Genomic DNA, 85,777 nt, shown 5'->3' with positions numbered 1-85,777 from the left:
GGTGCGATTTGTGGGTGACCCCCCCTTTTTCCCCCCCCCCCTCCTTCCCCCCACCCCGCCGAGGCGGCGTTTGTGTCGGAGTCGATTGCTACATTCGGGCCGTCCTGAGCGGCTTCCTTCGGGTGGTGCTCGTGTTCGCCGTCGTCCGAAGGGTTTTCGCGTACGTGATGATGCTCTCATGGTGATGGGTGCGACCCACGCCGTCTCCGGTGCCGTCGCAGGCCTGCTTGCCGCCCAGGTGCTCCCTTCCGAGTGGGGCGGCCCGACGTCGACCGCCGAGATGTTCACCTTCGCAGGGGTGTGTGCTGGCGCGGCGCTGCTGCCGGACCTCGACACCACCCAGTCGACCGTCGCCCGCTCCTTCGGCCCGGCCAGCTGGGCGCTCGCCAAGGGCGTCGACAGCGTGTCGGTCGGGTACTACCGCATCACCCGCGGCAGGCGCGACCCCAAGCGACGGGGCGGGCACCGCACCCTCACCCACACCGCGCTGTTCGCGGTCGCGCTCAGCGCCCTGGTGTCCTGGCTGATCGTCGCGTTCGGACAGCCCGCGATCATCGGCACCCTGTTCCTGACGCTCGGGCTCGCGCTCCGCGGGCTCGCGGGCGGATGGGCGAAACGCAACGGCTGGGTCGCGGTCACCCTCGTCGCCGGGACCCTGTCCGCACTGACCTGGACCTGGTATCCGGACGAGGTGGGGTCGCGGGCGCTTGGGGTCGCGGTCGGGCTCGGCTGCGCGGTGCACTGCCTCGGCGACGCCATCACCAAGGAGGGGGTGCCGTTCCTTGCGCCGTTGCTGCCGTGGCGGGGGCGCCGCTGGTGGGAACTCCAGCTGCCGTCCTGGCTGTCGATCCGCGCGGGCGGCACGTTCGAACGCGCGCTGCTCGGGCCGCTGCTCACCCTCGTCGCGGTGGGGCTTGCGCTGTGGGCGCTGGACGGCGTTCCCGACGCGGTCGGTCAGACCCTCGGCGAGTTCGCGGCGCCGCGCTGAGGGGCCGCGCCGAGGGCGGCGACCAGGTCCCGCACGTGGGCGAGGTCGACGTCGTAGCCGGGGAAGTAGCAGCACACCCGGTCGGCGTTGGCGCCGAAGCGGCGGTCGATCTCGGCCGCGCACTGCTCCGGGGTGCCGCGGACGGCGAGCGTGTCGACCATCGCGTCGTCGACCAACGCCACCATCTCCGCGACCGCGCCCCGCTTGGACAGCGCGTTGAGCGGTTCCTGCCGGTCCGCCCAGCCCTCCACCTCGAGCACCGGACGGTAGGCGGGCGTGGACGCGTAGAACGCGAGCAGCGCCCGCACCCCGGTGGTCGCCGCGGCGAGCTCGGTGTCGGTGCGGCCGGTCGCGACGATCACCTGCGGCACGACCTCGAACTCGCCGCGGTCCCGTCCGGCGCGGTCGAGGCCGAGCTCGACGGCGGGCAGGGTGCGCTGCCGGAAGTGCTGCTCGCTGTGGAACGGCATCACCAGCAGCCCATCCGCCACCTCCGCCGCGGTGCGGGTCATCACCGGGCCGAGGGCGCCCATCAGGATCGGCGGCGGCCCGGACCGGAGCGGACCGGGCACGAACGTCGGCGGCATCAGCGTGTGGGTGTGGAACTCGCCGCGAAAGTCCAGGCGCGACCCGGACTCCCACGCGTCGAAGATGGCTCGGATCGCGAGCACCATCTCCCGCATCCGGGCCGCGGGGCGTGACCACGCCGCCGAGTAGCGCTTCTCGATGTGCGGCCGGATCTGCGATCCCAGCCCGAGCCGGAACCGGCCCCCGGACATCGCCTGCAGGTCCCACGCCGCGTGCGCGAGGTGCATCGGGCTGCGCGGCAACGCGATCGCGACGTTCGTGGTCAGGTCCGCGTCGACGACCGGCGCGGCCGCCACCAGCGGGAAGAACACGTCGTGCGGTCCCTCGAAGGTGAACAGGCCCGCCGCCCCGGTCCCGGCCAGCTCCACCGCCCGACGGGCCGCGTCGGTGGGGGCGGCGTCCAGCTGGATCTCGACCTTCATCGGTGTCCTCTCCGCGGAAATGTGGCGCCGATCAGTGTGCGCCGCACCGGCATCGGCGCGCCGGTGAACAGCCGCCACATCGCGGCGGCGACGGCAACCGGGTCGGCGCGGTCCGACAGGTAGGCGCGCTGCGCGGCAACCGGCAACGCGAAGAACTGCCCGAAAAAGGCGGGGACCCGCTGGGGTGGCAGCGTGAGCAGGGCACGCAGTCCGATCCCGCGCAGCGCCCGCACCGCGCGAGCGGGCGCGGGCCACACCGCCGCCGCCGGGTCGCCCCCGGTGACCAGCGCGTGCACGACGGCGTCGGCGCAGGCGAGGGACGCGGCGACGCTGTACCCGGTGCCGGGGTGCGCGAGGCCGCCGCGGGACCCGAACCCGAACAGGTCCTGCCGCGGCGCGTGCACCGGAAACCGGACCCGCTCAACCGGCGCGTCGTCGGCGGCGGCGACGCCGCGCGCCGCGAGCCGGGTGCGCAGCCGCGTCCGCAGCACGGGCAGCGGCAGCGCGGGGCGGCCGACCAGGCAGGTCTCCTCGAGCAGGACCCGGTCGCTGCCGAGCGGCACCGCGTACAGGAACGACGGTGGCGCGCCGGCGGCGGCGCCGTTGTCGCCGCGCCAGTCCATGAACAGGGCGTCCGCGCCGCCGAGCGCGGGCCGCGCCACCGCACCCGACACGACGATCCCGTACGCCGTCTGCTCCGCCAACCCCGGCGCCCGGCGCACACCGCGCGCGTCGACGACGGCGCGGGCGGCGACGCGGGTGCCGTCGGCGAGGGTGACGCCGGCGGCGTCGGCGCGGGCGGCGCGGCCCCGCAGCACCCGCACCGCGCCGAGGTCGAGCGCGGCAACCAGCGCGCCATTGTCGAGCACGACGTACTCGCGGTCGATGCGGTGCCGACCGCCCGCCCAGACGGTCGGCCGCGGCACCCGCGTTGCGACGACATCGGGGTCGAGCCAGCGCGGCAACTCGTCCGCCCACGCGCCGTAGGTCGGCGTCCACGGCCGGTCCGGCGCCGGGTCGACGGCCACCACGCCAAGCCCGGCCGCCGCGGCGCGATGCGCGAGGGCGCGGCCCGCCGGACCAAGGCCGAGGACTAGGAGGTCGGGGACAGTCACCCCGGTAGCTTGGCACGCGGTCCCGTCGCGTCGCCGCCGTCACCGATGCGGTCACCCCCGCGCCGGACCGGTAGACTGGTGGCTTCGTGCGCCCGCGACTGGCATCGTGCGCCCGCGACACCGCCCGTGGCGGCGTCCCGCCGTCAATCCGTCTGAAGTGCCCCGAGGAGTTCGCGCGTGATCACCGCCACCGACCTGGAAGTTCGTGCGGGCGTCCGGACCCTGCTCTCGGCGCCGGGATCGGCGCTGCGCGTGCAGGCGGGTGACCGGATCGGGCTGGTCGGCCGCAACGGCGCGGGCAAGACCACCACGCTGCGCATCCTCGCCGGGGAGGGGGAGCCGTACGCGGGCGTGGTCGTCCGCAGCGGCGATCTCGGTTACCTGCCGCAGGACCCGAAGGAGGGCAACCTCGACGTCCTCGCGAAGGACCGCGTGCTGTCCGCCCGCGGACTCGACGAGATCATCCGCAACATGGAGAAGCAGCAGGCGATCATGGCCGAGGCGGCCGACGACGCCGAACGCGACAAGGCGGTCCGCAAGTTCGGCAATCTCGAGGACCGGTTCTCCGCGCTCGGCGGGTACGTCGCCGAGTCCGAGGCCGCCCGGATCTGCCACAGCCTCGGGCTGCCGGACCGGGTGCTTGGTCAGCAGCTGCGCACCCTGTCCGGTGGTCAGCGTCGCCGCGTCGAGCTGGCCCGGATCCTGTTCGCGGCGTCCGACGGCTCCGGTGGCAAGTCGAACACGACGCTGCTGCTCGACGAGCCGACCAACCACCTCGACGCCGACTCGATCACCTGGCTGCGCGGGTTCCTGCAGAACCACGACGGCGGCCTGATCGTGATCAGTCACGACGTCGACCTGCTCGACGACGTCGTTAACAAGGTGTGGTTCCTCGACGCCGTCCGCGGTGAGGCCGACATCTACAACATGGGTTGGAAGAAGTACCTCGACGCCCGTGCCACCGACGAGCAGCGCCGCCGCCGCGAACGCGCCAACGCCGAGAAGAAGGCGTCCGCGCTGCGGCAGCAGGCGGCCAAGCTCGGCGCGAAGGCCACCAAGGCGACGGCCGCGCAGAACATGGCCAAGCGGGCCGACAAGCTGATCGCGGAGCTCGACGACGTCCGGGTCGCCGACAAGGTGGCGCACATCCGGTTCCCGGAGCCTGCGCCGTGCGGCAAGACGCCGCTGATGGCGAAGGACCTGACCAAGGTGTACGGGTCCCTGGAGATCTTCACCGGTGTCGACCTCGCGATCGACCGCGGTTCCCGCGTGGTGATCCTCGGCCTCAACGGCGCGGGCAAGACGACGCTGCTGCGGCTGCTCGCCGGCGCGGAGAAGCCGGATCTCGGCGAACTGGTGCCGGGGCACGGTCTCAAGACCGGCTACTTCGCGCAGGAGCACGACACCCTCGACGATCAGGCGTCGGTGTGGGAGAACATTCGGCACGCCGCGCCGGACGCGGGGGAGCAGGACCTGCGCGGGCTGCTCGGCGCGTTCATGTTCACCGGCCCGCAGCTCGACCAGCCCGCGGGCACCCTGTCCGGCGGCGAGAAGACCCGGCTCGCGCTGGCCGGTCTGGTGTCCTCGGCGGCGAACGTGCTGCTCCTCGACGAGCCGACCAACAACCTCGATCCGATCTCCCGCGAGCAGGTCCTGGAGGCGCTGCGCAGCTACACCGGCGCGGTCGTGCTGGTCACCCACGATCCGGGTGCCGCGGAGGCGCTGAACCCGGAGCGGGTGATCCTGCTGCCGGACGGCACCGAGGACCACTGGTCGCAGGAGTACCTGGACCTGATCACCCTGGCCTGATCACCCTGGCCTGAGCGAGCGCCGCCCGGCCCGGTCCGGCGCGCGAGGGCCCTGTGCACACACCTCTTCGGGCACGCACACCGGTGTTGGGCGTGCAGCATCCCTGCGCGTGCTGCAGCGCCGGTGTGCACCGGGGTTCCCGCCGTCCACACCGGGAAGGCCTGTGTGCACACACCTCTTCGGGCACGCACACCGGTGTTGGGCGTGCAGCATCCCTGCGGGTGCTGCAGTGGGGGTGTGCACCGGCGGCCGCGGGTCGCGGCCGGGCGCCGGGAGCGGGCGCCGGATCTGTACTAGCCTGACCATCGAGAAGTGACCGGGATCACAGTCGGAGGTCGGTGATGGCGGAGCTCGCGTCGGTGCGCAAGGGGGTGCGGGTGTCCGGCGGCGCCAGGGACGCACTACAGACCGAGTTGCGCGACCGCTACCTGCGCGGCGCCAGCATCCGCAGCCTCGCCGACGCGACCGGCCGGTCCTACGGGTTCGTCCGGACGCTGCTCACCGAGGCGGGGGTCGAACTGCGCGGCCGCGGCGGCCCGAACCGGCGCCGTGCGACCCACGGCACCTGACGTCGCCGGGCAAGCACCCGTGTGCACACACCTTCTCGCTGACGCACACGGGTTCTGGACGCCGATTCCCCCTGTGCGTGCCGCACGATTTTGCGCTGTGCGTGCCGCACGATTTTGCGCTGTGCATGCGGCAGAAGGTGTGTGCAGGCGAGCGGCATTTACTCCTGCCGCCGGACCGATTCCTCCACGAGATCGAGTACCGCGGACAGGTTCTCGCCGCCGTGCCCGGACGCGATGCGCGCGATCAGCCCGTCGAGGACCAGGTCCAGGTAGCCGACCAGGACATCGGTGGGCAGATCGTCGCGCAGCCGGCCCGCCTCCTTCTGCCGTTCCAGCCGCGCGACGGTGGCCTCGGTGAGTTCGACGCCGCGTTCGCTCCATTCGCGGGCGAACTCCGGGTCGGTCCGTAGCCGCCGGGAGATCTCCACCCGCGTCGCGAGCCAGTCGAACTCGTCCGGTTTCGCGAGCAGGTCCCGCATCACCTGGACCAGGCCCTCCTCGGCGGCGACGTCGGCCATCCGGGTCGCGTCCTGCTGCGCGAGGGCGAGGAACAGGCCGTCCTTGTCCTTGAAATGGTGGAAGATCGCGCCCCGCGACAGTCCGGTGGCGTCCTCGAGCCTGCGCACGGTCGCACCCTCGTACCCGTACTCGGCGAAGCAGCGGCGGGCGCCGTCGAGGATCTGCCGACGGCGCGCAGCCAGATGGTCGTCACTGACCTTGGGCACGGGCTTCCTCCTTCGTCGGTCGCCTGTGCGTGTTTTCGGCCAAGGCAACCCTCCTTCGTCGGGTCACCTGTGCGCGTTTTCGGCCTTCGCGAGATACCTCGCCAACGCACAAAGCGCTCACGACCACGTGATCTCGCACGCTCGCCTTCCAGCGAAGTGGTCGTGAGCGCTTTGTGCTCCCCTAGGGGCCGAAAACGCGCACAGGCGCGTAGCGCCTACTAGCCCCGGATCATGTTGCGCAGCACGTACTGCAGGATGCCGTCATTGCGGTAGTAGTCCGCCTCGCCGGGGGTGTCGATGCGGACGACCGCGTCGAACTCCACCTTCGCGCCGTCGGTCTTGGTCGCGGTGACCTTGACCGTCTTCGGGGTGACGCCCTCGTTCAGCTTCTCGATGCCCGCGATGTCGAAGGTCTCGGTGCCGTCGAGGCCCAGGCTCGCGGCGGACTCGCCCGCGGGGAACTGCAGCGGGATGACGCCCATGCCGATGAGGTTGGAGCGGTGGATCCGCTCGAACGACTCGGTGATGACGGCCTTCACGCCGAGCAGGCGGGTGCCCTTGGCCGCCCAGTCACGCGAGGAGCCGGAACCGTACTCCTTGCCGCCGAGGACGACCAGCGGGATGCCCGCGGCCTGGTAGTTCTGCGACGCGTCGTAGATGAACGCCTGCGGCGCACCCTCGACGGTGAAGTCGCGGGTGTAGCCGCCGGACACGCCGTCGAGCAGCTGGTTCTGCAGGCGGATGTTCGCGAACGTGCCGCGGACCATCACCTCGTGGTTGCCGCGACGGCTGCCCAGCGAGTTGTAGTCCTTGCGCTCGACACCGTTGGCGTCGAGGTACTGGGCGGCCGGGGTTCCGGGCTTGATCGGGCCTGCCGGGCTGATGTGGTCGGTGGTGACCGAGTCGCCGAGCAGTGCCAGCACTCGCGCACCCGTGATGTCGCTGACCGGGGTGGTCTCCATCGCCATGCCGTCGAAGTACGGCGCCTTGCGGACGTAGGTCGACTTGTCGTCCCACGCGAAGGTGTCGCCCTCCGGGGTGGCCAGGTTCTGCCAGCGCTCGTCACCGGCGAAGACGGTGGCGTAGGACTTGCGGAACATGTCCTGGCTGATCGCGGCCTTGATGGTGTCGTCGATCTCCTGCGCGGACGGCCAGATGTCCTTGAGGAAGACGTCGTTGCCGTCCGTGTCCTGGCCCAGCGCGTCGGCCTCGAAGTCGAAGTCCATCGTTCCGGCGATGGCGTACGCGATGACCAGCGGCGGGGACGCCAGGTAGTTCATCTTCACGTCGGGGGAGATGCGTCCCTCGAAGTTGCGGTTGCCGGACAGCACCGCGGTGACCGCGAGGTCGTTGTCGTTGACCGCCTTGGAGATCTCCTCCGGCAGCGGGCCGGTGTTGCCGATGCAGGTGGTGCAGCCGAAGCCGCCGAGGTAGAAGCCGAGCTTCTCGAGGTACGGCCACAGGCCGGCCTTCTCGTAGTAGTCGGCGACGACCTGCGAGCCGGGAGCCATGTTGGTCTTGACCCACGGCTTGGAGGACAGGCCCTTCTCGACCGCGTTGCGGGCGAGCAGCGCGGCGCCGATCATCACCGACGGGTTCGAGGTGTTGGTGCAGGAGGTGATGCCCGCGACCGCGACCGCACCGTGGTCGAGGACGAACTCGCCGCGGTCGGAGGACACCTTCACCGGCTTGCTCGGGCGACCGGTCGCACCGTTCGCTGCCGACGGGACGACGGCCTCGTCGTTGGCGGTGGAGTGCTCGACCGGATCGGAGGCCGGGAAGGACTCCTCGACGGCCTCGTCCAGCGCGGAGTGCGCCGCGGACTCGCCGTTGGTGACGTAGGTGTTGATGTCGCGACGGAACGCGGCCTTCGAGTCGGACAGCAGGATCCGGTCCTGCGGGCGCTTCGGGCCTGCGATCGACGGCACGACGGTGCCGAGGTCCAGCTCAAGGTACTCCGAGTAGGCGGGCTCGTTCGCGGCGTCGTGCCACATGCCCTGCTCCTTGGCGTACGCCTCGACGAGCGCGAGCTGCTCGTCGCTGCGGCCGGTCAGGCGCAGGTAGTTGATGGTCTCGCCGTCGATCGGGAAGATCGCTGCGGTGGAACCGAACTCGGGGCTCATGTTGCCGAGGGTGGCGCGGTTGGCGAGGGGCACCTCGGCGACGCCTGCGCCGTAGAACTCGACGAACTTGCCGACCACACCGTGCTTGCGGAGCATGTCGGTGACGGTGAGCACGACGTCGGTTGCGGTGACGCCGGGCTGGATCTCGCCGGTCAGCTTGAAGCCGACGACGCGCGGGATCAGCATGGAGACCGGCTGGCCGAGCATCGCGGCCTCGGCCTCGATGCCGCCGACGCCCCAGCCGAGCACGCCGAGGCCGTTGACCATCGTGGTGTGCGAGTCGGTGCCGACGCAGGTATCGGGGTACGCCTGGCCATTACGGGTCATGACGGTCGGCGCCAGGTACTCGATGTTGACCTGGTGCACGATGCCCATGCCCGGGGGGACGACCTTGAAGTCGTCGAACGCGCCCTGGCCCCAGCGCAGGAACTGGTAGCGCTCGCCGTTGCGCTGGTACTCGAGGTCGACGTTGCGCTCGAGAGCGTCGGCCTGGCCGAAGACGTCGAGGATGACCGAGTGGTCGATGACCATGTCGGCGGGCGAGAGCGGGTTGACCTTGTTCGGGTCGCCGCCGAGGGTGGCGACGGCCTCACGCATGGTGGCGAGGTCGACGACGCAGGGAACGCCGGTGAAGTCCTGCATGATCACCCGGGCGGGGGTGAACTGGATCTCGACGCTCGGCTCGGCCGAGGGATCCCAGTTCGCGATCGCGCGGATGTGGTCGGCGGTGATGTTGGCGCCGTCCTCGGTGCGCAGCAGGTTCTCGGCGAGAACCTTCAGCGCGTAGGGCAGCTTCTCGGTGCCGGGAACGGCGTTCAGGCGGAAGATCTCGTAGGAGTTCTGTCCGACCTCCAGCGTCCCCTTGGCGCCGAACGAATCAATACTGGTGCTCACGTCAGCTCCACTCGTCATTGAGGTTCGCCGTCGACGGGGCTGTGCCGACGGCAAGCGAGGCTCGTCGCGGCGACCAGTCAGGTGTCATGACCGGAAGCTGCCATGTGGTCGACTGTGTCGAGACCGACCCGGTAGGTCGCGCCGAAGTACCTCGCAGTGACTCTAACAGTACGCTTGTCCTGTGAAATCTGCGGCATCCGCACGGTGTGCGGGTCGCGCATCGGTGATCCTCGTCCGTCTGCCCGGTGACCGCAAACGGGCCGGACGGTCCCGGCGCCATCACGGTGAGTGGTCGCGTGTGGTGCGCCGCAGGCGCCCAGGGCGGCCGCGGTCCCGTAAGGTGCGGGGGCGGTCTCGTCACCGCACCGCCACCACGACACACCCGGATGAGAGATGCCTGCCGCCCATACCGTCGCGTTCCTTCCGGCCCCCGCCGACATCCCGCCCGGTGTCGACATCGACACCATCCGCGCCGATCTGTCGGACGACGGTGTGTCCGCACCGTCCGCGGACGTTGCCGAACTGCAGGACGTGGTCGCGCGCGCGGGTGAGCACGACCTGACCCTGCGCATCGTCGTGCTGGACCGCAATCCCGGCAGGGATGAGCAACTCCGGGACATCGCGACCGAGATTGGCACCGAGGACGGCGGGACCGTGCTGGTGCTGAGCCCGAATTGGGTGGGCACCTACAGTGATTCGCTCGCGCGGGTGACGATCGAGGACGCGCAGGACCACGCGTACACCGGCAAGGCCGTCGACTCCGCCAACCAGTTCCTCGACGAGGTGATCCGCCCGGACGCCCCGTACGGGCTAATCACGATCGGCCTCGTGCTGGTCGTCGGGGGCGGCGCTGCCGCCACCTGGTTGCTCCGGACACGCCGCCTCGACGCCGAACGCCGGTCGCGCTGAACGGCATTCGTTCCGACGCTCGCTGACGACCGCCCGCTGCGACTCTGTGTCGTGCCGCGGGCGATTCGTTCCAGGACACGGCACCTGTGTGCGGTGTAATTACCCCTGTGTCGTTTGTGACTGAAGTTTCGCCAGTGCGCGAAGTGTCGTACGGTGCCATTGGCGCTTTTTGGGGAAGAAGTGTCACTGTGGGCGCGGTAGCCACGAGAGTGACGCCTGCCCGTCGGTGTTCGCTGGCGTACCGGCCTGCGGGCGGGGCGGGTCTTCCCCGGACGGTCCCGAACCGAGGGAGACGACAGTGAGTCGGACGACAGCGAGTCGAGGGGCACTCAGCGGCGGCCGCCGCCGCGCACACGCAGCCGGACGAACTCGTGGCGCGCAGATGCTCGTCGGGTTCGGCATCGCCGCGTCACTGCTCGCGGGCAGCGCGGGGCTCGCCGAAGCGGTTCCGCCGCCACCACCCAACCCGAGCGACGGCCAGCTGCAGCAGGCCGACTCCGACGTCGCGGCCCGCGTCGGTCAGGTCGGTGCGCTGATCGGCCAGGTGGCGGGCGCCGACCAACAGTTGCGGGCCCTCGACGATGCGGTCGCGATCAAACGGGAGGACGTCAACCGGGCGCTCGTCGACCTGCAGAACGCGCGGGATGCGGCAGGGGCGGCGGCGGACGCGGTTGGGACAACACTGCAGGCGCTCCGGGACGCGGGAGACCAGATCACGGCGGCCCAGGTGCGGTTCGACGAGTTCGCCGCCAACACCTACCGGCAGGGCACCGGCGTCGCCTCGCTCGCCTCGTTCATCGGGTCAACGGGGCCGGGCGACATCCTCGATCGGGCGCAGCTGCTGCGGGTCCTCGCCACCAAGAAGGACGCGGTGCTCGACGGTTTGCAGCGGGCCCGCACCGCCGAGGCGAACAAGAACTCCGCGGCCCGCGAGGCGAAGCAGCGCGCCGACGCTGCCGCGTCGGCGGCCGAGTCACGCAAGGCGGACGCCGAGAACGCGATCGCGGTGGCCCGCGCCGCGCTCGCGGCCGAGGCGGAGAAGAAGGCGGCGATTGAGGCGGAGAAGGCGGCCGCCGAAGCCAAACTCGCCGCCGCGCGTGACAACGTCTCCGGCCTGCAGAGCCAACGCCAGGCCTTTGTCAACTGGGACCGGCAGCGGGCAGCGGAGCAGGCCGCTGCCGCCGCGGCGGCGCAGGCGGCCAGGGAGGCGGCGGCCAAGGCTGCTGCGCGGGTCGCAGCGGACCAGGCGGCGCGGGACCGGGCCAACGCGCTGGCCGAGGGGCAGCGCAGCCATACCCAGATCGAGGACGATCCGGCCGAACTGCCGTCGTGGTCGAGACCCGACGACGACACCGGAACCGGAGGCGATGAATCCGGTGCCGCCGAACCCGACGGCACCGAGTCCGGGGGAGACGAGTCCGGGGGAGACGAGTCCGGCGGCACCGGCGGCACCGACCCGGACGGCACCGACCCGGACGGCACCGAATCCGGGGGCGCCGATGGCACCGATGGCACCGACTCGGACACGTCGGACTCCACCGAGGACGACGGCACGGCAGCCACACCGCCGACGTCCACGACACCGAAGCCGAAGCCGACCCCCTCGGTCACCGGAAGCGCCGCGATCGAAACCGTGATCGACCGCGCGATGTCCCAGCTCGGTGTTCCCTACGCGTGGGGCGGCGGCGACGCGAACGGCCCGACGCTCGGTATCCGCGACGGCGGCGTCGCCGACAGCTACGGCGACTTCAAGAAGGTCGGATTCGACTGCTCCGGGCTGATGATCTATGCGTTCGCCGGCATCGGGATCTCATTGCCGCACTACACCGGATACCAGTACACCGCGGGCGAGCAGGTGCCGACATCGCAGATGAAACGCGGTGACATGGTGTTCTACGGGCCCAATGCCAGCCAGCATGTCGGGCTGTACCTTGGCAACGGGGAGATGCTCGAAGCTCCGCAGTCGGGATCATTCGTGAAGGTGTCGCCGCTGCGCTGGGACGGCATGACCCCGTATGTGGTCCGGATGGTGTCCTGACCCGGCGAACCGCGTCGGGTCCGGGGAGTGGAAAGCGGAGGACAGTTGGTGACGTCACAGGACGCGGACGGCGGCGCGGCGACGAACGGGAACCCGGTTCCGGCTGGGGACGCGACGCGGAACGGCCCCGCGGGGACGGCATCCGGGATCCGGGACGACGCACAGTTGCTCGAGCAGGTGATCTACGAGGTTAAGCGGGTCATCGTCGGCCAGGACCGGCTCGTTGAACGGATCCTCGTCGGGCTGCTCGCGAAGGGACACGTCCTCCTCGAGGGCGTGCCCGGTGTCGCAAAGACGCTCGCCGTCGAGACGTTCGCGACCGTGGTCGGTGGGTCCTTTTCCCGCGTCCAGTTCACCCCTGACCTGGTGCCAACCGACCTCGTCGGTACCCGGATCTACCGCCAGGGCCGCGAGCAGTTCGACATCGAGCTCGGGCCCGTCGTCGCGAACTTCCTGCTCGCCGACGAGATCAACCGGGCGCCGGCGAAGGTGCAGTCCGCGTTGCTCGAGGTGATGGCGGAACGACACGTCACGATCGGCGGCAAGACGTTCCCGATGCCGGAGCCGTTCCTGGTGATGGCGACGCAGAACCCGATCGAGAACGAGGGCGTCTACCCGCTGCCGGAGGCACAACGCGACCGGTTTCTGTTCAAGGTCCTCGTCGACTACCCGTCGGTCGAGGAGGAGCGCGAGATCGTCTACCGGATGGGGGTCGCCGCCCCCGAGCCGCGTCAGGTGCTCGGCCCGGACGACCTGATCCGGCTGCAGAAGACCGCGGCCGGGGTGTTCGTCCACCACGCGCTCGTCGACTACGTCGTCCGGGTCATCGCCGCGACCCGCACCCCCGACGCGTTCGGGCTGTCCGACGTCGCAAGCTGGATCTCCTACGGTGCATCACCGCGCGCAACGCTCGGGATCATCTCCGCGTGCCGGGCGCTGGCGATGCTGCGCGGCCGCGACTACGTGATCCCGCAGGACATCCTCGACGTCGTCCCCGACGTGCTGCGCCACCGCCTCGTGCTGTCCTACGACGCCCTCGCCGACGAGGTCAGCCCCGACGACGTGATCACCCGGGTCCTGCAGACCGTCGGCCTGCCGCAGGTGGCGGCGCAGCCGGTCCCGCCGGTCCCCGTCCAACCGCAGGCGCCGACAGCCCCGGTCGGCGGCGCGCCGCGGTGACCGGAGCCGCCTCACCCACCGGGCCCGCGGCACCGCAGTCGGGTGCCGGGCACGGGGCACCGCCGTCGCTGCGCTCCGGCGAACTGCGGGACCCCGAACTCGCGGCGGCGCTGCGCACCCTCGAGCTGACCGTCCGGCGCAGGCTCGACGGCGTCCTGCACGGCGAGCACCTCGGCCTGATCCCCGGCCCCGGCACCGAACCCGGCGACGCGCGGCCGTACCAGCCGGGCGACGACGTCCGGCAGATGGACTGGTCGGTCACCGCCCGCACCACGCACCCGCACGTGCGGCAGTCCGTCGCCGACCGCGAACTGGAAACCTGGCTGGTGGTGGACCTGTCCGCCAGCCTGGACTTCGGCACCGCCGGTGCGGAGAAGCGGGACCTCGCGGTCGCGGCTGCGGCGGCCGTCGCGCACCTGACCAGCGGTGGTGGCAACCGAATCGGGGCGATCGTCGCGACCGGCCACCACACCGTCCGGATCCCGGCCCGCGGCGGCCGCCTGCACGCGCAGGCCATGCTGCGGACCATCGCCACCACCCCGCACGCCCCGGACGGGGTCCGCGGCGACCTCACCGGCGCGATCGAGGCGCTCCGCAGGCCGCAACGCCGCCGCGGCCTCGCGGTGGTGATCAGTGACTTCCTCGGCCCCCTCGACTGGGAACGCTCGCTGCGCGCCGTCTCCGGCAGGCACGACCTGCTCGGCATCGAGGTGCTCGACCCACGGGACCTGGAACTGCCGGACCTCGGCGAGGTGGTGCTGCACGACCCGGAGACCGGACGGACCCGCGAGTTCACCACAACGCCGCAACTGCGGGCCGACTTTGCGGCGGCGGCGCAGGCGCACCGCGACCAGGTGGAGCAGACGCTGCGCCGCTGCGGCGCGCCGGTGCTGGGGTTGCGCACCGATCGGGACTGGATCGCCGACGTGGTTCGCTTCGTCGCCGCGCGCCGCCACAGTTATGGTTCCCGGGTGAATCGAGTGACCCGACCGTGAGTTTCTCCCAGTTCGCGTCACCGCTGTGGCTCGCGTTCCTGCTCGTCGTCGCCGCGCTGGCCGCCGGATATGTTCTCGCGCAACGGAAACGGCAACGCAACCTGCTCAGGTTCTCGAACCTCGAGATGCTCGAGAAGGTTGCACCCGCCCGCCCAGGACGGTGGCGGCACCTGCCGACCGCCCTCGTCCTGGTCGGCCTGATGCTGCTGACCGTGGCGCTCGCCGGACCCACCTCCGACAAGCGGGTGCCGCGCAACCGGGCCACCGTGATCCTGGTGATCGACGTATCGCTGTCGATGAAGTCCACCGACGTCGAACCGACCCGGCTCGCCGCCGCGCAGGAGGCCGCGAAACAGTTCGCGGACGGCCTGACCCCGGGAATCAACCTCGGGCTGGTCGCGTTCGCGGGCACCGCGTCCGTGCTGGTGTCGCCGACCATCAACCGGGACGAGACGAAGGCGGCGATCGACCACCTCACCCTCGCCGAGCGCACCGCGACCGGTGAGGCGATCTTCACCTCGCTGCAGTCCATCGAGACCCTCGGTGCGGTCCTCGGCGGCGGCGACCAGGTGCCGCCCGCCCGGATCGTGCTGCTCTCGGACGGCAAGCAGACCGTGCCCGACAGCCCCGACGCGCCCCGCGGCGGGTACACCGCGGCGCGGCAGGCGAAGGAGGCGGGCGTGCCGATCTCGACGATCTCGTTCGGCACCTCCTACGGCACCGTCGACATCGGCGACGAACGGATCGCCGTCCCGGTGGACGATCCGTCGCTGCGGGAGATCGCGAACCTGTCCGGCGGCACCTTCTTCACCGCGTCCAGCCTCGAGGAGCTGAAGCGGGTGTACGACACCCTCGAGGAGCAGATCGGCTTCGAGACCGTCCGGGGCGACGCGAGCCGCGTGTGGCTGGTGCTTGGTGTCCTCGCCACCGCGGCCGGGTTGGGTTCGGCCCTGGTTCTGCGCCAACGGCTGCCGTGACCGTGGCCGGACTGTCACACTGACCCGGCTCCGCCAAAGCACACTGACCCGGCTCCGCCAAAGCACACACTGACCCGACTCCACGAATAAGCTGCCACCGAATCGGAACAGCCGGAACACAACAGATAGGTTGATCGAATGTCGAACGCGTCCACCCCGTCCCGCTCCGTGCTCGTGACCGGAGGCAACCGGGGCATCGGCCTCGCGGTGGCCCAGCGTCTCGCCGCGGACGGTCACAAGGTGGCGGTCACCCACCGCGGCTCCGGCGCACCCGACGGCCTGTTCGGTGTGCAGTGCGACGTCACCGACACCGACTCGGTGGACCGGGCATTCGGTGAGGTCGAGGCGCATCAGGGCCCGGTCGAGGTGCTGGTCGCGAACGCGGGCATCACCGATGACACCCTGCTGATGCGGATGACCGAGGAGCAGTTCACGAACGTCCTCGACGCGAACCTGACCGGCGCCTTCCGCTGCGCGAAGCGTGCCAACCGGGCGATGCTGCGGGGACGCTGGGGCCGGATGATCTTCCTCGGCTCCGTCGTCGGCCTCGCCGGCCAGGCCGGGCAGATCAACTACGCCGCATCGAAGGCCGGTGTCGTCGGTCTCGCGCGGTCGGTGACGCGGGAGCTCGGGTCGCGGTCGATCACCGCGAACGTCGTCGCCCCCGGCTTCATTGAGACCGACATGACCGCGGATCTGCCCGCCGACACGAAGGAGATGGCGCAGAAGTTCATTCCGCTGCAGCGGCTCGGCAAGCCCGAGGATGTCGCCGCGGTCGTGTCCTTCCTCGCGTCCGAGGACTCCGCCTACGTCTCCGGCGCGGTGATCCCCGTCGACGGCGGCATGGGCATGGGTCACTGACCTTCGTACCACCCTCGTACCCACCGACTTTCGTACTTCCTCTAGGAGCACAACCATGGGCGGATTGCTCGACGGCAAGACCATTCTCGTCACCGGCATCATCACCGACGCATCGATCGCGTTCCACACCGCGAAGGTCGCGCAGCAGCAGGGTGCCACCGTGATCATCACCGGCATCCCCGAACGGCTGCGGCTGATCGACCGGATCGCGCAACGGCTCCCGGAGTCGGTGCCCGCGGCCATTCCGCTGGACGTGACCGACGAGGAGAGCCTCGCCGCGCTCGCCGACAAGGTTCGGGAGCTGGCCCCCCAGGGGCTCGACGGTGTGGTCCACTCGATCGCGTTCGCGCCCAAGACCCTGATGGGTCCGGACGCGCTGCCGTTCCTCGAGGGTCCCGGGCCCGACGTCGCGAAGGCCTTCGAGATCTCCGCGTGGAGCTACGCGTCCCTCGCCCGCGCCGTGCTGCCGGTCATGAACGAGCGCGGCTCGATCGTCGGCATGGACTTCGACCCGCGCACCGCGATGCCGGACTACAACTGGATGGGTGTCGCCAAGGCGGCGCTTGAGTCGGTGAACCGGTACGTGGCGCGGGAAGTGGGCTACGCCAAGAAGATCCGCTCGAACCTGGTTGCTGCGGGACCGATCAAGACCCTCGCGGCCAAGGCGATCTCGGGGACGGCGACCGACGACGCCAAGAAGCTGACCATGCTGAACGAGTACTGGGACGGCGCATCGCCGATCGGCTGGGACGTCAACGATCCGGGTGTGGTCGGCACCAGCGTCTGCGCGGTGCTCTCGGACTTCCTGCCCGCCACCACCGGCTCGATCATCTACGTCGACGGCGGGGCCAGCCACAACACCTGGTTCCCCGAGAACTTCATGGGCTGAGCCGGTGTACGACGCCCTCCTGCTGCTGTCCTTCGGCGGACCCGAGAAGCCCGCCGACGTCCGGCCGTTCCTCGAGAACGTCACCCGCGGCAGGGGGGTGCCGCCGGAGCGCCTCGACGAGGTGGTCGAGCACTACCTGCACTTCGGCGGGGTGTCCCCGATCAACGCCCTCAACCGGGACATCATCGCCGCCGTCGAGGCCCAATTCGGCTCGGCGGGAACCGGACTGCCGGTGTACTTCGGGAACCGGAACTGGCATCCGATGGTGGAGGACACCGTCGCACGGATGCGGGACGACGGGATCCGGTCGGCGCTGGTCTTCCCGACCTCGGCGTGGGGCGGCTACTCGGGGTGCAGGCAGTACCACGAGGACATCACCCGCGCCCGAGCTGCCGTCGACGGGGCGCCGGAGCTGACGAAGCTGCGCCAGTACTACGACCATCCGCTGATCGTGGCCGCGTTCGCGGACGCGATCAGCGCGGCACGGCAGGAGCTGCCCGCGGAGCAGCGGGCAGGCGCGCGTCTGGTGTTCACCGCGCACTCGGTGCCGGTCGCGGCGGATGCCAGCGCGGGTCCGCCCCGCGACGGCGGCAGGCTCTACAGCCGCCAGGTCGCGGAGGCCGCCCGGCTGTGCGCGGCGGCGGTCGGTGCGCCCGAGCACGACCTGGTGTGGCAGTCCCGCTCCGGGCCGCCGCAGGTGCCGTGGCTCGACCCCGACATCTGCGACCACCTGGACGCCGTCGCCGCGGCTGGCGCGACCGCGGTAATCGTGTGCCCGGTCGGGTTCGTCTCGGACCACCTCGAGGTGATCTGGGACCTGGACACCGAGGCCAGGGATCGGGCCGCCGACCTGGGGCTCGGGTACGTGCGGGCGGGCACGCCCGGTACCGACCCGCGGTTCGCGGCGCTGGTTGCCGAGCTCGTCGCCGAGCGGACCGCGGGGGCGCCGGCCCGCAGGCTCGGCACCGAACCGCTGTACGGCGTCGGAACGAACGGTGCGCTGTGCGCCGTCGACTGCTGCGCCCCGGTACGCCGTCCGGCCAGGTGACCGGGCGGTCACGCACCCCTGGTGCGTGACCGGTGATCGGGGGAGGATGGGACTCTCACCACCTCCCTCGGCATCGGCAGGAGGGGTTCCCATGCCGTACACACATCCGCTGCGACGTTCACTCACGATCGCCGTCACCGCCGCCGCGATGATCCTCGCAGGCCCCGCCGCCGTGGTCGGCGCGGTGGACTCGGGTGCGGGCGACCGGTACGTGTCAAACCCGCCGGACGACGACCACCTCGTCGGCTACTGCGACGACCAGGCACAACTGGGAAACAACCTGGAGGCGCAGGGCGACCACGATCGGGCGGCGAGCGTCGTCGGTGCCGCCAACATGCGCGGCTGCCGCATCTACACCTTCCCCGCGTAGATTCTCAGGCCGGGGCGGTCAGCACGACCGCGCTGGCCGCCCCGGCGTCGAGGCGGTACCCGCCGTCGCCCACCGGGACCGACTCGGACACGGCCGGGGTGAAGGTGCCGTCGGCCGCGACCTCGGCGCCGGCGAACGTGGTCCCGCCGGTGGCCTCCGGTGCCCCGCCGGTCAGTCGCTGGATGCGCGCGGGCCCGGCCGCGCCCTCGCCCGGCCCGCCGTTGATCGCCACGGTGAGGGCGACATCGGCGTCGCGGTCGAGGTTATCGACCAGGACCCGAATCGTGCCGTCGGGCAGGCGGACCGCCAGCGCCGACACGTGCCGGTCACCGGAATCCACCGTGGTGGGCAGGATCCGGCCGCCGACCAGCTCCGCGACGGCAAGGGCACCGTAGTAGTTGGGGTTCGGGCGCGCCAGGCCCGACCTGCGGGCGGCGTCGTCCGGGAAGCAGAAGACCGGGTAGCTCTCGCAGTCGTTGGGTTGCAGGTGCAGGTTGACCCCGGTGACACCCTCCCGCGCGGCGGTCATCAGATAGTCCACCGTCCAGAGTGCGCCGCCGAAACTGTTCGTGACCCCGGGCAACCCCTCCTTGGCGACGGAGTTGGTTTCCGACAGCCGCGGCTGCAGACCCGCCCGCTCGGCGGTGGCGACCAGGTCGCGGATGAACGCGGTCTGCCGGTTCGAGGTGTCCCGCGACATCAGCGCGTCGACGGTCGGCTGACCGCCGACCAGCGCGGAACTGCCGTCCGAGAGCCCCAGCCGTTCGGTGTTGACGAACGGGTAGTAGTGCTGGTTGAGGGACCGGCTCTCGGCGCCGAACCGGTCGATGTAGGAGTCCAGCCACGGGTCGACCAGGGCGGTCCTCATCGCGGCCTCGGCGAGGGTGCTCCCGGTCCCGCCCGCCGCGGTGTCCGGTCCCTCGACGGCAACCCCGGGTGCGGCCGCCGCGATCGCCTCCCGGTAGGTGCGGGCGTCGTCCGCGTAGCTTCCCGGCAGGTATGGCGTTCGGTCGCCGCCGCCGGTCAGCGGCGTCAGCAGGTAGAAGTTGGGTTCGTTGCCGATCTGCACCGACCGAAGGGCAGCGCCGATCCGGTCCCGCGCGGCGCGGACCTGGTCGGCGGCGGCAGCCGGGTCGAAGTGCGCGAGGTTCACGCCGAGGTCGACGCTCCAGCCGGTGTTGCGCGCCAGCTCACCGACCCGCGTCAGGTCGTCCGGGGTCACCCGCTGTCCGTTGGCCCACGCAGGCAGCGGCGACGCGGGGTCCGGGGTCCACGCGGTGTTGTCGACCTGGTTCGCGCTGAACCGCAGGTTGCCTGCCCGGCCCAGGTTCGCGATCAGCGCAGCCACGTTCCCGGCGCCGGGCGCAATCCACGGCTCGTGCATCAGGTTCGCCTCGAACGACAACCCGAGGAAGTCGGCGGGGATGGTGCGGCCTGGCCGGTCGGCGTCGACGACGATGGTCACCGGCGTCGCTGGCTCGGCGGCCGCCGGAACGGTGGTGAGTGCCACCGGAAGGGCGGCGGCGACCAGGACGACGGCCAGCCGATCGGGCCGGAAGCGGGAGCGGCTCATTGCGCGGAATCCTCCTGTGCGGGCGTGGTGTTCGACCGGGTGGGTGGATCGCTGGCAGCCTAGCGCGCCGACGCGGGGACGCGCGGGCGGAAACGCCGAGCGGTGTCGGGCGTAGGATCGGCAGGGTCGAGCGGCCGGGCGATCGTACGGCCGAACGGAGCGACCTCGATGGCGAGGTGTCGATCGTGCGAACCGACGGGGACACGTGGGACATCGTCCACAGCGTTGGCCGGACGGCGCTGGGGGTGGCGACCTTCCGCGCGCTGGAGTCGGAGCGGCCGGAACCGCTGATTGTCGACGAGTTCGCGCGGTGGTTCGTCGAGGCGTCCGGGGACGCGCACTTCATCGGACTGCTCGCCGATCCGTCCCCGCTCGAGGAGGTCCCGTTCTTTTTCCCGGGGTTCATGGGGCTCCGGACGAGGTTCTTCGACGACCACTTTGCGGCGGCGGCCGCGGCGGGTGTCACGCAGGCGGTGATCGTCGCTGCCGGGCTCGACGCGCGGGCCTACCGCCTGCACTGGCCCGCAGGTGCGACCGTGTACGAGGTGGACCGGGCGAGCGTCCTCGACTTCAAGGCGGCGGTGCTGACCGCGCGCGGCGCCCGCGCCAACGCGGACCGGCGGCCGGTCGCCGTCGACCTGCGCGACGACTGGCCTGCCGCGCTGCGCGCCGCGGGTTTCGAGCCGAGCCTGCCGACGGCCTGGTCGGCGGAGGGGCTGCTGCCGTATCTGCCCGGTGCGGCCCACGACGCGCTGTTCGAGCGGATCGACGCCCTCTCGGCGACCGGCAGTCGGATCGCCGTCGACGGGATCGGGGGCGGCGCGGACATCAAGCGGTTGCTTGCGTTGCAGGACAAGTACTTCCGGGACCGGAATCCGTTCGGCGACCTGGACGTCGCCGCCCTCTTCTACGACGACACCCGGACCGACCCCGTCAGCCGGTTGACCGACCACGGCTGGACGGTGCGCGGTGTCACGGTGCGCGAGCTGGCCGACGACTACGGGGTGCGGGTGCCCGACCTGCCCGACGACCTCGCCGATCTCGAATCCCGGGCGGCGTACCTGACGGCGGCGAGGTAGCGCTACGCGGTCGACATGGCTTGGTACTGGCAGCCTCCGGAGGACGAGGACGTGTTGTATGCCCGCGCTCAGGCGGTCGAGGTGCTGCGACCGATCGCGGAGGCGGTGCTCGCCTCGCCGCACACCCGCTGGTGGGGCGACCCGGTCGACCTCGCCACCCAGCGCGCGGTGGCGCCCTGCTACCAGGGCCACGGATGGTCGGGCCGACCCGAGTTCGGGCGTCGCCGTGACGGCCTCGCGGTGTGGCGAGCGACGGCACTGGAGACCGAGGCGCGCTTCGTCGAGTACCACCGGACCCACCCCGGCAGTGAACTCGGCGGCGAATGGTGGTCCACCCCGGTCGCTGGCGGCGTCGGGGTGCACGACACCAGTCGTGCCCGCGACGGACTCGGCGCGCTTGAACTGCTGCTCGAGGAGGATTCGCTGGGCTACAAGAAGGCCCGGGTGTGGCCGGTCCGCGTCGACGGCACGCCGCGGGTGTACGAGATCACCGGCCCGGATGCGTGGGCGCGCCTCGTGGACGCCCACCCGCTGGCGGTGCCCGCCTCGCGGCGCTGCGAGTGGCGGTACACCACCGGCGAGGTCCACGACTGGCACATCCCCGACTGGGCCGCGGTCGCCGACCACTACGACGCCGTGCACCTGACGCTGCTCGGGTACCTGACGACGCCGGGGATCGCGATCCCGCTCACCGACCGGCCCGGGGCGACGCTGCTCGCCGGGTGGGATCTCGACGCCACCTTCTGGCTCCGCGACGACCGCCTCACCGTCGACGGCGACCCGACCGAGTGGCGGCGCTCCGACGAGGGCGCCTGGTCGCCCGTGTGATCTCGGCGCCGGTCGAGTGGGAACGAAGGCCGTGCACTGGTATTCATGATCGGATGGGGTCGGACGACCCGGACGGGGTCGTCGACCAATGTCGAGGAGTGGTGTGCTGTGGGCGAGAGGCTCGAAGTGTCGCGGGAGATCGCGGCGTCACCGGCGGACGTGTACGCGGCGATCTCGGATGTCACCCGGATGGGGGAATGGTCGCGGGAGTGCCACTCCTGCCGCTGGCACGACGGCGTCGATGGCCCCGCGGTCGGGGCGGTCTTCGACGGTCACAACCGCAACGGTGACCACGAGTGGATCACGCAGGGCACGGTGGTCGAGGCGGACCAGGGCCGCAGCTTCGTGTTCGACTGCTCGATGCACGGCGTGCACTACGCGACCTGGGGTTATCGCATCGAACCCACCGCGGGCGGTTGCCGGGTGACGGAGTGGACGGACGACCTGCGGACCGAGCAGGCCCGCGCGTACGCCGTGCGGGTGTCGGGCGTCGACGATCGCGTCGCCAGGAACCGCGAGACGATGACCGGCACCCTCGATCGGATCGCGGCCGCGGTCGAGGGCTGAGCGGACCGCTGCGGTCCCGGATCCTGTCCCGCCCCGCGACGCCCGGACCCGGCACGCAGGGTCAGCCGCGCGGCTGTTCGGCGCGCACGCAGGCCGTCACCGCCGCCATCCGCGCGGTACGGACGGCCGACCACAGCGGCCGCAGCGTGTCGTCACGGGCCGCGGCGCCGGTCGCGGTCTGCGCCCGACCGGACGACTCGCCGGCCACCGTCAGGATGGCCGCGACCTGATCGGCGGTGTCGAGGATGCGCAGCACCCGGGCCGGGGTGCCGTCGGGGGTGGTGTGGCGGGTCAGGTCGGCGAGCGCGTCGGCGATCCGGGCGCGGGGATCTGCCTGGGTACCCACGAACCCGCCGTGCATCGACGACAACGCCTCCGCCGCCTCCCGGACCGCCTCCCTCAGGGTGTGCTCGGCCTCGCCGAGCCCGATGTGTTCCCCGGCCCGTGGCAGTTCGGGGATCGGGAACACCGTCCACCGCAGTACATCCGGTCCTTCCACCCGGGGCACGATGCCGAGCCCCGATGTGCCGGGGGATCCGACCATCACCCCCTGCCCCGCGTCGACCGCCGCTGCGGCGAACGCGGTCCGCGCGGGCAGGCCCCGCACGTCCCCCGGCGCGGGCAGCACCAGCGTCGGCGCGGCCCCCCGGTCGGCCGCGGTCACCGCGCGCATCGCCCGTAGCAGTGCCACCGGGCCCGCATCGGTGGGGCCGGGCCACGGCAGGTCCCAGCGCAGGGCGACCTCGGCGTCGGCAGCCGCGATCAGGTGCATGGGCGCCCACGCAGCGACGGCGTCGATGACGTCGTCGGGCGCGCTCGCGCCGGCCAGCCACGAGGCGGACCACAGGGTGAGGGTGATGCTGGGGCAGGACACGACAATCAAGCTTAGGGCGGCCGCGGCGTCGATGGCACTAGCGTGGTCCGGCGTGAGTGGACGCGACATGTACGGCGGGAACATCTTCGACGGGCACACCCGGCGGCGGGCCCGCGACTACCCGAGGCTGCCCGCCGACCGCGGTCTGGTCGTCGAGGACGCCGCCACCGGCTGGTGCGGTGCGGTGGTGGGGACGGAGAAGACCTACGACGGCGACTACGTCCGGCTCGAGGACGCCCGCAAACAGACCCGGCTGTTCGCGATGCGGGAGGCCGCGTTCCTCGTCGATGGCCAGCCGGTGACCCTGGTCCGCCCGACCGCGACGACGACGGCGGCGACGGCGGCGAAGCAGGCCGGGGCCCGGTCCGCGTCCGGTTCCACCCGCGTCGAGGGGCTCAGGGCACGCACCGCGTTGCCCAGTCGAATCTGGGTTGAGGGCGTGCACGACGCCGCGATCGTGGAACGGGTGTGGGGGCACGACCTGCGGGTCGAGGGTGTCGTCGTCGAACAGCTTGAGGGCCTCGACAACCTGCCCGCGAGGCTCGCCGAGTTCGGGCCTGGCCCCGGACGCAAGGTCGGGGTCCTCGCCGACCACCTGGTCGAGGGGTCGAAGGAGACCGCGCTGACCCGCGGCCTCGGCCCGCACGTGATGGTCACCGGGCACCCGTACATCGACGTCTGGGAGGCGGTGCGCCCCAAGGCCGTCGGCATCACCGGGTGGCCGACGATCCCGCGCGGCGAGGACTGGAAGACCGGGGTGTGCCGTGAACTCGGTTGGGGCACACCGCAGGACGGATGGCGCCGGGTGTACGGCGCGGTGTCGAGTTTCCGGGATCTCGAGGCCCCGTTGATCGGGGCGGTGGAGCGGCTCGTCGATTTCGTGACTGTCGACTGACCGGGCATCCGGTCGGCCACGGCGCTGGCGGCGCCCGTGCACTGGTGCCGGTGTGGCTAGAGTGGTGGCGTGGCGGGAGTGATCTGGCTGGTGGCGGGGGTGGTGCTCGCGGCGGCGGAAGCGGCGACGGGCGACTTCTTCCTGCTGATGTTGGCGGGCGGGGCGCTCGCCGCGGCGGGTGTCAGCGCGGCGACCGACCTCCCCGTATGGGTGGACGCGCTCGTGTTCGCCCTGGTGTCCCTCGCGCTCATCGTCGGGGTCCGGCCCGCGCTCAAGCGCCGGTTCAGCGGTCCCCCTGCGGTGGAGACGAACGTCGCCGCCCTCACCGGCCGGACCGCGCTGGTCCTCGATGAGGTGTCCGAGTACCGCGGCCAGGTCAAGCTCGCTGGCGAGGTGTGGACGGCGCGCCCCCTCGACCCGACCGAGACCTATCCGCCGGGCACGACCGTGACCGTGATGGAGATCGACGGCGCGACCGCCGTCGTGTGGCGGGGAGCGTAACCCCGCGGACGTTGACCGAACAGGACCGGCGCCGGGCAGGTGTCGGGAGGGGAGTGAAGGATGGCCGCACTGATCGTGCTGGCGGTGATCGTCGTGCTCGTGGTGATCGTGGTGGCGAAATCGGTGGCCCTGGTGCCGCAGGCCGAGGCCGCCGTGATCGAACGTCTGGGCCGGTATCAGCGCACCGTGTCCGGCCAGCTGACCCTGCTGGTGCCGTTCGTCGACCGGATCCGCGCGAAGGTGGACCTGCGGGAACGGGTCGTCTCGTTCCCGCCGCAGCCGGTGATCACGCAGGACAACCTGACGCTGAACATCGACACCGTCGTCTACTTCCAGGTGACCAACCCGCAGGCGGCGGTATACGAGATCAACAACTACATCGTCGGCGTTGAGCAGTTGACCACCACCACGCTGCGCAACGTGGTCGGCGGCATGACCCTGGAGGAGACGCTGACCTCGCGCGACTCGATCAACGGGCAGCTGCGCGGGGTGCTGGACGAGGCCACCGGACGCTGGGGCCTGCGGGTGGCCCGCGTCGAACTCAAGAGCATCGACCCGCCGCCCTCGATCCAGGAGTCGATGGAGAAGCAGATGAAGGCGGACCGGGAGAAGCGCGCGATGATCCTCACCGCCGAGGGCAGCCGCGAGTCCGCGATCAAGACCGCCGAGGGTGCCAAGCAGAGCCAGATCCTCGCCGCCGAGGGCGCGAAGCAGGCCGCCATCCTCGACGCCGAGGGTGAGCGGCAGTCCCGGATCCTGCGCGCCCAGGGTGAGCGGGCCGCGAAGTACCTGCAGGCGCAGGGGCAGGCGAAGGCGATCGAGAAGGTGTTCGCGGCCATCAAGTCGGGCAAGCCGACGCCGGAACTGCTTGCCTACCAGTACCTTCAGACGCTGCCGCAGATGGCCCAGGGTGACGCGAACAAGGTATGGCTGGTGCCGAGTGACTTCGGGGACGCCCTCAAGGGATTCGCGAAGACCCTCGGCGCGCCCGGCGAGGACGGCGTGTTCCGGTACGAGCCGAGCGCCGACGAGCCCGTCGCCCCGGTCGACGACTCCGCGGAGGTCGCGGACTGGTTCGAGGCCAAGACCGACCCCGCGGTGGCGCGGGCGGTGGCGGCCGCGGAGGCCGTCGCCAACAAGCCGGTCGAGACGTCGCTGGCGCCCGACTACGAGATCGACGGCCCCGCCGCGCGGCGCGCGGTCGGAGCCGAACCCGCCGAGGGCCTGCTCCCCGCGCCGGAGCCGGAGGATCGATAGGCGCACGCTGTCTCGCCGCCCGTCGACCTGCTGGCCCTCGACCGGATTAGATCAAGGCCATGGCCGGGGCCGGAGCAAATTACGCCTCGCGGCGTGACTCGCGCAGCTGGTCGAGGGTCCGCTCGGGGCCTGCCGGGACGCCGAGTCGGGCATCGATCACCAGCCCGACGACGCCGACGCCGAGGCACAGGACGGACACCGCGAGCAGGGTGGGGGAGGTGTCCCCGCCGATCGCATCGCCGAGCATCACCACCCCGATCGTGCCCGGAATGATGCCGACGATCGTCGCAAGGAGGTACGGCACGAACCGGATCGAGGACAGCGCCGCGCAGTAGTTGGTCACCGAGAACGGGACCGGGGCGATCAGCCGCAGCGAGCCGACGGCGAGCCAGCCGCGCCTGGCCAGTCGGTCGTCGATCTTCTGCACGGCGGGGTGGGTCAGGTGCCGGGCCACGATGTCCCGGCCCAGCACCCGGACGAGGACCAGCGCGATCGCCGCGCTGATCGTCGTCGCCGCGATCGCGATCGCGATCCCGGTGGCCGCGCCGAACAGCACCCCCGCAGCGAGGGTGAACACGGTGCGGGGGACCGGCGCCACCGTCACGATCGCGTGCACCGCGACGAACGCGAGGGGGAAGGCCGGGCCGAGCGAATCGGACCACCCGCGCATCTGGTCGATCGACGGATGCGGAACGAACAGGGCGACCGCGGCAAGCACGGCAAGCACGGCGATCAGGACCACCGCGCGCGGGGTCCGCAGCAGTCGCCCGGCCGACCTCAGCACTCGGGTGCGGGGCGCTCGGCCGCGGCCGCGGCCTCCCTGCGCAGGGTGATGGTCGCGGCCGAGCACACCTGCCCGGTGGCGTCGCGGGCCTCGGTGCGGATCACCGCGATCCGCCTGCCCACCTGCACGGGGAACGCCTCGAACACGATCTCGCCGTCGAGGGATCCGGGCCGGAAGTAGTTCGCCCGCAGCGCCGCGGTCCGCATGCCCGGCGCGGCGGCGGCCGCGACCAGGTCGTGCCCGCACGCGTGGATTCCGCCATGCATCTTCCCCATCGTGTTCGCGAGGGCCGGGCTGCCGGTCACGGTGAGCAGTGCGCCGGTCTCGGTGCGCTCGATGGTGCCGCCCAGGATGTCGAGTGGTGCCGCCGCCGCGGCGGGCGGGGTCGGGGCCGGATCCGGGGCACCGTGCAGGGTCCGGTTCTGGCTGACGCCGTCGACGAAGGTGCCCCACATCGTCGCGGACGCGAGCGGGGTGCCGTCGGCGTCGAGCACCTGCAGCACGCCGAGCCCGCCGTCGTCGTCGATCGATTCGATGTGGGCCTCGGCGGTCAGGACCGGCCCCCGCCAGCCGGTCGGCCGGGCGTACGAGATGGACAGTTCCGCGCCGACGATCCCGTCGTGGTCGCCGCGTCGGTCGTAGAACGCGACCCCGAGCAGGTCGTCGATCAGCACGCCGAGCATCGCGGTGCCCCCTGCGGACCCGGTGACGGCCATCGCCATCCGGGCGGTGGCGCCGTCGCGGACCGGGCGTCCGACCCCGAACAACGACTGGGGGGTTTCGCGAAGATCGGTCGCAATGCTCATGCCCGCGAGGTTACCGAACGGTAGGTGATCCAGCGGACAGGCCCCGAACCCGCCGGGCTAGCATCACAGCGAGAATGACCATGCCCGAATACCGAGAGGAAGCCGACACCGTGTCCCAAGCTCCAGTGTCACACGCTTCACAGACCGAGGAGGCCGCCCGCGACTACGCGGCGTGGCAGCAAGCGGTGGCCGCGGTGCTCGCGAAGGCCCGCCGGGTCGACGTGTCCGAGCTGCCTGCCGATCCGGAACACCTCCTCGACACCACCACCTACGACGGTGTCACTGTCACGCCGCTCTACACCCGCCGCGAGGAGACCGCCGAGGCGCCGCTGCCCGGCGTGTTCCCGTTCGTCCGCGGGCGCGACGCGCACCGCGACGTCAACAGCGGCTGGCAGGTCAGTGCCGCGTTCGGTGCCGGTGAGCGTGACGCGAAGAGGGTCAACGAGGCCGTCCTCGACGGACTCGAGAACGGGGTCAGCGCGATCTGGCTGAGCGTCGGCGGTGACGGGCTGTCCGCCGACGCCCTCGGAACGGCGCTCGACGGCGTGCTGCTCGACCTCGCGCCGCTGACCCTCGACGCCGGCGCCGATGTGGCCGACGTTGCGCAGCGCCTATACGCGCTGATCGACGAGCGCGCCGCCGCCGGGGACGGTGTCGCCGACCGCGCCGCGATCACGGTCGGCCTCGGCGCCGCCCCGCTCACCGACGGATTCTCCGGCGCGGCCGGTGTCTCCGTCGATGCCGCTATCGCGCTGGCCGCCGCCGCCGCGCAGCGCGCGGAGACCGTCCGGGCGCTCACCGTCGACGGCACCGCCTTCCACAATGCGGGCGCCTCCGATGCCGAGGAGCTCGGTGCGGCCGTCGCCGCCGGGCTGGAGTACCTGCGCGCACTGACACACTCGGGAATCACCATCTCGAAGGCGTTGGGGCAGATCGAGTTCCGGCTCGCCGCGACCGACGACCAGTTCCAGACCATCGCCAAGTTCCGGGCCGGCCGCGCCCTCTGGGCGCGCGTCGCGCAGGTGTGCGGTGCCGCCGAGTTCGGTGGTGCGCCGCAGCACGCCGTCACCTCCGCGGCGATGATGGCGCAGCGCGACCCGTGGGTGAACATGCTCCGCACCACCCTCGCCGCGTTCGGCGCCGGTGTCGGCGGGGCGGACGCGGTGACCGTGCTGCCGTTCGACGCCGCGCTCCCCGAGGGCAGCGTCGACACCTCCAAGTCGTTCGCGGCCCGCATCGCCCGCAACACCCAGCTGCTGCTGCTCGAGGAGTCGAACCTCGGCCGGGTGCTCGATCCGGGCGCGGGCTCCTGGTACGTCGAGGACCTGACCGCGCAGGTCGCGGCCAAGGCGTGGGAGTTCGTGCAGCAGATCGAGGCCGCGGGCGGCTACGCCGCCGCGCTCGAGTCCGGCGTGATCGCCGACCGGGTCGCCGCCACCCGCACCAAGCGGGAGTCCGACATCGCGCACCGCAGCACCGCGGTCACCGGCGTCAACGAGTTCCCGAACCTCGCCGAGGCCCCGCTCGCCGACGGCCCCGCCCCGCTCGAGGGCGTCGCCCGCTACGGCGCCGCGTTCGAGGCGCTGCGGGACCGGTCCGACCGGTTCCTCGCCGACCGCGGGCACCGGCCGAAGGTGCTGCTCGCGGCGCTCGGCCCGGTCGCGGAACACAACGGCCGCACCACGTTCGCCGCGAACCTGCTGGCGTCCGGCGGCATCGAGGCGGTCAACCCGGGCACCCTCGACCTGGCCACCGTCGCCGGGGTCGTCGCCGAGTCCGAGACCACCATCGCGGTGCTGTGCGGCACCGACAAGCGGTACGGCACCGACGGCGTGCCCGCGGTCGATGCGCTGCGCGCCGCGGGCATCGAGACCGTCCTGCTGGCCGGACCGGAGAAGACGTTCGCCGACGCGCAGGGCGCGGACCGGCCGGACGGCTTCCTGACCGCTCGTATTGACGCAGTGTCGGCCCTGACCGGTCTGCTCGACACCCTGGGAGCGAAATGAGCATCAAGCACGAGATCGGCAGCTTCGCCGACGTGCCGCTGACCGACCCGGACTTCCCGGCGCCCGCGGCGCCGACCGAGACCGAGACGGCGGCGCACATCGAGGACGCGGCCAAGGCGAACAACTACGACGCCGACCAGGTGATCTGGTCGACGCCCGAGGGCATCGACGTCAAGCCGGTCTACACGAAGGCCGACCGGGACGCCGCCGAGGCGTCGGGCTACCCGCTCGACAGCTTCCCGGGTGCCGCACCGTTCCTGCGCGGCCCCTACCCGACGATGTACGTCAACCAGCCGTGGACGATCCGCCAGTACGCGGGCTTCTCGACCGCCGCCGAGTCCAACGCCTTCTACCGCCGCAACCTCGCGTCCGGTCAGAAGGGCCTGTCGGTGGCGTTCGACCTCGCCACGCACCGCGGCTACGACTCCGACCATCCGCGCGTGCAGGGTGACGTCGGCATGGCCGGTGTCGCGATCGACTCGATCCTCGACATGCGTCAGCTGTTCGACGGTATCGACCTGTCGCAGGTGTCGGTGTCGATGACCATGAACGGCGCGGTGCTGCCGATCCTGGCGCTGTACGTCGTCGCCGCCGAGGAGCAGGGCGTCGCGCCCGAGCAGCTGGCCGGAACCATTCAGAACGACATTCTGAAGGAGTTCATGGTCCGCAACACCTACATCTACCCGCCGAAGCCGTCGATGCGGATCATCTCCGACATCTTCGCCTACACCTCGGCGAAGATGCCGAAGTTCAACTCGATCTCCATCTCCGGCTACCACATTCAGGAAGCCGGTGCGACCGCCGACCTGGAGTTGGCGTACACCCTCGCGGACGGCATCGAGTACATCCGCGCCGGACTCGACGCCGGCATGGACATCGACAAGTTCGCGCCCCGACTGTCCTTCTTCTGGGCGATCGGCATGAACTTCTTCATGGAGGTCGCCAAGCTGCGGGCCGGGCGCCTGCTGTGGGCGGAGCTTGTCGAGAAGTTCGAGCCGAAGAACGCGAAGTCGCTGTCGCTGCGCACCCACTCGCAGACCTCCGGCTGGTCGCTGACCGCGCAGGACGTGTTCAACAACGTCGCGCGCACCTGCGTCGAGGCGATGGCCGCGACCCAGGGCCACACCCAGTCGCTGCACACCAACGCGCTCGACGAGGCGATCGCGCTGCCGACGGACTTCTCCGCCCGCATCGCGCGCAACACCCAGCTGCTGATCCAGCAGGAGTCGAACACGGTCCGCCCGATCGACCCGTGGGGCGGCTCGCACTACGTCGAGTGGCTGACCAACGAGCTCGCCAACCGGGCCCGCGCGCACATCGCGGAGGTCGAGGAGGCAGGCGGCATGGCGCAGGCCATCGGCGAGGGCATCCCGAAGCTGCGCATCGAGGAGGCCGCGGCCCGCACCCAGGCCCGCATCGACTCCGGCAGGCAGCCGCTGGTCGGCGTCAACAAGTACGTGCCCGCCGAGCCGGACAGCATCGAGGTGCTCAAGGTCGACAACACCAAGGTGCGCGCCGAGCAGCTCGCCAAGCTCAAGCAGCTGCGCGCCGAGCGCGACGAGGCCGCCACCCAGGCCGCGCTCGCCGAGCTGACCCGCGCCGCCGCCTCGACCGAGGGCGGCATGGAGAACAACCTGCTCGCCCTTGCCGTGAACGCGGCCCGCGCCAAGGCCACCGGCGGAGAGATCTCCGACGCGCTGGAGAAGGTGTACGGGCGTCACCAGGCCGAGATCCGGACCATCAGCGGGGTGTACCGGGACGAGGCCGGAAAGTCGGAGAACATTTCCAGCGCAATCGAACTCGTCGAGAAGTTCGCGGAGGCCGAGGGTCGCCGCCCGCGCATCCTGGTCGCGAAGATGGGACAGGACGGCCACGACCGCGGCCAGAAGGTGATCTCCACCGGCTTCGCGGACCTCGGCTTCGACGTCGACGTGGGACCGCTGTTCCAGACCCCCGAGGAGGTCGCCCAGCAGGCGGCCGACGCCGACGTGCACATCGTCGGCGTGTCCTCCCTCGCCGCAGGCCACCTCACCCTGGTGCCGGCGCTGCGGGAGGCCCTCGCCGCGGTCGGCCGCCCCGACATCATGGTCGTCGTTGGCGGCGTCATCCCGCCGGGCGACTTCGACGAGCTGTACGCCGCCGGTGCCGCCGCGATCTTCCCGCCCGGCACCGTCCTCGCGGACGCGGCGGTCGGCCTGCTCGGCAAGCTGTCCGAGCTGCTGGGACACGATCAGAGTGCCGGTTAGCCGTCCGCCGCTGGACCTGGGCGCGCTCGGCGACGCGGTCCTCGCGGGTCGGCGATCGGAGATCTCCAAGGCGATCACCCTCGTCGAGTCCACCCGCGGGGACCACCGGGAGCAGGCGCAGCAGCTGCTGCTGCGCCTGCTCCCGCACGCGGGCGGCGCGATCCGGGTCGGCATCACCGGCGTCCCCGGGGTCGGCAAGTCCACCACCATCGAGGCCCTCGGGATGCACCTGATCTCGTTGGGGCACAAGGTCGCGGTGCTCGCGGTCGACCCGTCGTCCACCCGGACCGGCGGGTCGATCCTCGGTGACAAGACCCGGATGCAGAACCTGTCGGTGGAGCCGAGCGCGTTCATCCGGCCGTCCCCGACCTCCGGCACCCTCGGCGGTGTCGCGAAGGCGACCCGGGAGACGATGGTGCTGCTCGAGGCGGCCGGCTACGACGTGATCTTGGTCGAGACGGTCGGTGTCGGGCAGTCCGAGGTGACCGTCGCGAACATGGTCGACACCTTCACCTTCCTCACCCTGGCCCGGACCGGCGACCAGCTGCAGGGCATCAAGAAGGGCGTCCTCGAACTCGCCGACATCGTCACCGTCAACAAGGCCGACGGCAAGCACGAGGCCGAGGCGCGGGTCGCGGCCCGCGAACTCGCGGGCGCGCTGCGGCTGATCTACCCGCACGACGCGCTGTGGCGGCCGCCGGTGTTGACGATGAGCGCGCTCGAGAACAACGGCGTCGACAAGTTCTGGGACGAGGTGCTCCGGCACCGCAAGGTCCTCGGCGACGCGGGCGAGCTCGAACGCAAACGCCATCAGCAGCAGGTGAACTGGACGTGGTCGATGGTGCACGACCAGCTGCTGCGCCGCCTCGATACCGACCCGGCGGTCCGGTCTATTCGCGGTGCGGTCGAGCAGCAGGTGCGGGACGGCGAGCTGACCGCGGCGCTGGCCGCGCACCGCCTCCTCGAGGCCTTCGACGGCGACGCAGGACGCTGACGAGGCTGCTCGCGCGGGCGACCGGGTGGCGGTGGGGCGGACGAGCGTCGCGCGCTCCCGTCACCCGGCGCCGTTCGAGGCGCCGGGTCACGAGCTCCCTGCGGCGGGCCGACCGGTCTCGGACAGCGCCGTCTCGGTTGGCTCGGTTTCGGTCGGTTCGGTCTCGGTCGGCTCGGTCTCGGTCGGCTCGGTCTCGGTCGGTTCGGTCGCGGACGGCTCCGTTCCCGTCTGGTCGGGTGTCGACCCGTCCGCGGGCTGCCGGGTCGCGGGGATGAGCTGCGTTTCCGGTGCCTGCGGTGTTTCGGGCGCGTACGGCGTTTCGGGTGTGTTCGGTGCTTCGGGCGTTGCCTGCAGCGCGGGAACCAGATTCGGAAGGTCCGCGAGCTTGTCGACCTCGCCGGACAGCGCGGTCAGCACCGACCGAAGCTGCGTCGCCGCGATCTGCGTGTAGGTGCGCAGGTACTCGACCTCCGGGATGGTCTGGGCGTAGCCGGGACCCGCATCGCCGGGGCGGCGAGCGGGCGCCTCGGCCTGCTCGGCCTGCTCGGCCGCGCGCTGGGCGCGCTGCAGCAGATCGCGGTGCTGGTCGCGCGCGGTCATCACCAGGTCGCGGGCGTACCGTTCGGCGTCGGCGACGAGGGTGTCGGCGGACAGCTGAGCCTGGCTGAGCAGGTTGACCGCGCGGGTACTGATGCCGAGCAGATCCTTCTCCGACTCCTCCCGAAGGCGGTGCAGCTCCGCGGTGGCCGCGGCGAGGTCCCGGCGCAGCTGGTGGAGTTCGGGGGGCTCGGCCCGGGCCCGATCACGCTGCGCCAGCTGATCCTCGAGGTAGGCGATCCGCGTCGCGTACGCCTCCAGGTCCGCGCTGGTGGCCGGCGTGGCGTGGATCAGCCGCTCGTTGGCGGCGCGCAGCCGGGCCAGCTCGGTACCGACCTGGTCGAGGTACTCGTGGACGGATCCCGCGTCGTATCCGCGCCGACCCATCTGGGCCCTCTTGAACTCCACCTGGCGGATGTTCGCGGGCGTTATCTCCATGCTGTCGCCTCCGTCGGCCACGTCGGGTCGGGTGTCGGGCTCGCGCCAGGTGTCGGGGTGGTGTCCGGTGTGTGCCGGGTGTCCGGCGTTGGGTGGGCGTGCTGGGTCCAGGGCGCGGCGGCGCCGTCCGCGAACCCGGCATCGGCGAACTCCTCGAACCGGACCGCCGCCGGCGGCAGCCCGGCGGAGTGCAGCGCGGCCCGGGTGTGCGAGACCATCGGCGCGGACCCACACACCAGCGCGGTGAAACCGTGCCAGGGTCGGGCCCGGGCGGCGAAATCGCCGACGAGCCCGCGGACACCGGGGAAGCCGGGGTCGTCGGAGACGACCGGTGTGTACTGAAGCCACGGCCGGGCCGCCAGTTGCCGAAGATGCTGGTGGTCGTACAGGTTCCACGGCGCCCTCGCCCCGTGGAACAGGTGTACCTCCGGCGCCGAACCCGACGCCCGCCAGCGTTCGTCGATGTGGTCGAGCACCGCGCGGAGCGGCGCAAGCCCGGTGCCGCCCGCGACCAAGAGCAGGCTCCCGTCGTCCGGCGACAGGGTGAGCTGGTCCCCGATCGGGGCACCGAGCCGGATGATCTCGCCGCGGGCGGTCCCGCGTGCCAGCGCGGTCGAGACCTGGCCACCAGGAACGATCTGCACGTGCAGTTCGATGGACCCGTCCGCGCGGGGAGCGTTGGCGGGGGAGTAGTACCGCCACAGCTTGGGGCGGGAGGGCACTTCGACGGCCATCGACTGGCCGGGCAGGTACGGGTACGGCCGGTCCGGGCGCAGCTCGACCACCGCGACGTCGATGCTGCGCCGGTCGATCGCCACGACCTCCGCCTCCCAGAACGGCGGGGAGTCCCGTTCGGCGTCCGCGGCTGCGGCGATCATGATCCCGGCGATCGCCTCGTACGCCGCGGTCCAGTCCGCCTCGAGCTGCTCGGTCCACGCCGGGCCGAGGAAGTGTCGGAGGGTGGCGAGCAGCGACGGGGCGACGGCCGGATAGTGGTCGGCGACAACGTCGAAGCGTCGATGGTCACGACCGAGCTGCTCGACGAAGGTCGGGTCGGTGGCCAGGTCGTCGACATTGCTCACGATGTGTCCGAGCGCCGTGAAGAATCGGCTCCGCTGCGCGGTCATCGAGATCGGGAACATCTCGCGGACCTCGGGATGCGCGAGGAACAGGTGGGAGTAGAAGTACTGGGTTGCCTCGTCGCCGACCTTCGCGACCTCGCGCCAGCTCTGCTTCAGAGCGGTGGTGTCCATGCGGTCACCGGGCCCGCGGGCGGCGGCCGCGCGTCCGGTGGTCGGCGGACGGGGCGCGGTGTGGGGCGTGGCCCATGCGGACACCTCTCTGTGGCTCGCGGGTGGCGGACGGTCCGGCGACAGATCTCGTCGGGCGCGAGCGGGTGTCGACTGAGCGGAACGGGTAGATGATCGCACACCGCAGCGAGAGTTCCGCTGGCAGTGCCGGTCCGGCGCAGGCCGTCACCGCGGCCACCGCGGGTCACCTTGGGGCGGTAGCGCGGGACCGTCCGCGCAGACGTCGGCCGATGCGGTCGACGAGATGGGTGAGGAAGGTGTCGGGGTCGGTGGCCACCGCGATATCGGCGTTCGGTGCGCGGCCCCACATGCCGTGCCAGTCCGCGACCGTGGACCCGCGAGTGAGCGTTCCGACGAGTTCGACATCGACCGTGGCCGGCCGGGTCCGCACCACCGCCGGATCGAGCGCCACCGCCGCCGCGAGCGGGTCGTGCATGTGGGCGAGGAAGCCGTGTCCGTGGTCCCGATGGAACTCGAGGTAGAAACGGATCGCGTCCGACAGGGCGCGAACCACCGGATCGGAGGCGCGGGAACGGCTTCCGGCCGGATCGGACTCGGTGATCGACTCGACCGGGGTGCTGCCTGCGGATTCGGCGAGGCGACGCAGGTGCTCGGGGCGCAGCTCGATGGTCTCGGTGACACCGAGCGGGCACACGATCGGCCGTCGATGCTCCGGCACGACGGAGAAGGCATCGAACACCACCTTCGCCGCCTCGGGGTCGACGGCGACATTCCACTCGGACGTCGGGGTGGTGTTCCCGGGATGGTCGAACGCCCCGCCCATGATCACCAGCCGGCGCAGGAGCAGCGGCAGGTCCGGCTCGATCCGCAGTGCCAGAGCGAGATTCGTCAGCGGCCCGGTGACCAGACCCGTCACCTCCCCGGGCCGGGAGCGGGCCACCTCGACCCACGCGGTCGCCGAATCACGTTCGGCGAGTGGTCTGGTCGACGTCGGCAGCACCGCATACCCGAGCCCCTGCGGCCCGTGGGTGTCCTCCGTGGTGCGCAGGTCGTCGACCAGGGGGACCGCCGACCCCCGGGTGACCTCGATGTCGGATCGGCCACACAGGTCCAGCCAGGCCAGGTTGTTCGCGGCAACCTGCGCGGTCGGCACGTTGCCGCCGGTGCTGGCCACCGTGAGGATCTCGGCATCCGGGCTGCACAGCAGGTACAGCAGCGCGAGGGCGTCGTCGATCCCGGTGTCGACGTCGACGATCAGGGGCACAGGGTCGGTCGGGGGCAGGGGGTCGGTCGGGGGCAGGGGGTCGGTCGGAGGCAGGGGGACGATGCTCACCCCGCCAGTCTGCGCCGCCCCACGGAGGCGGCCTGCGCACGGGGGCGCCCACCGACCAGAGCGGGTCCCTCACCACCAGTGCGGCGGGTCCGCACCCCAGTCGTGGGCCGGGAACGGGTACTGCGCGTACCCGGGCAGGGGAGGCCGCGCCGCGCGAATCCCGCCGTGGGTCACCGCCGTTGCCTGAGAAGGCCTCCTCGGTGCGACGGGGGCGGCGACCCGCCCGGGCAGGTCGAGCAGTAAGCGTGCCGTGCGCGCCAGCGACACCGACACCACCCGACCGCACCCGTCCCCGATCCGCTGCGCGATCGCGTCCACCACCCCCGCCGCGAGCAGATGACCGGAGGCATGGTCGAGCGCCTGCACCGGCAGCGCACCGGGTCGTCCGCCGCCCTCGACCAACGCGATCCCGGAGGCCGCCTGCACGATGCTGTCGAACCCGCGTCGCATCGCCCACGGACCGCGCTCACCCCACGCGCTGACCGAACCGACCACCAGGCCGGGCGTCGAGTCGGCGATCCCGAAGCGGTCGAGGGCACCCGGCCGATACCCGGTGAGCAGGACGTCCGTCGAGACGAGCAGGGACCGCATCGTGCTCAGATCGTCGGCGACGGTCAGGTCCAGCAGGGTGGACCGCTTGCCCTGGCCGGTGTCGCGGTGCTGCCAGTCGATCTCGTGCAGGTGCGGCGGGTCGACGCGCAGCACCTGAGCGCCGAGCAACGCGAGGTCGCGGCCTGCCACCGGCCCCGCCAGCACCCGCGTCAGGTCCACCACCCGCACACCGGCGAGCGGGCGGTCCGCGTCGGCCACCGACGGTGTTGGACCGGAATGCCGGGAGTCCGTCATCCGCGTCCGCACCAGCGGGCCGTCACCGCTCGCGACGCCCTGCGGGTGCCCCGCCCAGGCGGTCTCGTCGCGGACCAGGACGGCGATCGCGCCCGCGTCGGCGCACCGGTCCTCGATGTCCTGCGCAGGCAGTTCCCCGATCCGTGTCGACAGCACACCCGGGTCGGCATCGGCAGGCAGGTCCAGCGCGGTCAACAGGCGCGCCCGATGATGCGGATAGTTCGCGTGCGTGCGCACCCAGCCGTCCCCGGCGGCGAAGAACCCCGACATCGGCGCGAAGGCGGACACCGGTGCACCGTCGATCGACAGCATCCGGTCGCTGGCGAACGACGCGGCGACCCGCTCCGGATCGATCTGCCACGCCCGCGGCTCCCGACCCCGGGACACCAGCAGGCGATTCACCGCGGACGCGAGCACCCCCACCGACCCCGCCGCCAGCGCCTGCGTCGGCACGCGGGACGCGAGGAACCCCGACGGCGGCAGGTAGCGCACCGCCGTCGGGGTCGAGGGCAGCGCGCACCCACGCTCGTACTCGTCGTGGACCAGCCGCGGTGAGGCCACCACAGCACGGTACCGCCGGACGCCGTTCCGGTGCCCGGCGTACGTGCGCACTACTCACCCCCCGCCCCCGTCCCGACTGAACGGAAGCGTTCAGTCGATCAGATCGAACGAATGTGCCGTTCACTCGACGCAGCACTGCGGCCCGTCCATCCTGCAGAGCGCCTACATGCTGCGGACGGTGATCTCGACACCGGCGTCGCGGAGCCGCTCGACCAGCCGGTTGCCGATCGCGGTCGCCGGGGTGAGGACGCCGGCCGCCTCCGGCAGCACCGCGCGGTCGAGGGCAAGCGCGAGGGCGGACTCGCCGAGCATCACGGCGGTCGCCGCATACCCGGGGTCGCCCTGTGCGCGCATCCGCGACATGTAGCGGGCACCGGTGCTGGTGGTGGTGTAGACCTCCGTCGTGAAATGCCCGGTCCGGCGCGTCTTCTCGCTCGGCCCCTCGCCGGGCTTCGGCAGCATCCGGTCGAGCGCCCACCGCGTCGGGGGCAGCGCTAGGCCTGCCGCGAGGACACCGAGCCCGGCCGCGACACCCGCCGCGAGCAGCGGTGACAGGGGCGATGCGCCGACGCTCATCACCTCTCGGTACCGGAACGTGCGCCCGTAGGCCCAGTCCAGCAGAGCGTTGCTACGCCGCACCACCCGGGTGTTTGTCGATGCCATCAAAAACGGTGCCAGCACCCCCGCCAGGTCCGGCGCGATGTCCGACCCCTTCACCAGTTCGGCGTCGAGCTGGCGCCCCAGATCGGGTTCCTTCGAGGCATCCGGGCTCAGCGAATAGGGTTGCAGCACAAGGGAACGCGCAGCCCTGTCCGACCTGACGGCGTCGACGAGGGTGCGGATCGAGTCGATCGTGCCGCCGCTGAGACCGCCGCGCAGCGAGGACACCACCAGGGTCGTGTCCGTGAGCGTGCCCGCGCCGTCCGCGGTGACCCTGTCGTGCAGAACGTGCACCCCGAGGTCCGATGGAATCGAGTCGAACCCGCACGCGTGCACGATCCGCGCGCCGGTGGTCCGCGCGATGTCGTGGTAGCGGTCGATGGATTCCCTGGCGAACAGGACCTCGCCCGACAGGTCCGCGTAGTCGGTGCCCGTCTCGGCGCACGCCCGCACCAGGTCGATGCCGTACTTCGCGTACGGACCGACGGTGCTGACCACGACCTGCGTGGATTCGGCCAGCGCGGTGAGGGAGGCGCCGTCGTCGGCGGACGCGATCAGGATCGGCCAGTCCGATGCGCCCGGCAGACTCTCGCGGACCCGCTCGAGCTTCGCTCGACTGCGCCCGGCCAACCCGATGCGGGTTCCGCCGGGGGCGTGTCGGGCCAGGTGGTCGGCGGCGAGCCGGCCGACGAAGCCGGTGGCTCCGTAGACGACGATGTCGAGGTCGCGGGTGCGGGTCATGCCGACCACACTAAGTGTGACCTTCCGTCACGTCCACGGCCCGCCCGCCTCGGGTTCCCTAATGTCACAGTGGGTCACTCGACGACACTCGATGTGACATTAGGGAACCGGTGGGTGGTTTTTCTCCGTCACCAGGGGGACGGTTCGAAGTCCTTGAGGAAGCAGCCGTGCAGGTCGACGCCCGCCTCGCCCTGCACGATCGGGTCGTAGACCCGCGCCGCGCCGTCGACCAGGTCGAGCGGGGCGTGGAAGCCCTCATCCGCCAGGCGCAGCTTCGTGTAGTGCGGGCGTTCGTCGGTGATCCAGCCGGTGTCGACGGCGGTCATCAGGATGCCGTCCTGCTCCAGCATCTCCCTGGCGCTGGTGCGGGTGAGCATGTTCAGCGCCGCCTTCGCCATGTTGGTGTGCGGGTGTCCGGGCCCCTTGTACTTGCGGGAGAACTGACCCTCCATCGCGGAGACGTTGACCACGTACTTGCGGCGGGCCTGCGACGCGGCCATCGCGGGACGGAGTCGGTCGACCAGGATGAACGGCGCCACCGAGTTGCACAACTGCACCTCGAGGAGCTCGATCGGGTCGACCTCGCCGACGGCCTGCACCCAGCTGTTGGTGTGCGCGAGATCGGGCACTAGGCCGCCCGCGTCGATCGCGATCCCCTGCGAAATACGTTCGGGGGTGGCCGATCCCGCGACCAGCGCCAGCTCGCTGACCTGATGCACGATCGACTGGGTTGCCGCGGGCAGCGAACTGGCCAGGGCGGCGGGGTGCGCGTCGCTGGTCTTGCCGAACGTCACCACGTCGGGCAGCGCGCCCGCGGGCAGCGGAGCCGACTCCGCCTCGGCGAGCGCGGAGTAGGCGCCGGGGGAGCGGCGGACGGTCTGGGCGGCGTTGTTGATCAAGATGTCGAGCGGCCCCTGCGCGGCGACGTCCTCGGCGAGCGCGACGACCTGGGCCGGGTCGCGCAGGTCGATGCCGACGACGCGGAGTCGGTGGATCCAGTCGGCGCTGTCCTCCATCGCACTGAACCGGCGGATGGCGTCGTTCGGGAATCTGGTGGTGATCGTCAGGTGGGCGCCGTCGCGGAGCAGGCGCAGCGCGATGTACATGCCGATCTTCGCGCGGCCACCGGTGAGTAGTGCCCGCCTGCCGGTCAGATCGGTGGACGCGTCCCGCTTGGCGTGACTGCGCGCCGCGCACTCCGGGCACAGCTGATGGTAGAAGGCGTCGACGACGGTGTACCGCTGCTTGCAGATGTAGCAGGGCCGCGGCCGGATCAGGGTGCCCGCGGTGTCCCCGACGGTCGGCGAGGAGATCAGCACACCGGCGGTCTCGTCGTCAATGCGGTTGGGTGACCCGGTCGCGGTCGCGGCAACGACGGCGCGGTCGGCCGCGTTCTTCGCGTCACGGACCTCGATCCGCTTGCGCCGCTTGAGCCGCTTGAACATCTTGCCGCTGGCGCGCTGCAGGGCAACGGAATCGGGATGGTCGGCGTCGAGTTCTCCTGCCGCGGCGAGGACCCTCAGGCAGGTCTCCAGATCCGTCGGGTCGATGCTCTGCAGGTCGGCGGGGTCGATGCCTGTCGTCGGTTGTGCCATCGGTGCTGGTGCTCAGTCCTGATCTCGTCGCTGCTGTCGTCGGTCGAGTCTACCGGCGGCGGCGCCGGACACCGATTCGGTGATGGTGGTCGCGAGACGACGAAAGCCCCGAACCGAAGTTCGGGGCTTTCGTCGTCTGTCTCAACTCAGAGTGCGCGAGGGGGGACTTGAACCCCCACGTCCATTAGTAGGACACTAGCACCTCAAGCTAGCGCGTCTGCCATTCCGCCACTCGCGCTTGCACACTCTTTGTTTCGCTCGCCGCTCTCGCTGCGTGCTGGAAAAGATTAACCCAGCACACCCCGAGAACCAAAATCGTCTCGTTGTCGCAGGTCAACGCCGGTGCGGCGGGGGTGTTCGCACGAATTCCGGTGGTGCACGGTGTAGGAAAGGGAGGTGCCGCACATCGATTCCTCACCCACAATCCGCAGCAGTGCCGAATCCGAGGTCGTCGACCTCGTCAGTGCGCTGATCCGTTTCGACACGTCCAACACCGGCGACCTCGCCACCACCAGGGGCGAACGGGAATGCGCCGAATGGGTGGCAGGCAAGCTCGAGGAAGTCGGCTACGAGACGGTGTACGTCGAGTCGGGTCAGCCCGGACGTGGCAACGTCTTCGCGCGACTGCCCGGCGCCGACCGCAGTCGCGGCGCGCTGATGATCCACGGCCACCTCGATGTGGTGCCCGCCGAACCCGCGGACTGGAGTGTCCACCCCTTCTCGGGGGCCGTCGAGGATGGCTACGTGTGGGGGCGCGGCGCCGTCGACATGAAGGACATGGTCGGAATGACGCTGGCGCTGGCGCGCCAGTTCAAGGCCGAGGGCACGGTGCCGCCGCGGGACCTGGTGTTTGCCTTCCTCGCCGACGAGGAGGCGGGCGGGACCTGGGGGTCGCAGTGGCTCGTGCAGCACCGGCCCGACCTGTTCGACGGCATCACCGAGGCGGTCGGCGAGGTCGGCGGGTTCTCCCTGTCCGTGCCGCGCCCCGACGGCTCCGATGCGCGCCTGTACCTGGTCGAGACCGCGGAGAAGGGGCTCGGCTGGATGCGGTTGACCGCGAAGGCCCGAGCCGGGCACGGCTCGTTCCTGCATGAGGACAACGCGGTCACCCTCCTCGCCGAGGCGGTCGCGCGGCTCGGACGGCACACCTTCCCGCTGGTGGTGCCGGACTCGGTCGCCGAGTTCCTCGGTGCCGTCGGCGCCGAGACGGGACTGGACTTCGACCCGTCCGCCCCCGACATCGACACCGCGCTGGAGAAGCTCGGGACCATCTCCCGAATCATCGGCGCCACCCTCCGGGACACCGCAAACCCGACGATGCTCGACGCCGGCTACAAGGCGAACGTCATCCCGCAGACCGCAACCGCGGTCGTGGACTGCCGGGTGCTCCCCGGTAGGCAGGCGGCGTTCGAGCGGGAGGTCGACGAGCTGATCGGACCCGACGTCACCCGGGAGTGGATCACCAAGCTGGACTCCTACGAGACCACGTTCGATGGTGCGCTGGTCGACGCGATGAACGCGGCGATCCTCGCGCACGACCCGAACGGACGCACCGTGCCGTACATGCTCTCCGGGGGGACCGACGCAAAGGCGTTCGCCACGCTGGGGATTCGTTGCTTCGGGTTCGCTCCATTGCAGCTTCCGTCGGAACTCGACTTCACCGCGCTCTTCCACGGCGTCGACGAGCGGGTGCCGGTGGACGCACTAGAGTTCGGCACACGCGTGCTCGAGCACTTCCTGCTGCACAGCTGACCATCGTCACCGCACCCACGAGAGGACCCCCATGGCGCACGATCCGTACGGCCCACTGCCGGACCTGCCGACCTTCACCCTGACCTCGGACCAGGTCACCGAGGGCGGCGAGGTGCCCGCCGACCAGCGCAGCGGGATCTTCGGGGTCCCCGGCGGCAAGGACATCTCCCCGCAGCTGTCCTGGTCCGGGTTCCCCGCCGAGACCAAGAGTTTCGCGGTCACGATGTTCGACCCGGACGCGCCGACCGCGTCCGGGTTCTGGCACTGGGCGGTGGCGAACGTCCCGGCGTCGGTCACCTCCCTCGCCCTGAACGCGGGCGATGAGGGGGGTGCCGGGCTGCCTGCCGACGCGATCACCCTGAAGAACGATGGCGGCGGACACCGCTATCTCGGCTCCGCCCCGCCGGTGGGCCACGGTCCGCACCGCTACATCTTCGCCGTGCACGCGCTGGACGTCGAGAGCGTCGAGGGGCTGACCGCCGATGCGACGCCCGCGTTCCTCGGCTTCAACCTGTTCGGCCACGCGATCGCCCGCGCCACCCTGACGGCCACCTTCGGGCACTAGGCGGCTCCGCCGCCCGTGAGTCCTTCTGGCCCGCAGGGGGACCAAAAGGACTCACGGGCGCGAAGCGCCTTGGCCGACCGCGTCGGCGAGCGAGGCGTAGCCGCCGTCCCGGACCTTGCGCGCGAGCCCCCGGTGGATCTTCTTCATCCAAAACGGTCCGCCGTAGATGAACCCGGTGTAGCCCTGGATCAGGGACGCGCCGGCCAGGATCCGCTCCCACGCCTGGTCGACGGTCTCGATGCCGCCGACGGAGATCAGCGCCAGGCGGTCGCCGACCCGCGCGTACAGCCGGCGCAGCACCTCCACCGACCGGTCCGCGACCGGTGGGCCGGAGACGCCGCCCGCACCCATCGCGGACACCTCGCCCGCTGGGGTCAGCAGACCGTCCCGGGAGATCGTGGTGTTGGTGGCGACGATGCCCGCGAGGCCGAGTTCGACGGCCAGGTCCGCGACCGCGTCCACGTCCTGGTCGGACAGATCCGGTGCGATCTTCACCAGCACCGGCATCTCCACCACCTCGAGGACGGCGGCGAGGATCGGGCGCAGCGACTCCACGGCCTGCAGGTCCCGCAGCCCCGGCGTGTTGGGGGAGCTGACGTTGACGACGAGGAAGTCGGCGAGCGGCCCGAGCAGCCGGGCGCTGGCGGCGTAGTCCTCGGCGGCGTCCGCCGCGGCGACCACCTTCGTCTTGCCGATGTTCGCGCCGATCGGCAGCGCCGTCTTGCGCTGCCGCAGCTGGTTCGCGGCATGGCCTGCGCCGTGGTTGTTGAAGCCCATGCGGTTGAGCAGCCCGCGGTCCGCGGGCAGCCGGAACAGTCGCGGCGCCGGGTTGCCTGGCTGTGCCTGCGCGGTGACGGTGCCCACCTCGGCATACCCGAATCCCATGGCGCCCCAGACGTTCACGCCGGTGGCGTTCTTGTCGAAGCCGGCGGCGAGACCGAGCGGCGCGGGGAAGTCGACGCCGAACACCCTGGTGCGCAGCACCGGGTCCGGAACGGTGAGCACCCGCGCGACCAGGGCGCGCAGCGGCCCGACGACGGTGACCAGTCGCATCGCCCCGAAGGCGAGGTGGTGCACGCGTTCCGGGGACAGCAGGAACATCAGGCGCAGCAGCAGGGTGTACACGAAAGAGCCTCTCTCGATTGTCGTGCCGCGGATCAGTGACCGGTGACGTCGATGCGTTGCAGCCCGTCGCCGGTGGCCGACGCGATGAACACCGTCCCCGACTCGGAGTCGACGGCCACCGAATTGGGTTGCCGGACAGTGGGGTAACGATGCTTCTCGACCGGGATTCCGGTGGACAGGTCGTACCCGACGACCTCGTTCGTTCCGGTGACCGTCACCCACACCATGCCGGTCTTCTCGTCGACCGCGACCCCGTACGGCGAGTTCGGCACCGGGTAGCGCTGATGCAGCATCAGCGGGTCCGTGGTGTGCGAGAGCAGTTCACCGTCGTTGGTGTCGGTGATGATGACCCGGCCGAACCGGTCGGCGACGAGGTTCGTTGCGCCGTCGCCGGCGCGCAGCGCGAGGCCGAGCCGGTCGTCGTCGAAGTTGATCTCGGTGACCGAACTCTGCCGCCGGTCCAGTGCGGTGACCCGGCCGTCGTGCTCGCCGAGCGCGTCGACGGACACCAGGCCGGAGACCGTGCCGCTGCTGGTCCCGTCGGCCTCAATCTCGAGGACCTCGCCCGCCGCGGTGCCGACCGCCATCCGGCCGTCCGCGAGCAGCGCGACCGCCTGCACGTCGCCGTCGACCGCGGTGCTGGTGGTGTCCCCGGTCGCCAGGTCCACCCGCACCACCGCCCGGCCCGCGGGAACCGCGACGACGCCGTCGCGCGGGGCGGACAGCGCAGCGACACCGCCGGGCAGCGAAACGGTGCGCAGCGGGACGTCCGACAGTGCTCCCGGCGGCATACCGGACACCGATCCGGGCAGCAGGAGCAGGCCGCGGGCGTCGGGGGTCAGCATGACCACGGTGTCGGTGTCGTCGTCGAACACCGTCGCCGAGACCGGGCCGCCGAGGGTGACCACGCCGCCTGCGGGCGGGTTCGACACCGCGGGTGACGCGGCGGCGGTCGCGGGTTCGATCGTCTTGACCTTGTCGGTGTCGTTGTCCGAGGCGCAGCCGGTGACCAGCAGTAACAGCGCCCCCGACAGAACGGTCGCGGCGCGTGCGCGTTGCCTCGGCATGTACGTCTCCTCACGATGCGGCAGCGTCGCGCCCTCGGCGGGCGGACACGGTTCGGCGTCCAGCATTCCCGATCCCGGCCGGTGCACCGAATCCGCCCCTCCGCGGTGCGGTCCACGTCACTGCGGTCGCCCGCAGACCGGCGATCGGGGGCGGCTAGGGCATGTCGCGGCGCGGCAGCACCAGCTGTGCACCGGTCCGCGGGTGGGTGAGCACCTCGACGGGGTGGCCGTACACGCGGCCGAGCAGGTCCTCGGCGAGGACCTCCCGCGGCGGACCCAGCGCGGCGAGCCCGCCGTCGGCGAGCACCGCGACGGTGTCCGCGTAGGCGGCGGCCAACGCCAGATCGTGCAGCACCACCACGACGGCGGCGCCGTCCCCGGCCCGCCCGGCCGCGAGCCGCATCACCGCCTCCTGATGCCCGAGATCGAGCGCCGCGGTCGGTTCGTCGAGCAGCAGCGTGGTGGTGCGCTGGGCGAGGACCCTGGCCAGTGCGACCCGGGCCTTCTCGCCGCCGGACAGGGCAGCGAAGGGGCGCTGCGCGAACCGTTCCACGTCGCAGGCGGTCATTGCCTCGGCGACGGCGGCGTCGTCCTCGTCCCGCAGGGCGGTGCGAGCCCACGGGGTGCGGCCCATCCGAACCACCTCGCGGGCGGTGAAGGAGAAGCCGACGGTGTGCTGCTGCGGCAGCACCGCGCGGCGGCGGGCCATCTCGGCGCCGGTCCAGTCCCCGAGCGGTCGTCCGTCGAGGTCGACCCGCCCCGCGGCGACGGCGGTGTCCCCGGACAGGGCCGCGAGCAGAGTGGACTTTCCTGCGCCGTTGGGGCCGACGAGTGCAAGCACCTCCGCGGCCCGGACGTCGAGGGACACCGAGTCGAGGACGCGGCGGCCGCCGCGGTCGACGCTGACGTCGACGGCGCGCATCGTCACCGTCCCCGGTTCGGGTCGGTGCGGTGCGGGCAGGTCGCGCGCGAACAGGTCGCGCACCCGGGCGGTGACGGTCATGCCCAGCCTCCCTGCTGCTTACGGGTGCGACGCAGCATCCAGAAGAAGAACGGTCCGCCGATCAGCGACGTCAGCATGCCGAGCGGTAGGTCGGCGTTCGGGACCAGGGTGCGCGCCCCGAGGTCGGCGGCGAGCAGCACGATCGCGCCGCACAGCACGCTGGCGGGGATCAGCAGCCGGTGCGCCGGGCCGACCACCATGCGCATCAGGTGCGGGACGACGAGGCCGACGAACAGGATGATCCCGGTGAACGCGACCGACGCGGACACCAGAACCGCGACGACGAGCACCGCGACCTGGCGCAGCCGCTCCACGTTCACGCCGAGGTGGGCGGCCGCGGATTCGCCGAGCGAGAGCAGGTCCAGCTTGTTGGCGAGCATCATCGTGACCGCGATGCCCACGATCGCCATCGGCGTCACCACCGCGACCGCCTCCCAGGTGGCGCCGTTGAGGCTGCCCAGTTGCCAGAAGACGATCTGGTCGCGGGCTGCCGGGTCGGCGGCGAAGGTGAAGAAGGCGATAAGGCCGCCCGCGAACGCGTTGATCGCGACGCCGGTGAGCACCAGCGTGACCACCTCGGTGCGACCGTCGGAGCGGGCGAGCAGGTACACCAGGATCGTGGTGATCAGCCCGGTGACGAACGCGGCGGCGGCCACCGCGGTGCCCGCGACGAACGCGCCCCCGGTGAGGATCACCGCGCACGCGCCGACCGCAGCACCGGAGGACACACCGATGACGCCGGGTTCGGCGAGCGGATTCGCGAAGACACCCTGCAGCAGCGCGCCCGCGCAGGCCAGGCCCGCGCCGACAACAATCGCCAGGACCACCCGGGGGAACCGGACCTGCCACAGGGTGACCTCGCCGCTGGGGTGGGCAGGCATCGGACCGAGGTCGAGACCGATCCGGTGGGCGAGTGAACCGAGCACCTCCGCCGGTGAGGTCGGCACCTGGCCGATGCACGCGGAGGCCACCGCGAGGACCAGCAGCCCGAGCGCGAGCGCGATCAGCACGACCGCGGCGCCGGGGCGCCGGGGCGCCGGGGTGGTGGGCGCGGTCGCGGTTGGCTCGGCGGTCACTGCGAGTCGGGGCCGTAGAGCGCGACGGCGAGGGCGTGCAGCACCTCGCCGGTGCGGGGACCGAAGCTGAGCAGCGCGCCGTCCTGCATGTCCACCACCCGCTGGTTGCGCCCGGCCGGGGTCTGCGCGATGCCCGGGATCCGCTCGAGGCCGTTGATGCCGCCGATCGAGTCGAGTCCCTTCGTCATCATCAGGAAGACGTCCGGGGCCGCTGCGATCATCGCCTCGCTGGTGATCGGCGTGAACTTCGCGGTCAGGCCGGATGCGGTGCCTGCGTCGACGCCGCCGAGCGCCTCGATCAGCGAGTCGGCGCCGGAGCCGGGCCCGGCGAGCATCGTGATCGACGTGCCGCGCATGTAGAGGAACGCGACCGTCGGGGCGGTGCCGTCGGTCGGGGCCAGCGCCGCCGCCTCGTCGATCCGGGCGGAGGTGCGGTCAGCGAGCGCCTTGCCCTCCGCGGGGACGCCGAGGGCCGCCGCGACCGCCTCGATCTGGCCGGGGACGCCGTCGAGGGTGCGGGTCGGGTCGAAGAAGACGACCGGGATACCCGCGTCCCGCAGCTGATCCTGCACCGACCTCGGCCCGATGCTGGTGTCGGTCAGTACCACGGTCGGGTGCAGGTTCAGGATCGCCTCCGCGGACATCGAGTGCCCGGACGGGGTGACGTTCGGCACCGACGCGACCGCCGGGAACTGCGCGGCCCCGTCCCGGCCGACGAGCCGATCGCCAAGTCCGAGGGCGTACACCGTCTCGGTGAGCGTGCCGTACTGGTCGGCGGCGACGATCCGGCTGGTGTCGGTGATCGTGACGTCGACGCCGTCGAACCCGCGGACCGTCACGGGCAGCGTCGCGGCGGGCGACTGCGCGATCGGGGTCGGGTCGAGGCCGTCGAGGGTTGCGGTGGTCCGGCCGGACTGCCCCGACGCGGACACGTCGCCGTCTCCGGTCCCGCAGCCGACCGCGACCAGGGCGGCGGCGGCCAGTACCGCGGCCGCGCGCAGGACGCCGCCGCGGGCACGCACCCCGATCACTTGACCAGGTAGGTGTCGATGTCGGCCTCGAGGTCCGCGAACAGCGCCCCGTTCAGCTCGTATGCGAGGTTCACCTCGTCGATCAGCCGCTGCTGATCCTCGGCGGACAGGGGCGCGTCGTCGAGCTTGGCCCGGTACTCGTCCTTGTACACCTTCGGCTTCTCGATCTGGTCGAAGATGTAGAACCGGAGGCCGTCGGTGGTGTAGCCGTAGGCGCGTTCGAGCATCCGGCGGATGATCTGGCCGCCGGACAGGTCGCCGAGGTACCGGATGTAATGATGCGCGACGAAGCCGGCAGGCCAGGAGAACGCGACCTCGTTGAGCCGGTCGATGTAGCGCTGGGTGGCGGGCGTCGCGCTGATCTCGTCGCGCCAGTTCGCGCCGAGCAGGAACTCGAGGTCGGCCTCGAGGGCCTCGGTGCGGAGCAGTTCGTCGCCGAGGAACGGTGCGACGACGGGGTGGTCGGCGTGCGCGCGCCCGGCCTCCTCCAGGGTGCGGTAGACGAGGTAGGTCTGCGCGATCAGCGCCGCGTGCGCTGCGGCGTTGAGCTTGCCGCCGAGCAGGTCGCCGACGAACCGGGACTGTTCGGTCCGGCGGTGGGCGGCATCGGTCTCCGCCTTGATCCGCTCGGCGAGGCCGGGCGCCGTCGTGGTCGCCGAATCGAGCGCTGTCATCACTTCCCCTGTCTGGAAAACGCGAAGGTGTGCGGTTGGAAACACGGTGTCGAGAAAACGTTTCGGCACCAGGTTAGCCTGGCCTTGGCTCAGCGTGTGCGCGGGATACCCACCCCACCCAGCGCCGCGGACGCACGACGATCACCGGCCCGGCGGGCAGCGCGTCCGTGTACTGCGGATACTTCTGGACGAGCGCCCAGATTCCGCGTTCGCCGGACGGTGACGTGGCGTCCACCACGTCCGCCGCGCCGTCCATCCGAACCCACCACAGCCGGGTCCAGTCCTCGTCGTACTCGTCGACGAGCAGGGACACCCGACCCGTCGCCCGCACATGGTCGAGGCGACGCAGCCGCCGCGTCGACTTCGGCTTCCCGTCGACGGCCGTGACCACCGCGTCGCCGTCGACCGCGAACACCACCGGGACCAGATGCGGCTCACCCGCGGCCGACACCGTGCCCAGTGTCGCCACCCGGGCCCGCTCGAATCGCCGCCGCGCCTCCCGCTCCCGCATGCCACCCAGGGTAGGGATCGGGCGCCGCGGCGTCAGGCGCTGACGTCGTCCAGGGCCGCAGCGATGGCGTCGGGCAGCTCCAGCTCCTCCGCGGCGAGCACGCCGGTGTGCTGGGCGTAGTCCCGCGCCCCCACGATCGCGCTGGCCACCCCCGGCCGGTCCCGCACCCACGCCAGCGCGACCGCCAACGGCGACGCGCCGAGCCCGTCCGCGGCGGTGACGACGGCGTCGACCACCCGGGAGGTTGCCGGCGTCAGGTACCCGGCCACCGACTCCGTGCCCGACTCCGACGCACCGCGCGAATCGGCGGGGACCCCGTCCCGATACTTGCCGGTGAGCACCCCACCGGCGAGCGGCACCGCCGCGAGCAACCCGACCCCGTGAAAGTCGGCCGCGGGCAGCAACTCATCCTCGGCGCCGCGGGCCAGCAGCGAGTACTCCGCCTGCGTCGCGGCCAGCGGGGCCGCGGCCGCCGTCGTCGCCAACTGCCAGCCCAGGTGGCCGCGGGCCCCGACATACCGGACCCGGCCGCTGGTGACGGCGTACTCGAGCACCGCGGCGACCTCGTCGACGGGAGTCCGCGGATCCCACGCCGCGACCTGCCACAGGTCGAGGTGGTCGGTGCCGAGATCGCGCAGGGTCGCGTCGAGTTGGGTGAGCAGCGCCCGGCGGGAACAGTCGACGCCGTCCCGTCCCGGATGGATTCCGCCACTGCTCGAGAGCACCAGCTCGGTGCGCGGCACCACGTCGTCGAGGAGTTCGGCCAGCACCCGCTGAGCGGCGCCGCCGCCGTAGAACGGCGACGAATCGACCAGCGTGCCACCGGCTTCCACGAACCCGACCAGCTGCGCCGCGGCCTCGTCGCCCTCGGTGTCCCGACCCCACGGCAGGGTGCCGAGACCGATCCGGGACACCCGCAGCCCGCTGCGTCCGACCGTCCGCTGCTTCATCGTTCGCTCACCACAACTCCGGAAGCGTAGTGCCGCGGCCAGGTGCGTGGCAGCCGGACGCGCCGAGCGGCCGCGGTGACGCGGGCGGGTACGGTGCTGTCCGTGATGCGCCGCCCGGCCACGTCGATGGCCCACCGACCCGATCCGCGCCTGCCCGATCGGGCCACCCGGTGATCGGGGAGTCGATGACCTGGGTGCAGGCGATCGTGCTCGGCGTCGTGCAGGGATTGACCGAGTTCCTGCCGATCTCGTCGTCCGGACACCTGCGGATCGTCTCCGAACTCTTCTTCGGTGCGGACGCGGGCGCGTCCTTCACCGCCGTCACCCAGCTCGGCACCGAGGCAGCCGTCCTGGTGTACTTCGCGCGCGACATTGGACGGATCGTGATGGCGTGGCTGCGGGGCCTGCGCGACCCGGACCGCCGCGACCACGACTACAAGATGGGCTGGTACGTCATCATCGGCACCATCCCGGTCGGGGTGCTCGGGTTCCTGTTCAAGGATCAGGTCCGCACCGGCGCCAGGAACCTGTGGCTGGTGGCGACGATGCTCATCGTGTTCGCGCTGGTGATCGCCGCCGCCGAACACTACGGGCGCAAGCAGCGCCCGATCGAGCAACTGACCCTCAAGGACGGCGTGCTGATGGGGTCGGCGCAGGCGCTGGCGCTGATCCCCGGCGTCTCCCGCTCCGGCGGCACGATCAGCGCGGGCCTGTTTCTCGGACTGACCCGTGAGGCCGCGGCGCGGTACTCGTTCCTGCTCGCCATCCCCGCGGTGACGGCGGCCGGCCTGTTCTCGCTGCCCGACGCCTTCGAGCCGGCGGGGGAGGGGCTCAACGCGAGCGGCCCCCAGCTGATCGTCGCGACGATCATCGCCTTCGTGATCGGGTACGCGACGATCGCGTGGCTGCTGCGGTTCGTGGTCAACCACTCCATGTACTGGTTCGTCGGCTACCGGATCATCCTCGGTGTCGTGCTGCTGGTCCTGCTCGGCACCGGCGTCGTCGCCGCGACCTGACGTGGGCCGAGTCGATCCGACCCCGTCCACAGATCCGACCTAGTCTGAATCCATGACGGTGATCCTGGTGCGGCACGGCCGCTCGACGGCGAACACGTCCGGTGTGCTCGCGGGACGCAGCCCCGGCATCGACCTCGACGACCTCGGCCGCGACCAGGCGGAGTCCCTCGTCGGGCGCCTCGCCGGGCTCGACGTCGCCGAGATCGTGCGGTCCCCGCTGCTGCGCTGCGAGCGCACGGTCGCGCCGCTCGCCGAGAAGCTGGGCCTGACGCCGGTCGTGGACGAGGGACTCGCCGAGGTCGACTACGGGCGATGGACCGGCAGGCCGATCAAGGACCTGCTCGCCGAGCCGCTGTGGAAGGTGGTGCAGCAGCACCCCTCCGCGGCGGTGTTCCCCGACGGGGAGGGGTTGGCGCAGGTGCAGGCCCGCGCCGTCGCCGCGATCCGCAGGCACGACACCCGACTGGCCGCCGAGCACGATCGGGACGTCGTGTGGATCGCGTGCAGCCACGGTGACGTGATCAAGTCCGTCCTCGCCGACGCGCTCGGCAACCACCTCGACGGCTTCCAACGGATCGTCGTCGAACCGGCGTCGGTCAGCGTCGTCCGGTACACCCCGACCCGGCCGTTCGTGCTGAGGATGAACGACACCGGCGCCGACCTGAGCGGACTGAACGCGTCCGCCTCCGCGTCCCCTGCCGGGGTCGGCGCGTCCGACGCGGTCCCCGGCGGTGCGGCGGGAACCTCGGGGAAGGGCGGATAATGGGATCGGGTGGACACCCGAACGCAACCCGACCGTGTGACGGCCCGATCAGGTGGAGGTGCTGAATGTCCCGAGCGATTCACGTCTTTCGCACCCCGGACCGGTTCGTCGCGGGCACCGTCGGTGAGCCGGGTGACCGCGCGTTTTATCTGCAGGCGGTGCACGACACGCGGGTGGTCAGCGTGCTCCTGGAGAAGCAGCAGGTGCAGGTGCTCGCGGACCGGATGGGGCTGCTGCTCGACGAGGTGCACCGGCGGTTCGGCACCGCGGTGCCGCCGCACGAGGCCGAACCCAGCGACACCAATCCGCTGGTGACGCCGATCGATGCCGAGTTCCGGGTCGGGACGATGGGACTGGGCTGGGATTCCGATGCCGGGGCGGTCGTCGTCGAACTGCTGGCGGTGTCCGAGTCGGAGGTCGACGAGTCGGTGGTCCTCGACGACGTGGACGAGGGCCCGGATGCGGTCCGGGTGTTCCTCACTCCGCTGCAGGCCCGGGAGTTCGCGGTGCGGTCCGAGCGGGTCATCTCGGCCGGGCGGGCGCCGTGCCCGCTGTGCGGGGAGCCGCTGTCGCCGGAGGGGCACGTGTGTGTGCGGACCAACGGCTACCGGCGCGGCGCGACCTTCGCCCGACCCGACGGCGAGAGCTGACCGTTGCGCACGCCCGATCCCGACACCCCAGGCGCCACCGGCGCGGACCTGCTTGCCACCGGCGACCTGACGGTCCTCGGCCGGATCGTGTCGGCAAGCAACACGACGCTGGTGTGCGAGGCGACCGCGGAGGGACGCACCCAGCGCTGCGTCTACAAGCCGATCCGCGGGGAGCGCCCGCTGTGGGACTTCCCCGACGGCACCCTCGCCGGACGCGAGGTCGCCTCGTACCTGGTGTCCGAGGCGCTCGGGTGGGGCGTGATCCCGCGCACCATCCTGCGTGACGGCCCCTACGGTCCGGGGATGGTGCAGCGGTGGGTTCCGACACCCGAGACCGCCGGGGAGCGCGGCGAACGCCTCGACCTGGTCGACATCTGCCCGCCGGACCGGGTCCCCGACGGGTGGTTTCCGGTGCTCCACGCCTACGACGGCGACGGCGAGGAGGTGGCGTTGATCCACGCCGACGATCCGCGGTTGCGGCGGATGGCGGTGCTCGACGTGATCCTGAACAACGCCGACCGCAAGGGCGGCCACGCGCTCGAGGGCATCGACGGGTCCGTGTACGGGGTGGACCACGGCATCTGCCTGCATTCCGAGGACAAGCTGCGAACGGTGTTGTGGGGGTGGGCCGGACAGCCGATCGGTGGGGAACTGCTCGCCGACATCGACGTGCTTGAGGGGGCCCTCGGTGGTGACCTCGGCGACCGGTTGTCCGAGCACGTCACCGACGTGGAGGTTGCGGCGTTGCGGCGCCGCACCCGCGCCGTGCTGACGGATCCGGTGATGCCGCTGCCGAGCAGTCACCGCCCGATTCCCTGGCCCGCCTTCTGATCCGTCCCTTCGGTCGGGTGACCGGACGGTCCGATAGGCTCGACGACATGCAGTCCTGGTCCGACATCGCCGTTCCCCCCGTACCCGGTCAGGGGCCGCCGCTGCGGCTCCACGACACCGCGGACCGCCGCGTGCGACCCGTCACCCCGGGGCCGACGGCGACGATGTACGTGTGCGGGATCACCCCCTACGACGCGACGCATCTCGGTCATGCCGCGACCTATCTGGCGTTCGACCTGGTGAACCGGCTCTGGCGCGACGCGGGCCACGACGTGCACTACGTGCAGAACGTCACCGACGTCGACGACCCGCTGTTCGAGCGCGCCGAGCGGGACGGCGAGGACTGGGTGGTGCTCGGCATGCGCGAGACCGCGCTGTTCCGGGAGGACATGGAGGCGCTGCGGGTGCTGCCGCCCCGCGACTACATCGGCGCCGTTGAGTCGGTGAACGAGGTCGTCGAGATGGTCGGCAAGATGCTCGCCGCGGGCGCCGCATACGTCGTCGACGACGCCGAGTACCCGGACGTGTACTTCCGCGTTGATGCCACCGAGCAGTTCGGCTACGAATCCGGCTACGACCGGCCGACGATGGAGCGCTTCTTCGCCGAACGCGGCGGCGACCCGGGCCGCCCCGGGAAGCAGGACCCGCTCGACGCGCTGGTGTGGCGGGCCCGCAGGCCGGGTGAGCCGTCCTGGCCGTCGCCGTTCGGGGAGGGGCGGCCGGGTTGGCACGTCGAGTGCTCCGCGATCGCGCTGAACCGCATCGGGTCCGGCTTCGACGTCCAGGGCGGCGGCAGCGATCTGATCTTCCCACACCACGAGTTCTCCGCCGCGCACGCGGAATCCGTTGTGTGCGAACGGCGTTTCGCTCGTCACTATGTGCACACCGGGATGATCGGCCTGGACGGCGAGAAGATGTCGAAGAGTCGGGGCAACCTGGTGTTCGTCTCCAAGCTGCGCGGCGAGGGCGTGGATCCGATGGCGATCCGCCTTGGCCTGCTGTCCGGGCACTACCGCGAGGACCGGGCCTGGACCGGTGACGTGCTCGCGGCCGCCGAGCAGCGGCTCGCGCTGTGGCGGCGGGCGGCGGCCCTGCCGACCGGGCAGAACGCCGACGACACGGTCGCGCGGCTGCGTCAGCATCTCGCCGACGACCTCGATACCCCGAAGGCCCTCGATGCGCTCGACGGCTGGGCCCGCAGGGCCGTCGACCACGGCGGCTCCGACGCGGCCGCGCCCGGCCTGTTCTCCGATGCGGTCGACGCGCTGCTGGGAGTCTCGCTGCGCTGACCCGGCCCGCGCAGCGTCACACTTCCAGGAGGGCGAGGCCGCCATCGATCGAGGTCGGAACCCGCCTGCGAAGCGGCGACCCGAGCGCCCTGGCCAGGTTGGTGCCGTCGTGCTCCGACATCAGCATGCCGCCGTCCCACACCATCAGCGTCGCGCTGACCGTGTGCTCCGGCGTCGAATGGGACAGGTCGTAGTGCGCGCACCCGGGCACGTCGGGGTACGTGACCCACAGGTCGTAGCCGGTCATGAACAGGTCAAGGTCGAACTGCACGCTCAGCCCGAGCAGCTCGCTGCGGCCGTTGTCGTCGACCCCGGCGAACGCCTCGTCGAGGCCGAGCAGTCGCGGCGCGTGCGGATCAGCGGAGGAGAGCATGGCGTGCGCGGCCGCGAACAGCGGCAGGTGCAGCGACACCGACTGCTCACCGCCGGATAGGGCCCCGTGCCGGGCCGCGGTGAGCCGCTCCTCGGTGCCGTCCCCGGAGACCAGGGACAGTGAGAACACCCGCCAGCGCCGGTAGTCCAGCGCTTCGGTGAGGATCTCGGGGTACGCGCGCTCCGGGTGCGCGGCCCGCAGCGCGCGAATCCGGGTCGCGAAATGCGCTCGGATGGTGGCCAGTTCGTCCGGGCCGAGTGCGGAGGCGTCGCGGTCGAGCAGCTTCGAGACGGCGCGGGTCGGCTCGTCGAGGCTGTCCGCCAGCACCCAGTGCACGCCGATCGTGGTCCCCGACGACATGCGGCGTTCCCGCATCTCCGACGACATCTGCGCGATCAGGTCGCGGGCGTCGACGGTGCGCTCGTGGATCTGGTGGGCGAGACCGGTCAGCAGCGCGTCCTCAAGGATGCGCCGTTCCGAGTCGGTGAGTAGCAACTGCTGGTCGGCGCGGCGCGCGGAGATCAGCGCGGCGAAGTCGCCGATCGAGGACAGCCCCTGGTCGTGCTGGACCGTCACGGTGGTCAGGCCGTCCGCGGCGTCCCACCGCAGCCGGTAGTCCTGGCCCGCTGCCGCGAGTCGGGCGTCGAAGTCCTGCAGGGCACCGGTGAGGGCGGACCGGGTGGACTTGCCCGCTGCCTCGGACACCTTCACGCTGGCCGTCGCGGACTCGAGCGCCGCCTGCAGCGCCGCGACCTCGTCCGGGACCACCGCGACGGGTGCTCCCGGTTCGGTGTCGATCCGGTACACCAGCTGGTCGGTGGTCAGCCAGGCCGCATCCGACGCCGGCCACCCGTGCGCGGTGTCGACGCCGAGCAACTCAAGCAGATCGCGCCGGGCGTAGGGGGCGAGACGCTGAGCGTCGGAACGGGTTTCGGTGATCGCCCCGCGCAGGGCAAGGGCGGCGGCGCCGTGCGCCCCCTCGGTCTTGCCGATCCACTCGACGGCGCTGTCGTAGGCCCTGCGGGCGGCCCGCTGCTCGGTCGTCGCCGCGTCGATGCGGTCCCGGGCCCTCGCGATCTCGGCGTCGATCTCGTCGGCACCCGCGCCGAGCGAGTCCCGCAGCGTCTGCAGGTTCTGCTCCTGGTGCTCAAGCTTGGCCACGGCAAGGTCGGCTTCCTCGGTGAACTCCTCCGCGACGTCCCGAGCCTCCGCGTGCCGGTCGGCGGCCTCGCGGCGATGCTCGTTCTCCTTCTCCCGGTCCCGGCGACAGCGCACCACCAGGTCGCCGCGGGTCTCGAAGTGCCGGATCGCGGCGGCGAGGGCGTCCAGCGCCGGTCCCCACGCGGCGTCGGCGCCGGGCCCGGCGGACGGCACCCGGTGCCGGGCCGCGGCCTCTCGCAGCGCGCGGTCCCGGACCGCGAGCTCGGCGATTGCCTGGTCCAGTTCCTGCTGCGTCGCCGACGCGGCCTCGTCGCGGCTGCGCAGCGCGCCCGCCGCCTCGGACACGGCACGCAGCGCCGACTGCACGGCGGACGGGCGCGGCAGGGCCCGCCCCGCGGCGGTCAGCGCGGTGACCAGGTCGGCGGCCGCGGACTGCTCGTCGAGGGCCCGGTCGCGGCGCCGCTGAGCCTGCTCGAGTGCGGCGTCGAGGTCACGCAGCCGCTGCTCGCGGCGGCGTTGCCGGGCGGTGACCCCGATGAACTCCGCCGCGGCCTTGGTGTGCCTGCCCACCTGGATCCCCTGGCGGAACCGGCCGGACACGCCAACACCCGGACCGTCGCCCGACCCGGTGTGCAGCGCAATCGAACTCAGCAATGCGCCGACGCGCTCGGCAGGCACACCCGTGTCGGGTTCGGCGACGAGCACGTCCGCCAGGGTGGCCCCGTCCGGCCGATCCGCGGCGGGCAGCGGCACCAGGAACTGCTCCGACTCGTGGTCGGGCAGGGGGCCGTCGGCGGCGGGCACCCAGCCGTCGAGCAGCTGTGCGGCGGTCAGCGCGGCCTCGATCCCGGCCGCGTCGGCGGCATCGACGTGGTCGGCGAACCGGACCAGCCGCCACAGCGGCGCCCCGGACAGCGTCGACCGGTCATCGGTCCGGAACGGGATCGGGGGCGGGGCGTCGTCGTGTTCGGCCGCGATCCGCGCCCGATCGGCGGTCAGCGCCGTGATCTCGGCGGTGGCCTGCGCGGCATCGGTTTCGGCCCTGGCCCGCCCGGTGCGCACCGTGTCGATCGGGTCGGTGGTGTGGCCGTCGAGGATCTCGGTGAACGTCGGCGCCTCGTCGTCGCCGATCGCGGCGACTGACTCGTGCAGCTCCACGAACAGGTCGCTGGAGATGCCGACCCGCGCGTACAGCGACGAGTGCGTGGTCCACCAGCGGCGGACCGCGGTCGACGTTTCGGAGCGGGCCAGCGCGGTCCGCGCCTCCGCCTCCTTGACGGCGACGGTGGCTGCGTCGAGCAATTCCCGGCCGCGGTCCGTGGCCCGCTGCGCCCGCTCCCGTTCGGCTCCTGCGCGCTGCGCCGCGGCCACCGACTCGCGGACCACGCGCACGTCGCCGGTCCGTTCCTCCGCGTGCCCGCGGACCGTGGTGGTGAGCTGGTCGCCGCGGGCCTCGTCCGGCAGTGCCGCCCAGTCGATCCCGGCGTCCGTCGCCGCGGCCTGCAGCTCGTCCTCGGCGCGGGCCAGCGCGTCGACGGCCCGGGTCACCCTGGCCTGCGACTGCGCCGCCTCCTCCGCGCGCTGCGCGAGACTCGACTGCGCCTTGCGGGCCTTGTCGGACTGCGCCTCGGTGGACCGGTGCAGGTCCGCGACCACCGCGGCGAGATCATCGAGTTGTTGCTTGCCCTCGTAGGCAGTCGACCGCTGCAGCGTCTCCAACTCGCCGCGGGCCAGGTCGAGGGCGCGGTCGGCCGCCGCGACCCGCTGCTCCGACTCGGCCCGTTCGGTCTGCCTGCGGGTCCGGTCGGCGACGGCCGCCTCCAGCGCGGCGGTCGCGGCGGTCACCGCCTCGATGCGGCGGGCGACCTGTTCGACGTCGGTTCGTGCCTGCTGGCGCAGGTACTTCGTGTACACGCCGATGAACGACCCGGTGGCCTGATCGGCGGCGGTGAGCCCCTCAAGCGCGCGGCCCACCTCCTCCATGTCGCTGAACGAGCGCGCCGCCTCCAGCACCAGGTGCTCGTCGAGCGGACGCAGGCCGTCGGTCAATGCCTGCGACAGCCCCTTCGGGTCCAGGTTCTTCGCGAGCTGCGGTCGGCGCAGCGTCAGGATCAGCGTGATCAGCTGGTCGTAACGCTGCGCACCGAGCCCGAACAGCCGTGCGTCGATCGCCGCCCGATAGTCCACCGGCCGGTCACAGATCGCGTCCCCGCCGATCTGCTCGGCAAGCTGCTTCTTGGTCACCGGCTGGTCCCCGGCGGCCAGCAGGGAAAAGTCGACGCCGACCCGGCCGTCGGCGACGAAATGCCACCGCGTCACCTTGTCGTTCTGCCTGCTCGCCCGCATGCCGATGCCGACGGTGACGGCCTCCTGGTCCGCGGCGTCGCCGCGGGCGAACTCCATCCACACGTAGGCGTGCACGCTGTCTTCGCCGCGGTAGAGCAGGTTCGACTTCATCGTCCGCTCCTCACCGGCGAACGGGTTCAGCCGCCGCGGCTCGATGCGGCCGTCCAGGACGAACGGGAACAGCACCTCCAGGGCCTTCGTCTTGCCGGAGCCGTTCGGGCCGCGCAGCACCAGACGACCGTCCGCGAACGAGAACTCCTGGTCCCGGTAGTCCCACAGGTTGACGATTCCCGCGCGGGTGGGGCGAAAACGCGCACTGGCCATGTGAAGTCAGCCTCTACTTCTCGTCGGTGGGGAGGTCGGGATCGGTCGGGGTGGCGCCGACGGACAGCAGGTCCGGTTCGGGCGCCCGCTCGCGGATCGTCACCACCACCCCGCGGTATCGCGCCAGCGCGGGCAGCGCCAGCACGCCGCCGTCGATGCGGCGCAGCAGCCGCTGCCCGTCCAATAGGTCGACGGCCCGCCGCTGCAGGCCGGCCGGGTCGGCCTGCCACTGCGCGGCGAACGTCCGGCCGAACCTGTCGACGAGGTCGGCGACCCGTGTCTCGATCCAGCTGTGCTCGATGAACGGGTACCGCGTCGACGGCGCGTCCGGGTCGGCCGTGTCCGCGGGCCGGTCGAGGAGGTCGTGCAGCACGCTCGCCTGCGGGATCGCGGCATCGAGCTGCCCGACCAGGTCCGCGGTCGGCGTCGTGGGCAGCGGCAGCAGCACCGGTTCGGGGGCGTCGGGGTCACCGAGCCGGTCGGCGATCTCCCCGCACAGCAGCAGCGCCACCTGCGCGATGGTGCCGGTGCCGGGGAACCGGACGTCGGACAGTCGTCCGGACGGGTCGATCAGCGCGACGCCCTCGGCGCGGCGTTCGGCGACCAGTCCGGTCAGCAGTTCCACATCGGCGGCGGTCCGGGGCAGCGCGAGCTGGAGCCGTTCGTCGTCGTCCAAGTCGTCCGCGTACACCACCGGCTGCTGCACCAGGGCGCGCCGCACCCGGCGCGCGGTCTCCCGCGCTGCGGTGTCCGGGGTGGCGGTGTCCTCGGCGGGCGCGGCGAGCAGCCCGCGCACCGACGACAGGTGCTGCAGTGCCTTGGGCGGACGGAACAGTGCGATCACCACGGAGCGGTCGATGTCGTAAAGCGCTTCGCCCGCTTCGGGATTCGACGCCCAACCGCCCGCATCGCCGTCCGCGAGGGTGATCGCGCCGCGGGCCGCCAGCCACCCGACGGCATCGACGAATGCGTCCCGGTCCGCGGCGCGCTCCGTGGACAACTCCACCGCCGGCACCTGCGACGCCTCGGCGGCGACGTGCTCGGCGAGCTCGGAGAGGGTGATCTGGTTGCCAGCCCGCCCGAGCCCAGCGAGAACCAGCGCCAGGTACGCGTACCGGCGCCGGTCGAAGGTGCGGTCCCCGGCGGTACGGGCGGGCGCCGTCGGATCGAGCCGGTCGGCCGCGGTGAACAACCGCGCCGTCGTCTCGGTCACCTCGAGCCGGTAGCCGAACAGTTCCAGCAGATCGTCCCGCAGTTCGGTGGTCCAGCGCCGCAGCAGCGGCAGCGCGGCAGCGTCCGGATAGGTCGCGGTGACCAGGTGATTGGCCAGGATCACCCGCGCGGCCCGCTGGTAGGACTCGAGCATCAGCGGCGAGATCTCCCGCGCCGACAACTGTGCGGCCCTCACTGCACCCTCACCCGCAGCCGGTCCAGGTGCAGTCGCCCGCGCGTCGTCTGCACCGTCGTCGACGTGTCGTGCGGCTCGAGGGTCAACTGCACACCGTGCTCCGATCCGGTGGACCCGCGGACGGTGCCGCTGACCGCGACCCGCGCGGACAGGGCGGTGGTGAGCAGGCTCAGCAGCACCTCGGTCTCCTGATCGTCGAGGACCCGCTCGTAGGCGCCGCCCGCGGCGAGCGAACGCGCGGCCTCGGCCCGGGCGCGTTGCGCGGCGAGTTGAGCCGCACGCAACCGGCGGATACCGGCGTCGTTGCGCTGCACCCGGCTCGGTGCCCCGGCCGCGGCGGGTCGGCCGGTTTCGGCGAGGGTGCGGGAGATCTCCACCGGCGGTGCGTCCCACCAGGACCGGGTGTCCGGGATGACGTCCGCGTCGGGATGCACCGTCGACAGGTGCCGCGGACGGCCGAGGTCGAACACCGCCTGGAACAGGGCGTGCGCCGCGTCCTCGGTCGGGGCGGCGGCGAACCACCCGGCGAGGTGCCGGAGCTGACTCTCCCTGCTGACGCCGCCGCGGCGGGTCTCGGTGACGCGCCGCAGCAGCGACAGCACCGCGGCGATCGCGCTCATCGTGCCCTCCCGCAGCCGCTCCGATTCGCTGACGGTCCCGGGAACGGGCACGAACCACTGCCGCACCCCCGCCCACCGCGCCGCCCAGTCGGCCTCGCGCTCCACCGCCGGGAGGAACACGCGTTCGTCGGCGACGGCGGCCCTGGCCAGCAGCGCGGGCATGCCGGTGTCCTCGACCGCGGTGATTGCCGAAGCCAGCTTGGGCGTGTACCGGGCGAGGTCGGAACCGAACTCTCGCATGTGGGTGAGCAGCGCGTCCTTGTGGGTGAGGAATGCCTCCGGGGTGACCTCGGTGGTGCGGACCAGGTTTCCGAGGGTGAGGTAGAACTGCGCGGCCCGCGATGCCAGGCCGGACAGGGTGTCGTCGAGGCGGCGCAGCGTGCGGTAGATCAGTTCACCGTCCCCCGCACGGTTCGCCGCAGCGAGTCCGTGCAGGTCGGCGAGCAGGTCGGGCAGCGCCAACCGGGACAGCGCCGCCTCGTCGAGGCGGGCGCCGAGCACCTCCTCCACCGCCAGGAACGCCTGGTAGCCGAGCTGGCTGAACTGGTAGACGAAGTGCCGGTTGCGGTACTCGGCGAGGGTCGCGGCGCGGGTTCCGTCGTAGCTGCGCTCGAGCACACCCCACACGTGCAGCTGGTCGAGCAGGGGAGTGACCTCCGCGGCGGTGAGCGTCCGATCGCCGGGCCGGCCCGGGCCCGCCGTCCGGTCGAGGGTCGCGGCGACCTCACCGGCGTGCAGCAGCACCACGTAGTTCGCGCGGGCGTGGTCGAACGCGCGGAGCACGGACAGGTAGTCGGTGCGCTTCTCCGCGGTCGCGAACGCGAACAGGCGCAGCCGGTCACCCGTGACATAGGCGTCGGCGTGGCCGCCGCCCGTGACACAGGCGTCGGGAGCGGTCGCTGGGGCGGAATCGGTCACCGTGACAGGGTAGGGGAGCAGGGGCGGTCCATCGAGCAGCCCCGGCCGTGCGGGCGGTCCGAACCCCGGGAACCCCGACCGGCGCCGCCGGACCGGAGCACAATGGGAAGCCGGTGGACGTGCAGTGGTGGGGACAGACAACCGGGCAGGGCTGGCCGCAGCTTCTTGCGCTCGGCTATGCACTCGTGTTGTGCTCCGCGATCGGGTTCGAGCGCGAGGTCCGCCACAAGAGCGCGGGTGTGCGGACGTACGCGATCGTGGGAACGGGATCGGCGTTGTTCGTGCTGATCAGCAAGTTCGGGTTCGGCGACGTCCTCCAGCGCGGGCTACTTCGTCGTGATGTACCTGTATCCACCGATTCTGCAGAGAATCCCGGGAATCCGATCGCCCCGGGAGCCGATCCGGCTGCGCTACCTCGACGGCCGTGGACTGCTGCGTCAGGTTCTCAAGACGGCGACCGAGATGGGCTTCTCCGTGACCCACATCGATACCACCCACTCGGGCGACGCGGGTTTCGTACGCCTCGTCATGGACGTGGAGGGCCGCGGCGATCCGGTTCGGCTCGCCGATCGGCTCGCCGCGATCGACGGAGTCTTTGACGTGTCGGCAGGCGATCGGGACGAGATCGACGACGAATGACCGATCCGCGGGTCAGGCGTAGCATCCGGGTATGGGGAATGTCGAAGGACATAACCCAGACAGGTCAACCACTTCCACTCGGTCCGGGCGACCCGACACCGCGGTCGCCGCCTATCGAACCGACCTGCAGCCCGGCGAGGATGCGCTGAATCTCGACACCTGGGCCGGTGGACTGTCGAACACCCGAGCGCTCGCCCCGCGGGTGCGGCTCGGACGCGGCACCTGGTTCAACCTGCTGTGGTTACTTCCACTCGGATTCATCGTCCTGCTCGTCGCGGTCGCGGTCGCGAAGGGGTTGTACGACAACGCCTCGGTGCAGGCGTTCATGACCCGGCACCCCGGCACTCATGTGCCGCCGGAGTCGGCGGCCGATCCGGGGATCCCGGCCTGGGTCGGGGTGCTGCACTTCTTCAATCTCTTCATGATGATGTTCATCATCCGGTCCGGGCTGCAGATCCTCGTCGACCATCCGCGGCTGTACTGGACCCGCGGCAGCACCCCGGGACGGGAATGGTTCCGGGTGCAGAAGCCGGTGCCCGACGATCCGCTGTGGACGGCCAAGGACGACTCGGTGGGGCTGCCCGCCCAGGTCGGGCTGCCCGGGGTCCGGCACACCATCGGCCTCGCCCGCTGGTGGCACCTCGGGGTGGACGTACTGTGGCTGGTCAACGGGCTCGTCTTCTACGTGCTGCTGTTCACCACCGGCCAGTGGCGGCACCTGGTGCCGACGAGCTGGGAGGTGTTCCCCAACGCCGTCACCGTCACCATCGAATACCTGTCGCTGAACTGGCCCGACACCAACGGATGGGTCGCGTACAACAGCCTGCAACTGCTCACCTACTTCCTGACCGTGTTCGTCGCGGCACCGCTCGCGGTGCTGTCCGGGCTGTGCATGTCGCCCGCGCTGTCGACCCGGTTCACCCGGATCAGCAACGTGGTCAACATTCAGGTGGCGCGCTCGGTGCACTTCCTGGTGCTGGTCTGGTTCCTGCTGTTCATCACGATCCATGTCACCTTCGTGGTGACCACCGGGGTGCTGCGCAACCTCAACCACATGTTCGGCGCCCGCGACGACGACAGCTGGGTCGGCTTCGGGGTGTTCTCCGTCGCCCTGGTGATCGTGCTGCTCGGCTGGGTCGCGGCCACCCCGGTCACGCTGCGGCACCCGCGGATCGTGCAGCGGGTCGGGTACGCCCTGATCGGGCCCGCGCAGCGGCTGTTTGAGCACGCCGACGCCCGGCCGGGCGCGCTGACCGAACAGGACATCTCCCCGTACCTGTGGCACAACGGCACCTACCCGGACAGCGCCGAGTACCGGCACCTGTACGACACCGATTTCGCGGACTACCGGCTCCGGATCCACGGGCTCGTCGAGCATCCCGTTGAGCTGTCGCTGGCGGATCTGCGTGCGCTGCCGTACCACGAGCAGATCACCCAGCACTTCTGCATCCAGGGCTGGTCGGGTGTCGCGAAATGGGGCGGCGTGTCGATGCAGACGATCCTCGACCTGGTCACGCCGCTGCCCGAGGCGCGGTGGGTGGTGTTCTACTCGCTGGCAGAGGGGGCGAACGGCGGCACCTACTACGACGCGCACGCGATCGACCAGATGAGCCACCACCTGACGATGCTCGCCTACAACATGAACGATGCCCCGCTGACCTACGGGCACGGTGCCCCGCTGCGGCTGCGCAACGAGGTGCAACACGGGTTCAAGCACGTCAAGTGGATCCGCGGCATCGAGTTCGTCACCCGCTTCTCCGATGTGGGCGGCGGGCACGGCGGCTACAACGAGGACCACGAGTACTACGGCTACCGGCAGTCGCTGTGAGGACGGACAACCGTGCCCGGGGCAATCGCCCCGGGCACGGTCGTGGTGCTGCCGTTGGCGTCAGACCTGGAACGGGACCCCGTAGGTGACCACGATGTCGCCGCTCGCCAACTGCACGCGGGCGTAGGGCCGGATCGACACCGCGCCGATGGCGCCGGCGACGGACCCGTGCACCCCGGACATCCGGACCAGTGCGCTGGCGCCGTCGAACGGCTTGTCCAGCAGGATCGGCACGTCCGTGATCCCGCCGGGCTCGAGGTCGATGTCGAGGGACTGGGACGGGATGATGTCGCCGACGAGGTCGGTGCCGCCGCCGAAGTCGATCCCGATGATCGGCTCGCCAAGCAGGTCGGCGAAGCCGATGTTGAAGTCGCTTCCGGTGACGAAACCGAGGGCGGGGGTGTTGAGGCCGATGGTGGCGCCCGCCAGCGCGATCGGGTAGCCGATCTGGTAGCCGACGGTGAGCAGGCTGCCCTCGAGGGCGTCCGCGCCGGGCCCGGTGATGTTGACCCCGGCGTATCCGCTGTGGAAGAACTCCCGCGACAGCGGGGACCCGTCGAGCGGCGGCACCGAGGTGAACCGGGTGTCGCCCTGGAGCACCTCGATGTTCTGGCCCGCCCCGGACATCATCGAGCTGACATTGTCGACCTCGGCGGCCGCGGTGCCGGAACCGAGCAGCAGGCCGGTCACCGCCAGCGCCATCGCGCCGGAGGCGATGCGACCGCGGTGACGGCGGGGAGTGGGGTGTCGTCGGGGAGTAACAGCAGGCAGCTTCATGAGGTGGCCCGTCCGCTCGTTGAGGAGAGTGTGTCCTGACGCACTGCAGTTCGGGATGGACTCTATCGCCTGCGCATCCCCGTCGCACCGAACTTCACGCGCGCGTCCGGTTCGCCGTCTCCCAGGCCCGGTCGTAGCGGTTGCCGCCCGGGCGCTTCGGGTCCTTGCTGCGGTACACCACATACGGCCGGCCCAGGTAGCCGAGCGGCGCGCTGAACACGTGCACGAGGCGGGTGTACGGCCAGATCGCGAGCAGGGCAAGCACCGTCAGCCCGTGCAGTTGGAAACTCAACGGCACCCCGACCATCAGCTCCGGCATCGGCTGCAGCGAGAACAGGCTGCGGAACCACGGCGATACCGTTGACCGGTAGTCGTAGCTGCCGAGGATCAGGTTTTCGCCGAGCGTGTTGACCATGCCGGTCGCGATCACCGCGACGAACAGCACATACATGATCCTGTCGCTGGTGCTGCTCGCCTTCCGGACGCTCGGCACCGCGATCCTGCGGTAGACGAGGATCGACAGCCCCGCGACGGTCGCGAGCCCGGCGGGGACGCCGAGGCCGACGGCCATCAGGTGGTACGCGTGGTCGGAGATGCCGACCGCGCGTGTCCAACTCGCGGGGATCAGCACACCGCCGACATGGCCGGCGAGCACCGCCAGGATCCCGAAGTGGAACAGCGGGCTGCCGAGGCGCAGCAGCCGCGACTCGTACATCTGCGACGAGCGGGTGGTCCAGCCGAACTGGTCCTTGCGGTACCGCCACACATGCCCGACCACGAACGAGGTCAGCGCGATGTACGGGAGGGTCAGCCAGAGCAGGGTGCTCACCGGGGAACTCCGATCTGCGGGATGTCGAGGAACTGAGGTTCGGCGCCGACCGGCGGATGCAGCGAGGGATCCAGGGCATAGGTGTCGAGGCCGACGGCGTCCTCGGGCGGGCCCTCCGCCGCCAGCTTCACCACCTGGGCGCGGTCCTCCGTATCCAGGCCGGGCAGCGTCGCGCACAGCGCGTCCAGCACGGCCGCGTAGGGGGAGTCGCCGTCCCGCAGGGACAGCCGCAGCACCTCGAGCACCGCGCGATGGGTGATCAGCAGCCGCCGGCCGCGGGCCGGGTCGGTGGTGGCGGCGAACTCGAGGACCACCGGCAGGAAGTCGGGCAGCTCGTGGTCGCCGAGCTCGAGGCCCGCGTTGCGATACGCGGTCTTGAAGCGCAGCAGCGCCATTCCGCGCCCGCGGGTGTCGCCGTAGGCGTAGTACGACAGGTGCAGGCTCGACCGGCGGCGCAGGTCGAACGTCTCGACGTAGCGGGCGGCGAGCGCGATCGGTTCCTGCCCGCGCAGGTGGTCGATGCAGGACAGCAGGCTCGGCCCGGCGGGCGCCGGGATCTGCTCCGCCGCGGACCGGAGATCGTCGAGCAGGTCCAGCGTCGACGGGTGCGGGTAGTCCAGGACGAGCGCGGCGATCCGCCAGACCAGACGCTGCTGCGTTTCGGTGAGTTCCCCGACGGCCGCACGCGTGCGCCGCCCACGGAGCAGTCCGATGCCCGCCATCAGGACTCCTGCCTAGTTCCGGCGGGGACGAGTCCGTCGGTGCTGCGGCCGTCCCAGTTCAGCAGGTTGATCCGGCGTTCCTTGTTCTCCGGCGCCGCCGTGTTGGTGTCCTCCCCGACGAGGTGGAACTTGTCGGCAACCACGTCGAACGCGGTCATGCCAGGCCCGCCTGCGCTCGGTCCGCCCATGCCCGGGCCGCCGTCGTCGTCGAGGCTGCAGCCGGTGGCGAGCGCGTCGAGTCGGTGCGCGTCCGAGCCTGCGCCGGTCGGGATCACGTACCGGTCCTCGTATTTCGCGAGCGCGAGCAGCCGGTACATCGCGGTCAGCTCGTCCGGTGTCAGCCGGACCGCGGCCGCGACCTCCGGCTTGAGTGCCTCGCCGAGGTTCACCTGCCGCATGTGCGCGCGCATCGCGGCGAGGCGTTGCAGCGACGCCCGCACCGGCCCGACCTCACCGGCGGTGAACAGTTCCGCCAGGTACTCGACGGGGATGCGCAGCGAGTCGATGGCGCCGAACAGGTTGTCGGCCTCCTCGCCGTCGTGCCCGGTGTCCGAGAGCGCCTCGACCATCGGCGACAGCGGCGGGATGTACCAGACCATCGGCATGGTGCGGTATTCCGGGTGCAGCGGCAGCGCCACCTGGTAGTCGACGATCAGCTTGTAGACCGGCGAGTTTTGGGCGGCCTCAATGAACTCGGCGGAGATGCCTGCCCGTTCGGCCTCGGCGACCACCCGCGGATCGTGCGGGTTGAGGAACACCCCCAGCTGCGACGGATAGAGGTCCTTCTCGTCGGTGACCGACGCCGCCTCGAGGACCGCGTCGGCGTCGTACAGCATCACGCCGATGTAGCGGAGCCTGCCGACGCACGTCTCCGAGCAGATGGTCGGGATGCCGACCTCGATCCGCGGGTAGCAGAACGTGCACTTCTCGGCCTTGCCGGTCTTGTGGTTGAAGTAGATCTTCTTGTAGGGGCAGCCGGTGACGCACTGCCGCCAGCCCCGGCACTTGTCCTGGTCGACGAGCACGATGCCGTCCTCGGACCGCTTGTAGATCGCACCCGACGGGCACGACGCCGCGCACGCCGGGTTCAGGCAGTGCTCGCAGATCCGCGGCAGGTAGAACATGAACGTCTGCTCGAACTCGAGCTTGACCTTGTCGGACACCCTGGCCAGCAGCGGATCCCGGCCCACCTGCTCCGGCCCGGAGCCGAGGTCGTCGTCCCAGTTCGCGCCCCAGGTGACCTTGGTGTCCTCGCCGGTGAGCAGCGACTTCGGCCGGGCCACCGGGACGGTGTCCGACGGCGGCGACGCGAGCAGGTTGTCGTAGTCGTAGGTCCACGGCTCGTAGTAGTCCTCGACGGTCGGCAGGTCCGGGTTCGCGAAGATGCCAAGGAGCCGCTTGAACCGCGACCCGGACTTGAGGGTCAGCGTGCCGCGCTTGTTCAGCGTCCAGCCGCCCTTCCACTGCTCCTGGTCCTGGTACCGCCGCGGATAGCCCTGCCCGGGGCGGGTTTCGACGTTGTTGAACCACGCGTACTCGACGCCGCCGCGGTTGGTCCACGCCTGCTTGCAGGTGACGCTGCAGGTGTGGCAGCCGATGCACTTGTCGAGGTTCATCACCATCGCCATCTGTGCCATGACCCTCATGATTTGCTCACTCCGCAGGCTCCGCTCGGCATGTCAGTACGTCACTTCCTGGTCGCGGCGGCGGATCGTGGTGACCTCGTCGCGCTGGTTTCCGGTGGGGCCGTGGTAGTTCAGGGCAAACGACTGCTGCGCGTAGCCGCCGATCAGGTGCGAGGGTTTGATCATCACGCGGGTCAGCGCGTTGTGGATGCCGCCGCGTTTGTTCGTCTTCTCGGTGCGGGGGACGTCCACCGCCCGGTCCTGCGCGTGGTACATGAACACGGTGCCCTCGGGCATCCGGTGGCTGACGATCGCGCGGGCAACGACGATGCCGTTGCGGTTGGTTGCCTCGATCCAGTCGTTGTCCGCGACACCGATCTTCGCGGCGTCCACGTCCGACATCCAGATCGTCTGCCCGCCGCGGGAGAGGGTCAGCATGTGCAGGTTGTCCTGGTACGCGGAGTGGATCGACCACTTGGAGTGCGGGGTCAGGTAGCGGACGGTGACCGTGCCGCCGACTCCGTTGCCGTGGGTCTCGCCGACCGCCGGCTCGGAGAAGAGTGCGGTCATGTCCAGCGGCGGCCGGAAGATCGGCAGCTGCTCACCGAGTTCGGCCATCCAGTCGTGGTCGAGGTAGAAGTGCTGCCTGCCGGTCAGGGTGTGCCACGGCTTGAGCCGTTCGGTGTTGATCGTGAACGGCGAGTAGCGGCGCCCGCCGGTCTCGCTGCCCGACCACTCCGGTGACGTGATCACCGGAACGGGACGGGCCTGGGTGTCGGAGAAGCGAATCCGGGTGCCCTCGTTCTCCGCGGCCAGATCCACCAGCTGCGTTCCGGTGCGTTCCTGCAGGTGCTCGAACCCCTGGGTGGCGAGCCGGCCGTTGGTGGTGCCGGACAGGGACAGGATCGCCTCGGCGGCGTGCCGGTCCTTCGTCAGCAGCGGCCGTCCCGCCGCCACCCCGGAGGCGACGGTGCCGTTGACCGCGCGCAGGTACTCGACCTCCTCGGTCGGGTGGGTCGTGACGCCCTTGGTGGTCAGGCCGAGTTCCTCGACCAGCGGGCCGAGCGCGGCCATCTTCTCCGCGATCGTGGTGTAGTCGCGTTCGACCACCACCAGCTTCGGCATGGTCTTGCCCGGGATCGGTTCGCACTCACCGCGTTTCCAGTCCAGGACCGTGCCGCCGGGCTGGGCGGTGGCGTCCGCGGTGTCGTGCAGCAGCGGGACCGCGACGATGTCCTTCCGTGTGCCCAGGTGCTTCTCGGCGAGCCAGCTGAATCCGCGCGCGATGCGGTGGAACGCCTCGAAGTCCGTTTTCGTTTCCCACGGCGGCGAGATGGCGGGGGAGAAGGCGTGCACGAACGGGTGCATGTCGGTCGAGGACAGGTCGTGCTTCTCGTACCAGGTGGCGGCGGGCAGCACCACGTCCGAGAACAGTGTGGTGCTGGTCATCCGGAAGTCGAGGGTGGTGAGCAGGTCCAGCTTCCCGTTCGGGGCCTCGTCCCGCCACACCAGCTCCTCCGGGTGCACTCCGGTCGAGTCCGACGCGCGCAGGTTCGAGCCAGCACCGAGCAGGTGCTGCAGGAAGTACTCGTTGCCCTTCGCGGACGAACCGAGGAGGTTCGAGCGCCACACGATCAGGGTGCGGGGGAAGTTCTCCGGCGCATCCGGATCCTCGACCGCGAACTGCAGGTGCCCGGACTTCAATCCGTCGACGACGTGCTCGGCGGCGTCCTTGCCGAGCCGCTCCGCCTCGTCCGCGAGGTCGAGGGGGTTCCGGTTGAAGGTGGGGTAGGTCGGCATCCAGCCGAGCCGCGACGCGAGCGCGATGTTGTCGGCGGCGGTGCGGCCCGCGAACGCGCCGTCGGCGAGCGGCGACGCCATCGCCTCGGAGGTGAACGGGTCGTACCGCCACTGGTCGGTGGCCAGGTACCAGAAGATGGTGCCCTGCATCTGCCGCGCGGGACGCACCCAGTCCGAACCGAATGCCAGTGTCGCCCAGCCGGTCACCGGGCGGCACTTCTCCTGCCCGACGTAGTGCGCCCAGCCGCCGCCGTTGACGCCCTGGCAGCCGGTGAGCAGCGTCAACGTCAGGAAGGACCGGTAGATCTGGTCGGAGTGGAACCAGTGGTTGGTGCCCGCGCCCATCAGGATCATCGACCGGCCGCCGGAGCGGTCGGCGTTGTCGGCGAACTCGCGGGCCACCCGCGCCGCCGAGGCCGCGGGGACGCCGGTGATGCCCTCCTGCCAGGCCGGGGTGTACGGCTCGTCGGCGTCGTCGTAGCCGGTCGGCCAGGTGCCCGGCAGGTCGTCCCGGTGCACGCCGTACTGGGCGAGCATCAGGTCGAACACGGTCGTCACGAGGCGTCCGGCGACCGTGCACACCGGGACACCGCGCCGCAGCACGCCGGGGCTCGCGGTGTCGTAGCGGGGTAGGTCGACCGCCACGGTGTCCGGGGACCCGTACAGGCTGAGCTGCGGGTCCACGCCCTGGAGGTCGAGATTCCACCTGCCCTTCCCGGACTCGGTGAACCGGTCGCCGAGTGACCCGTTCGGCACGACCGGCCGCCCGGTCGCCGAGTCGAGCAGCACCGTCTTGTGCAGCGCACCCTCTCCGGTGTCGCCGAGATCGGCTGCGGTGAGGAACTTTCCGGGCACGTAGCCGTCGCCGCGGGGGTCGAGGGCGATCAGGTACGGCAGGTCGGTGTACTGCTTGACATACTCGACGAACCGGGGAACCTGCTTGTCGACGAAGAACTCCCGCAGGATTACGTGCCCCATCGCCATTGCCAGCGCCCCGTCGGTGCCCGGTCGCGCGGGCAGCCACTGGTCGGCGAACTTGGTGTTGTCGGCGTAGTCGGGGGAGACCACGACGACCTTCTGCCCGCGGTACCGGGCCTCGGTCATGTAGTGCGCGTCCGGGGTTCGGGTGACGGGGACGTTCGAGCCCCACATGATCAGGTAGCCGGCGTCGAACCAGTCCGCCGATTCGGGGACGTCGGTCTGGTCGCCGAACACCTGCGGGGAGGCCTCCGGCAGGTCGGCGTACCAGTCGTAGAAGGAGAGCATCGCCCCGCCGAGCAGCGAGATGAACCGGGCGCCGATCGCGTGGCTGACCATCGACATCGCCGGGATCGGCGAGAACCCCGCTACCCGGTCCGGCCCGTACCGCTTGATGGTGTGCACGTGCGCGGCGGCGACGATCTCCGCGGCCTCCCACCACTCGGCGCGCACCAGCCCGCCCTTCCCGCGGGCCGCCTTGTACGTCGTCGACTTCTCCGGATCGTCGGCGATGTCCGCCCAGGCCAATACCGGATCCTTCAGCCGGGCCTTCGCCTCGCGGTACATCTCCAGCAGCACCCCGCGCACGTACGGGTAGCGGACCCGCGACGGCGAGTACGTGTACCAGGAGAACGACGCCCCGCGCGGGCAGCCCCGCGGCTCGTACTCGGGCTTGTCGGGGCCGATCGACGGGTAGTCGGTCTGCTGCGCCTCCCAGGTAATGACGCCGTCCTTGACGTAGATCTTCCACGAGCAGGACCCGGTGCAGTTCACGCCGTGCGTCGAGCGGACCACCTTGTCGTAGGACATGCGGTCGCGGTAGAAGTCGTCGGAGGTGCGGCCGCCGACCTGGTGCAGGGTGCGCAGGTCGGAGGAGGCCTCCCCGCGCTGGAAGTGCCTACCGAACCGGAGCAGCGCGTCTGCGTCCAGCTTGCCGGTGTTCTGGGACATGGAAACCTCTCGAGTAGCTGCCGAGCGGGTTCCCTAATGTCACATTGGGTGTCGTCACGTGACCCGATGTGACATTAGGGAACTCCCGGAGAAGGGGTGGGGGACCGGGCGGGTCAGAGTTCGACGACCACGACGCCGTCTCGGATTTCCGCGGGGTACACCCGGACGGCGGGGACGTCATCGCTGCTGCAGGCGCCGGTGTCGAATCGGAAGCCGTACTGGTGCAGCGGGCACACCACCTGCTCGCCGTCGATCTGCCCGTCGGCGAGGGGGCCCGCCCGGTGCGGGCACACCGCGTCCGTTGCGCGCACGGTGCCGTCCGCTAGGCGGAACACCGCGACCTGACGCCCGTCGACGACGTAGGTGCGGCCCTCGCCGGGCGTCAGGTCCGACACCTGCCCGACCGCGATGCCGCTGGTGAGCGCGGTCATCGGACCGGCACCTGCGGCAGCGGCAGCAGCGGCAGCGCCGGCGTGAACTGCGCGGGCGACTTCGGTGCGCTGCGCTCGCGCCACGGGTCGCGGTACCCGGCGACCGCGGTCGCCAGCCTCTCGTCCAGTCCGGCCACGATGCCCTCCTCGTCTCGAACCAGCAACGCCTGCAACCGCTCCAGGCCGACCCGCGGCACCCAGTCGTAGGTGCGTTCGAGCCACTTCGCGTCCTCGCGGTAGTGCTGGACGAACCGGCCCGCCAGGTCGATCACCGCCTGCCCGGAGTCGACGGTGGCCAGCAGGTCGCCCTTGCGGATGTGTGCACCCGCGGCGCCGCCGACGTAGATCTCCCAGCGGCCGTCCCCGACGGCAACGACGCCGAAGTCCTTGCACAGCGCCTCCGAGCAGTTCCGGGGACAGCCGGCGACGGCGAGCTTGAGCTTGGCGGGGGTCTCCAGCCCCTGGAGTCGTTCCTCGAGCGCGATGCCGAGGTTCGTCGAGTCGCCGAGTCCGTAGCGGCAGAAGTCGCTGCCGACACACGTTTTCACGGTCCGCATGCTCTTGCCGTATGCGTAGCCGGACGGCATGTCCAGCTCGCCCCACACCTTCGGCAGGTCTTCCTTCTTGATGCCGAGCAGGTCGATGCGCTGGCCGCCGGTCACCTTCACCAGCGGCACGTGGTACCTGTCGGCGACGTCCGCGATGCGGCGCAGCTGATCCGGGGTGGTAACGCCGCCCTTCATCTGCGGGACCACCGAGAAGGTGCCGTCCCGCTGGATGTTCGCGTGCACGCGGTCGTTGATGAACAGGGCGCCGCGCTCGTCCACCCAGTCCGGACCCCAGATCGTGCGGAGCAGCGACGCGAGCGGCATCTTCGCCGCCGCCACCTCGGTGCCGCCCTCGGCGAGCGCGGCGAACACCTGCGAGACGGCGCGCAGGTCGCGCTCGCGGATCGCGGCGATCAGCTCCGCCTTGGTCATCGGGATGCACGGCACGTACCAGTCGGCGGCCGGATCGGCGGCCAGCGCACCGCCTGCGGCGCAGGTGACGATGTCCGCGACGAGGGACTTGCAGGAGCCGCAGCCCTTGCCCGCTCGGGTCTTCGCGCACACCTCGGCCAGCGTCTGCGCGCCGCCGTGCACGCAGGCGACGAGGTCGCCCTTGGTGACGCCGTTGCAGTTGCACACCTGGGTGTCGTCCGGCAGGTCCGCGGCCGAGGCGGCGGCGGCCTCGCCCGCAAGGTCGAACAGCAGCGACAGCCGGTCCTCGGGCAGGTCCACCTTGCCGTCGAACACCTGGGTGAGCAGCGCGGCCTTGCCGGTCTCGCCCATCAGCGTCGCGCCGACCAGCCTGCCGTCCCGGACGACGACGTTCTTGTAGACGCCGGTGCGCGAATCGTAGAACTCGACGAACTCGTCGCCGCCCTGCTCGGGACCCTTTGCGCCCATTGCCGCGACGTCCAGCCCGGCGACCTTCAGCTTCGTCGTCGACGTCGAACCCTGGTACGCGGCCGCCGGATTCGATCCGGTCAGGTGTTCGGCGAGCACGACGGCCTGCTCCCACACGGGGGCGACGAGGCCGTACAGCTCGCCGCGGTGCTGGGCGCACTCGCCGACCGCGTACACCGAACCCTCGTCCTCGCAGCGCATCTGGTCGTCGACGACGATGCCGCGTTCGACGACGAGTCCGCCCGCGCGGGCCAATTCGGTGTTGGGGCGGATCCCGGCGGTGACGACGACCATGTCGGCGGGCAGGGTGCTGCCGTCGGTGAACCCGACCCCGGTCACGTTCCCGGCGTCGTCCCGCAGCACCGCGGTGGTGCGCGTCGCGGTGTGCACGCCGACGCCGAGGTCCTCGATCTTCGCGCGCAGCATCTGACCGCCGCGCTCGTCGAGCTGCTGGTTCATCAGGTGGCCGGGGGAGTGCACCACGTCGACGCTCAACCCCTGGGTGCGCAGGCCGTACGCGGCCTCGAGGCCGAGCAGGCCGCCGCCGATCACGACCGCGGCCACCCCGTCCCTGGACTGGGCGAGCTGCAGCATCCCGTTGGTGTCGGCGATGGTGCGGAAGCCGAATACGCCGCGGCCGAGCCTGCCGTCCGCCTCGCGCAGGCCGTCCATGTTCGGGAAGAAGGTGTTCGAGCCGGTCGCGACGATCAGCACGTCGTAGTCGACGACCCGCTCGGACTCGCAGGTGACGGTCTTGGCGAACCGGTCCAGCCGGACCGCGCGGTCCCCGGCGTACAGCGCGACCCCGTTGTCGCGGTACCAGCTCATCGAGTTGAGGACGATCTCCTCGCCGTCCGCGGCGGTCTCGCCTGCCAGCACGTGGGAGAGCATGATGCGGTTGTAGTTGCCGTAGGGCTCGTCGCCGATCATCGTGATGTCGAACATGTCCCGGCCGCCGCGGGCGAGGATCTCCTCGACCGTGCGGGCGCCGGCCATGCCGTTGCCGACCACCAGCAGTCGCCGCTTCACCTCACCTGTGCTCGCCATGACACGAGCGTGCGGCGCGGTGGTGACGAGGTGGCTGCCGGGACGTTACGCAGCAATCAGGAAGTGCTCACCCGCGTGGATGCGGTGTTGTCAGGGTTCTGTCACCTGCGGCTTCGCCGCCGGTGCGCGATGTGCACCCCGATAGGGGTGAACATCACGCACAGTTCCGGGGTGACCTGAGGGTTCGGGGCTGGTCGCGGAAACGTGTCGGCGGGGCGGCGTAACGTAGAACAGACATTCGAAGCAGGGGTGGCTGAGGATGACGGTGGCCGAGGATGAGACAGGGGTGACGGGATGAGTCCGACGGCAGCGATGGACCAGGTCGGGGCGCACCTGTCGGCCCTCGACGCTGCCGTCGAAGCACTGTTCGGGGAGGTTGGCGGGCCTGTCGAACGACGAGGTCGTCGAGGTGCTGCAGCGGGTGGAGGGGTCGGCACGCGGGCTCACGGCGGTGGGGCAGCGGGTGCTGGTCGAGGCGGTCGAGCGGGCGCTGCCCGGCGACTTCGACCTGAAGCCGGTCGAGTTCCTGGTGAAGACGCTGCGGGTCTCCGCGGGTGAGGCGCAGGCACGGTTGCGGTCGGCGCGCTGCACCGGCACCTGGCACGGGATGCGCGGTGACGTCCAGCGGCCGACGCTGCCGCACACCGCGCGGGCGTTGCGTGAGGGAGCGGTCGGGCTGTCGCATGTGGAGGCGGTGCGGGAGATCATGCGACAGGTCCCCGCTGCCGTCGACACCACGAAACGAGAGGCCGCGGAGGCGACCCTGGCGATGGTGGCGCGGGAAGCGGACCCGAAGTATGTCCTCGCTGCCGGGATGGAACTGTTGGCGTACCTGAATCCGGACGGCAACTTCTCCGATGCGGATCGGGCGCGGCAGCGTGGGGTGCGGGTCGGGAAGCAGCGGGCAGACCTCATGACGCCGATCTCGGGGTTGTTGGATCCGGAGGCCCGGGCGTTGCTCGAACCGCTGTTGGCGAAGATGGCCCGTAAGGGCATGAACAATCCGGACGATCCCGATTCCCCGTCCGGGGACGTGACCGCCGATGGGCTCGACCAGACGGCGTTGGCGAAGGCGGCGTCCCGGGACACTCGCACGACAGCCCAACGCAACCACGACGCACTCAAGGTCGGCCTGCGACAGCTCCTCGGATCCGGCGCCCTTGGTCGTCATCGGGGGTTGCCGGTGACCGCGATCATCACCATGACATTGCAGCAGGTCGAGGAGGCGTCGGGGGTGGTGACGACGGCGTCGGGCGGGATCGTCCCGATCCGCGACGCCCTCAGGTTGGCGGAACGCGCCCATCCGGTGTTGCTGGTTCTCGGCCGCAACGGTCGGCCGCTGCATCTCGGGCGAGGAAAACGCCTCGCCTCGGCGGATCAGCGGCTGGCGTTGATCGCATCATCGAGGGGCTGCACTCGGCCGGGCTGTGATGCGCCTGCATCGATGACCGCGGTGCATCACCTGCAGGAGTGGGACAAAAACGGCCGCACCGACATAGACAACCTCGACCTGGTCTGCGATGCATGTCATGCGCTGGTCCATGACGGGCCGGGCGGCTGGCGAACCAATGTCGCGCGGGAGGGATCGGATCACCCTGGCCGCACCGAGTGGACGCCACCGGCGCAGGTGGATCCGGCGCGCACCCCGCGGGTCAACCATCGACATCACCTGCACGAGCTGTTCGGCATCCTGCACGGGATGATCGTGGCCAGGGACGTGCGGGAGCTGGAGGAGTGGCGGGCGGAGTGGGATCCGACCTTCGAGGGGTATCGGCACCGTCGTACCGAGAGCGGGGGTCGCGGTGGGGGTGACCCGGCGTCGGGTGAGGACGTGCCGTGACGACCGCCGCCGCTCAGGTGCCGCTGCGGCGGTGCCGCTCAGTGTCGCTGCGGCGGTGCCGCTCAGTGTCGCTGCGGCGGTGCCGCTCAGGTGTCACTGCGGCGGTGCGCTCAGATGCCACCGAAGCCGCCGGGGCCGCGTCGGCGCAGGTACCGCTCGAACTCGGCGGCGATCGCGTCACCGTCGATCTTGGAGATGGCGTCGGAGATGTCGACCTCCGCGTCGCCGCGTTCCTCGAGGGAACGGACGTACTCGGCGACTTCCTCGTCCTCCTCGGTCATCTCGGTGACGGATTCCTCCCAGTCCTCGGCCTGCCCGGGCAGCTCCCCGAGCGGGACCTCGACGTCGAGGACGTCCTCGACGCGGCGGAGCAACGCAACCGTCGCCTTCGGGTTGGGAGGCTGCGAGACGTAGTGCGGGACGGCCGCCCAGAACGAGATCGCGGGGACACCCGCCTTGACGCACTCGTCCTGCAGGACCCCGGTGATCCCGGTCGGGCCCTCGTAGCGGGTCTGCTCGAGGTTGAATGCCTGCGCGGACTCGGTGCTGTATGCGGTGCCCGTCACCGGGACCGGGCGGGTGTGCGGGGTGTCGGCGAGCAGGGCGCCGAGGATCACCACGGTGGTCACGCCGAGGTCCTCGATGATCTCAAGCAGGTCGTCGCAGAAGCTGCGCCAGCGCATGTTCGGTTCGATGCCGCGCAGCAGCAGTACGTCGCGCTTGCTGCCGGGCGGTGAGCACACCGAGATGCGGGTCGCGGGCCACTGGATCTCCCGGGTGACGCCGTCCACCTGCCGCACCTGCGGCCGGTTCACCTGATAGTCGTAGTAGTCCTCGGAATCGAGTTCCGCGAGAGGTCGGGCGTCCCAGATCAGTTCGAGGTGTTCGACCGCCCCGCTGGCGGCGTCGCCCGCGTCGTTCCAGCCCTCGAACGCGGCCACCAGGATGGGGTCGCGGAGGGTGGGGACGTCGTCGTCCGGCATGTCGTCGGGAACCCCGGAGCGTTCGGTTGGACTCACCTGCCCAGCCTACGGCCAGGGCGGTCCGGGGCGCCCACTACTCTGGACGGCATGTCTGCCCCATTCCATTCCGCCCTGTTGGATGCGCTCACCGAGCGCGTTGTCATCGGCGACGGTGCCATGGGGACGATGCTGCAAGCCGCGAACCTCACCCTCGACGACTTTCTCGGCCTCGAGGGCTGCAACGAGATCCTGAACGAGACCCGTCCCGACGTGCTTCGCGACATTCATGCCGCGTACTTCGAGGCCGGTGCCGACGCCGTCGAGACCAACACGTTCGGCTGTAACCTGCCGAACCTCGCCGACTACGACATCGCGCACCGGATCCGGGACCTGTCCGAGCGCGGCACCCGCATCGCCCGTGACGTCGCCGACGAGATGGGGCCGGGCCGCGACGGCATGGCCCGGTTCGTGTTCGGGTCGATGGGTCCGGGAACGAAGCTGCCCACCCTCGGGCACGCGCCGTTCGCGGTGCTGCGCGATGCGTACACCGAGTCGGCTCTCGGCATGATCGACGGCGGTGCCGACGCGATCCTCGTCGAGACCTGTCAGGACCTGCTGCAGGTGAAGGCCGCGATCATCGGCAGCCAGCACGCGATGGACCGCGCGGGCCGCCGGATCCCGATCATCACCCACGTCACCGTCGAAACCACAGGAACCATGCTGCTCGGCTCCGAGATCGGCGCCGCGCTGACCGCGCTGGAACCGCTCGGCATCGACATGATCGGCCTCAACTGTGCGACCGGTCCGGACGAGATGAGCGAGCACCTCCGGCACCTGTCGAAGCATTCGCGGCTGCCGGTGTCGGTCATGCCGAACGCCGGTCTGCCGGTACTCGGCGCGAACGGCGCCGAATACCCGCTCACCGCCGAGGAGTTGGCGCGGGCGCTGAGCACCTTCGTCGCCGAGTTCGGCCTGTCGATGGTCGGCGGCTGCTGCGGCACCACGCCCGAACACATTTCGGCGGTCGCGGAGGCCGTGCGGCTCGTCGAACGCGGTGCGCGCACCCCGGCCCCGGAGCCGGGCACGTCGTCGCTGTACGCGGCGGTGCCGTTCGAGCAGGACGCGAGCTTCCTCGTGATCGGCGAGCGCACGAACTCCAACGGCAGCAAGGCGTTCCGCGAGGCGATGATCGCCGAGGACTACCAGAAGTGCATCGACACCGCGAAGGACCAGACCCGCGACGGTGCGCACATGCTCGACCTCAACGTCGACTACGTCGGCCGCGACGGTGCGCTCGACATGGCCGCGCTGGCAAGCCGTTTCGCGACGGCGTCGACGCTGCCGATCATGATCGACTCCACCGAACCGGAGGTCATCCGCGCGGGCCTCGAGCACCTCGGCGGCCGCAGCGCCGTCAACTCGGTGAACTACGAGGACGGCGACGGCGAGAATTCCCGGTTCCAGCGGATCATGCGGCTGGTCAAGGAGCACGGCGCGGCCGTCGTCGCGCTCACCATCGACGAGGAGGGTCAGGCCCGCACCGCCGAGCACAAGGTGCGGATCGCGGAGCGGCTGATCGCGGACATCACCGGCAACTGGGGCCTGCGCGAGGAAGACATCATCATCGACGCGCTCACCTTCCCGATCTCCACCGGGCAGGAGGAGGTGCGCCGCGACGGCATCGAGACGATCGAGGCGATCCGGCAGCTCAAGGCGGGGCACCCCGACATCCACTTCACCCTCGGCATCTCGAACATCTCGTTCGGCCTGAACCCGGCCGCGCGGCAGGTGCTGAACTCGGTGTTCCTGCACGAGTGCGTGCAGGCCGGACTGGACACCGCGATCGTGCACGCCTCGAAGATCCTGCCGATGGCGCGGATCCCCGACGAGCAGCGGGAGACGGCCCTCGATCTGGTCTACGACCGCCGCCATGACGGCTACGACCCGCTGCAGAAGCTGATGGAACTGTTCGAGGGCGTCTCGGCTGCGTCCGCACGCGAGTCGCGGGCCGCGGAGCTGGCGGCGCTGCCGCTGTTCGAGCGGCTCGCCCGGCGCATCGTCGACGGGGAACGGGCGGGCCTCGAGGCCGACCTGGACGAGGCGATGACGGTCCGGCCGCCGCTGGAGATCATCAACGACACCCTGCTGTCCGGCATGAAGACGGTCGGTGAACTGTTCGGGTCCGGGCAGATGCAGCTGCCGTTCGTGCTGCAGTCCGCCGAGGTGATGAAGGCGGCGGTCGCGCACCTGGAACCGCACATGGAGGCCACCGACGAGGCAGGTAAGGGCCGGATCGTGCTCGCCACCGTCAAGGGCGACGTGCACGACATCGGCAAAAACCTCGTCGACATCATCCTGTCCAACAACGGCTACGAGGTCGTCAACCTCGGCATCAAGCAGCCGATCGCCACGATCCTCGACGCGGCCGTCGACAAGAAGGCCGACGTCATCGGCATGTCCGGGCTGCTGGTGAAGTCAACGGTGGTGATGAAGGAGAACCTGGAGGAACTCAACGCGAAGGGAGTCGCGGACCAGTTCCCGGTGCTCCTTGGCGGCGCGGCCCTGACCAGGGCGTACGTGGAGAACGACCTCGCCGACGTGTACCAGGGCGAGGTCAGCTACGCACGCGACGCGTTCGAGGGCCTGCACCTGATGGACACCATCATGGCCACCAAGCGCGGCGAGGGCCCCGACCCGGACAGCCCGGAAGCGATCGCGGCGAGGGAGAAGGCCGCCGAACGCAAGGCCAGGCACGAGCGGTCCAAACGGATTGCGGAGGCCCGCAAGGCCGCGGAGGTGCCGATCGAGGTTCCCGAGCGCTCCGATGTGGCGGCCGACCTGCCGGTGCCGACGCCGCCGTTCTGGGGTACCCGGATCGTCAAGGGCGTCGCCTTGGCCGAGTACTCGGGACTGCTCGACGAGCGGGCACTCTTCCTCGGGCAGTGGGGTCTGCGCGGGCAGCGGGCCGGCGACGGGCCGACCTACGAGGAACTGGTCGAGGCCGAGGGCAAGCCGCGGCTGCGGCACTGGCTGGATCGGCTCACCGCCGAGGGGATCCTCGCGCACTCGGCGGTCGTGTACGGGTACTTCCCTGCCGTCTCCGAGGGGGACGACGTCGTCGTCCTCGACGCACCGGACGCCGACGCGAACGAGCGCTACCGGTTCACGTTCCCGCGCCAGCAGCGGGACCGCTTCCTGTGCATCGCCGACTTCATCCGCTCCCGCGCGGACGCCCGCGCGTCCGGGCAGGTGGACGTGCTGCCGTTCCAGCTGGTCACGATGGGGCAGCCGATCGCCGACTTCGCCAACGAGCTGTTCGCGGCCAACAACTACCGCGACTACCTCGAGGTGCACGGCATCGGCGTGCAGCTGACCGAGGCCCTCGCCGAGTACTGGCACCGCCGGGTCCGCGAGGAGTTGACGATGCCGGGCGGTGCCGCGGTCGCGACCGAGGACCCGACCGACGTGGAGGAGTACTTCAAGCTCGGCTACCGAGGCGCCCGCTACTCGTTCGGCTACGGCGCGTGCCCGGAACTCGAGGACCGCCGCAAGATGGTCGAACTGCTCGAGCCGGAGCGGATCGGGGTGACCCTGTCCGAGGAGCTGCAGCTGCACCCGGAGCAGTCCACCGACGCCTTCGTCCTCACCCACCCGGAGGCGAAGTACTTCAATGTCTGAGATCGGCACCGCCGACGTGTCTGAGATCGGCACCGCCGACGTGTCTGAGCCGCTCGGTGACGTCGAGTCGGGCCCGCGGGCCGTCCTGTGGGACATGGACGGCACGCTGCTCGAGTCGGAGAACCTGTGGGACATCGGCGTCCGGGAACTGTCCGAGCATCTCGGCGGCGTGATGACGGAACGGACGCGGATCGCGACGATCGGCTCGTCGACGCCGTTCGCACTGGCGACGATCTTCGACTCGCTGGGTCTGGAGCAGACCCCCGCGGCCATGGCGGAGGCCAAGGCGTGGCTGTACACGCGGATGGCGGGGATGTTCGCCGCCGGGTTGCCGTGGCGCCCGGGGGCGCGGGAGGCGCTCGGCCTGGTCCGCTCCCTCGGCCTCGGTTCGGTGCTGGTAACCAACACCGAACGTGAGCTGGGGGAGGCGGCCCTGGACACGTTGGGCCGTGAGCACTTCGACCACTCGGTGTGCGGCGACGAGGTCGCCGCGGGCAAGCCGGACCCGGCGCCGTACCTGCGGGCCGCGCAGTTGCTCGGCCTCGACCCACGACAGTGCCTGGCGGTGGAGGACTCGCCGACCGGTGCCGCCGCCGCGGAGGCCGCGGGCTGCCCGGTCCTGGTGGTGCCCTCGCTGGTCGCGGTGCCCGCCGGTCCGCGGCGGGTCTTCCGGGAGACGCTGGTCGGGCTCACCGCCGCGGACCTGACCGCGCTGCACGCCCTCGCACCGGTGTAGGGGCGCACGTGGCGATCCCGAAAATCGTGCTGTTCTACCGGTTCACGCCGCTGCCGGACCCGGACGCGATCCGGTTGTGGCAGCACGCGCTGGCGTCGGCCAACGGGCTGACCGGACGAATCCTGGTGTCGGAGCACGGCATCAACGGTGTCGTCGGGGGCGACGTCGCCGCGGTCAAGCGGTACGTCCGCGGCACCCGCGAGTACGCGGCGTTCGCCGACACCGACTTCAAGTGGTCGGACGGGCAGGGCGACGACTTCCCGCGCCTGTCGGTGCGGGTGCGTCCGGAGATCGTCACGTTCGGTGCCCCGGATGAGCTGACCGTCGACGAGAACGGTGTTGTCGACGGCGGCACCCACCTGTCGCCGCAGCAGGTGCACGACCTGGTGGACCGCCGCGGCGACGAGGTGGTGTTCTTCGACGGTCGCAACGCGTTCGAGGCCGAGATCGGCAGGTTCCGCGGCGCCGTCGTTCCGGACGTCGCCACCACCCGCGACTTCGTGTCGGAACTCGACAGCGGACGCTACGACCATCTCAAGTCCAGCCCGGTCGTCACCTACTGCACCGGCGGGGTCCGCTGCGAGGTGCTGTCCGCCCTGATGCGCAGGCGCGGATTCGAGGAGGTGTACCAACTCGATGGCGGCATCGTGCGGTACGGCGAGGCCTTCGGCGACGACGGGCTGTGGGACGGCTCCCTGTACGTGTTCGACGGCCGCAAGACGGTCGATTTCTCCGACCATGCCGCGGTTCTCGGCCGGTGCACGGGGTGCGGTGCACCCACCGCCCGGCACGTCGACCATGCCACCGCCGAGGGCCGCGCGCAGACACTGCTCTGCGCGGTCTGCGCCCCGGACTCCTGACGATGGGACGTCGGCGGACGGCGGCACCGCCACCCCTGCCGCTGCGGGACGGCCTCGGCCCCGACCGGGTCCGGCTGACCGGTGCGTACCCGACGGTCGGTGACCACCTGCGCGCGCTCGCCCCCGACGACGACTGGGACGCCCGGTTCGCCGCAGGGGAGGTCGTTGACCGGACCGGCAGGCCGCTGCCGCCCGCGGCCGCGGCCAGCCCCGGACTGCTGGCGTACTTCTATCGGGAGCCGCCCGCCGAGGTGCCGGTGCCGTTCGCGGTGGACGTCCTGCATCACGGCGACGGGCTGCTCGTCGTGGACAAGCCGCATTTCCTCGCCACCATCCCGCGGGGGCGGCACATCCGGGAATCGGTGGTGGTGCGGCTGCGTCGCGCACTGGACCTGCCCGACGTGGTGCCGGTCCATCGGCTGGACCGGATGACGGCGGGGGTCCTGGTCTGCACCTACGACCCGCGGCTGCGCAGGCCGTACCAGCAGCTGTTCGAGCAGCGCCGGGTGGTCAAGGAGTACGAGGCGCTTGCCCCGTTCCTGCCGGGACACGACTTCCCGATGACGGTCCGCAGCCGCATCGACAAGCGGCACGGCGAGCCGACTGCCCGGGAGGTCCCCGGAGATCCCAACGCGCACACCGACATCGAGGTAATCGAGCGGGTCGGCGACCATGCCAGGTATCGGCTGTCGCCGACGACTGGGCGCACTCACCAACTGCGCCTGCACCTGTCCTCGTTGGGGGCGCCGATCGTCGGCGACGACTTCTACCCGACGCTGCGGGACCGCGCGCCCGACGACTTCACCGACCCGTTGCGGTTGCTCGCCCGCAGCATCCGGTTCACCGACCCGGTCACCGGCGCGCCCCGCGTGTTCACCAGCCGCAGAACCCTGACCGACGGCCCGGCCGTGGCAGGATCGCGGTCATGATCTCCCGCCTCGGCAGGGCCGCCGCGCTCGGCGCGGTCACCGTGCTGGTGGTCGCCGGGTGCGCGGCGGGGGCCGGGCTGTCGGGCAGCGGCGGTCCGGACACGCTGACGGTGGCGTTGACCGCGAAGCCCGACAACCTCGACTTCACCCGCACCGCGGGCGCCGCGATCCCACAGGCATTGCTGGGCAACGTGTACGAGGGTCTCGTCCGGGTCGACGACACAGGCGCGATCGTTCCGCTGCTCGCGTCCTCGTGGACGGTAAGCCCGGACCGGACCGTCTACGAGTTCACGCTGCACCGCGACGTCACGTTCAGCAACGGCGCCTCGTTCACCTCCGACGACGTGAAGTTCAGCATCGAGCGGGTGCAGACGGACTGGACCGCGAACTCGCCGGCCGCGATGGCCGTGGTGGATCGGGTCGAGGCGCCGCGCCCGGATCTTGCCCGGGTGGTGTTGACCAGGCCGAGCAACGAGTGGCTGTTCGCGATGACCGGACCGATCGGGGCGATGTTCAGCCCGACCGGCGTCGCCCAGTTGGCGTCCACCGCCATCGGCACCGGGCCGTACACGGTGGCCCGCTGGAACCCGGGGTCCGAGCTGCAGTTGCGGGCCAACCCCCGCTACTGGGGCAGGCCGCCTGCGATGACGACGGTCCGGCTGCGTTACTTCGCGGATGCGACCGCGCAGGCGAACGCGCTGCGCAGTGGCGGCGTCGACGCCATCTTCAGCCTCGGGGCGCCGCAACTGCTCGGCCAGTTCACCGGTGATCCCCGGTTCACCGTCACCGAGGGAACCACCAACGGGGAGGTGGTGCTGTCGATGAACGGTGCCGTCGCCCCGTTCGACGACGTCCGGGTCCGCCGCGCCGTCCTGCACGCCGTTGACCGGAACGCGGTGCGCGCCACCGCGTACGCCGGCTACGGGGAGCTGATCGGGTCGATGGTGCCGCCGACCGATCCGTGGTTCGAGGACCTGACCGGGGCGTACCCGTTCGACCCGGACCGGGCTCGGGCCCTGCTCGCCGAGGCGGGAAACCCGAACCCGGTGGTGCGCTTTGACGTTCCGAATCTGCCGTACGCGAGCGCCGCCGCCCAGGTCGTCGCGTCGCAACTGCAGCAGGTCGGATTCCGGGTCCGGATCGATCCGGTCGAGTTTCCCGCGGTGTGGCTGGATCGGGTGTTCACCCGGCACGACTACCAGATGTCGGTGATGCAGCACGTCGAACCGCACGACATCGCCACGTTCGGTAACCCGAAGTACTACTGGGGTTACGACAACCCCGCGGTGACCG

The 85,777-nt window shown here is 71.1% G+C and carries 69 protein-coding genes, 1 tRNA gene and 1 pseudogene (1 of these 71 only partly in view); 37 read left to right on the top strand and 34 right to left on the bottom strand.

Features of this window, described 5'->3' with window-relative positions; genetic code table 11:
* The first annotated feature begins 178 nt into the window (after window positions 1–178).
* Window positions 179–988: a metal-dependent hydrolase gene (locus tag ACWF62_RS04730; RefSeq protein ID WP_378506357.1), complete on the top strand. Its 810-nt coding sequence runs from the start codon at window positions 179–181 to the stop codon at window positions 986–988.
* On the opposite strand, the gene ACWF62_RS04725 is transcribed toward ACWF62_RS04730, so the two are convergent.
* Both ACWF62_RS04725 and ACWF62_RS04720 read right to left on the bottom strand, forming a co-directional pair.
* Window positions 955–1,998 carry a TIGR03617 family F420-dependent LLM class oxidoreductase gene (locus tag ACWF62_RS04725; protein WP_452629527.1) on the bottom strand — a complete coding sequence of 348 codons (1,044 nt, stop codon included), beginning with the start codon at window positions 1,996–1,998 and terminating at the stop codon, window positions 955–957. The genes ACWF62_RS04730 and ACWF62_RS04725 overlap by 34 nt on opposite strands.
* A complete protein-coding gene (locus tag ACWF62_RS04720) occupies window positions 1,995–3,113 on the bottom strand; it encodes a lycopene cyclase family protein (protein WP_452629525.1) in 1,119 nt (372 codons plus the stop codon). Before ACWF62_RS04720 ends, ACWF62_RS04725 begins: the two co-directional genes overlap by 4 nt.
* A 177-nt stretch (window positions 3,114–3,290) precedes the next feature.
* Here ACWF62_RS04720 and ACWF62_RS04715 point away from each other — a divergent pair, with 177 nt between their 5' ends.
* Both ACWF62_RS04715 and ACWF62_RS04710 read left to right on the top strand, forming a co-directional pair.
* The gene (locus tag ACWF62_RS04715) at window positions 3,291–4,922 is read left to right on the top strand and encodes an ABC-F family ATP-binding cassette domain-containing protein (protein WP_378506360.1); all 1,632 of its coding nucleotides are present in this window, start codon (window positions 3,291–3,293) and stop codon (window positions 4,920–4,922) included.
* A 341-nt stretch (window positions 4,923–5,263) separates the two neighbouring features.
* On the top strand, window positions 5,264–5,491 hold the full coding sequence (locus tag ACWF62_RS04710) for a helix-turn-helix domain-containing protein (RefSeq protein WP_378506361.1): 228 nt from the start codon (window positions 5,264–5,266) through the stop codon (window positions 5,489–5,491).
* Between the two features lie 158 nt (window positions 5,492–5,649).
* Here ACWF62_RS04710 and ACWF62_RS04705 read toward each other — a convergent pair whose 3' ends face one another.
* Both ACWF62_RS04705 and acnA read right to left on the bottom strand, forming a co-directional pair.
* Entirely contained in the window at window positions 5,650–6,216 is a 567-nt protein-coding gene (locus ACWF62_RS04705; RefSeq protein ID WP_378506362.1) for a TetR/AcrR family transcriptional regulator, read from the bottom strand.
* Window positions 6,217–6,434: 218 nt separating this feature from the next.
* Window positions 6,435–9,251 carry an aconitate hydratase AcnA gene (gene acnA, locus ACWF62_RS04700; RefSeq protein ID WP_452629524.1) on the bottom strand — a complete coding sequence of 939 codons (2,817 nt, stop codon included), beginning with the start codon at window positions 9,249–9,251 and terminating at the stop codon, window positions 6,435–6,437.
* Window positions 9,252–9,626: 375 nt separating this feature from the next.
* Between acnA and ACWF62_RS04695 the strand changes: the two genes are divergently transcribed.
* The 9 genes from ACWF62_RS04695 (at window position 9,627) to ACWF62_RS04655 (ending at window position 18,499) form a co-directional block, all read left to right on the top strand.
* On the top strand, window positions 9,627–10,142 hold the full coding sequence (locus ACWF62_RS04695; protein ID WP_378506364.1) for an Rv1476 family membrane protein: 516 nt from the start codon (window positions 9,627–9,629) through the stop codon (window positions 10,140–10,142).
* Between the two features lie 382 nt (window positions 10,143–10,524).
* Window positions 10,525–12,180 (top strand): NlpC/P60 family protein, encoded by a 1,656-nt coding sequence (locus tag ACWF62_RS04690; protein ID WP_452629555.1) that lies wholly within the window; start codon window positions 10,525–10,527, stop codon window positions 12,178–12,180.
* A 45-nt stretch (window positions 12,181–12,225) separates the two neighbouring features.
* Window positions 12,226–13,359, top strand: coding sequence for an AAA family ATPase (locus tag ACWF62_RS04685; RefSeq protein ID WP_378506366.1), 1,134 nt, complete (start codon window positions 12,226–12,228; stop codon window positions 13,357–13,359).
* Entirely contained in the window at window positions 13,356–14,354 is a 999-nt protein-coding gene (locus ACWF62_RS04680; protein WP_378506367.1) for a DUF58 domain-containing protein, read from the top strand. Before ACWF62_RS04685 ends, ACWF62_RS04680 begins: the two co-directional genes overlap by 4 nt.
* The gene (locus tag ACWF62_RS04675; protein ID WP_378506368.1) at window positions 14,351–15,331 is read left to right on the top strand and encodes a VWA domain-containing protein; all 981 of its coding nucleotides are present in this window, start codon (window positions 14,351–14,353) and stop codon (window positions 15,329–15,331) included. Before ACWF62_RS04680 ends, ACWF62_RS04675 begins: the two co-directional genes overlap by 4 nt.
* 138 nt (window positions 15,332–15,469) lie before the next feature.
* Window positions 15,470–16,192, top strand: a complete 723-nt coding sequence (gene fabG1 / locus ACWF62_RS04670; RefSeq protein WP_378506369.1) for a 3-oxoacyl-ACP reductase FabG1 — start codon at window positions 15,470–15,472, stop codon at window positions 16,190–16,192.
* Window positions 16,193–16,247: 55 nt separating this feature from the next.
* Entirely contained in the window at window positions 16,248–17,081 is an 834-nt protein-coding gene (gene inhA / locus ACWF62_RS04665; RefSeq protein WP_378506370.1) for an NADH-dependent enoyl-ACP reductase InhA, read from the top strand.
* A gap of 4 nt (window positions 17,082–17,085) precedes the next feature.
* On the top strand, window positions 17,086–18,129 hold the full coding sequence (locus tag ACWF62_RS04660; protein ID WP_452629522.1) for a ferrochelatase: 1,044 nt from the start codon (window positions 17,086–17,088) through the stop codon (window positions 18,127–18,129).
* A gap of 91 nt (window positions 18,130–18,220) precedes the next feature.
* Window positions 18,221–18,499, top strand: a complete 279-nt coding sequence (locus ACWF62_RS04655; protein ID WP_452629521.1) for a hypothetical protein — start codon at window positions 18,221–18,223, stop codon at window positions 18,497–18,499.
* A 4-nt stretch (window positions 18,500–18,503) separates the two neighbouring features.
* Here ACWF62_RS04655 and ACWF62_RS04650 read toward each other — a convergent pair whose 3' ends face one another.
* Window positions 18,504–20,072, bottom strand: a complete 1,569-nt coding sequence (locus tag ACWF62_RS04650; protein ID WP_452629520.1) for a hypothetical protein — start codon at window positions 20,070–20,072, stop codon at window positions 18,504–18,506.
* Window positions 20,073–20,257: 185 nt separating this feature from the next.
* Here ACWF62_RS04650 and ACWF62_RS04645 point away from each other — a divergent pair, with 185 nt between their 5' ends.
* The 3 genes from ACWF62_RS04645 (at window position 20,258) to ACWF62_RS04635 (ending at window position 22,546) form a co-directional block, all read left to right on the top strand.
* On the top strand, window positions 20,258–21,151 hold the full coding sequence (locus ACWF62_RS04645) for an SAM-dependent methyltransferase (RefSeq protein WP_452629519.1): 894 nt from the start codon (window positions 20,258–20,260) through the stop codon (window positions 21,149–21,151).
* Window positions 21,152–21,166: 15 nt separating this feature from the next.
* Entirely contained in the window at window positions 21,167–21,979 is an 813-nt protein-coding gene (locus ACWF62_RS04640) for a hypothetical protein (RefSeq protein WP_452629518.1), read from the top strand.
* Window positions 21,980–22,087: 108 nt separating this feature from the next.
* The gene (locus tag ACWF62_RS04635; RefSeq protein WP_452629517.1) at window positions 22,088–22,546 is read left to right on the top strand and encodes an SRPBCC family protein; all 459 of its coding nucleotides are present in this window, start codon (window positions 22,088–22,090) and stop codon (window positions 22,544–22,546) included.
* 61 nt (window positions 22,547–22,607) lie between these two features.
* On the opposite strand, the gene ACWF62_RS04630 is transcribed toward ACWF62_RS04635, so the two are convergent.
* Window positions 22,608–23,420, bottom strand: coding sequence for a hypothetical protein (locus tag ACWF62_RS04630; RefSeq protein ID WP_452629516.1), 813 nt, complete (start codon window positions 23,418–23,420; stop codon window positions 22,608–22,610).
* A 52-nt stretch (window positions 23,421–23,472) separates the two neighbouring features.
* On the opposite strand from ACWF62_RS04630, the gene ACWF62_RS04625 reads away from it, so the two are divergent.
* The 3 genes from ACWF62_RS04625 (at window position 23,473) to ACWF62_RS04615 (ending at window position 26,073) form a co-directional block, all read left to right on the top strand.
* Complete coding sequence (locus ACWF62_RS04625) at window positions 23,473–24,315, top strand: DUF3097 domain-containing protein (RefSeq protein ID WP_452629515.1); 843 nt, start codon at window positions 23,473–23,475, stop codon at window positions 24,313–24,315.
* Between the two features lie 69 nt (window positions 24,316–24,384).
* Complete coding sequence (locus tag ACWF62_RS04620; RefSeq protein ID WP_378506382.1) at window positions 24,385–24,816, top strand: NfeD family protein; 432 nt, start codon at window positions 24,385–24,387, stop codon at window positions 24,814–24,816.
* Between the two features lie 60 nt (window positions 24,817–24,876).
* Entirely contained in the window at window positions 24,877–26,073 is a 1,197-nt protein-coding gene (locus ACWF62_RS04615) for an SPFH domain-containing protein (protein WP_378506383.1), read from the top strand.
* A gap of 79 nt (window positions 26,074–26,152) precedes the next feature.
* Here the strand turns inward: ACWF62_RS04615 and ACWF62_RS04610 are convergent, their stop codons facing one another.
* Together ACWF62_RS04610 and ACWF62_RS04605 are read right to left on the bottom strand one after the other, a co-directional pair.
* Window positions 26,153–26,815, bottom strand: a complete 663-nt coding sequence (locus ACWF62_RS04610) for a TVP38/TMEM64 family protein (protein ID WP_378506384.1) — start codon at window positions 26,813–26,815, stop codon at window positions 26,153–26,155.
* A 35-nt stretch (window positions 26,816–26,850) separates the two neighbouring features.
* Entirely contained in the window at window positions 26,851–27,663 is an 813-nt protein-coding gene (locus ACWF62_RS04605) for a hotdog domain-containing protein (RefSeq protein ID WP_452629514.1), read from the bottom strand.
* A gap of 125 nt (window positions 27,664–27,788) precedes the next feature.
* Between ACWF62_RS04605 and ACWF62_RS04600 the strand changes: the two genes are divergently transcribed.
* Genes ACWF62_RS04600 through meaB form a run of 3 tightly spaced genes read left to right on the top strand, consistent with a single transcriptional unit; the run spans window position 27,789 to window position 32,909 of the window.
* Window positions 27,789–29,669, top strand: coding sequence for a methylmalonyl-CoA mutase family protein (locus ACWF62_RS04600; protein ID WP_452629513.1), 1,881 nt, complete (start codon window positions 27,789–27,791; stop codon window positions 29,667–29,669).
* Window positions 29,666–31,915, top strand: coding sequence for a methylmalonyl-CoA mutase (gene scpA, locus ACWF62_RS04595; RefSeq protein ID WP_378506387.1), 2,250 nt, complete (start codon window positions 29,666–29,668; stop codon window positions 31,913–31,915). The genes ACWF62_RS04600 and scpA overlap by 4 nt, the downstream gene beginning before the upstream one ends.
* A gap of 10 nt (window positions 31,916–31,925) precedes the next feature.
* On the top strand, window positions 31,926–32,909 hold the full coding sequence (meaB, locus tag ACWF62_RS04590) for a methylmalonyl Co-A mutase-associated GTPase MeaB (protein WP_452629554.1): 984 nt from the start codon (window positions 31,926–31,928) through the stop codon (window positions 32,907–32,909).
* Window positions 32,910–32,996: 87 nt separating this feature from the next.
* Here meaB and ACWF62_RS04585 read toward each other — a convergent pair whose 3' ends face one another.
* The 7 genes from ACWF62_RS04585 to ACWF62_RS04555 all read right to left on the bottom strand — a co-directional run bounded on the left by ACWF62_RS04585 (window position 32,997) and on the right by ACWF62_RS04555 (window position 41,189).
* Window positions 32,997–33,944 (bottom strand): DivIVA domain-containing protein, encoded by a 948-nt coding sequence (locus ACWF62_RS04585; RefSeq protein WP_452629512.1) that lies wholly within the window; start codon window positions 33,942–33,944, stop codon window positions 32,997–32,999.
* Entirely contained in the window at window positions 33,935–35,197 is a 1,263-nt protein-coding gene (locus ACWF62_RS04580) for a globin domain-containing protein (protein ID WP_452629511.1), read from the bottom strand. The genes ACWF62_RS04585 and ACWF62_RS04580 overlap by 10 nt, the downstream gene beginning before the upstream one ends.
* Window positions 35,198–35,438: 241 nt before the next feature.
* Window positions 35,439–36,497, bottom strand: coding sequence for a nucleoside hydrolase (locus tag ACWF62_RS04575; protein WP_452629553.1), 1,059 nt, complete (start codon window positions 36,495–36,497; stop codon window positions 35,439–35,441).
* 120 nt (window positions 36,498–36,617) lie between these two features.
* Complete coding sequence (locus tag ACWF62_RS04570) at window positions 36,618–37,955, bottom strand: CoA transferase (protein WP_378569490.1); 1,338 nt, start codon at window positions 37,953–37,955, stop codon at window positions 36,618–36,620.
* A 162-nt stretch (window positions 37,956–38,117) separates the two neighbouring features.
* A complete protein-coding gene (locus tag ACWF62_RS04565; protein WP_378507057.1) occupies window positions 38,118–39,356 on the bottom strand; it encodes a saccharopine dehydrogenase family protein in 1,239 nt (412 codons plus the stop codon).
* Window positions 39,357–39,484: 128 nt separating this feature from the next.
* Window positions 39,485–40,951: an SDR family NAD(P)-dependent oxidoreductase gene (locus ACWF62_RS04560; RefSeq protein WP_378507058.1), complete on the bottom strand. Its 1,467-nt coding sequence runs from the start codon at window positions 40,949–40,951 to the stop codon at window positions 39,485–39,487.
* A 152-nt stretch (window positions 40,952–41,103) separates the two neighbouring features.
* A tRNA-Leu gene (locus ACWF62_RS04555) sits at window positions 41,104–41,189 on the bottom strand.
* A gap of 167 nt (window positions 41,190–41,356) precedes the next feature.
* On the opposite strand from ACWF62_RS04555, the gene ACWF62_RS04550 reads away from it, so the two are divergent.
* Together ACWF62_RS04550 and ACWF62_RS04545 are read left to right on the top strand one after the other, a co-directional pair.
* The gene (locus ACWF62_RS04550; RefSeq protein ID WP_378507271.1) at window positions 41,357–42,703 is read left to right on the top strand and encodes a M20/M25/M40 family metallo-hydrolase; all 1,347 of its coding nucleotides are present in this window, start codon (window positions 41,357–41,359) and stop codon (window positions 42,701–42,703) included.
* A gap of 31 nt (window positions 42,704–42,734) precedes the next feature.
* Window positions 42,735–43,268: a YbhB/YbcL family Raf kinase inhibitor-like protein gene (locus ACWF62_RS04545; RefSeq protein ID WP_452629510.1), complete on the top strand. Its 534-nt coding sequence runs from the start codon at window positions 42,735–42,737 to the stop codon at window positions 43,266–43,268.
* A 51-nt stretch (window positions 43,269–43,319) separates the two neighbouring features.
* Here the strand turns inward: ACWF62_RS04545 and ACWF62_RS04540 are convergent, their stop codons facing one another.
* The 8 genes from ACWF62_RS04540 to ACWF62_RS04505 form a co-directional block, all read right to left on the bottom strand.
* The gene (locus tag ACWF62_RS04540) at window positions 43,320–44,393 is read right to left on the bottom strand and encodes a quinone-dependent dihydroorotate dehydrogenase (protein WP_378569486.1); all 1,074 of its coding nucleotides are present in this window, start codon (window positions 44,391–44,393) and stop codon (window positions 43,320–43,322) included.
* A gap of 32 nt (window positions 44,394–44,425) precedes the next feature.
* Window positions 44,426–45,460 (bottom strand): hypothetical protein, encoded by a 1,035-nt coding sequence (locus tag ACWF62_RS04535; RefSeq protein ID WP_452629509.1) that lies wholly within the window; start codon window positions 45,458–45,460, stop codon window positions 44,426–44,428.
* A gap of 154 nt (window positions 45,461–45,614) precedes the next feature.
* On the bottom strand, window positions 45,615–46,463 hold the full coding sequence (locus tag ACWF62_RS04530; RefSeq protein WP_378507062.1) for a heme ABC transporter ATP-binding protein: 849 nt from the start codon (window positions 46,461–46,463) through the stop codon (window positions 45,615–45,617).
* A complete protein-coding gene (locus tag ACWF62_RS04525) occupies window positions 46,460–47,539 on the bottom strand; it encodes a FecCD family ABC transporter permease (protein ID WP_452629508.1) in 1,080 nt (359 codons plus the stop codon). The genes ACWF62_RS04530 and ACWF62_RS04525 overlap by 4 nt, the downstream gene beginning before the upstream one ends.
* On the bottom strand, window positions 47,536–48,570 hold the full coding sequence (locus ACWF62_RS04520) for a heme/hemin ABC transporter substrate-binding protein (protein WP_378507064.1): 1,035 nt from the start codon (window positions 48,568–48,570) through the stop codon (window positions 47,536–47,538). Before ACWF62_RS04520 ends, ACWF62_RS04525 begins: the two co-directional genes overlap by 4 nt.
* A complete protein-coding gene (locus ACWF62_RS04515; protein ID WP_378569480.1) occupies window positions 48,567–49,244 on the bottom strand; it encodes a biliverdin-producing heme oxygenase in 678 nt (225 codons plus the stop codon). The genes ACWF62_RS04520 and ACWF62_RS04515 overlap by 4 nt, the downstream gene beginning before the upstream one ends.
* Window positions 49,245–49,317: 73 nt before the next feature.
* Window positions 49,318–49,755, bottom strand: coding sequence for a TIGR03668 family PPOX class F420-dependent oxidoreductase (locus tag ACWF62_RS04510; protein WP_378507066.1), 438 nt, complete (start codon window positions 49,753–49,755; stop codon window positions 49,318–49,320).
* Window positions 49,756–49,787: 32 nt separating this feature from the next.
* Entirely contained in the window at window positions 49,788–50,705 is a 918-nt protein-coding gene (locus tag ACWF62_RS04505) for an aldo/keto reductase (protein WP_452629506.1), read from the bottom strand.
* Between the two features lie 173 nt (window positions 50,706–50,878).
* Here ACWF62_RS04505 and ACWF62_RS04500 point away from each other — a divergent pair, with 173 nt between their 5' ends.
* The 5 genes from ACWF62_RS04500 (at window position 50,879) to mshC (ending at window position 55,254) form a co-directional block, all read left to right on the top strand.
* Entirely contained in the window at window positions 50,879–51,721 is an 843-nt protein-coding gene (locus tag ACWF62_RS04500; protein WP_378507272.1) for an undecaprenyl-diphosphate phosphatase, read from the top strand.
* Between the two features lie 52 nt (window positions 51,722–51,773).
* Entirely contained in the window at window positions 51,774–52,484 is a 711-nt protein-coding gene (locus ACWF62_RS04495; RefSeq protein WP_378569476.1) for a histidine phosphatase family protein, read from the top strand.
* Window positions 52,485–52,549: 65 nt separating this feature from the next.
* The gene (locus tag ACWF62_RS04490) at window positions 52,550–53,134 is read left to right on the top strand and encodes a DUF3090 domain-containing protein (RefSeq protein ID WP_378507069.1); all 585 of its coding nucleotides are present in this window, start codon (window positions 52,550–52,552) and stop codon (window positions 53,132–53,134) included.
* A gap of 3 nt (window positions 53,135–53,137) precedes the next feature.
* Window positions 53,138–53,965 carry an SCO1664 family protein gene (locus ACWF62_RS04485; RefSeq protein ID WP_378507070.1) on the top strand — a complete coding sequence of 276 codons (828 nt, stop codon included), beginning with the start codon at window positions 53,138–53,140 and terminating at the stop codon, window positions 53,963–53,965.
* A gap of 47 nt (window positions 53,966–54,012) precedes the next feature.
* The gene (gene mshC / locus ACWF62_RS04480; protein ID WP_378507071.1) at window positions 54,013–55,254 is read left to right on the top strand and encodes a cysteine--1-D-myo-inosityl 2-amino-2-deoxy-alpha-D-glucopyranoside ligase; all 1,242 of its coding nucleotides are present in this window, start codon (window positions 54,013–54,015) and stop codon (window positions 55,252–55,254) included.
* Between the two features lie 16 nt (window positions 55,255–55,270).
* Here the strand turns inward: mshC and ACWF62_RS04475 are convergent, their stop codons facing one another.
* From ACWF62_RS04475 to ACWF62_RS04465, 3 genes are read right to left on the bottom strand one after another with little or no spacing between them, the layout of a single operon-like run.
* Window positions 55,271–59,458, bottom strand: a complete 4,188-nt coding sequence (locus tag ACWF62_RS04475; protein WP_452629505.1) for a TIGR02680 family protein — start codon at window positions 59,456–59,458, stop codon at window positions 55,271–55,273.
* Between the two features lie 13 nt (window positions 59,459–59,471).
* Window positions 59,472–60,851, bottom strand: a complete 1,380-nt coding sequence (locus ACWF62_RS04470; RefSeq protein ID WP_378569529.1) for a TIGR02678 family protein — start codon at window positions 60,849–60,851, stop codon at window positions 59,472–59,474.
* Window positions 60,852–60,862: 11 nt separating this feature from the next.
* Window positions 60,863–62,320, bottom strand: coding sequence for a TIGR02677 family protein (locus ACWF62_RS04465; RefSeq protein ID WP_378507274.1), 1,458 nt, complete (start codon window positions 62,318–62,320; stop codon window positions 60,863–60,865).
* A 131-nt stretch (window positions 62,321–62,451) separates the two neighbouring features.
* Between ACWF62_RS04465 and ACWF62_RS04460 the strand changes: the two are divergent.
* From ACWF62_RS04460 to ACWF62_RS04450, 3 genes and pseudogenes are all read left to right on the top strand, one after another.
* Window positions 62,452–62,700 (top strand): annotated as a pseudogene (locus tag ACWF62_RS04460) (MgtC/SapB family protein); the annotation flags it as partial.
* Between the two features lie 43 nt (window positions 62,701–62,743).
* Complete coding sequence (locus tag ACWF62_RS04455) at window positions 62,744–63,043, top strand: ACT domain-containing protein (protein WP_378507289.1); 300 nt, start codon at window positions 62,744–62,746, stop codon at window positions 63,041–63,043.
* A gap of 31 nt (window positions 63,044–63,074) precedes the next feature.
* Window positions 63,075–64,871 (top strand): molybdopterin-dependent oxidoreductase, encoded by a 1,797-nt coding sequence (locus ACWF62_RS04450; protein ID WP_452629503.1) that lies wholly within the window; start codon window positions 63,075–63,077, stop codon window positions 64,869–64,871.
* Between the two features lie 60 nt (window positions 64,872–64,931).
* Here the strand turns inward: ACWF62_RS04450 and ACWF62_RS04445 are convergent, their stop codons facing one another.
* The 7 genes from ACWF62_RS04445 to nirB form a co-directional block, all read right to left on the bottom strand.
* The gene (locus ACWF62_RS04445; protein WP_378507074.1) at window positions 64,932–65,573 is read right to left on the bottom strand and encodes an MspA family porin; all 642 of its coding nucleotides are present in this window, start codon (window positions 65,571–65,573) and stop codon (window positions 64,932–64,934) included.
* A gap of 169 nt (window positions 65,574–65,742) precedes the next feature.
* A complete protein-coding gene (gene narI, locus ACWF62_RS04440; protein ID WP_378507075.1) occupies window positions 65,743–66,477 on the bottom strand; it encodes a respiratory nitrate reductase subunit gamma in 735 nt (244 codons plus the stop codon).
* On the bottom strand, window positions 66,474–67,199 hold the full coding sequence (narJ, locus tag ACWF62_RS04435) for a nitrate reductase molybdenum cofactor assembly chaperone (RefSeq protein ID WP_378507076.1): 726 nt from the start codon (window positions 67,197–67,199) through the stop codon (window positions 66,474–66,476). Before narJ ends, narI begins: the two co-directional genes overlap by 4 nt.
* On the bottom strand, window positions 67,199–68,836 hold the full coding sequence (gene narH, locus ACWF62_RS04430) for a nitrate reductase subunit beta (RefSeq protein WP_452629552.1): 1,638 nt from the start codon (window positions 68,834–68,836) through the stop codon (window positions 67,199–67,201). Before narH ends, narJ begins: the two co-directional genes overlap by 1 nt.
* Window positions 68,837–68,878: 42 nt before the next feature.
* Window positions 68,879–72,553, bottom strand: coding sequence for a nitrate reductase subunit alpha (locus ACWF62_RS04425; RefSeq protein ID WP_452629502.1), 3,675 nt, complete (start codon window positions 72,551–72,553; stop codon window positions 68,879–68,881).
* Window positions 72,554–72,666: 113 nt separating this feature from the next.
* Window positions 72,667–72,984, bottom strand: a complete 318-nt coding sequence (gene nirD / locus ACWF62_RS04420; RefSeq protein ID WP_378507078.1) for a nitrite reductase small subunit NirD — start codon at window positions 72,982–72,984, stop codon at window positions 72,667–72,669.
* Window positions 72,981–75,479, bottom strand: coding sequence for a nitrite reductase large subunit NirB (gene nirB, locus ACWF62_RS04415; RefSeq protein ID WP_378507079.1), 2,499 nt, complete (start codon window positions 75,477–75,479; stop codon window positions 72,981–72,983). Before nirB ends, nirD begins: the two co-directional genes overlap by 4 nt.
* Before the next feature lie 376 nt (window positions 75,480–75,855).
* Here nirB and ACWF62_RS04410 point away from each other — a divergent pair, with 376 nt between their 5' ends.
* Window positions 75,856–77,319, top strand: a complete 1,464-nt coding sequence (locus tag ACWF62_RS04410) for a DUF222 domain-containing protein (protein ID WP_452629500.1) — start codon at window positions 75,856–75,858, stop codon at window positions 77,317–77,319.
* 110 nt (window positions 77,320–77,429) lie between these two features.
* Here the strand turns inward: ACWF62_RS04410 and ACWF62_RS04405 are convergent, their stop codons facing one another.
* Window positions 77,430–78,302 (bottom strand): PAC2 family protein, encoded by an 873-nt coding sequence (locus ACWF62_RS04405; protein ID WP_378507276.1) that lies wholly within the window; start codon window positions 78,300–78,302, stop codon window positions 77,430–77,432.
* Window positions 78,303–78,389: 87 nt separating this feature from the next.
* On the opposite strand from ACWF62_RS04405, the gene metH reads away from it, so the two are divergent.
* The 5 genes in view from metH to ACWF62_RS04380 are tightly spaced (at most 8 nt apart) and all read left to right on the top strand, a layout consistent with a single transcriptional unit that may run on beyond the window.
* Window positions 78,390–81,959 (top strand): methionine synthase, encoded by a 3,570-nt coding sequence (gene metH / locus ACWF62_RS04400; RefSeq protein WP_452629499.1) that lies wholly within the window; start codon window positions 78,390–78,392, stop codon window positions 81,957–81,959.
* Window positions 81,952–82,695, top strand: a complete 744-nt coding sequence (locus ACWF62_RS04395) for an HAD family hydrolase (protein WP_452629498.1) — start codon at window positions 81,952–81,954, stop codon at window positions 82,693–82,695. The genes metH and ACWF62_RS04395 overlap by 8 nt, the downstream gene beginning before the upstream one ends.
* Window positions 82,696–82,703: 8 nt before the next feature.
* Window positions 82,704–83,555 (top strand): oxygen-dependent tRNA uridine(34) hydroxylase TrhO, encoded by an 852-nt coding sequence (gene trhO, locus ACWF62_RS04390; RefSeq protein ID WP_378569464.1) that lies wholly within the window; start codon window positions 82,704–82,706, stop codon window positions 83,553–83,555.
* A 2-nt stretch (window positions 83,556–83,557) separates the two neighbouring features.
* The gene (locus ACWF62_RS04385; protein ID WP_378569462.1) at window positions 83,558–84,484 is read left to right on the top strand and encodes a pseudouridine synthase; all 927 of its coding nucleotides are present in this window, start codon (window positions 83,558–83,560) and stop codon (window positions 84,482–84,484) included.
* On the top strand, window positions 84,481–85,777 hold the 5' portion of the coding sequence (locus ACWF62_RS04380) for an ABC transporter substrate-binding protein (protein ID WP_452629497.1). The gene runs 203 nt beyond the window's last position; 1,297 of the gene's 1,500 nt are visible here — the first part of the coding sequence; its start codon is at window positions 84,481–84,483; its stop codon lies beyond the right edge, outside the window. Before ACWF62_RS04385 ends, ACWF62_RS04380 begins: the two co-directional genes overlap by 4 nt.

Source organism: Rhodococcus sp. NPDC054953 (genome assembly GCF_053609225.1).
Note: the sequence above shows the minus strand (reverse complement) of the source record. Positions and strands in the feature narration are given on the sequence as shown.

Coding starts and splice junctions, on each gene's coding strand:
- ACWF62_RS04730 (WP_378506357.1), top strand. CDS start 179: ATGGTGATGGGTGCGACCCACGCCGTCTCCGGTGCCGTCGCAGGCCTG.
- ACWF62_RS04725 (WP_452629527.1), bottom strand. CDS start 1,998: ATGAAGGTCGAGATCCAGCTGGACGCCGCCCCCACCGACGCGGCCCGT.
- ACWF62_RS04710 (WP_378506361.1), top strand. CDS start 5,264: ATGGCGGAGCTCGCGTCGGTGCGCAAGGGGGTGCGGGTGTCCGGCGGC.
- acnA (WP_452629524.1), bottom strand. CDS start 9,251: ATGACGAGTGGAGCTGACGTGAGCACCAGTATTGATTCGTTCGGCGCC.
- ACWF62_RS04695 (WP_378506364.1), top strand. CDS start 9,627: ATGCCTGCCGCCCATACCGTCGCGTTCCTTCCGGCCCCCGCCGACATC.
- ACWF62_RS04690 (WP_452629555.1), top strand. CDS start 10,525: ATGCTCGTCGGGTTCGGCATCGCCGCGTCACTGCTCGCGGGCAGCGCG.
- fabG1 (WP_378506369.1), top strand. CDS start 15,470: ATGTCGAACGCGTCCACCCCGTCCCGCTCCGTGCTCGTGACCGGAGGC.
- inhA (WP_378506370.1), top strand. CDS start 16,248: ATGGGCGGATTGCTCGACGGCAAGACCATTCTCGTCACCGGCATCATC.
- ACWF62_RS04655 (WP_452629521.1), top strand. CDS start 18,221: ATGCCGTACACACATCCGCTGCGACGTTCACTCACGATCGCCGTCACC.
- ACWF62_RS04650 (WP_452629520.1), bottom strand. CDS start 20,072: ATGAGCCGCTCCCGCTTCCGGCCCGATCGGCTGGCCGTCGTCCTGGTC.
- ACWF62_RS04640 (WP_452629518.1), top strand. CDS start 21,167: ATGGCTTGGTACTGGCAGCCTCCGGAGGACGAGGACGTGTTGTATGCC.
- ACWF62_RS04615 (WP_378506383.1), top strand. CDS start 24,877: ATGGCCGCACTGATCGTGCTGGCGGTGATCGTCGTGCTCGTGGTGATC.
- ACWF62_RS04605 (WP_452629514.1), bottom strand. CDS start 27,663: ATGAGCATTGCGACCGATCTTCGCGAAACCCCCCAGTCGTTGTTCGGG.
- scpA (WP_378506387.1), top strand. CDS start 29,666: ATGAGCATCAAGCACGAGATCGGCAGCTTCGCCGACGTGCCGCTGACC.
- ACWF62_RS04585 (WP_452629512.1), bottom strand. CDS start 33,944: ATGGAGATAACGCCCGCGAACATCCGCCAGGTGGAGTTCAAGAGGGCC.
- ACWF62_RS04580 (WP_452629511.1), bottom strand. CDS start 35,197: ATGGACACCACCGCTCTGAAGCAGAGCTGGCGCGAGGTCGCGAAGGTC.
- ACWF62_RS04565 (WP_378507057.1), bottom strand. CDS start 39,356: ATGACCCGCACCCGCGACCTCGACATCGTCGTCTACGGAGCCACCGGC.
- ACWF62_RS04560 (WP_378507058.1), bottom strand. CDS start 40,951: ATGGCACAACCGACGACAGGCATCGACCCCGCCGACCTGCAGAGCATC.
- ACWF62_RS04545 (WP_452629510.1), top strand. CDS start 42,735: ATGGCGCACGATCCGTACGGCCCACTGCCGGACCTGCCGACCTTCACC.
- ACWF62_RS04535 (WP_452629509.1), bottom strand. CDS start 45,460: ATGCCGAGGCAACGCGCACGCGCCGCGACCGTTCTGTCGGGGGCGCTG.
- ACWF62_RS04530 (WP_378507062.1), bottom strand. CDS start 46,463: ATGACCGTCACCGCCCGGGTGCGCGACCTGTTCGCGCGCGACCTGCCC.
- ACWF62_RS04515 (WP_378569480.1), bottom strand. CDS start 49,244: ATGACAGCGCTCGATTCGGCGACCACGACGGCGCCCGGCCTCGCCGAG.
- ACWF62_RS04510 (WP_378507066.1), bottom strand. CDS start 49,755: ATGCGGGAGCGGGAGGCGCGGCGGCGATTCGAGCGGGCCCGGGTGGCG.
- ACWF62_RS04505 (WP_452629506.1), bottom strand. CDS start 50,705: ATGAAGCAGCGGACGGTCGGACGCAGCGGGCTGCGGGTGTCCCGGATC.
- ACWF62_RS04495 (WP_378569476.1), top strand. CDS start 51,774: ATGACGGTGATCCTGGTGCGGCACGGCCGCTCGACGGCGAACACGTCC.
- ACWF62_RS04490 (WP_378507069.1), top strand. CDS start 52,550: ATGTCCCGAGCGATTCACGTCTTTCGCACCCCGGACCGGTTCGTCGCG.
- mshC (WP_378507071.1), top strand. CDS start 54,013: ATGCAGTCCTGGTCCGACATCGCCGTTCCCCCCGTACCCGGTCAGGGG.
- ACWF62_RS04475 (WP_452629505.1), bottom strand. CDS start 59,458: ATGGCCAGTGCGCGTTTTCGCCCCACCCGCGCGGGAATCGTCAACCTG.
- ACWF62_RS04455 (WP_378507289.1), top strand. CDS start 62,744: ATGTACCTGTATCCACCGATTCTGCAGAGAATCCCGGGAATCCGATCG.
- ACWF62_RS04450 (WP_452629503.1), top strand. CDS start 63,075: ATGGGGAATGTCGAAGGACATAACCCAGACAGGTCAACCACTTCCACT.
- ACWF62_RS04445 (WP_378507074.1), bottom strand. CDS start 65,573: ATGGCGCTGGCGGTGACCGGCCTGCTGCTCGGTTCCGGCACCGCGGCC.
- narJ (WP_378507076.1), bottom strand. CDS start 67,199: ATGGCGGGCATCGGACTGCTCCGTGGGCGGCGCACGCGTGCGGCCGTC.
- narH (WP_452629552.1), bottom strand. CDS start 68,836: ATGGCACAGATGGCGATGGTGATGAACCTCGACAAGTGCATCGGCTGC.
- ACWF62_RS04425 (WP_452629502.1), bottom strand. CDS start 72,553: ATGTCCCAGAACACCGGCAAGCTGGACGCAGACGCGCTGCTCCGGTTC.
- nirD (WP_378507078.1), bottom strand. CDS start 72,984: ATGACCGCGCTCACCAGCGGCATCGCGGTCGGGCAGGTGTCGGACCTG.
- nirB (WP_378507079.1), bottom strand. CDS start 75,479: ATGGCGAGCACAGGTGAGGTGAAGCGGCGACTGCTGGTGGTCGGCAAC.
- ACWF62_RS04405 (WP_378507276.1), bottom strand. CDS start 78,302: ATGCCGGACGACGACGTCCCCACCCTCCGCGACCCCATCCTGGTGGCC.
- metH (WP_452629499.1), top strand. CDS start 78,390: ATGTCTGCCCCATTCCATTCCGCCCTGTTGGATGCGCTCACCGAGCGC.
- ACWF62_RS04395 (WP_452629498.1), top strand. CDS start 81,952: ATGTCTGAGATCGGCACCGCCGACGTGTCTGAGATCGGCACCGCCGAC.
- ACWF62_RS04385 (WP_378569462.1), top strand. CDS start 83,558: ATGGGACGTCGGCGGACGGCGGCACCGCCACCCCTGCCGCTGCGGGAC.